The organism is Roseateles asaccharophilus (assembly GCF_004362405.1).
Taxonomy (GTDB): Bacteria; Pseudomonadota; Gammaproteobacteria; order Burkholderiales; family Burkholderiaceae_C; genus Kinneretia; species Kinneretia asaccharophila.
The window spans coordinates 956,487-1,068,329 of sequence record NZ_SNXE01000001.1 but is presented as its reverse complement, the minus strand read 5'-3'; the positions used below and the strand labels follow the sequence as shown (position 1 = coordinate 1,068,329).

The window sequence follows — 111,843 nt, the reverse complement described above, 5'->3', positions numbered from 1 at the left end:
CCCTTGCTGGGCCAGCACAGCGAAGAACTGCTCAGGGAAGCCGGTCTGAGTGCAGACGAGATCGCGCAACTCAAGGCGCAAGGGGTCGTGCAATGAGTGACTTCGTCCTGGTGCACGGCGCCTGGCATGGCGCCTGGTGCTGGAAGCGGGTTCTGCCGGGCCTGTGGGCTGCGGGTCACAGGGCTTTCACCGTCAGCCTGACAGGCGTGGGCGAGCGCGCCCATCTGGCGGGCCCGGGCGTTGGCCTGTCCACCCATATCGAGGATGTGGTCGCTGTGATCGAGGCGGAAGAGCTGCAGCACTGCATCCTGGTGGGCCACAGCTATGCCGGCATGGTCATCACCGGCGCGGCCCAGCGACTGGCCGCGCGCATCGGCCAACTCGTCTATGTGGATGCCAGCGTTCCCCTGCCCGGCGAGGCCTGGAGCAGCGCCCACGCGCCCGAGACCCAGGCGCAGCGCCGCGCCACCATCGCCGCCCTGGGGCATCTGCCGCCCTCGCCACCCGATGTCTTCGGGCTGCAGGCCGAGGATGCTGAATGGGTCAGCCGGCACCTGACACCCCAGCCTGGGGGCTGCTATGACGAGCCCCTGCATTTCGATGCGAACCGCATCGCGGCCCTGCCGCGCAGCTTCATCGATTGCACCGATCCGGCCCTGCCCACCATAGACCGGGCACGGCGCCGTGTCCGTGAGCAGCCGGGCTGGCAGGTGCTGGAGATTCCCACGGGCCACGATGCGATGATCAGCGCCCCCCAGGCCCTTGTGCGCCACCTGCTGGCCGTGGCTGACGCGCCTCGCGGCGTGAGATAGTGCCGGACGGGGCGTCGCGCACCACCCCGCCACGGGGGTTTCCCCCGGGACGGGGGATGGACGGGTCAGAGGCCCGCCCAGACCATGGCGACCGCTCCCACCGCCCCACCCCATTCAGACAGCCATCGCCAACAGCGCAGCCAGCCTCGCCCATGGAAAGCCCCAAACCCGCCCCCACAGCCGCGCCCATCACGGGCGCAGCCAATGATGTGGCGCAGGAGCTGACCGCGGCGCAATGGGCTCAGATCATGCAGCAGCTGGGCGCCGAAATTGCAGGCCCCTTGTCCGCGGCCCTGGAACGCATCCACAACCTGACCGTCACCGGTCAGATCGATCGCCAGAGCCTGCGAACCTTGCGCGAATCCGTGGGACATGCCCGCGAGGCCGGCATGCTGGGTCAGCAACTGGCCCGCCTGGCTTCGGGCAGGCTGCGCCTGGCCCGCGAGCGCCTGCACCTGGCCCAGCTGCTGCGCGGCGTGCTGGCCCAGCGCAGCCGGGACACCCAGGCCCGCGGCATTCAGATACGCCAGATGCTCAAGCCCATCGAGGTCATGGCCGACGGTGCGCTGATGCATTCCCTGCTCAATGCCCTGATGGACTGGGCGCTGAACAGCACCCATTCCTCCATCGACCTGCGCCTGGATCTGACGCCCTGGCCTCACAAGGCGAGGCTGGTGTGCCGCTTCGCCCACCGCTCCCAGGACCTGACGCAGGCCGCCCTGAACACCGCCGAGCCCCCCGCCACGCTCAACTCCCTGGCTTGGCGGCTGGTTGAACAGACCGCACTCACCATGGGTGTGCTGCCGCTGCGCGAAGACCAGGCCGGCATCACCGTGCTCACCCTGGAGTTCCCCCAGACCATGGGTGAGGACGACGCGCCCGCGCCGCCAGCGCCGCCCGTGATCGAACCCGCTGCAGCCGCCAAGCCGCTGACGGGCAGCCATTTGCTCATCGTCTCGCCACGCCAGGAACTGCGCAGCCAGCTGCAGTCCGCCGTGCAGCATATGGGCCTGCTGACAGACGCGGTCGACTCCGTCGCGCAGGCCGCGGACTTCTGCGCCGAAGGCCTGCCTCACGTCATTCTTTTTGAAAGCGCCCTGCGCAGCCCCGAACTGGAGCGCCTGCGTCAGGACCTGAGCCTGGATGCGCCGGGGCTTTGCTTCATCGAAGTCCTGGACGGCGAGCAACTGACGCAACTCTCCACCGCCACGCCTGAGGGCATTGCGCGCATCTCGCGGAGCCACGTCGACGACGCCCTGCCGTCGGTGTTGCGATTCGAGCTGTCCAAGCCGCAGTAGACACGCTGCGCTGCGGGCGCTGCCCCCCTGATCTACACTGCCAGCCATGAAAGCAAGCCGACTTCTCGGGCCCCTGCTGGCCGTGGCGCTGCTGGCCGGCGCAGGCCTGCTGACCTACCAAAGCCTGGGTCAGCGGGACAAAGCCCCCGCCATCAGCTATGTGCTGCTGGATGGCAGCAAATTCGACTCCGCCCAGTGGCAGGGCAAGGTCATGCTGGTGAACTTCTGGGCCACCAGTTGCACCACCTGTGTAGCCGAAATGCCCGAGATCGTCGCCACCCACGAGAAGTTCAAGGCCCGCGGCTTCGACACCTTGGCCGTGGCCATGAGCTACGACCCGCCGGCCTATGTGGCCAACTTCGCCGCCAGCCGCAAGCTGCCCTTCGGCGTGGCCATCGACAACACCGGGGCAATCGCCCAGAAGTTCGGCGATATCCAGCTGACCCCCACCACCCTACTGATCAACAAGCGCGGCGAGATCGTCAAGCGCTATGTGGGTACGCCGGACTTCGCCGCGCTGCACGGTCTGGTCGAAAAGCTGCTGGCAGAAGCCGGCTGAGCATCGGAGCCTCGCATGCCGGCCTCTTGCATTCTGCGGCAGGCACTTCATCTCGGGGACTTGGTGGCCAGGGCCACCCTGACTCTGGCACTGATGCTTGGCGGATATTCGTCAGCATGCGCGCAATCAGCGCCCCCTGCGCAGCAGGCCGCCGAAATCGTGTTGGCGGGGGAGGACGACTGGCCCCCTTACAGCGCGGCATCGACTGCCGAGCCTCAGGCCGCGCCTGTGGGCTTCGCCGTCGACTTGGTGCGCGCCGTCTTTGCCTCTCAGGGCCTGACTGTCAAGATCATCTCCGTGCCCTTCGCTCGCTGCATGCTGTATGCCAAGACCGGACAGGTGGCGGGCTGCTTCAACGCCACGATCACCGACGACAACCGGAGCGACTATGTCTGGCATCAGCCGGCGATGTTCGAAGAGGAGTTGTCCATCTACGGACGCGTGGAGGACGCCGCGTCGGAGATGCGCTTGTCCGATCTGCGCGGCAAGCGCGTGGCCTATACGAACGGCTACACCTACCCCAGCGAGTTCATGCATGACGGCCGTATCCAGAAGTTCAGCGCGGTCTCGGACACGGCACTCATCCGCATGCTGTTGAGCCGGCGTGTCGACTACATCTTGCTCAATCGAACGCCGGGCTCCATGCGAATCGACAAAACGCCCGAATTCCGTGGCCGGGTCAGGCGCACAGGCATCGTCTCTATGGACGGCTTCTGGCTGGCCTTCTCTAAGCAGCATCCGCAGGGCGAGCGCCTGGCCCTGCAGTTCGGTCAAGGCCTGAACCAGATGCGCAGGGATGGCAGCTATCAGCGCATGCTCGACGAATTCAGGAGCCGCGTCGGCTACCGCTGATTCGCCAAATCGGCTTCAAGGCACTTCGCGAGCACCGACGTTCAGCACCTCGTGAGCCTGCTGGTCGGCGTGGTAGCTGCTGCGCACCATGGCGCCCACGGCTGCATGGGTGAAGCCCATCTTGTAGGCCTCTTCCTCGAACATCTTGAAGGTGTCCGGGTGCACATAGCGGCGCACCGGCAGGTGGTGGCCGGAAGGAGCGAGGTACTGGCCGATGGTCAGCATGTCGATGTTGTGGGCACGCATATCGCGCATGACCTGGAGGATTTCCTCGTCGGTCTCGCCCAGGCCCACCATGATGCCGCTCTTGGTGGGCACGCCCGGCACTTCTTCCTTGAAGCGCTTGAGCAGGTTCAGGCTGAACTGGTAGTCCGAGCCCGGGCGCGCTTCCTTGTACAGGCGCGGCGCGGTCTCGAGGTTGTGGTTCATCACGTCCGGCGGCGCGGCCTTGAGGATGTCCAGCGCACGGTCCATGCGGCCGCGGAAGTCGGGCACCAGCACCTCGATCTGGGTCTGGGGGCTGAGCTCGCGCACCTTGCGGATGCACTCGGCAAAGTGGCCGGCGCCGCCGTCGCGCAGATCGTCGCGGTCCACGCTGGTGATGACCACGTACTTGAGCTTGAGCGCGGCAATGGTCTTGGCCAGGTTCTCGGGCTCGTTCACGTCCAGCGGATCGGGGCGGCCATGGCCCACATCGCAGAAGGGGCAGCGGCGGGTGCACTTGTCACCCATGATCATGAAGGTGGCCGTGCCCTTGCCGAAGCACTCGCCGATGTTCGGGCAGGAGGCTTCCTCGCAGACCGTGTGCAGCTTGTGCTCGCGCAGGATCTGCTTGATCTCGTAGAAGCGGGTGCTGGGCGAGCCGGCCTTGACGCGGATCCAGTCCGGCTTCTTCAGGGTCTCGGCCGGCACGATCTTGATGGGGATGCGCGCGGTCTTGGCCTGGGCCTTCTGCTTGGCTGACGCATCGTAGTCAGCGGCGCTCTGCGCCTGGTGGATCACGTTCTCGGTTGCCATGGCGGCTGCTCGCTTCTTGTGGATGCGGAAGAATCAGCGGCTCAGCTGGGCCGCAAGCCGCTCGCCGAATCGCCGGGCCACCTCGGGCCAGTCCGTGGAAACCCCGATTCTAGCGAGGTCCACCGTCTCCAGCCCGGCATAGCCACAGGGGTTGATGCCGCGAAAGGGCGCCAGGTCCATGGCCACGTTCAGCGCCGCGCCGTGATAAGTGCAGTGACGGCTGACCTTGATGCCCAGCGCCGCGATCTTGCCCAGGCCCTTGAAGGGGTCGCTGGGATCGGCCGGGCCGCTCAGCGCGCCATGGGCGCCGGGATCGTCCAGGCGCACATAGATGCCCGGCGCGCCCGCCACACGGTGCCCGGTGACGCCGAACTGCTCCAGGGTCTGGATCACTGCGGCTTCCAGGCGGAACACATATTCCTTGACGAAGATTCCCAGGCGCTTGAGGTCCACCAGGGGATAGGCCACCACCTGACCGGGGCCGTGGTAGGTCACCTGGCCGCCGCGGTTGGTCTGCACCACTGGGATGCCCTGGGGGTTCAGCACATGGCCGGCCTGACCGGCCAGGCCCTGGGTGTAGGTGGGGGGATGCTCGCAGAGCCAGAGCTCGTCCTCGGTGTCCGGGCCGCGCGCCTCGGTGAAGGCGCGCATGGCGGCCTCGGTGGGCGCGTACTCAACCCGCCCCAGGGTTTTCACAATCATGGGCAAGATGTTAGCCGCAGCCCGTAAGGCCTGCCCCTGTCAGGGCGACTGAGCCTGCAGGATGATCAAGCGCAGTTCACTCACACGAGACCGCCCATGCGAACCCTGAACACGCTGCAACCCGGCAAGACCCTGCTGGCCCTGCTGCTGGGCCTGGCCTTGAGCGCGGGCGCCGCGGCCAGCACGCCGCTGGAGCAGGCCCTGGAGGCCTACGCGGCCGGCCGGTTGGAGCAGGCCGCGCGCGGCTTTACCCAGCTCTCGCGCCAGGGCCTGCCCCTGGCCGACTACAACCTGGCCATGATGCATATCCGCGGCGAGTTGCCCAAGCCCGATCTGGCCGAGGCGCGCCGCCTGCTGGAGCGGGCCGCCGCCCACAAGCTGGTGCGCGCCCAGCTGGCTCTGGGCCAGTGGCATGAGCAGGGCCTTGCCGGCAAACCGGACCTGCGTCGCGCCGTCCATTGGTGGGGCCTGGCCGCCGCCCAGGGCAGCGTGGACGGTCAGGTGCAGCTGGCCACGGCCTACTACCTGGGTCGCGGCCTGCCGCAAGACATGGGCCAGGCCGCGCACTGGTACCGCGAGGCGGCCAAGAACGGCGATGTGGGCGCGCAGTACCTGATCGCCTCCATGTACGAGAGCGGCCTGGGCGTGGACCGGGATCTGCGCCTGGCGCGCTACTGGTACGACATCGCCGCCCGCAATGGCGACGAGGCCGCGCCCGCCAAGCTCAAGGAGCTGGACGCCCGGCTGCAGGGCGCCTGAGTCCGGCGCCGCCGGCCCGCCTCAGGCGCCGGGCACCCAGACCATGGCCAGACTCACCCAGACGCCCACGCTGAAGTAGGGCGTGAGCCAGAGGGCATCGGCCTTCCAGGCCGCCCAGCTGCCGCTGGGCACGCGGCGGCGCCAGGCGTCGCGCGCGCCCTGGTCCAGCGGCATATAGGCCTGGCCGCGGGCGCGGCCCTGCTGGTAGCGGCGCCAGTACATGGGCGCATCCACCATCAGCACATAGCTCACAAAGGCCAGGGCGCCCACGATGCCGAAGCCGGCCAGGGCAGGCACCCAGCCATCGCTATTGACCGCGATCAGGCCCAGCAGCGCAGCCATCAGCGTGAAGCCCGCGGCCCAGAGCAGGGACTCCACGGCCTGGGTGATGTGGTTGAGCGTGAGCACGCTGTGCCAGCAAAAGCCCTGGGCCAGGGTCATGAAGACCGGAATGGCCCAGGCCGCGCGCTGCACGCCGGGCAGGTCCGCATGGCCGGCCAGCTGATGCACCAGCAGGCCCAGCTGCAGGGCAAAGCAGATCTCGGCCACGGTGGCCGCGGCACGGCCCAGAAAGATGCTGGAGAGATGGCTGTCCACCACCACCAGACGCTCCAGGTCCACCCGCGGCAGCACCGAGCGGTAGGCGCAGACCAGCACATAGACGCCCGACAAGGCTAGATGCGCCTCGCCATAGGGGCTGCCCACCGGCCCCAGATGCAGCATGGCGAACCACAGGCCCACATTCAGCAGGGCCAGGGCGCAGAGCAAGCGCCACCACAGCAACACCCGCGCGTCCGCCGCGGCGGGGCCTAGCGAAAAAATATGGCGAAATGATGACATTGCGCCATGAGCGTAACCGTGCCACGCGCCGCGCGGCAAGCATGGCCCGAATGGATCATGGCCACCCCGGAGCCCGCAGCGACAATCGGGGCCCGCCGGGCGCTCAGGCCCGGGGCTCCCTGATTCTTCTTGGCTACACCGCGTGTCCCACACCCTTGAACAACTGCGCGCCGGCGCCCTGGCCGGCAGCGCGCGCATCAGCCTGAACGGCGCCGGGCTCACGGCCCTGCCGCCCGAGCTCTTCGAGCCGGCCATTGCCCAGACCCTGGAAGTCCTGGATGTCTCGGGCAATGCCCTGGAGACCCTGCCCGAGGCCCTGGCAACGCTGCCGCGACTGCGCATCGTCTTCGCCTCGGCCAACCGCTTCACCGTCCTGCCCGAGGTGCTGGGCCGCTGCGCGCAGCTGGAGATGGTGGGCTTCAAGAGCAACCGCATCGAGCAGGTGAGCGCCGCCGCCCTGCCGCCGCGACTGCGCTGGCTCATCCTTACCGACAACGCGCTCGAGCAACTGCCAGAGGCCCTGGGCGAGCGACCCCGCCTGCAGAAGCTGGCCCTGGCCGGCAACCGTCTGCGCGCCCTGCCGCAGAGCCTGGCCCAGGCCCGGCAGCTGGAGCTGCTGCGCATCTCCGCCAACCGGCTGGAGGCCCTGCCCGAGGGCCTGCTGCGGCTGCCGCGCCTGGCCTGGCTGGCCTGTGGCGGCAACCCCTTCAGCGAGGCGCGCGAGCAGGCCGCCCTGGCCCACACGCCCGTGCCCCATCGGCCCTGGACGGCTCTGCGCCTGCACGAGCGCCTGGGCGAGGGCGCCTCGGGGGTGATCCACCGTGTGGAGTGCGAGGACCAGGCCCTGGCACTCAAGCTCTTCAAGGGCGAGGTCACCAGCGATGGCTGGCCACACAGCGAGATGGCGGCCTGGCTGGCCGCCGGCAGCCACCCGGGCCTGATCCCGGTGACGGGCCGGCTGCAGGCGCACCCCGAGGGCCGCGCCGGCCTCTTCATGCCCCTGATCCCGCCCAGCTTCCGCGCCCTGGCCGGCCCGCCCAGCCTGGACTCCTGCACCCGCGACATCTATCCCGAGGCCCTGCGCCTGAGCCCGGCCGCCCTGCAGCGCCTGGCCGGCACGGTAGCGGCGGCCCTGGCCCAGCTGCACGAGCGCGGCATCAGCCACGGCGATCTCTATGCCCACAATCTGCTGCACGGCCCCGGCGGCCAGGCCTATCTGGGCGATTTCGGTGCGGCCAGCCTGTTCGAGCCGGGCACGGCCCAGGCCCTGGCCCTGCAGCGCCTGGAGGTGCGGGCCTTTGGCTATCTGCTGGAGGAGTTGCTGGCGCGCTGCGAGGGCGAGCCACCGGCCGCCTGGATGGCGCTGATGCAGGCCTGCCTCGTGGAAACGCCCGCGGATCGGCCGCTGTTTGCGGCGATCGCGCGGGCGCTGTGCTGAACGCGGGTCGGCTCCGCCGGCCTCAGTTCTGCTTGGCTGGGCAGGTGTTCATTCCCAGCAGGGGGTAGGCGGGGCAAAAACGCAAGACGCCCGTCAGCAGCGGCACCACGCCCAGGTAAGCCCATGGGCCCAGGGTGCCGGTAGCTGCCGCCGCGATCAGGGCGACACCCACGACGATGCGCAGGATGCGGTCGATACCGCCGACATTGCTCTTCATGATTCAAGCCCTCGCTGTTGAGTAGTTCAGGAAACTGCGGAATTCACACTCCGCGCCGACACTGTGGCAGCGGCAGCGACGCCGGTCTGTGACCGGGGTCACTTAAGCCTGTCCCGATGCCAGCCTCCGCAAGGCCGCGGGGTCCAGGATCTCGATACGCTCGCGCCCCAAACTCAACCAAGCCTCCCGCTCGAAGCGCTTGAGCAGGCGGGTGACGATTTCGCGGACCGTGCCCAACTCATCAGCAAGCTGCTGGTGCGTGGTCTGGAGCACGGCGCCATGCCCCAGCAAGGCCCCGGCCAAGCGCTGATCAAGGCGCTGGAAGGCCACGGCCTCGGCCAGGGCCATGAGCTCGGCAATACGCTCGGCGAAGATGCCGAACACGTAGCGGCGAAAACCTTCATCGGCGGTCCACAAGGCGAAGCCTTGAGGATCCAGCACGATCAACTCGCAGGCTTCCGTGCTCACCCCGTGGGCCGCCAACACCGCATGACCGAAGAGACAAGAGGTCGACGCCACGCAGAGCTCGCCATGCTGCACCCGGTAGAGCTCCAGCGAACGCCCGTTGGGCGCGCCGCGGGCCACACGCACCTCGCCCCGGAGCACCATGGGGAACCCTTGGCAGGGCTGCCCCTCCCCGAACAGCAAGCTTCCAGCTGGCACCTGCAGTGCGAGCGCGTGCCGGGTCAGTACCGTATTGCGCAGTGCAGCGGGCAGGTTGGCTACGGCCGGATACCGCGCCATCAGCTCGTCAATCTGTGCGGCGTTTGGCGCGCTGGGATTCATGCGGCCTCATGAATTGGCATGTCGGCCGAGCCGCAGCGCCGTGAGAGCTCAGCGCTGGCCGCGCTGCTGGCGGGCCTCGTCCTCATGCATGTGCTTCAGAAAGAAGTGCAGATAGAAGCCGCCCATGCCCAAGGTGATGGCGATCACCGCCACGCTCATCAGGCCGACGTCGGTGCCGAACAGGACTTGCAACGCTTGCATCGAAACACTCCATCGATTGCGATGCCTCTATTCAACGCCTGTGTCGCACTGGCCAGTTTGTGCTGGCACAAACCCGGTGCAGGCACGCAGTCCCCAGACGTCCATGGATCTAGCGCATTGCGCTCAGCACGGCTCGCTCAGAGCACAACCTTGACCATGGGATGGGTGGTCAGGGTGCGGTAGAGCTCATCGAGCTGCTCGCGGCTGGTGGCCGTGATGGTGAGGGTCAGACCCAGGTAGTTGCCACCCTTGCTGGGCCGCTGCTCGATGGTGGCGGCGTCAAACTCGGGGTCGAACTGCAGCGCCACACGGGTGATGGCCTCGATAAAACCCTCCACATGCGCGCCCATCACCTTGATGGGAAAGCGCGAGGGGTACTCGATCAGCGACTCTTCAGGGGGTATGTCACGCATGGTGTTTCGGTCTTTCAGATCGATTGCAGGGGCTTGGCCCGCTGGTAGGCCTCGTACAGGCGCGCATAGACCGGCCCCGGCTTGCCACGCAGGGCGCCATGGCCCACGGGCTCATGGTCCAGCGTGGTGACGGGCAGGATCTCCTTGGTGGCCGAGCTGATCAGGATTTCGTCCGCCGTGAAGACCTCGCTCTCGGCGATGGGGCGCAGATTGAAGGCGATACCGCAGTCCTCGCAGAGCTCGCGCAGCAACTCCACGCGGATGCCCTCCAGCACCTGCTCGCTCTTGGGCACGCCCAGCAGGGCGCCTTCCTTGACGATCCACACATTGGAGGCCGAGGCCTCGGTCAGATGGCCGTCGCGGAACAAAAGGGTTTCGAGCGCACCGGCATCGGCCGAGATCTGGCGGGCCAGCACATTGCCCAGCAAGGAGGTGCTCTTGATATCGCCACGCTCCCAGCGGAAGTCACGCGCGCTGACGCAGGCCACACCGTGATGGCGCTGCTCGGCCGTGGGCAGGCGCGCCGGCTGGGCATAGGCAAAGGCCGTGGGCTCGCAGTCCTCGGGCATCACATGGTTGCGGGGCGCGGGACCGCGCGTGATCTGCAGATACACCCACTGGTCCTCGACCCCCAAGTCTGCAATCAGCCGGCGGCACACGGCCAGCCACTGATCACGGCTCAGGGGGTTGGAGATGCGGAGCTTGGACAGGCTGCGATCCAGCCGGTCCATATGCTGGGCAAAGCGGAACAGGCGCCGCGCATAGACCGGGATCATCTCGTAGACACCGTCGCCGAAGATGAAGCCGCGATCCATGACCGAGACTTTGGCCTCGGCCAGGGGGGCATACTCGCCGTTCAGATAGCACTGAAGCTCGGGCAGCTCGGTCATGCGCACCTCCTGGACAGAGTGCTCAGCATAGGCTCAAAGCCTTACTTGATCCACAGGCGGATGGAGTCCCAGGCGCGGCCGAAGATGCCGGCCAGGGGCACGTCCTGCTGAACCACCAGGGGCACCTCGGCCACGGCCACGCCGCCGGTCGTGGTGACCTTGAGCGTGCCCACGCGCTGACCCTTGGTGAGCGGGGCCACCAGGGGGTCGGTACGCTCGACCTTGGTCTGCAGCTTGCCACCTTCGCCGCGCGGCACGGCCACGAAGACCGGGCCCAGGGCGCCCAGCTTGGCCTCGGGCGCAGCGCCCTTCCAGACCGGCACGGTGGAAACGGCCTGATCCTTGTCGAACAGGCGCACCGCGTCAAAGGCCGCATAGCCCCAGTTCAGCAGTTTCTGGCTCTCGGCGGCGCGGGCCTCCTTGGAGGCCGTGCCCATCACCACGCTCAGCAGGCGACGCTTGCCATTGGGGAAGTCGCGCTGGGCGCTGGACACCAGGCAATAACCGGCGGCATCGGTGTAGCCGGTCTTCATGCCATCGACGCTGGGATCCCGGCCCAGCAGCAGATTGCGGTTGTGCTGCTTGATCTTGTTGAAGGTGAAGTCGCGCTGCGAGTAGTAGGTGTAGTACTCGGGGAAGTCCTGGATGATGCGCGAGGCGATCACGGCCATATCGCGGGCCGAGCTCTTGTGGCCGGGCTCGGTGATGCCGGTCACATTCTTGAACTGGGTGTTCTTCAGGCCCCAGGCCTGAGCCTGGCGGTTCATCATGGCGACGAACTGCTCCACCGTGCCGCCCACGCCCTCGGCCAGGGCCACCGAGGCGTCGTTGCCACTCTGGATGATCATGCCCTTGAGCAGCTCATCCACCTTGGGCGTCATCGTGGTGTCGATGAACATCAAGGAGGGATCGCCCTTGCGCTCGTCCCAGGCACGCTTGGACACGGTCAGGGGCTGGTCCAGCGTGAGGCGCTTCTCCTTGAGTGCATTGAAGACGATGTAGGCCGTCATCAGCTTGGTCAGCGAGGCCGGATCCTGGGCCACATCGGCCTCGCGCTCGGCCAGCACCTTGTTGGCGGTGACATCAAGCAGCAGGTAGTTGCGCGCCGCGATCTCGGGCGGCTGCGGAGCCTGGGCCAGGGTGTTGAAGGCCGCGGCAGCGGCCAGCGCAAAGGCAAACAAACGCTTCATCGGAACAGAGGCAGCAAGGGGAAACGAGCGAGAAGACGGCACATGAACCGGCTCAATGCCAGCCACGCACCACGATGTCACGCAGCAGCGGCAGCTGCCCGTGAAAGAAATGGCCCACATCGGGCACCACGGTCACCGGCAGCGCCTGCGGGCGCGCCCAGTCCAGAACGGCGGCGAGCGGCACCACATCGTCCACCTCGCCATGCACCACCAGGGTGTCGGCGGGCACGGGCGCCATGTCGAAGCGGCTGGCGGCAGGCCCCACCAGGGCCAGGCGCTCGGGGCGCTGGTCCTCCGGCAGGGCCTGGTGGGCCCGCGAGGCCACATAGCCGCCGAAGGAAAAACCGGCCAGGGCCAGGGGCAGGCCCGCCTCGCGGTGCGCGGCGATCACGGCCAGGGCATCGTCCACCTCGCCACGACCCTCATCCCAGCCGCCCTGCGAGCGGCCGATGCCGCGGAAGTTGAAGCGCACCGTGCGGTAGCCCAGCTGCAGAAAGGCGCGCGCCAGGGTCTGCACCACCTTGTTGTCCATGGTCCCACCCTGGGTGGGATTCGGGTGGCAGATCACGGCCACGCCACGCAGCGCGCGCTCGGCGGCGGGCTGGTCGATGGCGCATTCGATGGCGCCGACCGGCCCCTCGATCAGACGCTTCTCGGTCTGGGAATTCATGGGCCCGGACCTCAGCGCCCGACGTTGTCGGGCAGCACCAAGCGCTCGACGACCTGACCGTTTTTCAGATGGCTCTCGACAATCTCGTCGATATCGCTCTGGTCCACATAGGTGTACCAGACCGCATCGGGATAGACCACGGCCACCGGCCCGCCAGCGCAGCGGTCGAGGCAGCCGGCCTTGTTGACCCGCACGCCGTCCTTGCCGGCCAGGCCCAGCTGCTTGACGCGCGACTTGCAGTGCTCGAAGCCCGCTTGCGCATCGTGCTGGGCGCAGGAGGCCTCGCCGTTCTCGCGCTGGTTGAGGCAGAAGAAGATGTGGCGCTGGAAATAGCTCATGGCCCGATTGTAGGCAGGCCGGGTTTTCCCCGGCTCGGCACGGGCCGGCTCAGGACTCCCGCCGCACCAGCAGGCGCAGCAGCCAGGCCAGCACGCCAAAGGGCCAGAGCCAGCCCACCCATTGCGCCAGGCCATAGAAGCTGATGAAGCGCCCCTGCTCCCAGCCCTGCAGGCTCTGGGCCAGATAGGGATCACCCGGCGCCTCGCTCACCAGCCCGATCAGGGCGCACACCGCCACCAGACCCCAGGCCGCGCAAGCGCGGCGCGAGCAGGCGCAGAGCATGCACGCCAGGCCCAGACCCAGGGCCAGGCCCGGCCAGCTGCTGGGCGTGAGCCAGGCCCAGGCATGTTGAGGGCCAAAGTTCAGCGCGGTGGACAGGGCCGTGCCCAGCACGCCCAGACCCGCTGCACCAAAGACCAGGAGCAGGCGCTGCCAGCCCGGCCGCGCCACCGAGAGCGCCAGCACGCAGGGCGCCAGCAGGCCCAGGGCGATGGTCAGGCCCTCCAGACCAGGCGGCAGCGGCGGGCTGTCGGCCAGGCTCGCGGCCTGATCCCACTGCAGGTCCCAGGGCGTGTCCTCCAACGCGCTGGCCGCCAGCTCGCGCAGGCGCGGCAGCACCTGGCCCAGGCCCAGGGGCACGGGCGCGGGGAAGAGCAGACCCATGGGCCAGAGCGCCAGCAGGGCCAGGGCCCCGGCGCTGTGCGGCACGAACCAGTGCTCGCGCCGCGCCTGCCAGCGCGTGAGCCCGCCGATCAGGTGCAGCAGCAAGCCCAGCAGCACGCCGGCGGCGGCGCCGGCGGTATTGAGCCACCAGTCCACCAGGGAGGGAACGCGGCGCGGCAGGAAGTATTGCAAGGTCTCCATGCCGAAAGACAACAGAGGCGCCAGTCCCAGGCCCAGGCCCAGGGCCAGCAGCAGGGACCCACCGCTGCGCACCACCGCCGCATAGACCAGCAGGCCCAGGGGCAGATAGCCGGCCAGATTGGCCTCCACATCAAAGCCGCCCCAGTACTTGGGCCAGGGCAGACCGATCAGATCGCCGGCCTTCAGGCCGGGCGGCCAGGCCCAGGGCCCGAAGGGATAGAGGCTGGCATAAATCACCAGCACGGCATAGGCCAGGGCCAGCAGGCTTGCCGAGCTGGGGCGCCGCGGCAGGCGGGGGGGCAGCCAGGCCATGCTCAGAAGGGCTTGACCACCACCAGGATCACGATGGCGGCGAAGCCCAGCACTGACACCTCGTTGAAGACGCGGAACCAGCGATGGCTGCGCTTGTTGGCCAGCTGCTCAAAGCGGCGCAGCAGGGCGCGGCAGTAGTGGTGATAGCCGATGGCCAGCAGCACCAGCGCGAGCTTGGCATGCATCCAGCCATTGCCCGGGCCGTGGCCGATGCCGTAGTACAGCCACAAAACCAGGCCCAGCAGCAGGGCCGGAATCATCAGTAAGCTCGTGAAGCGGTAGAGCTTGAGCCCCATCAGCAGCAGACGCTCGCGCTCGGCATGGCTGTCCGTCGGCACCATGGCCAGGTTCACGAAGATGCGGGGCAGATAGAACAGGCCGGCAAACCAGGCGGCCACGAAGACGATGTGGAAAGCTTTGATCCAGAGCATCGGGCCATCATAAGCGGCGGCCGAGCACGGCCCGTGGTGGCACGAGCGCGCGCGCTGGGCGAAAAAAAACCCCGGCCATCAGCCGGGGTTAGAAAGCCTTTTCGCTGTCATCACGTTAAGGCTCCTGCTCAGGGAGGAAAAGCAGGGAACGACCACCTTGCGGCTATCATTCGGTGACAAGTTTATCAGAGGACGTCCGGCCGCGTCTCTACGGGATGTTGCGTAGAGTGAGCACATTGGCACACTCCGCCCTGCGTCCCACCTTTGCTCACGGAGTCCCGCCCTTGTCCGCCTTTCGCCGCGCCGCAGCCGCCATCCCCGCCGCCTACCCTGCCAGCCGTCCGCGCCGCCTGCGCCGCGATGCCTTCACCCGCGCCCTGGTGCGCGAGCATGTGCTGCAAGCCAGTGACCTGATCCTGCCGGTCTTTGTGCATGAGGGCGAGAACCGTGTCGAGGCCGTGCCCTCCATGCCCGGGGTCTCGCGCCTGAGCCTGGACAAGCTGCTGGAACTGGGCCACGAGTGCGTGGCCCTGGGCATTCCGGTGATGGCCCTGTTCCCCGTGATCGACCCCGCGCTGAAGACGCCCGACGGCCGCGAAGCCACCAACCCTGACGGCCTGGTGCCGCGCGTGGTGCGTGCACTCAAGGCCGAACTGCCCCAGCTGGGCCTGCTCACCGATGTGGCGCTGGACCCCTACACCAGCCATGGCCAGGATGGCGTGGTCGATGAGACGGGCTACATCATCAATGACACGACGGTGGACATCCTGGCGCGCCAAGCCTGCATGCAGGCGCAGGCCGGGGTGGACATCGTGGCGCCCAGCGACATGATGGATGGCCGCGTGGGCGCCATCCGCCAGGCGCTCGAGGGCGCAGGCCATGTGCACACCCGCATCATGGCCTACAGCGCCAAGTACGCCAGCGCCTTCTACGGCCCCTTCCGCGACGCGGTGGGCTCCAAGGCCAATCTGGGCAAGGCCGACAAGAAGACCTACCAGATGGACCCCGGCAACAGCAACGAGGCCCTGCGCGAAGTGGCGCTGGACCTGGCCGAAGGCGCGGACATGGTGATGGTCAAGCCCGGCATGCCGTATCTGGACATCGTGCGCCGCGTCAAGGAGGAATTCCGCGTGCCCACCTTCGCCTACCAGGTGAGCGGCGAGTACGCCATGGTCAAGGCGGCCGCCGCCAATGGCTGGCTGGACCATGATGCGGTGATGATGGAATCGCTGCTGGCCTTCAAGCGCGCGGGCGCCGACGGGGTGCTGAGCTATTTCGCGCTGGAAGCGGCACGCCTGCTCAAGCGGGGCTGATGCGCGGCTGATGCGTCTCTTCCACGTCCAGAACGATCGCTTTCTCGAGCTCGAGGCCCTGCCGGCCGAGTTGCCTGCCCAGGGCTTTGTGTGGATCAGCTGCACGCAGACCGAGTTCGGCCAGCGCGTGGCCGCGGTGCAGGAAAAGCTGCAGGCCTGGGCCGGCGGCCAGCTGGTGGATCTGCACATCTCCGACCTGCTGAACCCGCAGCTGCCCTCGCATTTCGACTACACCTCCTGGTACGACCTGCTGGTCTTTCGCCGCCTGGGCTCGGCGCTGCTGGAGGCGGCGCCGGACGAGAGCGCCGCGCCACGCCCGCCGCAGCGCGCGCTCGCGACGGTGGCCACCAGCCCGGTGGGCTTTGTGATCTTCGACCGGGTGCTCCTGAGCGTGCACCCCGGTGACTGCCAGGTGCGCGACTTCTTCGCCGAGCGTCTGGGCCGCCTGGCCCAGGGCGCGGCCGACTACCGCGGCAATGCCCGGCTGCCGCAGAGCCCGGCGGACCTGATGCTGCGCATGGTCAACCATATGGTGGACAGCTATCTGGAGCTGCGCCGCCTGCTCAGCCGCGAGCTGGGCGCGCTGCAGCAGCAGCTGCTGGACCCGCGCAGCCGCTTTGCCGACTGGCCCCAGCTGCTGGAGGCCCGCAATCTGCTGACCCTGCTGGAGGATGTCTGCGAAGACCAGCGCAGCGCCGTGCAGGAGTGGCTGGACGCGCTGGAGGAATGGCCGCCGGCCGAATCGGCACCGCAGCAGCGCGAGCGCGAGCTGCTGCGGGTGCGCTCACGCGATGTGCTGGAGCATGTGGAGCGCGTGCTCTCGCATGTGCGGCGCCTGGAGTCCTCGGCCGAGTCGGCGGTGCAAATGCACTTCTCGGCCCTGGGTCACCGCACCAACAACATCATGCGCACGCTGACGGTGCTGACCGCCATCTTCCTGCCGCTGAACCTGATCACCGGCATCTTCGGCATGAACTTCGATGCCCTGCCCCTGATCCACAGCGCCACCGGCTTCTGGGTGGCCTTCGGCCTGATGCTGGCCGTGGGCCTGGGCCTGGCGGCCTTCTTCTGGCGCAAACGCTATCTGAGCAGCCGGCAGTGAGCCGCGCGGGCCTTCAACGGGCGTAGGGGTCGGCGAAGCCCAGAGCCTGCAGGATCTCGCTCTCGCGCGCCTCCATGCACTCGGCCTCGTCGTCTTCCTCGTGGTCATAGCCCTGGGCATGCAGGGTGCCGTGCACCAGCATATGGGCGTAGTGATCCACCAGGGCGATGCCCATCTCGCGCGCCTCGCGCTCCACCACCTCGGCACAGATCACCAGATCGGCACCCACCACGGGCTCGTGGCTGTAGTCGAAGGTAAGCACATTGGTGGCGTAGTCCTTGCCGCGAAACTCGTGGTTGAGCAGGCGCCCTTCCTCGGCATCGACGATGCGCACCGCGATCTCGCCCGGCAGCTCCAAGGCCGCGCGTATCCAGCGCGCCACCTTGTGGCGCGGCAGCTGGGCCTTGTGGCGCGGGTCGGCAAACTGCAGGGACAGGCTCAGTTCGGGGCGGCTCATGCGGCACCCTCCTGGCGGCCGGCATCGCGCTTCTTCTGCCGGCGCTCATAGGCCTCGACGATGCGCGCCACCAGGGGGTGGCGCACCACATCGGCACTGGTGAAGCGGGTCATGGCAATGCCCTTGACCCGGGCCAGCACCTGCTCGGCATCGACCAGCCCGCTGGGCACGCCCTTGGGCAGGTCGATCTGGCTGGTGTCGCCCGTCACCACGCATTTGCTGCCAAAGCCGATGCGGGTGAGGAACATCTTCATCTGCTCGGGCGTGGTGTTCTGCGCCTCGTCCAGGATCACGAAGGCGTGGTTCAGCGTGCGGCCGCGCATGAAGGCCAGGGGTGCGATCTCCAGCTGGCCCTTCTCGAAGGCCTTGTTCACGCGGTCGAAGCCCATCAGGTCATAGAGCGCGTCGTAGAGCGGGCGCAGATAGGGGTCCACCTTCTGCGTCAGGTCGCCGGGCAGAAAGCCCAGGCGCTCGCCGGCCTCCACCGCGGGACGGGTCAGGATGATTCGCTGCACCGAGGAGCGCTCCAGCGCATCCACCGCGCAGGCCACGGCCAGAAAGGTCTTGCCGGTGCCGGCGGGGCCGATGCCGAAGCTGATGTCGCTGGCCAGGATTTGGCGCAGGTACTGGTGCTGGTTGGGCGTGCGGCCCGCCAGGTCGGCGCGACGGGTGCGCAGCACGACATCCTCGCCCGCCGCCGGCGCACCGGCCACCGCCCGCTCGCGTGCCGGGGCTGCACCCAGGTCGGCCAGGGCCTCGGCAATGGCCAGCTGCAGGGTCTCGGCCGGAATGGCGCGACGCGCACGCTCGTACAGCGCCTGCAGCAGGGTCTGCGCCCGCTGAGCTGCGGCCTTGGGGCCCTCGATGCGGAACTGCTCCTGCCTTCTTGTAATGCGCAGCCCCAGTGCGGCCTCGATCTGGCGCAGATGCTCGTCCAGCGTGCCACAGAGGTGGGACAGGCGGGTGTTGTCTATGGGGGTGAATTGCGGTCTGAGTATCAAGGCGGAATCTCGCGCGGGCTGCGGCATCGGGCTCCGATTGTCGCCCCTTGGAGGGCTACGCTGCCGTCACAGGCTTACTGCACAATCGCCCCCCATGCAAAGCACAAGCCTCTCCCTGCTGCTGGGCCTCATGCTGCTGCCCATGGCCGTGCTGCTGGGTCTGCTGGCCGCCCGCCATGCGCGCGAGCGCCACTGGTCCTGGCTGGCGGCATCCATGGGGCTGTGGTCCCTCGCCAGCGCAGCAGCCGCCTGGCCTCCGGGCCAGGCCCTGCATCTCTCCCTTGCTCTGATGGCCTGGGCGGTGGCCTGCCTGATCATCTATCTGTTGCGCAGCATGGGGAGCAAGCCGAGCTGGCTGCTGGCGGCCTTGGTCGCACAAGGACTAGCCCTGCCGACCAGTCTGCTGCTGCTGCCCGAGCATGCACCCTGGCTGAGCCGCGGCTGGTCCGTGCTCTTGATACTGGAAACGGCGGCAGCCCTGCTGCTGCGCCTGCGCAATCCCGGCCTGCTGCTCGGCGAGGGCCCCGCCCCGGCACTGCTGGTTGGGGCCGTGGTGGCCCTGGCGGCCGAGCTGGGCCCCTGGCCAGTGCTGCCCTATGTGCTGCCCGTGTTGGGCTTGGCCCTGGGCATGCAGCTGGTCTTGAGCTTTGCCCAGGCTCGCGACGAGGCCGAGCGGCGCCAGCTGGAGCTGGAGCAGCATGTGCAATCCAAGGTCAGCGAGATCGAGCGCAATTACAGCGAGCTGGCCGAACAGAAGCTGGAGCAGGTGACCGAGCGCGAGCGCAAACGCATCGCCGCGGATCTGCACGACGATCTGGGCGCGAAGCTCTTGACCATCGTGCACACCAGCGAATCCGACCGCATCTCCACCCTGGCGCGCGAGGCCCTGGAGGAGATGCGCCTGTCGGTGCGCGGCCTGACCGGCAAGCCGGTGCACTTGCTGGACGCCCTGGGCGACTGGCGGGCCGAGGTGGTTTCGCGCCTGGGCCAGGCCAATATCCTGGCCGAGTGGAAGGCCCCGGCCGAGGATGTGGTCCACACCCTGCCCGCACGCGCCTATGTGCAGACCACGCGCATCCTGCGCGAATCGGTCAGCAACATCATCAAGCACAGCGGCGCCACCCACTGCATCGTCAGCTGCGCGGTCAAAGACGGCGACTTCCAGGTCGTGATCCAGGACAACGGGCAGGGCATCTCCACCGAGCTGGATGGCCGCCTGGATCGCGGCCACGGCATGGCCAGCATGAAGTCCCGCGCCAAGCAGATGCATGGCCAGTGCCTGGTGGAATCGGGGCCAGGCTGGGGAACCGTGATCCGTCTCACGATCCCCCTGTGAATGAGTCGATGGCGGGCTGCAGACATTGGCAAGCCTGCCGATAAGCGCTAAGTTGCCACCTCCGGGCCTCGCGACCCACGCGGGCAAAGAAAGAAACCTCAGACATGAACCACATCCTCCTGCTCGAAGACATCCCCGAGATCCGCGCGTGGCTCAAGGCCTTGGTGAAACAGATCTTCGCCAACGCCCAGATCACCGAGTGCTCGCGGGTGCAGGATGCGCTCAAGCAGGTGCAGACCCAGCGCTTCACCCTGGCTTTGTTGGATCTGGGCCTGCCGGACGGCTCGGGGGTGGAGGTGGTGACGGCGCTGCGGGAACATCAACCCGAGGTGCAGTCCGTCATCGTGACCATCCACGACGATGACGAGCACCTGTTCCCCGCGCTCCAGGCCGGCGCCTTCGGCTATCTGCTCAAGGAACAGTCGCGCGAGCTGCTGGTGGAGCAGCTGCAACGCATCAGCCAGGGCGAGCCGCCGCTGTCCCCCTCGATTGCACGCAAGGTGATTTCCTACTTCGCGGCCCAGAGCCGCCCCCAGGCCAATGCCCTGCTGCACGAGGTCTCGCTCACCGACCGCGAGACCGAGGTTCTGCTGCGCGTGGCCAAGGGCTTCACACTGCCCGAGATCGGCGTGCAGCTGGGCCTGTCGCGCCACACCATTGCCGACTATGTGAAGCAGATCTACCGCAAGCTCAATGTGAGCTCGCGCGCCGAGGCCGCGCTGGAAGCACAGCGCCTGGGCCTCTTCGGCAGGAACTGAGCCGGGCCCGCCCGGCGCGGTGGCGCGTTCAACACGCGCCACCGCAAAAACACTGGACGAATATCCAGCCGACCCGCGCCAAACGCGGATAATCCGCGCTCATGATCGGCAAGCTCAGCGGCGTCATCGCGGAAAAGTCGCCCCCGCAGGTTCTCATCGATGTGCAAGGCGTCGGCTACGAGCTCGACGTGCCCATGAGCACCTTCTACAACCTGCCCGCCCTGGGCGAGCGCACCAGCCTGCTGACGCATCTGAGCATCCGCGAGGATGCCCATGTGCTCTTCGGCTTCCTCACCGCCGAAGAGCGCAACACCTTCCGCCAGCTGATCAAGATCAGCGGCGTGGGCCCCAAGATGGCCCTGTCCCTGCTCTCCGGCCTCTCGGTGGCCGAGCTGGCCCAGGCCGTGTCCAAGCAGGAGAGCGGCCGCCTGGTCAAGGTGCCGGGCATCGGCAAGAAAACGGCCGAGCGCTTGCTGCTGGAGCTCAAGGGCAAGCTGGGGCCGGATCTGAGCCAGCCGGTCAGCGTGGCCAACGATGCTCAGGCCGACATCCTTCAAGCCCTGATCGCCCTGGGCTATAGCGAGAAGGAGGCCGGCGCGGCGCTCAAGGCCCTGCCGCCCGATGTCGGCGTCAGCGAGGGCATCAAGCTGGCCATGAAGAAGCTGTCATGAGCATACAGACCGACGATTTCGCGCCCGCACCGCAGCAGCAGCGCCTGATCAGCGCCGCCTCCAGCTCGCCCAACGAGGACGCCATCGAGCGCGCCCTGCGGCCCAAGCTGCTGGACGAGTATGTGGGCCAGAGCAAGGCGCGCGAGCAGCTGGAGATCTTCATCGGCGCGGCCCGCAAGCGCGCCGAAGCCCTGGACCATGTGTTGCTTTTCGGCCCGCCGGGCCTGGGCAAGACCACCCTGTCCCACATCATCGCGGCCGAGCTGGGCGTGAACCTGCGCCAGACCTCGGGCCCGGTGCTGGAGAAACCCAAGGACCTGGCCGCCATCCTGACCAACTTGGAGCGCAACGATGTGCTCTTCATCGACGAGATCCACCGGCTCTCGCCCGTGGTCGAGGAAATCCTCTACCCCGCGCTGGAGGACTACCAGATCGACATCATGATCGGCGAGGGGCCGGCCGCCCGCTCCATCAAGCTGGACCTGCAGCCCTTCACCCTGGTGGGCGCCACCACCCGCGCCGGCATGCTGACCAATCCGCTGCGCGACCGCTTCGGCATCGTGGCACGCCTGGAGTTCTACACGGCTGAGGAGCTGCAGCGCATCGTGACACGCTCGGCCGGCCTGCTCAACGCGCCCATCGACCCCGAGGGCGCGCTGGAAGTGGCGCGCCGCTCACGCGGCACGCCCCGCATCGCCAACCGCCTGCTGCGTCGGGTGCGTGACTATGCCGAGGTCAAGGGAGATGGGCGCATCACCAAACCCATCGCCGACAAGGCCCTGGCCATGCTGGATGTGGACCCGCAGGGCTTCGACCTGATGGACCGCAAGCTGCTGGAGGCCGTGGTGCACCGCTTCGACGGCGGCCCGGTCGGCCTGGACAATGTGGCGGCCGCCATCGGCGAGGAGAGCGGCACCATCGAGGACGTGATCGAGCCCTATCTCATCCAGCAGGGTTATCTGCAGCGCACCCCGCGCGGCCGCATTGCCACCCTGGCGGCCTTCCGCCACCTGGGCGTGGCCCCGCCCAAATCGGCCGGACAGCTCTTCGACGAGTAGGCCGACCGCCAAGATCCATCACACTCGGCGGCTCAGCACCAAGAATCTAGCGGCCAAAAGAAAAGGCGCCCCGAGGGGCGCCTTTCTCACAGCTGAGCCGGAGATCAGAAGTTGTGGCGGATGCCAGCAGCCAGGGAGCTGAAATCCTTGCTGTTCAGCTTGGCGTCCACGTCGGTGTAGTACGCGTACACCTTGGTGCGCTTGCTCAGGTTGTAGTTGTAGCCCAGGGTGAACTGGTTGGTCTTGCCTTGAGCGGCGAAGGCACCCTTGCCTTGGGTAGCGCCGTAGTTCACGTGGAACTCGGACTGACCCAGGGTGTACATGCCCGAAGCGCGATACACATTGCGGTTCTGAGCGCCGTCGTCGGCACGCTGGTAGTAGCCACCGAAGGTGAAAGCGCCCAGCTCATACAGACCGCGGACGGCGATCTGCGAGCGGTCGCCTTCCTTGCTGTAGCCGGCGCCCAGGTGCAGAGGGCCGCCCACGTAGTTGGCAGCCAGGTCGAACAGTTTCTCTTGACCAGCTTGGCCTTCGCCGGCCGACACGGAAGCGCTGGCGCTGAAACCGTTGTAGGTCGGGGTGAAGTAGCCGATCTTGTTGGACGAACGGAACGGGCCGCCGTACAGAGCGTCGCTGGACGAGCCGGTGTCGTGGTTGTGCATGCTGACGTAGTCAGCGGTGGCGAAGTAGGACTCGGGCGTGAAGTTGCCCAGACGCACGGCGCCGAAGGAACCACCCAGCTCCACATAGGCGTCACGACCCCAGAAGGTCGAGGCGGCACGGCCGTCGTCGGAGTTCAGGCCGCTTTCCAGCTTGAACGAGGCCTTCAGGCCGCCACCCAGGTCTTCCGTGCCCTTGAAGCCGAAACGCGAGCTGTTGTTGGCCACGACCACCTTGCGGTCAGCGGTGCCTTCCTTCTGGCTTTCCACGGTGGTGTTGATGCGACCGTACAGGGTCACGGAGCTTTGGGCGAAAGCCGAAGCGGAGATAGCGGCCAGGGCGGCCACGAGAGCGATCTTTTTCATCATCTGCCTTTGAGAGTTGAAGGGAAGCCGGGCTGTCGCCCGATCTTTTTCGGTGATGTGGCCGCAGTATAGGAGGGCTAGGGTAAGACCGAATGCCGACCGACGCGAATTCGCAACAGTGCTGTGATACAGATCGGGTTGGGCTGGCGAGCGCGCCACAGCGCTCAGGCCGCAGCCTCGTCCAGGCCCAGGCCATCCAGATGCAGATCGTCGTTCCAGCCCACCACGCTCAGGCCCGCCGGCGTGTAGAGCAGGCGATTGATCGTGGCATTGCCCAGGGCCCAGCTCCGGGGCGCCTCAAGCGGCAGTCTTCGGCCGGCCCGGTACAGGCAATCCATCACCCCGCCGTGGGCAACGAGCAACAAGGTCTGGCCGGGGTGGGCCTGGGCCAGACGCTCCACGGCACCGACGGCTCTTTGATAGAAGTCGCGCAAGCGCTCCCCACCCTCGGCCCCGAAGTCGGGGTCGCGCCGCTTCCAGCGCAACACCTGTTCGGGCCAGCGCGCCTCGATCTCCGTCCAGCTCAGGCCCTCGAAACAGCCGAAGCCACGCTCACGTAAGCCGACGTCCTCGCCCACCGGGAGTCCGCTGCGCGCAGCGAAGGCAGCCGCCGTCTGGCGGGCACGCATGAGATCGCTGGCATAAATGGCGTCAATCGGCTCGCCGGCCAAGACCTCGGCCAGACGCTGGGCCTGGGCCTCGCCCAGAGGGCTTAAGGGCACATCCATATGGCCCTGGATGCGGCGCTCGCGATTCCAGGCCGTCTCACCATGGCGCACTGCCAACAGGGTGGTGACCGTGTCCAGGCCCATCAGGACTGCCAGATGAGATCATGCCCGCCGCGCAGCGCCAGGCGCATGGCGCCCAGCAGCGGCCAGGCGCGCTGACGTAGCGTCACGCCGGTTCGGCGCGGGATGGGCTCGCCCGCCGCCTCGGCATCCGCCTGTTGGCGGGCAAACGCGGCCTCGTCCTCGGCCACCGCCCGCTCCAGCTGCTCGATCGCCTCGACCAGTTGGCGGCTCGTGATGATGCCTTCCGGGGTGGACTCGCGCCCCATCAGCTTCAGGATCTGCTCGCCATGAGTGGCGAGCATGATCACATCGGCGCTGTCCTTGGACTTGAATCGGTACATAGGGTCTCCTGGCCGCTGCGCGGCCACCCGGGCATTGTGCCCGTGGGGCGGCCAGCCCGGCAGACTCAGGCGGCCCGACCTCGTACCAGGCGCATGGGCGATAGAGCCGGACGCGGAGGCGGGAGCTGGGGCTGCCAGACCTTGTCCTCAAAGGCTCGCGTCTCCAGCGCCGGGGCAAAGAGATAGCCTTGGTACTCATGGCAGCCCGCGCACGCCAGAAAGTCGCGCTGGGCCTCGGTCTCCACCCCTTCGGCGATCACCAGCAGGCGCAGGGCGCGCCCCATCTGGATCACGGCGTTCACAATGCCGGCATCGCTCTCGTCCGAGGGCAGGCCCTGGATGAAGCTGCGATCAATCTTGAGTCGCTGGATGGGGAAGCGCTTCAGATAGCCCAGGCTGGAATAGCCGGTGCCAAAGTCGTCGATGGACATGCACACGCCCAGCTCGGCCAGAGCCTGCAAGCGCAGCAGCGCCTCCTCGGCATCGCGCAGCAGAATGGACTCGGTGAGCTCAAGCTCCAGCAGCGAGGGTGGCAGACCGGCGGCCTTGAGGGCTTGCGCCACCGTCTCCACGAACTGGCTTTGCTGGAATTGCAGGGCCGAGACGTTCACGGCCACCTGGATGCGCCGCCCCTGGCGCAGCCAGTCGGCGGCCTGCTGCACCGCCTGGCGCAGCACCCAATCGCCGATGGCGACGATAAAACCACTCTCCTCGGCCACCGGCACAAACTCGGAGGGCGGAATGTCGCCGCGCAGCGGGTCGCGCCAGCGCAGCAGGGCTTCGGCGCCAATCACGCGGCCACTGCCCAGGTCCACCTGAGGCTGGTAGTGCAGCCGGAACTGCCCCTCCAGCAGGGCCTGACGCATGGCGTGATCCAGTCGCATGCGCGAGAGCAGATCCACATGCTTGCGCGGCTGGTGGAAGCGGAAAGCACCCCGCCCACTCTCCTTGACCCAGTGCATGGCGCGCTCGGCACTCGCCATGAGCTCATCTGCGCCCCCCCCGTCGCTAGGGAAGAGGGCAATGCCCACCGAGCAGGTGACGGTGAAACTCAGCGTGTCGAAGCTGAAGGGCCGGGCCATGGCCTCCTGCACCCGGCGCGCCGCATGCTCCGCCCCGCGCGCATCAGCCTGGTGGACCAGCAAAGAGAACTCATCGCCGCCCAGGCGCGCCACGGTGTCCACCTCACGCAGGCACTCCCGCAGACGCTGGGCCACTTCCTTGAGCACGCGATCCCCGTAGGAATGCCCCAGGGTGTCATTGATCTGCTTGAAGCGATCCAGGTCGACATTGAGCAGGGCAAAGCCCGAGGCGTCGCGGCGCGCCATGGCTTGGGCGTAGTCAATGCGCTCGGCCAGGGCCCGGCGGTTGGGCAGGCCGGTCAGCATATCGGTGTGCGACAGCTCATCGATGCGCTGGCTGGCGGCGAGCTTCTCGCTGAGGTCGCGGAAGGAATACACCCGGCCGATGGGGCGCCCCCGGCTCCACTGCGGCAGCGAGACGCGCTCCAGCACCCGGCCATCCAGCAGCTTGATGATGTCGCTGGTCTGCAGCAGCGGGGCTTCCTGAATGGCGGCCAGACGGGTCGCGTAGGCCACGCCATCGACCACGCTGCGCCGCATCCAGGCCTGCACCGCCTCATCATTGCGCTCAAGCAGCAGATCCTCGGGCAAGCCCCATAGCGAGGCAAAGCGCTGATTGAAGCTGCGCATGCGACCTGCCAGATCCGAAACCAGGATGCCGTCGGCCGTGGACTCCAGGGTCGCTTTCAGCTCGGCGAGCAGGGTCTCGCGCTCCTCATCATGCTGCCGCTGCCGGCTGAGATCACGCATCGAGACCAGCCAGACCCCATCACCATCGGCCAGCGCCATATGGCTGATGCGTCGCGCGGCCCAGATCATCTGCCCGTCGGCGCGCCGCAGCATGGTGTCGGTGTGCAAGCCCTCGCGGGAACCTGCAGCAGCCTCCATCCAGAACAGCGCATCCTCCGCCGTGCAGGCCAGCGACTCCATGCTGGCACCGATCAGGCGCGCAGGTTCAAGCCCCAATAGCTGGGTAGCCGCCTGATTGACGGCCATCACGCACAGCGTACGCGCATCCACCAGCCACACCGCCTCTTGAAGCCCGTCGATCAGGGCTTGGTCGTGGTGCGGGCGCGGGTGAATCGCGGTACTGCCGAGCGTTGCGGGGGTCACGCCGCCAACTCCCCGAGGGGCATGGTGGTGCTCTCAAAGAAGTAGGCCACTCGTGTACGCGGGCTCAGATAGTCCAGTGCCGCCCGAGGCAGCAGACTGGGCTTGAGGCTGCGGCGTATGCCCAGATCCGGGTGTTCTTCCAGGTTCAGGATCAAGGCTTCCTCCCTGGGCACCTTGGGGTCATGCACCATCACACGCGGCTTGAGCGGCCGCGATGAGTTCACGGCCACCACCAGGGCGTAGCGATCATCGGTGAGCTGCACCGCCGAGCCTGGCGGATACACGCCCATCATCCGGATGAAGGCATTGAGCATGGTGGCGTCGAAGCGATTGCGCCCCTGGGCGAACATGAGGGACAAGGCCTCGTGCGGCGTCATGGACTTGGACGCCAGCAGGGGATTGCAAAGACCGTCAAAGCGATTGACCAGGGCCACGATGCGGGCGGCGGCACTCATGCGATCCACATTGATGCGCTGCGGAAAACCGCTGCCGTCGGCATTTTCATGATGCTGGGCAATGACCAACAGGGGGCCGGGACTCAGCCCCATGGCCTGAGCCAAGGCCACGCCCTTCTGGACATGCTGCTGGTAGGCCTGAGTCTCGGCCAGGGTGAAGCTGTCATCGCGATTGCGAACCCGTGCAGGCAGCTCGGTCTTGCCGAGGTCATGCAAGAGCGCGCCGACACCGAGGTCCATCATCTCCTCGCGGCCCAGCCCAAAGGCACGTCCCAGCAGCATGGAGATGATGGCCACATTCAGGGCGTGAGCCGTGCCGCGATCCCCCGCCCCTTCATTGAGCAGGCGGATATTGAGGTCGCCTTCGACCAGCATCTTGTCCAACAGGGCGCCGGACAGGGCGATGGCCTGGTCCCGAGAGCCTCGCGGCTCCCGCGGCAGCACTTCCATGATGTCGCGGAAGGCTGTCGCCGCCTCACCGTACTGACGCTCGCACAGGGACAGCGCCTCACGCTGAGCGGCCAGGGCACGCTTGTGAGCCTCGCGGGCGAGTTGCTCGGGACTGGGTTTGGCCTGTTGCTGAGCTTGGTCGGGGCTCTCACCCCCCGGCTGCGCCTCATTCAGCGCCGCGGCCTCGGTCTGCAAATCACTGCGGCTGGGGCTCCAACGCACTTGTTTGAGTCCCAGGCGACGCAACACCAGGAGTTGATCCTCCGAACTCAGCTTGAAGCTGCTCAGCGGGAACGGATGCGCCATCCAGCCCAGATCCAGGTGAATGAACATACCCACCTTGAGCTGCGCAACGTCGATCAAAGGATCCGAAGTGTTGTCCTTCATCTTCTTCCTACGCCTTTTCTAGGCGCCCTCGGCAGCTGCATCGGCACGATGTCTGCACCACTTGAGCAGTAAACCAGCCCCGTGCGGCCCTTGCACCTGATTACAAACGCCTACCGTGCGAATTGTCACGGGAAATTCTTGACCGGAAATGAAGCTCCGGCCTAGCATGTTCATTTTCAGAACCAAAGTTCCAATAAAGAACATTTATGCCTCGCGCTGGGAGCCGCCAAGGGTGGCTGCAGCCACAGCCCCGCAGCGCCCATGCGTCGCAGCCCTCAAGAGCTCACGCATGGCGCACCACGCCACACACGAACCCGGAGCCCTTCTGCCATGAATTCCCGACACGCCTTCATCTGTGATGCCTTGCGGACCCCCTTCGGCCGCTACGGCGGCGCCCTGTCCTCGGTGCGCGCCGATGACCTCGGTGCGGTGCCCCTGCGCGCCCTCATGGCGCGCAATGCCCGCGTGGACTGGGAGGCCGTGGACGATGTGCTTTACGGCTGCGCCAACCAGGCCGGCGAGGACAACCGCAATGTGGCCCGCATGGCGGCCCTGCTGGCCGGACTGCCCATCGCCGTACCGGGCATGACCATCAACCGCCTTTGCGGCTCGGGCATGGACGCCGTCGGCAGCGCCGCGCGCGCCATCCGCGCCGGCGAGGCCGAGCTGATGATTGCCGGCGGCGTGGAGAGCATGAGCCGCGCGCCCTTCGTGATGCCCAAGGCCGAGAGCGCCTTCTCGCGCGCCAACGCCGTCTACGACACCACCATAGGCTGGCGCTTCATCAACAAGCTGATGAAGGAACAGTACGGCGTGGATTCCATGCCGGAAACGGCCGAGAACGTGGCCAACGATTTCGGCATTGAGCGCGAGGCGCAGGACCGCATGGCCCTGGCCAGCCAGCTCAAGGCCGTGGCCGCCCAACAGAGCGGCTTCTTCGACGCCGAGATCACGCCCGTGACGATTGCGCAGAAGAAGAGCGATCCGATCATCGTCTCCAAGGACGAACACCCGCGCGAAACCAGCCTCGAAGCCCTGGCCAGGCTCAAGGGCGTGGTGCGCCCCGATGGCAGCGTGACGGCCGGCAATGCCTCGGGCGTGAACGATGGCGCCTGCGCCCTGCTACTGGCCAGCGAAGCCGCCGCGGCCCGGCACGGCCTGACCCCGCGCGCCCGCGTGGTGGGCATGGCCACGGCCGGCGTGGCGCCGCGCATCATGGGCATGGGCCCGGCCCCCGCGGCCCGCAAGGTGTTGGCCCAGACCGGCCTGAGCCTGGCCCAGATGGATGTGATCGAGCTGAACGAAGCCTTCGCCGCCCAGGGCCTGGCCGTGCTGCGCGATCTGGGACTGGCCGACGACGACGCCCGCGTGAACCCCAATGGCGGCGCCATCGCCCTGGGCCACCCCCTGGGGGCAAGCGGCGCCCGCCTGGTGACCACGGCCGTCAACCAGCTGCAGCGCAGCGGCGGCCGCTATGCCCTGTGCACCATGTGTATCGGCGTCGGGCAGGGCATCGCCCTGATTGTGGAACGCGTCTGACAGCAAACCCCAGGCCTTGCACCACGGTGGTGCAAGGCATGAGCTCAGCTCAAGGGGTGCTGCGTTTTTGTCATCGTAAAGCCGGGACGGCGCCGCCACGTGGCGGGATGCTGCGTGGGATACTGGATCCAGAAACCAAACGCAGAGCGCACATATACGACTCAAATCCAGTTTGTGGACCGCGTAAGTGGTAGTACGTAGCCCGTTGGCGTCGTACTGAGTCAAGCTTCGGGCTTCCCTTACCGCCCCGCATCCCGCCCACACCCGCCCGAAACGGCCGTGGGAGGAGTCCTATGCGAAAGCACCTTATTGGTGCATAAAGGTGCGAATATCGCCCCTTTTGCGGCAGTTTTGCTTGCGCTGCGTGTTTGGGGCTTCCTATAGTCAGCGTTTCCCCGGCTTGCGCCCAGCATATTTGGGCGATTAACGCACCCAATGCCATGTCTGCTGCCCGCGCACTTGATGATCTGACCGCCCTCGAAATTCCGGCCACAGCGCCGGCCGACGCTCCCAGCGGCCCACTCAAGCGCGATCTGGTGGCTGGCCTTGAAAAGGGTCTGGCCGTGATCGAAGCCTTCGATCAGGAACGTCCCCGACTGACCATCTCCGAGGTTGCGGCGCGCACCGGCCTGACCCGCGCCGCGGCCCGCCGCTACCTGCTGACCCTGACCCATCTGGGCTTTGTCTCGCAGGATCGCAAGATGTTTGCCCTGACCCCCAAGGTGCTGCGCCTGGGACAAAGCTATATGCACTCGGCCCGCCTGCCGCGCATCGTGGAGCCCGAGTTGCACAAGCTGGCCTACGCCCTCAAGGAGGCCAGCTCCGCCGGCGTGCTGGATGGCAATGATGTGATCTGCATCGCCGCCACCAGCGCCGGCCGCGTCGTCTCTCCCACGCTGCAGCCCGGCACCCGGGTGCCGGCCTACTGTGCCGGCAATGGCCGCGTGCTGTTGGCCGCCCTGCCCCAGGCCGAGGTCGATGCCTGGATCGCCCGTCAGGAGCTCAGCCCCCTGACCCCGCACACCATCACCCACCCCGAGCGGCTGCGCATCGAGATCGCCCGTGCACGCGCCCTGGGCTACGCCTGCATCGACCAGGAGCTGGAGCTGGGTCTGCGCACCGTGGCCGTGCCGCTGAAGAACTACCGGGGCGATGTGGTCGCCGCCATGAACATCAGCGTGCATGCCTCGCGCATGAGCATGGACCAGCTGGTCGAGCACTGCCTGCCGCCGCTGCTGCAGGCCCAGGCCCATCTGCGCATGCTGCTCTGAGGCTCTGCCCTCTGGAAACCAAAACGGGATCCCGCTGGGATCCCGTTTGCATTTCAGCGGGCGCGACGACCTCAGGGGTGGGCCGCCATCACCTGGGCCACGGCAGCCGTCAGGCGCTTGCCATAGGGCACGTGCAGGAACTCGTTGGGGCCGTGGGCATTGCTCTTGGGGCCCAGCACGCCGCAGACCATCATCTGCGCCTTGGGGAAGCCCTTTTGCAGCATGCTCATCAGCGGGATGGTGCCGCCCTGGCCGATGAAGCCCACCGGGCGGCCGAAATGCGCCAGGCTGGCCTCGTTGAGCGCGCCCGAGAGCCAGGGGCTGAGCTCGGGCGTGTTCCAGCCGGTGGCGCCATAGGCCCCGGCGCGGCCATCGGGCACGAAGGTGACGCGGGCGTTGTAGGGCGCGTTGTCTTCCAGCAGGGCCTTGAGCTTGAGCGCAGCCTCGTTGCCGTCCACCAGGGGCGGCAGGCGCAGCGAGAGCTTGAAGGCGGTGTAGGGGCGCAGCACATTGCCGGCGTTCTTCAGCTCGGGGAAGCCGTCCACGCCGGTCACGCTCAGGGTGGGGCGCCAGGTGCGGTTGAGCAGCACCTCCACCGGGTCCTGGGTCACGGGCAGCACGCTGCCGCCATCGGCGCCGCAGGCCCAGGGGTAGCGCTTCCAGACCTCGTCCTTGAGGATCTCGGCGGTGGCGCGAGCCTGGTCCACCCGATCGCCCGGGATCTCGCAGTGGAAGCTGTCGGGCAGCAGGCGGCCGGTCTTGGAATCCTCCAGACGGTCCAGCACCTGGCGCAGGATGCGGAAGCTCGAGGGCACCAGGCCCGAGGCGTCGCCGCTGTGGATGCCCTCGGTCAGCACCTCCACCTTGAGCACGCCCGAAACCATGCCGCGCAGCGAGGTGGTGAGCCAGAGCTGCTCGTAATTGCCCGCACCCGAGTCCAGGCATACCACCAGGGAGACATTGCCCAGGCGTTCTTTAAGCACATCGATATAGGCCGGCAGATCGTAGGAGCCGCTCTCCTCGCAGGTTTCGATGATGCCCACGCAGCGCGGCCGGGGAATGCCCTGCTGGTCCAGGGCCATGATGGCGGTCAGCGAGGCGTAGATGGCGTAGCCGTCGTCGGCGCCGCCGCGGCCATAGAGCAGGCCGTTCTCGTACTTGGGCGTCCAGGGCCCCAGGTCGGAGCGCCAGCCGTTGAACTCGGGCTGCTTGTCCAGATGGCCGTAGAGCACGATGGTGTCATCGCTGCCCGGCTTGGTGGACGGCACCTCGAAGAAGATCACCGGCGTGCGGCCCTCCAGGCGCACCACCTCCAGCTTGAGGCCGGCCACCTTCTTGCTCTCCACCCAGGTGGCCGCGTCGCGCAGCACCTTCTCGATATGCCCGTTCTTGGCCCAGTCGGCATCGAACATGGGGCTCTTGGCGGGGATGGCGATGTAGTCGCTCAGCGCCGGAACGATTTCCTCGTCCCAGACGCGTTCGGCAAAACGGCCCAGGGCCGAGGCTTCATCGGGCTGCAGCGGCAGCGCGGCGTCGCGTGCATTCATGGTGGTGTTCCGGCTTGTGGCGGGGAGTCGGAATTCTAGTTCCCAGGCCCTCAGCGCGCAGGCGGGAAGCGCTGCTCCAGCCAGGCCTGCAGCCGCGCATAGACCTGCTCGCGCTCGGGCTCGTTGAAGAGCTCGTGATAGAGCCGCTCGAAGCACTGCGTCTGTACCACGGCACGCGGCGCCTCGGCCGCGAAGCGAGCGCTGCCCTCGGGGTCCACGCACTGGTCTGCCCCGGCCCACATCAGCAGGGTGGGCACCACCCACAGGGGGGCCTGGTGTTGAAGCTCGGCGCCGCCGTCCGCAATCATGGCGGCCAGGGTGGCGCTGACGCGGTCATGCACCAGAGGATCGTTCTCATAGGCGGCCACGACCGCGGGATCGCGCGAGATCCAACTGGTCTTCAGGCCATTGCCCACCGCCAGATGCGGGAGCAGGGGCCGGGCCGCCCCGAGCAGCATGCGCTGCACGCCCGAGAGCCCGGGGTCCAAGGCCGGCGAGCTCAGCACCAGCCCATCGACCGGGCGAAACCATGCTGGCAGAACGCCGCCCTGCCCCAGGGCGAGCCCACCCGCGACGAAACGCGCCGCCACGAGGCCGCCCATGCTGTGGCCCAACATCACCAGGGGACCGAAGCCCAGCTGGGGATCGGCCCGAAGCTCATCGATGACCAGGGCCAAATCGCGCTGAAGACGATCCGCCTCGGGGATGTCCCCACGCGGGCCACCGGAGGCGCCGTGCCCTCGCTGGTCATGGCCCACCACATGCCAGCCCCAATCATTCAGGCGGCCAGCCAGCGCCTCGTAGCGCCCGATATGTTCACCCAGGCCGTGCACGATGAGCACCGTGCCGCGTGCCGGCCCCGGACCGGGGCGGCTCCATTGCCGCCAGTGCAGGGGCAGCCCGTCATCGGTTCTCAAAGTACGCATGCCGGCCAGTGTAGGGAGCGGCCGACACCCAACGGCCCAGGACTTCCCCGGTCGGTGAAAGTACGCAAGCCGTCCCTACATTTGGCGACAGTTGCGTCGCTCAGCGCGCCTTCAGCAGCTCGGGGACCTTGAGCAGGATGAACTCGTTGTCGTCCTGCACGCCCAGCTTGCGGCCGCTGGAGTAAGGCAGGTTGTTGTCATTGGCCACCACGATGTGCTCGGCGTCCACCACGTCCACGTTCTCTATGGTCACGAAGGGGAAGCTGAAGCGGCCCTGGCGGGTGGCACCGTTGCGGCCCAGGCTCTTGGGGTCGGCGATGTCCATCAGGTCCACATAGCCGATCTTGCGCACCAGGCCTTCAGCGTCTGCGTCCTTGAGGCTGATCTTGTAGACGCGCTTGAAGCGGGCCGGCACGTTCTGGCAGTCGGGGCGGGCGGGTCCGTTGCAGGCCTCGTCCACCGAGCCCTCGCCGTTGTCGCGCTCGATCACCAGGGCGGTGTCGGCGTCGATCATGTTGAAGTCGCCGATATTGTTGCCCTTGAGCTCCAGCGGGTACTTCCAGCTGCGGCCGGTCCAGGCGCGCTGGGCCACATCGAACTCCAGCACGCGCAGCACTTCGCGGCCATCGGCCGAGGTCTCCCACTTCTTCTCGCCCTCCAGCCACAGCGGGCCTTCCAGCAAGGGGTAGAGGAAGCGGCCATCCGGGCTGGCGGCCATGCCCTCATAGCCACGCGAGCGGCGCACGGGCGTCGTCACCGGCGTGCCGGGTACGGCCGGCGTCGTCACCGTGTAGTGGTCGGGCGAACGCAGGAGCTTGCCGTCCAGCCGGGTCTCGTACAGGCCCAACACCTTGCCCTGCAGATCGGTGCGGATCAGATAGGGGCCCAGCTCATCGCCGAACCAGAGCTCATTGCCGATGGGCTGCATGGACTCGATGTCCAGATCGGCGCCGGTGAGGTAGCGCTTGCTCGTGCCCTCGTTGACGATCAGGAAGGGGATCTTGCGGTCCGGGTCGTGCAGGAACAGGGTCTGGCTGCGCTGCACGCTGCCCTGCTTCCAGTCGATGCGCAGCTTGTGGAACATCAGCATCGCGTCCGCGCTATTGTTCTTGGCACCGAAGCCGTTGTCGGTCAGCACCCAGAAGCTGCCGTCCTTCATGGTCTTGATGCCCGAGAAGCCCTGCACCGGCTGGCCCTTGAAGGGCAGCTTGACGCCGGTCTCGCGCGGCGCGGCCTTGTCCGAGAGGAAGGACGTGCCCATGATGGATTCCAGCGCATCCACGCGGCGGCCATCGGCGGCGGTGAACTTGCCGCTGGTCTGCAGATAGGCCGGCGCATCCTTGGGTGCGGGCACGAAGCTGCGCGCGGGCAGCAGGGCGTGGCCGGCCAGCTCGGCGGGCAGGGCCGGGGCGGCGCCGGTCTGGGCCGCGGCCCCCAATGAACACAGGGCCAGCACGGCTGCGGCCATCAGTGCAGATTTCGTTGTCATGATGTTTGGACTCGCTCAATGGAAGCAAGTCCGGCAGCCTAGGCAGCGCAGATGACGAGACCGTGATGAAGGGACGCAGCGGGGCGTACAGCGCCAAGCGCCGCTTGATCAAGCTCAAGGCCCGGCCAGGCAAGCGATGCGAACCTTGAATGTCACGGATTCGTCACATTCCAGAACCATGAGCAGCAAGCCCAACTCCGCCTCTCCTCCCAAGCCCGCTCGCAGCACCGCCCTCCCGCGCACGCCACGGGTACGCCGCGTGCGCAGCGGCGACACCGCAGGCAGCGTCCAGCCCGAGCGCATTGCCCGCCACAGCGTGGATGAGGCCGTAGAGAAAGCGCGGGCACGCGAGTTGGAAGCACTGCAGGACATCGTGAGCCAGCGGGGTGCCAGCAGCCTGGCCAGTTCCGTGCGCGAAATCGTGCGCGGGGCCTCGCCGGACGATGCCGCCGCCCTGCGCCGTGCCCTGCTGAAGGAGCTGGAAGCGCCGGCCAAGGCCCTGGGGGTCGATGCCGACGAGGAGCTGGCCCCCGACTGGCGCCGCGGTGGCTATCCCTACAAGAACCTGATGTCCCGCAAGGCGTACGAGAAGCAGAAGTACCGCCTGCAGGTGGAGCTGCTCAAGCTGCAGGCCTGGGTCAAGCAGACCGGGCAGAAGGTGGTGATCCTCTTCGAGGGCCGCGACGCCGCCGGCAAGGGCGGCACCATCAAGCGCTTCATGGAACATCTGAACCCGCGCGGCGCGCGCGTGGTGGCGCTGGAAAAACCCAGCGAGGTGGAGCGCGGCCAGTGGTACTTCCAGCGCTATGTGCAGCACCTGCCCACGGCGGGCGAGATCGTGCTCTTCGACCGCAGCTGGTACAACCGCGCCGGCGTGGAACGGGTGATGGGCTTCTGCAGCAATGACGAGTACAACGAGTTCATGCGCCAGGCCCCCGAGTTCGAACGCAATCTGGTGCGCTCGGGCGTGCATGTGATCAAGTTCTGGTTCTCGGTCAGCCGCGAGGAGCAGCGCCGCCGCTTCAAGGAGCGCGAGGCGCATCCGCTCAAGCAGTGGAAGCTCTCGCCCATCGACAAGGCCTCGCTGGACAAATGGGGCGACTACACCAAGGCCAAGGAAGCGATGTTCTTCAACACCGATATCGCCGAAGCGCCCTGGACCGTGGTGAAGTCGGACTGCAAGAAGCGCGCGCGCCTGAACGCGCTGCGCCATGTGCTGCACCAGCTGCCCTATGCCAACAAGGACCTGGACAAGATCGGCCAGCTCGACCCCCTGCTGGTGGGCCGGGCCAGCGTGGTCTATGAGCGCGGCGAGGCGATGAGCCCGGCACCGCGCTGAGCCCGCAGGGTGTTTACTCGGCGCTCATGCAAAAGGCATTGAGCTTGTTGCCATCCAGGTCGCGAAAATAGGCGGCATAGAAGCCGCCGCCGCGCGGCCCCGGGGCGCCCTCGTCCGAGCCGCCCAGGGCCAGAGCCTTGGCATGCAGGGCCTGCACGGTGGCGGGGCTGTCGGCGGCCAGGGCGATCATCACGCCATTGCCCACCGTGGCCGGCTGGCCGTCAAAGGGCAGCATCACGGCAAAGCCGGGGGAGTTCATGTCGCGGCCCCAGGCGATGCCGCGCTCAAAGTCCATGGTGCGCTTGATGCCCAGGGTCTCGAACAGCGCGTCGTAGAACGCCGCGGCACGCGGCAGATCCCGCGTGCCCAGGGTGGTGTAGCCAATCATGATTCGCGCCTCCAAAGCGTTGAAGCGGCCGCCATGATGCCCGGGGCTGCGTCCGGAATCTGTCAGCAGCCGCTCAACCGCGGTCGAACTTGAACACCGCCATGCTGGCCAGCAGATTGGGCATAGCCCTCACGACCTGCCCCTGCTGGATGCCAAAGCTGTCCAGCACGCGCAGGCGGTTCTTGCGCGCCAGCACCTCGAAGTCGGCATAGGTGCCGACGCGGATATTGGGCGTGTCGTACCACTCGTAGGGCAGCACCTTGGTGACCGGCATGCGGCCCAGCAGCACCTGCAGGCGGTTGGGCCAATGCGCGAAGTTGGGAAAGCTGACGATGCCCATGCGGCCCACGCGTGCCGTTTCCCTGAGCATGGCCTCGGTATTGCGCAGATGCTGCAGGGTCTCCAGCTGCAGCACCACGTCGAAGCTCTGGTCCTCGAAGATGGCCAGGCCCTCTTCCAGATTCAGCTGGATCACATTGACGCCGCGCTTGGCACAGGCCAGCACATTGGCGTCGTCCAGTTCCACGCCGTAGCCGGTGCAGCCCTTGGTGGTCTGCAGATGGTGCAGCAACTCACCGGTGCCGCAGCCCAGGTCCAGCACGCGCGAGCCCGCCGGCACCAGCGCGGCGATCGCTTCCATCACACTGCGGTCGCTCATGCTGCGAACTCCTTGGCAATGCGTTCGAAATAGGCGCGCAGCACGCCGTGGTAGCGCGGGTCCTCCAGCAGGAAGGCGTCGTGGCCGTGCGGCGCGTCGATCTCGGCATAAGAGACATCGCGCTTGTTGTCGAGCAGGGCCTTGACGATCTCGCGCGAGCGCGCCGGCGAGAAGCGCCAGTCCGTCGTGAAGCTGGCCAGCAGGAACTTGCACCGTGCCGCGGCAAAGGTGCGGCTCAGATCGCCGCCATGCTCGCGGGCCGGATCGAAGTAGTCCAGGGCGCGCGTGATCAGCAGATAGGTGTTGGCGTCGAAGTACTCGCTGAACTTGTCGCCCTGGTGGCGCAGATAGCTCTCGATCTGGAACTCGATGTCCTGCGTGCTGTAGCCCAGCTCGGCGGCACGCATCTGGCGGCCGAACTTCTGCTCCATCACATCGTCGCTGAGGTAGGTGATGTGACCGATCATGCGCGCCACGCGCAGGCCGCGCTTGGGCACCACGCCATGCTCATAGAAGTGGCCGCCATGAAAATCGGGGTCGGTGATGATGGCGCGGCGCGCCACCTCGTTGAAGGCGATGTTCTGTGCCGAGAGGCTGGGGGCGGTGGCGATGGCGATGCAGTGCCGCATGCGATCCGGGTAGCGCAGCGACCAGTCCAAGGCCTGCATGCCCCCCAGGGAGCCGCCCAGCACGGCGGCCAGCTGCGTGATGCCCAGCTCGTCCAGCACGCGGGCCTGGGCATCCACCCAGTCATGCACCGTGACCACGGGGAAGTCCGCGCCGTAGACGCGGCCCGTGGCCGGGTTGATGTGCATGGGCCCGGTGGAGCCGAAGCAGGACCCCGGGTTGTTGATGCCGATGACGAAAAAGCGCTCCGTGTCCAGGGGCTTGCCCGGCCCGATCAGGTTGTCCCACCAGCCCTCGCTGCGCTCCTGGCCGGCGTAGCTGCCGGCCACATGGTGGCTGGCATTCAAGGCATGGCAGACGAGCACGGCATTGCTCTTGTCGGCATTGAGCTGGCCATAGGTCTCGTAGACCAGCTCGTAGTCGCTCAGCTGGGCGCCGCTGCGCAGCGGCAGCGGCCGGCTGAACTTCATGCGTTGCGGCGTGACATGGCCTACGGATCCCATGCATTCACCTCTGATTTTCATAAGGCCCAAAAACAAAAACACCGGTGTCGCTGACGGAGCGGACACCGGTGCATCGGGCGTCCCTCTTTAGCGGCATTTGTAGAGCGCCCGCAATCCGGAACAAATCGGCGCTATGGCACGGAGTATATCGGCCCCGTGCTCAAGAACGGTGACTCAGGGTGCCGTACACAGGCAATGCACCAGGGCCGCATAGGGCTTGCGGCCCGCACTCAGCTCGGTCAGCGAGGCCAGCTCATGCTGGGCCTGCTGCACGGCCGCGGGCAGCTGCAGCGGCATCGCCGCACGCACCCATTCCACCAGCGTGGGCGCCAGCACCGCGTCCATGGACTTCAGCAGTCGGTCTAGCTTGCCCGGCTCGCGCTCGACATAGGCAATGCGCGGCTCACCCTCGATCTTGGCCAGCGTGGCAGCGGCCTGCAGCGCATCACCCAGGCTGCCCAGCTTGTCCACCAGACCGCGGTCCAGCGCCTGGGAGCCGGTCCAGACCCGGCCCTGCGCCACCTCGTCGATCTGCTCCACGGTCTTCTTGCGCGCCTTGGCAGCCCGACCGGTGAAGTCGTCGTAGATGAACTGAACGGCCGATTGCACCGTGCTGCGCAGGCGCTCGTCCAGCGGACGGCGGGGGTCGAAGCCACCGGTCAGCCAGGTGGTGGTGTAGCCGCCGGTATGCACCGAGAGCTTGCCCATGAGCTTGTCGGCCGTGGGCAGCATGCCGAACACGCCGATCGAGCCGGTGATGGTCGACGGATCGGCCAGCACCTGATCCGCCGCCATCGAGATCCAGTAGCCACCCGAAGCCGCCACATCGCCCATGGACACCACCACCGGCTTGCCGGCGGCGCGGGTGATCTCCAGCTCGCGGCGCACGATCTCGGACGCAAAGGCACTGCCGCCGGGCGAATTGACGCGCAAGACCAGGGCCTTGATCTTGTCGTCCTCACGCGCCTGACGGATCAGCTGGGCGGTGGAATCACCCCCCACCTTGCCGGGGCCGGCCTGGCCGTCGACGATCTCGCCCTCCGCGACCACCACGCCGATGGCCGCGGCCTTGTCATCCCACTTGGGCTTCACATGAGCCAGATAGGCCAGCAGATCGATCTGGCGGAAACTCTTGCTCTTCTCGTCCTTGGCGCCGCGCTCGATCAGCAGCGCGCGCATCTCGTCACGGGTCTTCAGCGCATCGACCAGCTTTTCCTTCAAGGCCAGCTGGGCGGTATCGCCCTTGACGGCCTGCATGCGCTGCGGCAGCTCGTCGATGGCGCGTGCGATGGCGCCCTTCTCCAGCTTGCGCGCCGCCTCGACGGAGGCGGTGTAGCGCGTCCACAGATCACCGTAGAGATAGGACTCGGACTCCAGCGTCGCCGGCGACGGGGCATTGGCAAAGAAGGGCTCGCCAAAGTTCTTGAACTTGCCGACCCGGATCACATTGGCGTCGATGCCCACACGGTCCAGCGCGTCCTTGTAGTAGTTGCGATAGCGGCCGAAGCCATCGATCAGCACGCCACCCATGGGGTGCAGATAGACCTCGTCCGCACGCGCGGCCAGAAAGTAGGCACGCTGATTGAACTCGTCACCATAGGCCAGCACCTTCTTGCCGCCCGAGTCCTTCTTGAAGCGCTCGATGGCGGCCGCCACCTCGTGCAGCCCGGCCATGCCGGCGCCGCCGAACTGGTCCAGCTGCAGCAGCACATGGCTGATCTGGGGGTCGCGGGCGGCGGCATCCAGCGCCGCCAGCACATCGCGCAGCCGGGTCTGCGCCTGTGGGGACTCCCCTCGCGCCTGAGCCAAGGCCTGCGAACGCAGGGATCCCGACGCTTGCTCCACCAGCGCGCCCTGCAGATTCAGCACCAGCGCCGTCTTGTCCGCCAGCGGCTCCGGCCCGCTCCGCACCAGGGCCACGATCAGCACCAGGATCAGGCCCAGCATCAGCAGATTGAACAGGCCGCGGCGCAGCGCATCCACCCAGGCCCAGACCTTGGCAACACCCCGCCCGCAGGCGCGAATGGCAGACATCATGTAAGGATCCTCCTTGTTGGCATCGGGTTGGCACCAGGCTTGGCCCGCTGCTCGGTGATTCTAGGCAGGGCCTGCCGCAAAGCCCGGGGCGGGCCAGGATTCGCGGCATGATCTACGCTCACGCCATGCTCAAGCCGCTTCCGCTTCAACATCTGCTCTCACGCCGTCCCCGTCGTCTGCTCGCCAGCCTCGCCCTGGCTCTCGTGCTGAGCGTGAGCGGCTGCGCCACCCTGGACGAAAAGCAGCGCGAGTGGATCTTCCAGCCCAGCGACCGGACCTGGAGCGGCGGTCTGGCCGCCGCCCAGGGCATGGAGGATGTGTGGATCACCTTCCGCTCGGCCCTGAGCGAGCGCGAGGTGCGGCTGCATGGCCTGTGGCTGCCGGCCGAGCGCGCCGACGCGCCCGTGCTGCTCTATCTGCATGGCGCGCGCTGGGATGTGCGCGGCAGCGCCAACCGCATGCGCCGCATGCAGGAGCTGGGCTTTGCGGTGCTGGGCATTGACTACCGCGGCTTTGGCAAAAGCGGCTATGGGCAGGAGCTGCCCTCCGAGGCCATGGCCTATGAGGACGCCCGCGCCGCCTGGGACTGGCTGGCGCGCCAGCACCCGAACCGGCAGCGCTTCATCTTCGGCCACTCCCTGGGCGGCGCCATCGCCACCGAGCTGGCCCAGCAGGTGCAGCAGCAGGCCGCCGGCCTGATTGTGGAGGGCAGCTTCACCTCCATCGCCGATGTGGTGGGCAGCTACCGCTGGGGCTGGCTGCCGGTCGCCCCGTTGATCACGCAGCGCTTTGAATCGGCCGAACGCATCGCGCGGGTGCAGATGCCCGTGCTCGTCGTGCATGGCAGCGAGGACCGCGTGATCAAGCCCGAGCTGGGTCGCGCCCTGTTTGAGCGCGCGCCCGAACCCAAGCGCTTTGTGCTGGTGGAGGGCGGCTCACACCACAACACCAATGCGGTGGGCCAGGGGCACTATCGGCGGGCCCTGGCCGAGCTCTTCGGCCTGGGCCATCCCCGCCCCCACTAGCTCAGGACCAGCGTCGCTGCTGCAGCAAGGGGCTGACGCGGTAGCGCTCGCTGCGGTAGGCGGCGAACAAGCCGTCCAGCAGCTCCACCACCACGGGCGCGCCCAGCTGGGCCAGCCACTCGAAGGGGCCGGCCGGGTAGTTCACACCCAGCTTCATCGCGGTGTCGGCACCGGCCTCGTCGCAGACGCCCTGCCAGACGGCATCGGCGCCCTCGTTCACCAGCATGGCCAGGGTGCGCGCCACGGCCAGGCCCGGCACATCGCGCAGCACCAGGGGCTCCCAGCCCAGATGACGCAGCAGGTCCTCGGCCTCGGCGCGCTGTTCGGCGCTGACCTGAGGCGCATAGGCCAGGGCCAGGGCGTCGCAGCGGTCGGGGGCCAGCACCCAGTCGATCACGGCCAGGGCCGGATGCTGGCGCTCATGCGCCAGCTGAGCCGCGCTGCGGCCGCTGCTCAGATGCAGCTGAAGCTCGCCCAGCTGCAGACCGCACCAGTCGGCCGACTCGCCGCGCGCGAAGGCAATGCCCTTGTGCGTGAGCCAGCCGGCCAGCACATCGACCAGACCGCCGCGGCCGCAGAGCGTGGGCTGGGGCGCTGGGCCCGTAGGCGCGGCCACCGGCACCGCCGCGGCAGGCAGGCCCTCGTAGAAGCCCTTGCCCACCTTGCGGCCCAGACGCCCACCGTCCACCAGGGCGCGCTGCACCAGGGAGGGCATATAGCGCTTATCGCCAAAATTGGCCTCGAACACCGACTGCGTGACCAGGAAGTTGGTGTCATGCCCTATCAGGTCCATCAGCTCGCAAGGCCCCATGCGGAAACCCGCGCCACGCAGTGCGCGATCCGCTTGAGCCGGCGTGCCGGCCTGCTCCAGCAACAGGGCCAGGGTCTCGGCGTAATAGGGCCGGGCGATGCGGTTGACGATGAAGCCGGGCGTGCTCTTGGCATGCACGGGTGTCTTGCCCCAGCGGCGCGCCAGCTCAAAGATGACCTCGGCCACCGAGGGTGCGGTCTCGGCCCCGGAGACCACTTCCACCAGCTTCATCAACGGCACGGGGTTGAAGAAGTGCATGCCCACCAGGCGGCCGGGATCGGCCATGCCATTGGCCAGGGCGGTGATGCTGATGGAGGAGGTGTTGGACGCGATGATGGCGCCCGGCGGCAGCAGGGCATCGAGCTCGCGCAGCAGGGCCTGCTTGGGCTCCAGCTTCTCCACGATCACCTCCACCACCAGGGCGGTCTCGCGCAGCTCGGCGGTGGCACTGGCGGGGCGGATGCGGGCCATCACGGCCTCGCGCTCCTCGGCCGCCATGCGGCCCTTGGCCACCAGGCCGTCCATGCCCTTGGCGATCTGCGCAATGGCGGCGGCGGCCGCGCCCTCGCGCACATCCAGCAGCAACACCGGGTGGCCGGCCTGGGCCGCCACCTGGGCAATGCCGGCGCCCATGACGCCGGCCCCGATCACGCCCACGGCGGCCTCGGCCGCGGGGCGCTTCGCAACAATCCAATCGCTCATCAAGCTATCCGTCCTCAATCCTTGTGGGGCACCCAGGCGGCGGGCCGCTTGGCCAGAAAGGCCGCAAAGCCCTCGCGGGCCTCCTGGCCCATGCGCACGCGGGCGATGGTCTGGGCCGTCAGCTCGCGCACTGCGGGCGTGACGGGCCCCACCTCAAGCTGGGCAAACAGGGCCTTGATCTCGCCCAAGGCGCCGGGGCCATTGAGCAGCAGCTCGGCAATCCAGCGCTCCAGCGCGGCGTCGATGTCCTCCGCCACCTCCTGCACCAGGCCCAGGGCCAGGGCCTCGGAGGCCGGAATGCGGCTGGCGGTGAGGGCCAGGCGGCGTGCCTGGCGCGGCCCCACGGCATTGATCACATAGGGGCCGATCACGGCGGGCAGGATGCCGAAGCGCGCCTCGCTGACGGCGAACTTGGCGTCCGGCGTGGCCAGGGCGATATCGCAGGCCGCCGCCAGCCCCACCCCGCCCCCCAGGGCCAGGCCATGCACCCGCGCCAGCGTGGGCTTGGGGCAGTCCGCCAGGGCCTGCAGCATGCCGGCAAAGCGCCGTGCATCTTCCAGATTGACGTCCTGCGTGGCCTGGGCGGCACGCTGCATCCATTGCAGATCCGCGCCGGCGCTGAAGGCCTTGCCGGCTCCTGCCAGCACGACGATGCGCACATGCGGGTCGGCCGACAGGCGCGCCACGGCCTGGGCCATCTCGTCGATCATGGCTTCGTTGAAGGCGTTGAACACCTCCGGACGGGTCATGGTCAGGCGCGCCACGCCGCGCTGATCCACCGCGATATGCAAAGTCTCCACCGCAGAACTCCTGCTACTTCTTGTTGATGGCAGGAAGTATCGCAGCCCGCGTTGGCCCACCGTGCGCGCCACGGACCTGGCCGTCATCGTGCAGGCGCGCAGCGCCTGCAGGCACTCAAGCGCAGCGGCCTGCGTCAGGGCTTGGTGGAGGGACGGCCCGCGGCCGTGGGATAGGCGGACATCACGCGCACCGGATCCAGGGTATCCAGAAAGGCCGCGTACTGCGCCTCGGCGCAGGCCAGAGGCTTGCCCGCCTGCTGCTCACCACGGTACTGGCCCTTGTAGTAGACAAAGCGATGCTCGTTGGCTGCGGGCTTGGCGCTGAGTGCAGGCTGGTGCTTGGCGGCGCATTCGGCGCGCAGGCTCTCGGGCGTGCTCTGGGCCGCAGCCCCTCCAGCCAGGGCGAGGAGGGACAGCGCGATGAGGGCTTGCTTCTTGTGCATGGATGTCTGTGGGCTTGGGTTGGATGAGCTGCCAGCTTATCCAGGGTGCTTGCGACGGACTACCCGCGACTGCGGGTAGGAGCAGCACTCTTGCTTTGTGCGCCCTTTTGGGATTTGCCGGGACGGGAATGGGAATTCGCTGGGGCAGGAGGCAATGGGGCAGCCAGCACAAACAAAAAGGCCGGCCACCTCGTACAAGGTGTGCCGGCCTGCTGGGGCGCAAACCTAGGCGGCTTGCTGAGGCAAGAATTTACTTCTTGGCCTTGGCCTTCTTGGCGGGCGGCTTGGCAGCGGCCTTGGGAGCGGCCTTGCCGGCCTTCTCGGCCTTGCGGGCAGCAGCCTTGGGATCCACGGCGGCCTTGAAGCCAGCACCCGGAGTGAACTTCGGCAGCTTGGCGGCGGCGATCTTGATCTTCTCGCCGGTGCTGGGGTTCACGCCGGTGCGTGCAGCGCGGGCGTGCTGCTTGAAGGAGCCAAAGCCGGGGATGGAAACCGTGCCACCCTTCTTGACGGTGGTGACCACGGCGTCAAGCAGGGTTTCGATGATGCGGCCGGCCTCGGCCTTCGTCAGCTCATGCTTGCCAGCCAGGTGCTCGATCAGTTCGGTCTTGTTCATTCCTGAGTCTCAGTTCAAAGTGATGTCGCCCGACCATCTCGGGCGGCGCCATTCTCACCCAGAATCCACGCCACACCCGATGGCGACGAGGGAAAACGATGATCGTTGCTGCAAGCGCAGGTCGGAGTTTCGATAAAACGAGGATCACTGCCAGCGACTGTGATCATCGTTCCATCAAAACGGTGATCGGGGTGCGGCAGTGAGCACGTGCTCGACGCTTGCATGCGGCGCGACAGCACCGAACGGCCAAAACGAAAAGGCCAGCACTTGCGTGCTGGCCTTCGTATTTGGTGCCCAGGAGAGGACTCGAACCTCCACGGAGTTACCCGCTAGTACCTGAAACTAGTGCGTCTACCAATTCCGCCACCTGGGCTAGTCCCAGAACTTTTCAGCTCTGGCTTTCAGGATTTGTCTTCGCTTCCGTCTTGCGTCATCAGCGAAGAGGCCGAACTATAGCACGCATTTTTCTGGATGCGCAAGCATATTCATTCGGCGGGCCCAAATCGCGTCAGGCCCAGGGTCTGCTTGGGGTTTAGCAAGACCTGGATCTCGCCCGCCAGGCGCAGGCCCACCGGATCGCTCAGCTGCCAGTAGGCCTGCTGGATCTGCGGCCCGACACCATGCTCGGCGCTGAAGCTGCCGCCCAGGCGCAGCACGATGTCATTGATGCCGGCGCGCAGACGCGCCATGGCCTCGGCGTCCAGCGGCGGCGCCTCATGCGGCCAGGCCAGGTTGAAGTGCAGGCCGCCATCGCCCAGATGGCCAAAGTCCGCCAGGCGCGCCGGCGGGAAATGCTTGGCCAGCCAGACCGCACCCTCGGCGCGAAAGCGCATGAAGTGGCGGCGCGGCAGGGAGATGTCGAAGCCGATCACCTTGCCCCAGTCGCGCAGGCCCTCGCTGATGCTGTGGCGCAGGGCCCAGATCTCCTCGTCGGCGCCTATCACGGCATCGACCACGCGGCCACTCTCGAACTCGCGCTCCAGCACCTCCTGCAGCAACGCATTCAGGTCCAGCCGCGCGGCCGGCAGCTCGCTGGCCAGCTCAATCAGCAGGGCGTACTCGGGCAGTTGGCCATCGAAGAGCTTTCCTGCATCGCCCAGATGTTCCAGCGCCGCCTGCAGCGCGGGCCTGGAGATGCCCTCGAAGGCGCTGACCAGGCCGGCCAGCTCGCTGGCCATCAGGGCCTGATACAGCGGCAGAACGGACTCCACATCGGCCGGCGCCACCAGGGCCGCGGCACGCTGGCGCGGCAGCGGGTGCAGCTTGAGCGTGGCCTCGGTGATCAGGCCCAGCGAGCCCGAGCTGCCCACAAAGAGCTGCTGCAGGGCCAGACCGGTGTTGTCCTTCTGCAGGCCGCGGCCGGCTTGCAAGACCTGGCCCTGGGGCAGGACCACGGCGAGGCCCAGGGTGTTGGCCCGCACATCGCCATAGCGCAGCATGCGAGTGCCGCCGGTGTTGTGGGCCAGCATGCCGCCCACGCTGGGGTCAGCGCTCAGGTCGATGGGAAAGAACAGGCCTTCGGGCTCCAGCCTTTCATTGATCTCGCTGAGCTTGTAGCCGGCGGAGACGCGCAGCGTGCGGTCCAGCGGGTCGAAATCGAAGTGCTCGCGCAGCCGGTCGGTGGCCAGCAGCACATGGCGGCCGGCATCGGTGGGCGTGGCGGCGCGCACCAGGCCGGTGTGTGCGCCCTGGGGCACCAGGGTCAGGTCATGCGCGGCGGCCAGGGCCACCAGCTCGGCCACCTGGGTCGCGGTGGCCGGACGCAGCAGGGCCGCGGCCTGGCCCGGCGCATAACGCGCCGGCTCCAGATAGCGCGGCTCGATGTCCGAGCCCGCCAGCGCGAACTCCGGCCCGACGATGGCGCGGGCCGCCTCGAGAAAGGCCGGGCTCATCTCAGCAGGCCTCGGCCGGCGCGGCGCCGGCCGTCATCTTGAAGATGCCGGTGGCATTGCCCGCGTCGAAGCGCAGGTCCAGGCCCTGCTCGTCGCGCTCGCGCTGGATGAACTCGTGGAAGCTGCCCGGCACGCTGCGGCTGAGCAGCTGGCCCTCATGCAGGAACTGGCGCTGCACCGTCGCCGCGCGGAAGGCGGTCTGGCGCACGCGGCCGCTCTTGGAGGTCTCGATCGTGTCCTTGATGGGACGATCCAGGGCGCGCTGCAGATCGGCCACGGCTTCGATATTGGCAACGCGGTCGGTGGCGTGGTTGAAGGCATTGCCCTCGGTGGCGATCCAGGCCATCTCGGCGGACTCGGCCAGCAGGCGCTCGTAGTCGGCCAGCTCGAACACGCCATGCTGGCGCTCAAAGCAGGCGCGCAGGCGCGGCAGCAGGCGCAGAGCCTCGCCCCAGGGCAGCTGCTTGTCGCGCGCCAGACGCTCCAGCGCGGCCAGATCCTCGGGCCCCAGCGGGTCGCGCGAGGCGCCGATCACACGGCTCACCGCGGCCTGGAACTCGCCGCTGAACTGCTCGGGGTGCAGCTCGGAGACGAAGAACTGGGCGATGTCCTCCGGGAAGTCCTGGTGGCGCCAGCTGCGGCCCGTCATCTTGAGCCGGGTCAGCGGATAGGTCTCGGCATGAGCAAAGCCCAGAGGGCGCAGCACGCGGGTGATGGCGGCCTCGCCGGGCGGCAGGGCGCCGCTGGGCCAGGCCACGGTGCGCAGGGCGCCATGGTCAAAGACCAGGCGCTGGCCGGCGCGCTGGCAGTCGGCCACATAGGCCGCGCCGGCCGGCACGCGGCGGGTCACGTCCACGAACAGGGCCATGTTCAGGGCCTGGGCCAGCTCGGCGCGCGTCACGCGCTCGCCCACCGGCTGCAGCAGGGCCGGCAGCAGCTGCAGCTGCGCGAAAGCGGTCTGGGCCTCGGCCTCGCCGAGCAGGGAAGACAGGAGGCGGAAGAGGCCCGTCTCCAGGGGATTCGTCGTCATCTCAGGAACTCCAGATGGAAGAACGCCCCGCAGGGGCGGGGCGTGTCAAGGATAGAAGCAATCAGACGTCGAACTTGACGCCCTGTGCGAGCGGCAGCTCACGCGAGTAGTTCACCGTGTTGGTGGTACGGCGCATATAGGCCTTCCAGGCGTCGGAGCCGGACTCGCGGCCGCCGCCGGTTTCCTTCTCGCCGCCGAAGGCGCCACCGATCTCGGCGCCGGAGGTGCCGATGTTCACATTGGCGATGCCGCAGTCCGAGCCGCTGGCCGAGACAAAGAGCTCGGCCTCGCGGATGTCATTGGTGAAGATGGCCGAGGACAGGCCTTGCGGCACCTCGTTCTGCAGCGCGATGGCCTCGCCCAGGCTCTTGTACTTCAGCGTGTACAGGATGGGCGCGAAGGTCTCGTGCTTGACGATCTCGGTCTGGGCCGGCATGCGCACCAGGGCCGGCACGGCGTACCAGGCCTCGGGGTACTGCTCGGCCAGGGCACGGCCGCCGCCGCTCACCTCGCCGCCCTGCTCGCGCGCGGCGGCCAGGGCCTTCTGCATGGCATCGAAGGCGCCCTGGTCGATCAGCGGGCCGATCAGATTGCCGGCCTCGATGGGCGAGCCGATCTTGAGCTGGGCGCGGGCGCGGTCCAGGCGGGCCACCAGCTCGTCATGGATGGTCTCGTGCGCGATCAGGCGGCGCGTGGTGGTGCAGCGCTGGCCGGCGGTGCCATAGGCGCCAAAGAGGATGCCGCGCACGGCCAAGTCCAGGTCGGCGCTGGGCGTCACGATGATGGCGTTGTTGCCGCCCAGTTCCAGCAGGCAGCGGCCGAAGCGCGCCGCCACGCGCGGGCCCACGGCGCGGCCCATGCGGGTGGAGCCGGTGGCCGAAACCAGGGCCACGCGGGCATCGTCCACCAGGGCCTCACCCACGGCGGCGCCGCCGATCAGCAGCTGGGACAGGTGATCAGGCGCGGCATGGCCGGCCGCCTGGTAGCGGGCCAGGGCCTTGTCGAACAGGGCCTGGGTGGCCAGGGCGGTGAGCGGCGTCTTCTCGCTGGGCTTCCAGACGCAGGGATCGCCGCAGACCAGGGCCAGGGCCGAGTTCCAGGCCCAGACCGCCACCGGGAAGTTGAAGGCCGAGATGATGCCCACCACGCCCAGGGGCAGGTACTGCTCCATCATGCGGTGGCCGGGGCGCTCGCTGGCGATGGTCAGGCCATGCAGCTGGCGCGAGAGGCCGACGGCGAAGTCGCAGATGTCGATCATCTCCTGCACCTCGCCCTCGCCCTCGCTCGTGACCTTGCCGGCCTCCAGCGAGACCAGGCGGGCCAGGTCCATCTTGTGGGCGCGCAGCTCCTCGCCAAAGAGGCGCACCAGCTCGCCGCGCTTGGGCGCGGGCACGGTGCGCCATTGCAGGAAGGCGGCCTGGGCGCGGGCGATGGCCGCGGTCATGTCGGCAGCGCTGGCCTCGGGCACGGCACCGATCTGCGCGCCGTCGATGGGGCTGCGCACGATCAGGCTGCCGCCGGTGTAGGCGCTGCTGGGAACGCCCAGGGCGCTCAGGAGGTCTTGGGTTTGCTTGCTCATGAATCGATTTTCCTTCAGCCGATGCTCTCGACCTGGCGCGACTGCTGATAGGCCTTGCCGAAGCGGTTGGCCAGGAACTCCGGCAGCTGTACCTCTTCCTGACGGATGAAGCCCTGCTGGGGCAGCTTGCCCTCGCGGAACAGGTCCACGGCGGCGCAGATGCCGGCGGCCGTGGTGATCTGGATGGCGGAGAGCGGCGACTTGGCATCGCGCTCGGCGAAGATCTTGCGGGCGAACACCTCCTGCAACAGGGTGCCGTTCTTCATGCCCGAGACGGTGACGAAGACCAGCACCACGTCCTGCATGGTGGCGGGCATGCTCTTGCGCATGATGTCCTTGAGCTTCTCCTGGTCGGCGGCCAAGCCCAGGTCTTCCAGCAGGAACTTCATCAGATCGCGGTGGCCGGGGTAGCGCACGGTCTTGTAGTCCAGGTTCTTGACCTTGCCGGACCAGGTCTCGCACAGGGTGCCCAGGCCGCCCGAGGTGTTGAAGGCCTCGTACTCCACGCCGTCCAGCGAGAAATGCTCCAAACCTTCCAGCGGCAGGGCCGAGATGAACTCGCCGCCATGGATGGCCTCGCAGGGATGGCAGTACTCGTTGATCAGGCCGTCCACCGACCAGGTCAGGTTGTACTTGAGCTTGTTGGTGGGGAAGGCCGGCAGCGCGCCCACGCGCATCTGTACATCGCGCACCTCGTCGAACTGCTTGGCCAGATGATGGGCCACGATGCCGATGAAGCCCGGCGCCAGGCCGCACTGCGGCATGAAGGCGGTCTTGCTGCCCTGGGCCAGCTCCTTGATGGCCTTGGTGGCGGCCACGTCCTCGGTCAGGTCGAAGTAGTGGCAGCCGCATTCGCGTGCCAGGGTGGCGGCGGTGATGGCCAGGTGGTAGGGCAGCGCATTGACCACCGCGTCCTTGCCGCGCAGCTGGGCGGCGAGGGCGCCGTGGTGGGCGGTGTCCACCTCGGCGGTGGCAATGCCCTCGGCCGCCAGCACGGCCAGGTACTTGGCGTTCTTGTCGATCACGGTGACCTGGTAGTCGCCGGTGGCGTGCAGCAGGCGGGCGATGGTCTGGCCGATGTGGCCGGCGCCGAGCAGGGCGATCTTCATGGGGTGTCTCCTCGTATCCAAAGAAATGCGGTCCGGAATGGGGCGCAGTCTAGGAATGAGTGCGGACGAAAGAAAGCGATGTTTCGTCGAAACAAGAGCTCAATCTGACGTTATGACAAACTTGCGCTACACATCGTCAGAAACAAGGGTTATCCATGAACGAGGCCGCCGCCAAGGACCAGACCGATCGCCAGCTCATCACCCTGCTGCAGGCCAATGCCCGCGCCAGCACGGCCGAGCTGGCACGCAAACTGGGCATTGCGCGCACCACGGTGGTGGCCCGCCTGGCCCGGCTGGAGGCGGCCGGCGTGATCGTGGGCTACACCGCCAAGCTGGGCAGCGAGGCCCAGGACCGCGGCGTGCAGGCCTTTGTGGGCGTCACGGTGCAGCCGCGCGCGGGCCGCGAGGTGGTCAAGAAGCTGACGAGCTTTCCCGAGCTGCGCCAGCTGGCCTCGGTGAGCGGCGAGTTCGACTACATGGCCGTGCTGCGCGCCGAGTCCACCATGCGCCTGGATGCGCTGCTCGACGAGATCGGCGAGATCGAGGGCGTGATCAAGACCACCAGCTCGGTGGTGCTGGCGCTGCGGGTGGATCGCAGCGCTTGATGCCCGATGCTCGGCCGGCACAGGCTCCGAGGCTTAGGCACGGGTATTGCACAGAGTGCCCCAGTCCTTCCCCTCCGGAGTGCATCGATATGTCTGCCAAGTCTCTGTCGCAAGTCCTGCACGCAAGTCGCGCCCACCGGGCCGTGACCGCGCTGAAGGTGGTCACGCTGGTGCTCGCCATCTGGGGCATTGCCTATCCGGCCCTGCTCTGGGGTCTGGGCCAGATGCTGAGTTGAGCGGAGCCGACTGGGCCGCCCCGCCGCCCTGATGACTCAGCGCTTCTTCAGCGCCTCAGCCGCGACGTCGGGCTGGTCGGTAAAGAAGCCGTCCATGCCCAGATCGAGAAAGCGCTTAAGCTGACCGGCCATATCGCCCAGGGCCTGGCCCTCGCGCCGGAACTCGGCCGGCAGGAAGCTGTTCTCGGCGCGGAAGGTCCAGCCATGCACCTTCAGGCCGCGCTTGTGGGCCTCGGCAATCAGCGGCGTCGCCGCGCCGCTGGGCGGGATCATCAGGTTGAGATGGGGGCCCACGCCATCCGCGTAGCGCTTGATGAAGTCCAGCCCCGCGGGCTGGGCCAGCTCGGCATAGCCGCGCGCATCGCCCGCCACGTTGAAGTCGTAGGGCTTGCCATTGGCGCTGAGCAGCTGCACCAGGCGCAGCTTCGTCTTGCCGCGCAGGTACTGCAGATTGGCCACCTCGAAGGACTGGATGAAGACCGGCGCCTCGGCGCGGTTGCCCCAGGCCGCGTGCAAGGCCTTGAGCAGGGTGTCTTCCATGCGCGGCAGGCCAGCCGCATCCGTGAAGGCCTTGAAGTAGCTGGGGTGCTTGGTCTCGGGGTAGATGCCCACGCCGCGCGCCTGGGCCAGGGCGATCACCTCGTCCAGCGTGGGAATGGGCAGGCGGTCATCAAAGGCCTTGTTGGCCAGACGCAGGTCGCGCAGGCGCTCCTGCGCGCGAATGTCGGCGCGGATCTCGGCAGCCGTGAAGTCCTCGGCAAACCAGCCCGCCATCGGCCGGCCATCGACCAGCTTCACCGTCAGGCGATCCGCGTACTTGTCCAGCTGCCAGACATTGCTGCTGGTGTCGGTGCGATGCAGCACCGGCTTGCCATCCGCGCCACGCTTGATCGTGCGGCCATCGGCCTCCAGCTCGACGCGCGCCAGCAGCGGCTCGTGGCGGGCCAGCAGCACCCCGTCCTTGCTCATCACCAGATCGGGCTCGATGTAGTCCGCGCCCTGCTCGATCGCCAGTTCGTAAGCCGCGAGCGTGTGCTCGGGCCGGTGGCCGCTGGCACCGCGGTGGGCGATCAGCAGAGGCTGGGCCAGCGCCCAGCCGCCGGACAGGGTCAGCAGCAGGGCGGCGGCCCAGGATCGAACAGCAGGGGTCTTGATCGGCATGGCGCTCTCCTTATGGGGTACACGCCGGCCATGCTGCCAGCGCGCCGTGACAGAGCGGCACCGGCCGCGCAAGGTCTGGGCGCTCTGCGCATGCCGCAGACTCAGTACAAGCCGCGCGTGCGCGCCATCAGCCGGGTCAGGCCCAGCATGGCATCGGTGTGCGGCGTGGCCAGGCCGAGCTTCTGCGCAATCTCGCGCACCACGGCCACCAGGGCGTCCAGCTCCAGCGGGCGGCCGGCCTCGGTGTCCTGCAGCATGGAGGTCTTGAAGGCGCCCAGCTTGCGCGTCACCTCGTGGCGCTGCTCGGGCGTCTGGTCCACGCCGCAGCCGATGCGCGCACCGATCTCGGCGGCCTCGCGCATCACGTTCGTCACGAAGCCGCGCACCAGCTCGTCGTCCAGGATGCGATCGGCCGTGGCGCCGGTCAGGGCCGAGATCGGGTTCATGGTCATATTGCCCCAGAGCTTGAACCAGATGTCGCGCTGGATGCGCTCCGACACCGTGGCATTGAAGCCGGCGCGCTGCAGCAGGGCCGCGAGCTGCTCCACATGCGCGGGCCGGCCGCCGGCCGGATCGCCCAGGATCAGGCCCATGCCCATCACATGCCGCACCCGGCCCGGCTCGGGCGTGGCGCAGCTGGCGTGCACCACCGAGCCGATCACGCGCTCGGCCGGGATCTGCGCAGCGATCAGGCCGCCCGGGTCCACCGTCTCCAGGGCCTGCCCCTCCAGCGGGCCGCCCAGGCCGCGGAAGAACCACCAGGGCACGCCGTTCATGGCCACCAGCACCCGGGTCTCGGGCCCCATCAGGGCGCGCACGGCGGGCGCCACCGCGGCCAGGGCCGGGCCCTTGACGGCCACCACCACCAGGTCCTGCGGACCCAGGGCCTGGGTGCTGTCGCTGGCCATGAGCGGCACGCTCAGGCTCTCACCGGTCGGCGTGTCCAGCCGCAGGCCCTGCGCGCGCAATGCCGCCAGCGTGGCGCCGCGCGCCAGGGCACTGAGCTGCACCTCGGCGCCCAGCTTGTGGCCCAGATAGGCGCCGAACCAGCCGCCAATGGCGCCCGCCCCCACGATGCACACCTTGAAACTCATGCTGCTTTCCCTCGCTTGACTTGTTCGCACCGGCGCTGTGCCGGCTTGCGCCCGCGAATCTACGTCAGTTCTGCTCCGCCCCCAAGCGACGGCTGAGCTGACTCGCGGCTTTGCGCAGCGTCTCGCCCAGGCCGGGCTTGAGCCGGCTGCTGGGCAGGCTCAGGGTCAGGGCGCCCACCAGCTCGCCGCCGGCGCGGAACACCGGCGCGGCCAGGCCGGCCAGGCCCTCCACGCGGTCGCCATCCAGCTCGGCCAGGCCCTCGGCGCGGATGCGCTCATAGAGCTTGCCGCGCGCGCCGCCATAGGCCAGCAGCAGGCGCCCGCCCGCGCCGCGCTCCAGAGGCAGCAGATCACCCGCGCGCAGATGGTCGCGCAGGGGCTGGGGCGAGTCCACACGGTACAGGCACAGGCGCTGCTCGCCCTGGCGCACATGCAGGGCCGCGCTCTCGCGTGTGCGTGCCACCAGAGCCTGCAGCACCGGCATCACCTCGGCTTCCAGCGAAAAGGAGGCGGCGTAAAGGCCGTGCAGCCGCGCCAGGCCCGGCCCCAGGGCATAGCGCCCGTCGGCCCGACGCTGCAGCAGCTGCGCATGCTCCAGCGAGGCCAGCAGGCGCAGGGCCGTGCTCTTGTAGAGCTGGGTGCGCTCGGCCAGCTCGCTCAGGCTCAGCGTGCTGTCGCCGGCGCGAAAGGCATTGAGCAGGCTCAGGGCCTTGTCGGCCGCGGCCACGCCACCGGGGGCGGCTTCGGTGTCGGCCAGGGAGGGCGTGGCGGCTTTGCGGGGCATGGTTGACGCGGGCGGGCCTGAAGGCGATACTTTTTAGAACTTTGTTCCATCAGATAGAACATGTCAAGCAGCACCCAGGCACCCGAGGTCCTGATCAGCGAGGTGGGCCCGCGCGACGGCCTGCAGAGCGTGGCCACCACCATGCCCACGGCCGCCAAGCAGCGCTGGGTGGCCGCCCTGCATGCCGCCGGCCTGCGCGAAATCGAGCTGGGTTCCTTTGTGCCGGCCCGCCTGCTGCCCCAGCTGGCCGACACCGGTGAGCTGATCGCCTTTGCGCGCGGCCTGCCCGGCCTCGCCACCCTGGCCCTGGTACCCAACCGGCGCGGGGCCGAGGCCGCCATCGCGGCGGGTGCACACAAGATCAGTCTGCCCATCTCGGTGAGCGAGGCCCACTCCCTGGCCAATGTGCGCAAGACCCCGCAGGCCATGCTGGAGGAGCTACGCAGCGTGCTGGCCCTGCGCCGCGAGCAGGCGCCCGATATGGGCGTGGAGGTGGGCCTGTCCACCGCCTTCGGCTGCACCCTGCAGGGGGCGGTGGATGAAGACGCCGTGATCCGCCTGGCCCTGGCCTGCGCCGAGGCGGGGGCGGACGATGTGGGCCTCTCGGACACCGCCGGCATGGCCAACCCGGCCCAGGTGCGGCGGCTCTTCACGCGCCTGCGCCAAGAGCTGGGCGAGCGTGCCGGGGCCGCGCACCTGCACAACACCCGCGGCCTGGGCCTGGCCAACTGCCTGGCCGCCTACGAGGCCGGCGTGCGCACCTTCGACGCCTCCCTGGCCGGCCTGGGCGGCTGCCCCTATGCGCCCGGCGCCTCGGGCAATGTGGTGACCGAGGACCTGGTCTTCATGTTCGAGGCCATGGGCGTGCGCACCGGTATCAACCTCGAGCGCCTGCTGGCCGCCCGCGCGCCGCTGCGCGAGGGCCTGCCCCAGGAGGCGCTGTACGGCATGCTGGCCGAGGCCGGCCTGCCCAAAGGATTCCAAGCATGAGCGAAGCCAAGCACACGCAAGACCTGCCCCTGGCCGGCATCCGGGTGATCGAGTTCACCCATATGGTGATGGGGCCGACCTGCGGCATGGTGCTGGCCGATCTGGGTGCCGAGGTCATCAAGGTGGAACCGCTCACGGGCGACAACACCCGCCAGCTGCTGGGCTCGGGCGCGGGCTTCTACCCGCTCTTCAACCGCAACAAGAAGAGCCTGGCCCTGGACATCAAGCAGCCGCGCGGCCTGGAGATCGTGCTCAAGCTGCTGGCCGGCGCCGATGTCTTCAGCGAGAACTTCAAGAGCGGCACCATGGAGCGCCTGGGCCTGGGCTATGCGGCGCTCTCGGCCCTGAACCCGCGCCTGATCTATGTCTCGCACAAGGGCTTTCTGCCCGGCCCCTACGAGCACCGCACCGCGCTGGACGAGGTGGTGCAGATGATGGGCGGCCTGGCCTATATGACCGGGCGGCCGGGCGACCCGCTGCGTGCCGGCAGTTCGGTGAACGACATCATGGGCGGCATGTTCGGCGCCATCGGCGTGCTGGCCGCCCTGCAGCAGCGTCACGCCAGCGGCCGCGGCCAGCAGGTGCAATCGGCCCTGTTCGAGAACAATGTGCTGCTGGTGGCTCAGCACATGATGCAGTACGCCATCACCGGCAAGCCGGCCGCGCCCATGCCCGAGCGCATCTCGGCCTGGGGCATCTACGACGTCTTCACCGTGGCGGGCGGCGAACAGATCTTCCTGGCCGTGGTGAGCGACACGCAGTGGGCCCTGTTCTGCCAGGCCTTCGGCTTTGAGGATCTGGCGGCAGACGCCGCGCTGGCCAGCAACAACCTGCGCGTCCAGGCCCGGCCCCACCTGATCCCCACGCTGCGCACACGCCTGGCCGCGCGCACCGCGGCCGAGATCGCCACGGTGTTCGAGGCCCAGGGCCTGCCCTTCGCACCCATCACCCGGCCCGAGCAGCTCTTTGACGACCCGCATCTGCAGGCCACCGGCGGCCTGGCCCCCAGCACCCTGCCCGATGGCCGCGAGACCCGGCTGCCCTTGCTGCCCCTGAGCCTGGATGGCCAGCGCCTGCCCCTGCGCCGGCCCGCGCCCCAGCTGGGGGCGGACAACGCGGCGCTGTTGGCCGCGCTGGGCTATGGCGAGCAAGAAGTCGCAGCCCTGCGGGCCGAGGGCGTGGTGCTCTGAGCACAAGGCCCCGGCTGGGCGGACAATGCTGGCCAATTCGCGCCCTCACCCACCGCCTTGTCCCCAGCCACACCCGCACCCAGCACCGCCCTGCCGCCCTATGCCCAGTGGCAGGCGGAGCGCGCCTGGCCGGTACTGCGCTTTGTCTACGGCATTGGCGGCCTCATCCCCCTGCTCTACCTGCTGGGCGACTGGTTGATCGAGCCGGCCGCGGCCGAGGTGCGGACCCTGCGCTTTGTCTATCTGGGCTTCTGGGCCCTGCTGAGCTGGCTGACGTTCAGGCCGGGGCGCAAGCTGCCCCTGGCCCTGTCCTACCCGCTCTACACCCTGGTGGGTGTGGGCTTTGCCTGCGTGATCGACGGCAAGCTGCTGGGCCGCCCCGAGTTTGTGCTGGCCACCTCCCTGCTCTATCTGATGGGCCTGCTCATTGCCAAGGCCCCGCTCTGGCTCAATCTGGCCTGCGGCGGCATCACCGTGCTGGTCTGCGCCACCATGCTGAGCTGGCTGGGCCTGGACGCCACCGCCATACGCCGGGTGGTCTTCTTCCACGGCCTGTGGGCCGGCGTGGTGGGCACGGCGGCCTGGGTGGTGCAGCGGCTGAACCGCCAGCTCTACCTCGCAGAGCGCGAGCTGCGCCAAACGCTGGCCGCCAACCAGCATCTGCTGGCCGAGACCGAGAAGCTGGCGCGCACCGATCCGCTGACCGCCCTGCCCAATCGCCGGCAGTTCTTCCGCAGCGGCGAAGCCGCCCTGGCCGAGAGCCGCAGCAGCGGCCAGCCCCTGTCCCTGCTGGCGCTGGACGTGGATCACTTCAAGCGCATTAACGATCAGGGCGGTCACCAGCTGGGCGATACCGTGCTGCGTGAGGTGGCCCAGTGCTGCCGCGCCAGTCTGCGCAACACGGACCTGGCGGCTCGCATCGGTGGCGAGGAGTTTGCCCTGCTCCTGCCGGCCACCGATCTGGCCCAGGCCCAGCAGCTGGCGGAGCGGCTGCGGCAGGAAATTGCCGCGCTGCAGCTGCCGGCGGCCGTGACGGTCAGCATAGGCTGCGCCGAGCTCTCTGCCGAGATGGGCAGCGTGGATGCGCTGCTGGCCCGGGCCGATGAAGCCCTCTACGCCGCCAAGGAGAACGGTCGCAACCGCGTCAGCAGCGCCCGCCGCAGCCTGCTCACGCCCGGCCACTGAGCCCGGCGCCAAGCCCTCACCGGCACGCGCCCTGGACTCAGCGGGGACAATAGAAGGCTGAACCCGCCAGATCCGGCGTCACTCCCGAGTTCCAGCCATGAAATACCTGCACACGATGGTCCGCGTCGAGAACCTCGACGCTTCGCTCAAGTTCTACCGCGACGCTCTGGGCATGGTCGAGATGCGCCGCACCGAGCACGAGGCCGGCCGCTTCACCCTGGTCTATCTGGCCGCCCCCGGCGACGAGGCCGGCAAGTACCAGCCCCAGGTCGAGCTGACCTACAACTGGCCCGATGCGGACGGCAAGGCCGAGGCCTACACCGGCGGCCGCAACTTCGGCCACATCGCCTTTGCCGTGCCCGATATCTATGCCGCCTGCCAGCGTCTGGCCGACCACGGCGTGACCATCCTGCGCCCTCCGCGCGACGGCCGCATGGCCTTTGTGCGCTCGCCCGACCAGATCTCCGTCGAGCTGCTGCAGGACGGCCCCGCCCTCGCCCCGGCCGAGCCCTGGGCCTCCATGCCCAATACCGGCAGCTGGTAAGAAGACCGTCGAGGGCCTGGCCCTAGCGCCAGGGCGGTGTCAGCGGCTTTTTGCCCAGCGCCGCCTCCCAGGCCTGCATGGTGCAGCTGCTCACCCAGGGACCGGCATTGCCCCCCTGGCCTTCCGGCGCCGGCGGCCGCGGTTCGGACAGTCGGCGACGGAAAAACAGGGCCGTCGCGCGCTTGAAGTTCTCCAGCACCTCGGCCGAGCTGGGCTTGGCTTGGTGGCGCCCGCCCGGAATGCCCACGCCTCGACGCGCACGCAGGGGCAAGACCTGCCCCGCGGGCTGCAGCGCAGCCTCCATCGGACAGCCCGCGGCCGTGCATGTGGCCGGCCCCGCCACCTTGGACCCGCTCTCGGGCGCGTCGTGCTGCGCAAGCCCATCTTGCGGCAAGGAAACACAAGAAACATCCATGCGCCAAGCATGGCGCGCAGGCTCGCATGGAGCAATCCCGCCTCGGTGGGAGAAGTGGGCGATAAGCATTTGATGCGACTCAAGCTGAATGAGCAGTGCTATCTGGTCCAGTCACGGAAAAGCTTGTAGACATCATCCATATAGTCTTCGCGGTAGCTGGTAAGAACAATAATCTTCTCGCTAACGGGATCAATCCCCACTCTCTGCCCACCGTAGCCAACCCACCAATAGCTTGCAACACCCCCGAAGTCGGCAATCCAAGTCTGATATCCGTAAGACTTAAAAGCGGCGCCAACTCGCTTAGATTTATTAGGGACTTGGGCACTTGTAGCTGCCTTCATGTAGCTGCCAATACATCCATCAGATTTTAGTTGTTTGATAGAAAAAACAGCAAGCCTTGCCCAGTCTCTGATGGTTGCACTAACGCCAGATGCCGACATTGGCTTCCCATCCTTGTCATAAAGCCAGAAACCCTGAGACTCAGTTTCTGCCGGTTTCCAAAAATACTTCTCAAAGGCATCAAAAAAACCACCAGCAGCATCGCCGACCAACGATAGGGTGAACGTATCGGTGGCTGTGTATCGAAGCTCTTTGCCAGATTCAATGGTTTTCGCTCCGAACCTCTTGACCACATCGAGGGTCGAATACTCCTTCTTGAGAATCCTCTGCGTTTGGTTATCCTCGTGCTCTCCAGCCATCTTTGCGTCTGCGACACCGCTACTCATAGAAAGAACATGCCTGAGTGGAGCATCACCTGAGGCCACTCCTGCCAGCTCAGGCAAGTACTTGCTTGCTGGGTCATCCAAGGACTTGATGCTCCCGTTACAAAGCATGTTTCCCAGTGTGTATGCAGCCAAGCTCTTGCTCATGCTCTGCGAATACATGGCCGACTTATCTGTCGCTGGCTCTTTGTATTTTTCAAAGACGATCTGCCCTTTTTCAACAAGCAAAATTGCCGTTGTTTTATTGGCATCGATAATCTGCTCGGCCCTGGCGGCAATGCGCCTATCACTCCAAGACAAGTCTTTGTGGGGAAGTGCCAGAGGAGTCTTGGACGCCTCGAAAATTCGGTTATTTTCGAGTTTTGCAAATCCTCCAGAATGTCTTCGAGGATTGACTTCAGCAACTTCAGAAGCCGACACAGTCGCTCCAAACAGCAAAGCAACTAGAAGAGACCAACGAGCTAGTTTCATACAGTGTCCTTGATGCTGAGCAATGAATGAGGCACGATCGGATTCGCGCATGGTAGATGGGACAGTCCTGTCAACTTCGTCCAGTCCAGCTGGAATCAGAGCTTAGATTCGATGAAATCAAGAACGATTTGCTGGGCTTTTTTTCTTGTGTCTGCATCAGCTCCGCGAGAAATATACCAAGCGCCCCTTCCAGGAAGCCGCTTGGAGCTTGATGAAAAGTCACCAAACATCATTCCGTGCCCTCCACCCTCGATGAGCTCCAAGCGAATATCTTGACCCTTGGCCTTGATTTCTTCGTACCAGCTCTTGGGCGATGGCATAGCTTCAGTTGGGTTTGACGCACGACTACAGGATTTCGCAAATCCATCAGGTGCAAATGGATAGTGGTCGTTGATGCCACAGGGCATTGCCCTCAGGTGCATCCAATCGTCTTGCCGCGTGCCGCCATAGTTATCTGACAGTCCATAGATCAGCAGCAATGGGACCTTGATTTCATCCGGGAATCCGATACCAGCTGACGGCCCACCTTCTGCAATGACTCCGCGAACATGGGTCGCATCAACTGAAGCAGCCATATTGATAGCTACGGACGCTCCGTTTGATAGGCCCTGGATGAAAATTCTGGTGGCATCAACTTTGTCGTTGTTTATGGCCCAACGGTACGCGCCCCACGTGGCTTTATAGATCATCCTTTGTCGAGCACCGTTAGTCATCACATACAAAATAAGCTCTGACCTTGATGCGATCCCATTCATCTCAAACGCGTCGAAAATCAAGGTTGCATAGCCTTGTTGATTCAACAGCTTCGCGAAGTCACGCTCATAACCAGACACCCCCCCACCGCCATGAGAAATTATCACCAGCGGATGTTTGTCACCACGCTTCTTCGCGAAAAGCGTCGGCATATCGAGCTGCACTGAGGCGTGGCAAGGGTTGAACTTTGCGAGCGGACCGATAACAGATTTGACAGGGCCACGCTCCACAATCTGTGTGTCTTCTGGATTGTGCGGGTGACAATCTATCTGTGCACCTGCGGCACCTGCGGCACCTGCAAGCGTCGCAAGGATCAGAGAACCAAATGACCTCTTCAAAGACATTCATTCACCTGCGATTCCATGCGCTATTCGCACTCACAAATGTATGAAGAGTCCGCAGCAAGAGCAATAGAAAGGCGGGCGGCCACAAGTTTGGAATGCAGCACCTTGCCGCCCCGCAAGGTGTGGGGATGACAAGAAGATTCCGGCAGATAAAGGCCCAGGAACACGCGACGTTGGGCGCTTCGAGCTGGCAGTGATGCCACCAAGGCCCGCCGCACCCAGACCGACAACCTGAAGGAGCTGGAGCGCCAGCGCGCCGTCTTCGGCCGCATGCAGATCGACGGCATCAAGCCGCACCACGTGCGCGGCTACATGGACAAGCGCGGCGAGCAGGCCAAGGCACGCGCCAACCGGGAGAAGGCCCTCTTGAGCCATGTGTTCAACAAGGCCCGGGAGTGGAGCTACACCGACGCCACCAACCCCTGCCAGGGCGTGAAGGGCTTCAAGGAAGCCGGGCGCGACCGCTATGTGAGCGACTACGAATTCCGGGCCGTGTGGGAGAAGGCCGACCAGACCCTGCGCGATGCGATGGACCTGGCCCTGTTGACCGGCCAGCGACCGGCCGATGTGCTGAAGATCAAGCGCGAGGACTTGCGCGACGGCGCGCTGTGGATCGTGCAGAACAAGACCAAGGCCAAGCGCGCCATCGAGATCACGGGCGAGCTAGCCGCGTTGATCGAGCGCATCGGTGCCAGGCCGCGCGAGCGCCTGAGCGCCTGGCTGATTCAGGACGATGACGGCAAGCCGCTGGGCACCTTCGGCCTGCGCTCACGCTTCGACAAAGCGAGGCGCGCGGCCGGCGTGGAGTTTCAGTTTCGAGACATCAGGGCGAAGGCTGCGACTGACACAGGCGACCTGGCGCACTCGCAGAAGCTGCTGGGTCACCGCAATCGTGAGATGACTGAGCAATATGTTCGAGCAAGGGTCGGCGAGCGAGTCAGTCCGCTCCGTTAGGCGTTAGTGCTGGTGCTGGTGCTGGTGCTGGTGCTGGTGCTGGTGCCGGTGCTGCCCCATCCGGTCTTGCTCGACGAGGGCACGTTGAGCGCAACCCGTCGATGTGTTCGTTAAGGCTTCCAGATACCGTTTGCCACATGGGATCGAGAACGAAATCGACACCTTCGCGCCGAGCCAACTTCGCCGCGGGGACAAAGTCCGCATCGCCAGCCACAAGTACGATCTGATCTACTTGGCGTTTCAAGGACAGTGACGCGATATCAATGCCGATACGCATGTCGACGCCCTTCTGCCTGGCATTGGGCACCACGTGCTCTTCACCAAGGTGCTCGAACTTCATTCGCCCCTTAAGCAGGTCGTCGATAACCGCGGGCTTGATCGTCCACGGCGTGTCGCTGGCAAGGTGGCCGAGTCGCAGTGCCACCTTGCGCTTCTCCCGCAAGAGTTGATGCAATTCCTTCCGAAACGTCGCCTCTTGGGACTTTGAAAAGTCGATGCTCTTCTTGGAGACCGGGTTGTGTAGCTTCTTCTCAAGCGGAGCACAGTCGTAGAAGAAGATCCGGTAGAGATCGCGTCGCCTACCGTTTGCCTGCCCACCAGGCTCGCGAAGATGAGCCACAGCCCACCTGAAAGCGCAATCTGCGGCCCTGTTGGCGTCGTAAGCGTTGTGAGGCTCAAGACTCCTAAATCGCTTAATGAAGTACGCCCCATCAATGAGGATGGCGGTAGGCATGGTCTCTCCAAATGCGGAACCACAAACAAAAACGCCCTAGGGTTCGGCGCGTCCTCGATGAAGTGGACGGCGTACTGCCTAGGGCGGGATGCTGCGGAGTTTAGCAATTGCTAAACATCCTTGAATGCTCCGGGAGAATTTTTTTTGTAGATGCGCGGTACTAGTTGTAGAAAAGCCCCGGACAGTAAAACTGTGCGAGGCTCTCTGTAAGTGCTTGTCAGCACTCATGAATTCTGGTGGCCAAGGGCGGAATCGAACCACCGACACGCGGATTTTCAATCCGCTGCTCTACCAACTGAGCTACTTGGCCTTTGTTCTTTTTGCTGATCAATCTGTCTTGATCAGCGAAGACCAAGACTATAACACAGCTTTCAGAGTCCGCCACCTCTTTTATTTCGAGAAAGATCCACACCCAGCTGTTTGAGCTTGCGGTAGAGGTGGGTGCGCTCCAGACCGGTCTTCTCAGCCACGCGGGTCATGGAGCCGCATTCCTTGGCGAGGTGGAACTCGAAATAGCTCTTCTCGAAGGCGTCGCGGGCCTCGCGCAGGGGGCGATCCAGCTCGAAAAGCTGCTCGGATGCCAAGCCGGAGGCCGGCAGGCTGCCGTTGAGCACATTGGAGCCGCCCATGGCTGCAGCCTGCATGCCGCCCCCGACCATGCCCAGGCTCGCTGCCCCATGCGCGCCCACGCCGACCGCGGCGCCGGCCATGGCCGACGAGGCCTCGACGCCGCGCCCGTAGCTCATGACAGCGGCGCCCACGGACAAGCCAGGTGCGGCGCCCAGGGCGCCCGCCGGCGCCACGGTTCTGGGCGCTGTCTTGACCAGGGCCTGCTCCACCGCACGCAGCAGCTTCTGCAAGGTGATGGGCTTCTCCAGGAAAGCGATGGCGCCGAATTTGGTGGCTTCAACCGCCGTGTCGATGGTGCCGTGACCGCTCATCATGATGACGGGCATGGTCAGCTGACCCGTGCTGCCCCACTCCTTGAGCAGGGTGACGCCGTCAACGTCGGGCATCCAGATATCGAGGAGCACCAGATCCGGCCGCATGCGCTCGCGCGAGGCGCGAGCCTGGGCGGCGTTCTCGGCCAGCTCGATGGTGTGACCTTCGTCGGTAAGGATCTCGGACAACAGGGCACGAATGCCCAGCTCGTCGTCAACTACAAGAATGGTTGCCATGTATGCCTGCTGTTCACGCGGCCCTGTGCGCGATGCCGGCGTCGGCCGGGCCCGGTGCAGTCGCGAATTTTGAAAATGATAACGAAACTTGAGCCCCCACCGGCGGCTGCGTCTCGTCCGCCTGTGGATAGGTGTTGGCCAGGCGGACCCTCGCGCCATGCTCGTCGGCGATCTTCTTCACCACGGCCAGGCCCAGTCCCGTGCCCTTGCTCTTGGTCGTGACATAGGGTTCAAAAGCCCTTTTCAGCACCTTGTCGGCGAAGCCCGGGCCATTGTCCAGGACTTGCAGTCGCAGCGAACGCAGCTCGCCAGCTTCATTGTTGGTCTTCTGGGTGCGCAAGATCACATGGCCATCGCGACGGTCCGCCACCGCATCCAGCGCGTTCTGGACCAGATTGTGTATGACCTGACGCAGCTGGGTGGCATCGCCCAGGATGGCCGGCGGCTCGCTGCACAAATCCGCCTGCAGGCGGCCGCTCTCCTGGGCCTCGGCGTAGAGCATCAGCACCTCGCTGGCCAGGGCGTTGAGGTCCAGGGGCTTGAGCTGGGCCGAGGGCAGGCGGGCGTAGTCGCGGAACTCGTTGACCAGCTGCTTCATGGCCTGCACCTGGTTGACGATGGTCGCGACCGAGCGCACCAGCATCGCCTGGTCATTGCCTTCGAGCTTGGCTTCCAGCTTGTGCTGCAGGCGTTCGGCCGAGAGCTGGATGGGCGTGAGCGGGTTCTTGATCTCGTGGGCCAGGCGGCGGGCCACCTCGCTCCAGGCCGCGGAGCGCTGGGCCGAGACCACCTCGGAGATATCGTCAAAGACCAGCAGGCGGCCGTGCGGCGGCAGCTGGGCGCCACGCACCAGCAGGGTCAGGGTGTCCTGACTCGGATCCGGCTGCAGCTCGAAAGCGTCTTGCCAGGTGCCGCGCTCGCCGGCCTCGGGGCTGTCGCCCAGCTGCTCGAAGCGATGCCAGACGCTCTGGGCAAAGCCCTGCAGCGGGGCCAGCTCCTCCAGGCGCCGACCCTGGTAGGCCGAGAGCGGCAGACGCAGGATGCGGGTGGCGCCGGGGTTGACGGTCTCGATCTGGCCCTGGGCGTCGAAGACGATCACGCCGGCGGTCAGATTGTCCAGGATGGTCTGCAGATTGCTGCGCGCCGCCTCCAGCTGCAGCACGCTGCGCTCGACCTGGGCGCGCGCCTCGGCGAGCTGGTCGGTCATGTCGGCGAAGCTGCGGGTCAGGCCGCCCAGCTCGTCGCGCGAGGTGAGCACGGGCTTGGCCGAGAGGTCGCCGGTAGCCACCTGGCGCATGCCATCGGCCAGCAGCAGCAGGGGGCGGGCCAGCTGATTGCCCAGGGTGATGGCCAGCAGCATGGCGGCGAACACGGCCAGGATCAGCACCAGGGTCAAGGTGCCCAGGTACATGCGGCGCAGGCCGTCGCGCTCCAGGGCACGCTGCTGGTACTCGCTGCTGGCCGTCTGCACCGCCAGGGCATTGCCCACCACCTGGGACGGCACGCGCTGCACCACCATCAGGTAGCGGTCGCTGCTTCCCAGGCTGAACTCGCTGCTGGGCAGGCGTGCCAGGGCGCGGATCCGGACCGGACTTTGCGAGGCCAAGGCCTGCACCTCATCCTCCAGCCCCTCCAGCTGACTGGCGCTACCGGCCGATCGAGCCTGCCGCAGCAGGGCGGGCGCCGGGCGGTCGGGCGTGAGCGTGCTGGCATCGCCCCCCACAGCCATCAGGATCTGGCCATTGCCGCCCACCAGGGCCACGATGCGCGCACCCAGCTGCTCGCGCAGGCGTTCCAGCCCCAAGAGCTGCACCGGCTGGCCGCTCGCCGCCGCCTCGGCCAAGCGCTCGGCCGCATCCAGGGTCTTGCCGGCCGTGTCGTTGACCAGACCGTCCAGGGTGCTGCGCCCCAGATTCAGGCCGGCCTCCAGGGCGCCGGCCAGGCGTACATCGAACCAGCTCTCGATGCTGCGATTCACGAACTGGTAGGACACCGTGTAGATCAGCAGACCGGGCACCAGGCCCACCAGGGCAAAAATGCCCGCCAGCTTGAGCAGCAGACGGCTGCCGAACTGAGCCCGGCGCACCCGCAGCAGCAGTCGCACCGAGGCCGTCCCAATCACCAGGATCAAAACCCCCGCGACCACCGCATTGAGCCAGAACAGCCAGACGTAGTGCCGCTCAAAGAAGCCGCGAGGAGTGGTCGCACCGATGGACAACAAGAAGGCCAGCACGCCGCAGGCCCCGGTCACCACCACCAGGGACAGCAGCCAGGCCCAGCGCGCCGCACGCGTCATGGCTTGCTCGGACTCAGCAACTCGGGCGAGAGGGTCAGGCTGCGTTCAACGCTCAAGGCCCAACCCTGGGGTGAACCCAGCCCGATCTGCATGGGCCGGGGCAGCTGGCTGGTGTCCAGCCGGTAGCTGAACTCCAGATAGTGGCGGGACTCTTCGTCCAGCTCCTTGAGATCCGCCAGCCGCCAGGCCGCCACGCCGCGCATCGAGGCCAGGGCCTCGGCCAGGCTGGTAAAGCTCTGATTCAGGCCCCCGGTGGAGACGCGGTACTGCCGGGTCAGCGGCTGCCACGCCAGGCGCCAGCTGCGCGAAACCTGGGCCACCCGGGCATCGCGCCAGTACCAGCGCGAGCGCAGCAGCGAGGCCTCGGCCACAAAGTAGATGGGCACGCCCTTCATCAGCGCGTCTTCCACCGCGCGGGGCAGCTCGAAGCGGGTGCTGAAGCTCAGCACCAGCGCCTCCTCCCGACGTTCCACGACCAGCTGGCTCAGCTCCACGCCATCGGCACGGGCCGCCCCTCCGGGCAGCAAGGCCAGGAGCAGCAGAAAAACAGCAAACAGGCGTGAAACCGGGAGCAAGGGCTTAGTTCTTCCGCAGCAAGGCGTAGAAGAAACCGTCGACCATCGCGGCCCCCTCGCCCTGTGGGAGTGCATTGTCAGCCAGGGTCAGCAGATGCCCCGTGACGCCTTGCACCATCTGCGAGCGCGCGTCGGCATGGCGTTGCAAAAATGCATCGACCTGCGCCTGCCCCTCGGTCTTGAAGATGGAGCAGGTGGCATAGACCAGACGCCCGCCCGGCTTGAGCAGGGCCCAGAGCGCGTCCAGCAGCTGGGCCTGGATCTGGGCCAGGGCGCCGATATCGCCCGGGCGGCGCAGCCAGCGCACATCGGGATGACGGCGCACGATGCCGGCCGCGCTGCAGGGCGCGTCCAGCAGGATGGCGTCGAAGGGCCGGCCGTCCCACCAGGCGGCGGTATCGCGGGCATCGGCCGCCTTGAGCGCGACCCGGCCCGGGGCCTGCAGCTGCAGGCGCTGGAGGTTGTCCTGCACCCGGGCCAGGCGGCCCGCGTCGGCGTCCAGGGCCAGCAGCTCCAGGTCGGGGCGCAATTCCAGCAGGTGCGCGGTCTTGCCCCCGGGGGCGGAGCAGGCATCCAGCACCCGGGCGCCGGGCGGCAGGACCTCCAGCGGGGGCAGGTCTTGCTGGGCCGGGCGCGGGTCCAGCAGCAGGGGGGCGGCCAGCTGGGCGGCGGCGTCCTGCACCGAGACGGCGCCCTGGGCAAAGCCGGGCAGCGCGCTCACGGGCTGGGGCTTGTCCAGCACCAGGGCCTGGGGCGCCAGCGCCCCCACGGGGCGGGCCGCCATGCCCAGGGCGGCCAGGCGCTCCTGGTAGGCCTGCACGCTGCCCTGGCGGCTGTTAACGCGCAGGGTCATGGGCGGGTGCTGATTGTTGGCGCGCAGCACGGCCTGCCACTGGGTGGGCCAGTCCTGGCGCACCCGCTCTATCCACCAGGGCGGGTGGTTGTAGGCGCCCTGGGGGTCGCGTTCGGCGGCGCGCACCGTGGCCTCGCGCTCGCGCAGGAAGCGGCGCAGCACCGCATTCACAAAGCCGGCGCTGGCCGGGGCGCGCTGGCGCGCGGCCTCCACGGCCTGGTCCACCACCGTGTGTTCGGCGTAGAGCGGCGCCTCGCCCGTGGGCCAGAGCAGGGCCAGGGCGCCCGTGAGCAGGCTGTCCACCCGCGGCGGCGGGTTCTTGGGCGCCAGCACCGCACGGGCGGCCTGGGCACTGCCCCACAGGCGCAGCACATGGAAACTCAGGGCCTGGGTGGCCGGGCGCAGCTCGGCCGGGCAGCGGGCCAGCACATCGGTGAGCGAGCGCCCGTCGCGCACGGCTTGCAGGGCATCGGCCAGCTGCAGCAGCAGGCGGCTCAGCGGCGGGGATGAGGGGGTGGGGGCGGAAGAAGACACGGCGCCAGTGTAGGCGCTGCATCCCGAGCAAGCCTGCGTCTCGCCAGGGATTGGCAAAGCAGACACAATGCCCCCATGGCATCCAAACCTCGCTTGGGCAGCACGCCCCCCTCAGTGACACCACCCGCCGACGACGCACCGGTGTCCGAGCGCATCCGGTATCGCCTGATCAGTGCCGGCTGTCGACATCACGCCAATGACAATATCGCCGCCTTCATCCAGGACGGTGAGTTGGAGCAGTTGCAGAACGAAGTCGCCGCCAAGATGCAGGAGGTGCTGCGCGCCCTGGTGATCGACACCGACAGCGACCACAACACCCAGGAAACCGCCAAGCGCGTGGCCAAGATGTACCTGCGCGAGATCTTCAAGGGCCGCTACAGCGAGGCCCCGGCGGTGACCGAGTTCCCCAATGCCGAGCGTCTGAACGAGCTGATGATCGTGGGCCCGATCACGGTGCGCAGCGCCTGCTCCCACCACCTCTGCCCCATCATGGGCAAGGTCTGGGTGGGCCTGCTGCCCAATGAGCACTCCAATCTGATCGGGCTGTCCAAATACGCCCGTCTGACCGAGTGGATCATGAACCGGCCCCAGATCCAGGAAGAAGCTGTGACCATGCTGGCCAACGAGCTGCAGGAGCGTGTGCAGCCGGACGGCTTGGCCATCGTGATGGAAGCCGATCACTTCTGCATGCACTGGCGCGGCGTGAAGGACATGGACTCCAAAATGACGAACAGCGTGATGCGTGGCGCCTTCCTCAAGGATCCGAACCTGCGTCGCGAATTCCTCTCCCTGCTGTCCAGGAAGAACTGAGCCCTGCGCTCCAGACCACCATCAAGAGGTCCGTCCCATGCTCGTCCGCCTGCTTTACGCCAGCCGCGCCACTCACGCCATGAGCGAGGCTGAGCTGCAAGCCATTCTGAAGTCGTCCCGGGAGCACAACCCCGCCACCGGCCTGACCGGCCTGCTCTGCTACAGCGACGGCATCTTCATCCAGGTGCTGGAAGGTGGCCGCGACGCGGTGAACGCACGCTACAAGGCCATCGTGGACGATCAGCGTCACCGCGACGTGATCATCCTGTCCTATGAAGAGATCGGCGAGCGCCACTTCGCCGGCTGGAGCATGGGCCAGGTCAATCTGCACCGCCTCAACCCGGCCCTGGTGCTCAAGTACTCGGCCACGACCAAGCTGGACCCCTACGCCATGTCCGGCCACGCCCTGATGGCGCTGTTCCAGGAACTGGTCAACACGGGCGCCATCGTCTGCTCATAGCCCACCCCCTACGCGCTGCGCGCGCCCCCTCAAGGGGGCAGCGCCGACTGCCCGGCAAAGCCGGTTCAGCGGCGCTCGCTTAGCCGGACCCGCGCTTGCGGGAGATCAGGCCAGGGCGTCGGACCAGATGGTGCGGGCCCAGTTCCAGGCGTAGGTGGCTTCCAGCTCATTGGGCGCGGCGGACACGCCACCCGAGCCGGCCACGGTCTTGAAGGTCTTCTCCGCCGCCACATACTCGTGCACGCTGGCCACGTGGATCACTTTCTTGCCCGTGTCCACATAGCTGTAGCAGGTGTTGGTGAGCATGGGCGCGGGGTTGATCTCCCAGCCATTGAGCTCGGCCACGATGGCGGCCGCCGCCACCTTGGCATGGCTGTTGGCCATATGGCCGCTCTTGGGCATCAGGGGGGCGATCTGGATGGCATCGCCCAGCACATGGATGTCCTTGGCCGCGGTGGACTCGAAGTTCAGATAGTTCACCCCCACCCAGCGGCCATTGCTATTGGCCAGGCCGGTCTGCACCGCGATGGCGCCGGCCCGCATGCTGGGCAGCACGTTCAGCACATCGGCCTTCACATCGTCCTGCACCTCGAACTTGACGGTGCTGGCCTTGGCGTCCACCGCCACCGCCTTGTGCTGCGGACGGTATTCGATGATGCCCTTGTACTGTTCGGCCCAGATCTTCTTGAACAGCGGACCCTTGGAGATGACGTCCTGGTTGGCATCCAGGATCAGGACCTTGGAGCGGGGCTTGGCCTGCTTGAAATAGCTGGCGATCACGCTGGCCCGCTCATAGGGGCCGGGCGGGCAGCGATAAGGCGCCTCGGGAATGGTGATGGCATAGACGCCGCCATCGGGCATGGCCTCGAGCTGGCGGCGCAGGGCCACGGTTTCGGGGCCGGCCTTCCAGGCCTGCAGGATCTGGCCGGCGGCGTGGGCTTCCTTGAGCCCGGCCACCGAGTCCCACATCAGGTCGATGCCGGGGCTGAGCACCAGCTTGTCGTAGGCGATGCTGGCGCCCGAGGCCAGGGTGGCCACGCGCTTGGCGGCATCGATGCCGGCCACATAGTCACGCACCACGGTCACGCCATGCTTGGCGCGCAGCGCGGTGTAGGGCACGGTCAGCTCCTGGATCTGGCGTGCGCCGCCCACTACCAGATTGGAGATGGGGCAGGACACAAAGGCCTCGTTAGGCTCGACCAGGACCACCTCGATCTTGTAGTCCGAGAACAGGCGGATGTACTTGGCGGCCGTCGCGCCACCGTAGCCCCCACCCACCACCAGCAAACGGGCCTTGGACGGCACCGAGGTGCTGGCGCAACCCACCAGACCCAGGGCGGCCAGGGCGGCGGCGCCCTGCAGGAGATTGCGTCGTTGCAGCTTGCTCATGTCGATCTCCCCGGGGTTCAGTGGCGCGGCAGGGCCGAGAAGTAGGCGGCCATCTGCTCGATCTGGGCATCGCTATAGCCCTTGGCCAGCTGGTGCATCACGGTGGCCTGGCGGGCACCGCTCTTGAAAGCCTTCATCTGCTCGGTGAAGTAGGTGGCGGGCATGCCAGCAAGACCTGGCACGGCCGAACCCTCAATGGCGCGGCCACCCGTGCCGTGGCAGTTGGCGCAGGTCGCCGCCAGGGCCTTGAGATGCAGAATCTTGCCGGCTTCCTGAGCCTGGACCGTACCGGCCCCCAGGGCCAGCAACGCGGCGCTAAACAGTGCTCGCAGCATCATGATGGAGTCTCCTCGCAGGGGGGAGTCGCAGTTTAGGCACAGGCTCGCGGAATTTCCAAGAACCAATCCCGATAAGCATATGCCCGCGCCGCGGGATGGGCCGCGTCAGAGCGAGCGCGCCTCGGCAAAGCCGTAAAGGCCGGCAAGGATGCGCGTGGGGAACTGCTGCAGCGCCTCGTTGTACTGCGAGACCGCCTGATTGAAGACCTGGCGTGCAAAGGCCCGCTGGCGCTCGATCAGCTTGAGCTCGTCCAGCAGGGCATTGAGCTCGGACATGCCGCTGAGCTCGCCATGGTGCTCGACCAGGGAGTTCAGCCGCGTCAGCGCCGCACCGTGAACCGCCGTGGCCACAGCCAACGCGGCCAGGGGATCGCCCGCGTAGGGCTTGGCGCGTGCGGCCTGGGCCGCGCTTGAGGCCTCGAGCTGGGCCGTCTCCAGCGCATCGAAGGTGGCCTGCTCATTGGCCAGCAGAGGGCGCAGCAGGGTCAGCAGCTTGCTGCAGGCCTCGGCCCGGGCCGTCAGGGCCTGGTCTAGCTGCCGGAACGCCTCGCCAATCGCATTGCGCAGGCGCATCAGGCGGTTGTAGGCCCCTATGCCCCAGAAGAACAGGATGGCTGCCAGCGCCCAGCCCAGCCAGCTCCAGCCGCCGCCGCTCATGCTGCGACGAATTCCTGGTAGCCGCGCGCCCGCAGCTCGCAGGCCGGGCAGTGGCCGCAGCCATAGCCCCAGTCGTGCCGCTGACCGCGCTCACCCAGATAGCAGGTGTGGGTGTGCTCGGCGATCAGGGCGTTCAGCGCCGGGCCGCCCAGGCGCTGCGTCAGCGCCCAGGTCTCGGCCTTGGTGATGAACATCAGCGGGGTCTCCAGCGTCATGGGCGTGTCCAGGCCCAGGCTCAGGGCCACTTGCAGGGCCTTGAGCGTGTTGTCGCGGCAGTCGGGGTAGCCGGAGAAATCGGTCTCGCACATGCCGCCCACCAGCACCGAGGCGCCGCGGCGGTAGGCCAGGGTGGCAGCGAAGGTCAGGAAGAGCAGATTGCGGCCGGGCACAAAGGTGTTGGGCAGGCCATTGGCCTGCAGCTCGATGGCGCGCTCGCTGGTGAGCGCCGTGTCCGAGATCTGGCCCAGCAGGCTCAGGTCCAGCACATGGTCTTCGCCCAGCTTGGCACCCCAGGCCGGGAACTGCGCGGCGATCTCGCGGCGCACGGTCTGGCGGCAGTCCAGCTCGATGCGGTGGCGCTGGCCGTAGTCGAAGCCCAGGGTTTCGACCTCGGCATAGCGGTCCAGGGCCCAGGCCAGGCAGGCGGTGGAGTCCTGGCCGCCCGAGAAGAGCACCAGGGCCTTGCGCTGGCGGTTGGCCTGCGGCGGCAGGGGGGCGGCGGCAGTCGTGCTCATTGGCGAATCTCCCCCTGGCCCAGCACCACCCATTTCATCGAGGTCAGGCCCTCCAGGCCCACGGGCCCGCGGGCGTGGAACTTGTCGGTGCTGATGCCGATCTCGGCGCCCAGGCCGTACTCGAAGCCATCGGCAAAACGGGTGCTGGCATTGACCATCACGCTGGCCGAGTCCACCTCGCGCAGAAAGCGCATGGCATTCGGATGATTCGTCGTCAGGATCGCATCGGTGTGGTGCGAGCCGTAGCGGTTGATATGGGCGATGGCCTCATCCAGGCTGTCCACCACCTTGATGCTGATGATGGGCGCCAGGTACTCGGTGGACCAGTCCTCTTCCGTGGCCGCCGCCAGCTTGGCGCCCGGCAAGGGGCCCAGCAGGGCCAGGGCACGCGGGCAGGCCCGCATCTCCACGCCCTTGAGCGCGAACAGGGCGCCAATCTCGGGCAGGAAGTCCGCCGCCCTCGCCGCATGCACCAGCAGGGATTCGGTGGCATTGCAGGGGCTGTACTTCTGGGTCTTGGCGTTGTCCACCACCTTGAGCGCCAGGGCCAGATCCACCTCGGCGTCCACATAGCTGTGGCAGTTGCCGTCCAGGTGCTTGATCACGGGCACGCGCGCCTCGCGGCTGATGCGCTCGATCAGACCCTTGCCGCCGCGCGGGATGATCACGTCCACGAATTCCGGCATGGCGATCAGCTGCCCCACCGCGGCACGGTCCGTGGTGTTGATGAGCTGCACCGCCGCGCGCGGCAGGCCGGCCTCCTCCAGCGCATCGCCCACCAGACGGGCCAGGGCCAGATTGGAGTGGATGGCTTCCGAGCCGCCGCGCAGGATGCAGGCATTGCCGCTCTTGATGGCCAGCGAGGCGGCCTCGATGGTCACATTGGGCCGGCTCTCGTAAATCATGCCGAACACCCCCAGGGGCACACGCATCTGCCCCACGCTGATGCCGGTGGGCCGGCGCTTCACGCCCGTGATCTCACCGATGGGATCGGGCATGGCCGCCAGCTGCTCGCAGCCCTCGGCCACCGTGGCGAGCACCTTGTCGCTGAGGCTCAGGCGGTCCAGCATGGGCGCGTCCAGACCGGCGGCACGCCCGGCCTGCAGATCCCGCTGGTTGGCGTCCTGCAGCTCAGGCCCCGCCTCGCGCAGGCGGCGTGCCAGGGCCAGCAAGGCCTGGTTCTTGGCCAGGGTGGGCGCGGCCGCCATGGCCGTGGCGGCCAAGCGGGCCTGCCGGCCCAGGGTCTGCATATAGGCGCTAAGTTCTTTGCTGTGCTCGCTCATGGTGGGGAGATTGTCGCCGAGGGCCGTCAAGCCAGGGTCTGCAGGCGCTGCAAGGCCTGGGCCGCCAGCTGCCGGGTCAGCTCGCCCGCGCCCAGGCCGCGCGGCGAGAGCGGTGCCGCCTGGCCGGCCCACAGCGGCATGAAATCGCCCGAGCCCCCAGGTTCGCTGGCTGCACGCAGCGGCGCCAGCGCCCCGCCGGCCAGGGGAAAGGCCGGCGCGAGCTCGGACAGCGGCCCCACTTCGCGCATCAAGCGGTTGACGATGCCGCGCGCCGGGCGGCCGGTGAAGAGATTGGTCAGGGCCGTGGTCTCGGCCGCATCGCTGTGCAGGGCCGCGCGATGCGGCGCGGGCAGGTGAGCCTCGGGCGTGTGGAGATAGGCTGTGCCGATCTGCACCCCGGCCGCGCCCAGGGCGAAGGCGGCGGCGATGCCGCGCGCGTCCGCGATGCCGCCGCTGGCGATCACGGGGATGTCCCCCGCCACATCCACCACCTGGGGCAGCAGGGCAAACAGCCCCGGCTGGCTGTAGACCTCGCTGTGCAGAAAGACGCCGCGGTGGCCGCCCGCCTCCGCCCCCTGAGCAATGATGGCATCCACCCCGCGCTCGCGCAGCCAGCGCGCCTCGGCCACCGTGGTGGCGCTGGCAATCACGCGCGCGCCGCTGGCCCGTACCCGCGCCAGCAGCTCGGGCGCCGGCAGGCCGAAGTGGAAGCTCACCACCGCGGGCCGGTACTGCTCCACCAGCTCGCAGGCTGCGGCATCAAAGGGATTGCGGCCCGTGGCGGGCAGGGGCATGGCGGGGTCCAGGCCCAGTTCCAGATAGTAGGGACGCAGGCGCTCGCGCCATGCCGCCTCGCGCGCCGCGTCGGGCGCGGGGTTCTGATGGCAGAAGAAGTTGAGGTTGATGGGCCGGGCGGTGGCGGCGCGGATCAGGTCCAGCTCGCGGCGCTGGGCCTGGGGCGTGAGCAGGGCGCAAGGCAGAGAGCCCAGGCCGCCGGCCTCGCTCACCGCGATCACCATCTCGTGAAGCGTCGGACCGGCCATGGGCGCCTGCACGATGGGCAGCTCGATGCCCAAGAGTTCCAGCAGGCGGGTATCGGGCCAGGTCTTGCTCATGGTCGGCGGGCTTTCAAGAAAACCGGGTCAGCAGGCTCAGCCATAGCGGCGCGCTGAGCACAAAGGCCAGGGTGGAGATCACGGTGGCGGCCGTCACCTCGGTCTCGTGGCAGCGATAGCGCTGCGCAAAGATCAGCGCATTCGAGCCCACGGGCAGGGCCGCAATCATCACGATCACCGACAGGGGCAGCCCGCTCAGGCCAAACACCCAGTGCGCCACCAGCAGCACCAGGGCCGGCAGGGCAAAGAGCTTGAGCAGGGCCAGGCCCAGGGCCCCGCGCCACTGGCGCGGCCAGCCGTAGTAAGCCAGGGACATGCCGATCAGGGTCAGGCACAGCGGCACCACGGCCGTGCCCAGCAGCTGCAGCACCTCGTCCAGCACCGCCGGCAGGGTGAGGCCCAGACCGTTGAACGCCAAACCCGCCACCACGGGCAGCACCACCGGATGGATCACGGTGTTGCGCACCGTGGCCTTGAGCGTCGCGGCCAGACTCTGCCCCGGCTGGGCGCGGGCCAGATCATGCTCCACCAGCACGGTCAGCAGGCTCAAAATCACCAGGGCATGCAGGCTGACCACGGTGATGTGCAGGGCCAGGCCCGCCTCGCCAAACACGCCGGCCGCCAAGGGCACGCCCACCTGCAAGGTATTGCCGAAACACACGGTGATGGCCTGCACGCTGGGCAGGGCCGGCGCCACCCGGCCGGCGCCGCGGCGGCGCTGCACGCCATAGACCAGCAGCAAGAGCAGGGCCAGGGGCAGGAAGAAGGCCCCCAGCATCAGCCAGGGCAGGCTGGCAAAGTCCACCCGCGCCGTGGTGCGGAACAGCAGGGCCGGCACAAAGATATAGAAGGCCGCGGCCGAGAGCACACGCGCCGGGTCACCGCCCTGCCCGCCCGCATCGCGCCCGCCCAGCCAGCGCATATGGCCGACGAACCAGCCTATGGCCACCGTGATGAAGATGGCCAGCAGCTTGTAGAACACCACCCAGGTCATGGCCGAAGTATCCCGCCGCCCTGCGGCCCGCGGGGCACGGCCGGCTCGGTATGCGCACGCCGCCTCAGGCCGACAGGGGCAGCTCCAGCTCGAAGCCGAACACGCTGCCCTGACCGGGCATGCTGCTGACCTGGATGCGACTGTCCATCAGCTGCATCAGCTGCTGGCTGATGGACAGGCCCAGACCCGTTCCGCCGTCACGGCGGCTGAGATCCGAGACCTGCTCGAAGGGCTGGAACAGCCGCTCCAGTTGGTCGGGCGCAATGCCGATGCCGCTGTCGGCCACTTCCACCCGCAGACGCACGCTGGCCGGGCCACGCTGGATCACGCGCGCCTCCAAGGAAACCCAGCCGCTGTCGGTGAACTTGATGGCATTGGACAGCAGGTTCAGCAAGACCTGGCGCAGGCGCTGACCGTCCACCCGGGCGCGCAGGGGCAGCGCGGGGTCCAGCTCCTGCTTGAAGAGCAGCCCCTTCTGCTCGGCGCGCAGGCGCATGGAGTCGCCCACCACCTCCAGCAGGGCGCGCAGGTCCACCACGGCCGGCATGAGCCTGAGCTTGCCGGCCTCGATGCTGGCCATGTCCAGCAGGTCAGTCACCAGGCTCAGCAAATGCTCACCGGACTCGCGCATCAGCTTGATCTTGGCCTGCTGGGCCGGGCCCAGGCTGGTGTCCATCTGCAGCAGCTGAGAGAAGCCCAGGATGGCGTTCAGGGGCGTGCGGAATTCATGGCTCATGGTGGCCAGAAAGCGGCTCTTGCTCTGGCTGGCACTCTCCGCTCGCAGGCGCGCCAGATTCAGCTCGGCGGTGCGCTCAGCCACTAGCTCCTCCAGATGATCGCGGTGGCGGGTCAGCTCCTGCTCGGCCAGGCGGCGCTGCGTGATGTCGCTGACCATGCCCTCGATGCGCGGACCGCCCTCGGCGGCGGCCACCACATGCACGCTCAGCTCCAGCCAGAGTTCGCGCCCGTCATGCGTGCCCACCAGCAAGGGCAGCTGCTGCAGCACACGGTGACGCAGCAGCGCCCGGGCAATGCGGCGGTACTCGGCCGCCTCCACGCGCACCAGGCGGCTCAGGCTGGGTCGCCCCTGCAGGGCCTGCTGGGGCTGGGGATAGCCCAGCATATGGGCCAGGGCGCGGTTGAGGTCCAGCAGGCGGCCACGCGCATCGGCCTGAAAGATGCCCTCGGTCGCGTTCTCGAACAGGCCACGGTAGCGCGCCTCCGAGAGCCGCAAACCCTCGGCCGAGCTCAGCAGCTGCTGGCTCATGGCATTGAGGCGGCGGGTCAGCTGCCCCACCTCGTCCTCCCGCACCACGGGCAGGGTGGCCCCCAGCTCTCCGCCGGCCACTCTCTGCGCCAACCCACCCAGTGCCGCCACGGGGCGAGCCACCAGCCGGGTCACCAACCAGTAGCTGCTGATGATCACGGCCGCCAGCAGGCTCACCACCATCAGCCGGGTCTGGGCCAGGGCTTTGTGCAGGGGCTCGCGGCTGAACAGCAAACGCGCCTGGCCCAGGGACTCGGCCCGCATCATGGGAGGACTCTGATGCGGGATGTCGACCAACAGCTCCAGGCTCTGCTGCGGGCTCAGATCAACATCGCGCTGTCGGCGTATCGGCTCACCCGCTACGCCTCGCACACGAATTTCGAGGGTGTGCAGCTCCGGCTCGGCCATGGCCGCATCCATCAGATGCCCCAGGGTGGCGTAGTCCAGATTCCACAGCGGGCCGGCTACGCTGCGCACCACCATCTGGGCGCTGCGCTCGGCGCGGGCCTGCAAGGCCGACTCCAGGCCGCGTGCCTCGCGCGCCATCCAGAACCACCCCACCAGCACCACCAGGGCCGAGGCGGCCAGGGCCATGCCGGCGATCAGGCGCGTCTGGATGCTCAGTGTGCGGGGCAGCAAGGCCATGGTCTCCGTCAGAGCCCGTCCGGCGGACGGGCTGCGTGGGGAGTGTCGCGCAAGATCTGCCCCTCCTGAGCGCGGTTTCAGGACTTGGCCGTCTTGCGGGCGGCCGCCCTCTTGGCCGGGGCCTTGGCCGCAGGCCGCCCGCCGGCGCGCGGCTCGAACTCGAAGATCACCTTGCCTTCCTTCTTGTCATAGGTCAGGAAGGCCTTGAACTTGCGGCGGGTCTTGTTGGAGACGAAGCCGTCCAGCAGATCGGTCTTGCCCAGGGTCAGCAGCTTCTCGACCTGGGCCGCCTCGATGGGCTGCTGCAGGATGATCTTGCCGCTCTTGAAGTCGCAGGTGATGTTGGCGCCGACCGCGTGCTCGCAGACATAGTTGCTGCCGTGCTCGAAGACTCGACCCTGGCACTTGGGGCAGGCGCCCAGCGAGGGCTGGCCGCCGAAGTCCACGGGCTCGCCGCTTTCCTCGGCCTTCTTGGCGTCCTCGCCGAAGTCGAACTCCAGCTTCCAGTTGTCGATCTCGGCGTCAAAGACCAAGGCCAGCTCGGCCGTGAAGGGCCAGCCTGCCTTGGAGCGGAAGCCTTCCAGCGGGCCGATCTTCTTGTCGGCCAGGAACTGTTCCACCTCGTGCAGTTCGAAGCTGCGACCGCCCGGGATCTTGCCGATGGAGAAGCCGCAGCCCTCGGAGGCCCCGTCCCTGCCGGTGCAGGTGAAGCGGCGGTAGTTTTCCTTGACCACGCCGCCGCACTTGGGGCAAGGCGCCTTCAGGGTGGCGTAGTCGCCGGGGATGGTGTCGCGGTCGTACTCCTTGGCCTTCTTCACCACCTTCTCGGTCATGGCGGCGATCTCGGCCATGAAGGCCTCGCGCTTGAGGCGGCCCTTCTCCATCTCGGAGAGCTGGTGCTCCCAGTTGCCGGTGAGCTCGGGCTTGGTCAGCTCGTCCACGCCCAGGCCGCGCAGCAGGGTCATGAGCTGGAAGGCCTTGGCGGTCGGGATGAGCTCGCGGCCCTCGCGCAGCATGTACTTCTCGGCCAGCAGGCCTTCGATGATGGCCGCGCGCGTGGCCGGCGTGCCCAGACCCTTCTCGGCCATGGCCTCGCGCAGCTCGTCGTCCTCCACCAGCTTGCCCGCGCCCTCCATGGCGGAGAGCAGGGTGGCTTCGGTGTAGCGGGCCGGCGGCTTGGTCTGCAAGGCCTTGAGATCGCTGCTCTCGGTGCGCACCACCTCGCCGGGCGCCACCGGCACCAGCATGGCACCGCTGGTGCCGGGCTCGGCGTTTTCGTCGGCGGCTTCCTTGCCGTAGACGGCCTGCCAGCCCGGCTTGACCAGCACCTTGCCATTGGTCTGGAAGGCGTAGTCCTTGCCCGCCGCCTTGACGGTGGAGATGCGGGTGGTGACCTGGAACTCGGCCGGCGGGAAGAACACCGCCAGGAAGCGCTTGACCACCATGTCGTAGAGCTTGGCCTCGGCCTCAGTCAGGCTCTTAGGCGCCTGCAGCGTGGGGATGATGGCGAAGTGGTCCGAGACCTTGCTGTTGTCGAAGACCTTTTTGGTGGGCTTGATATAGCCGTTCTTCAGCGCCGTGGCCGCATGCGTGGCCAGGGGCATCAGGGCGATGGGCAGCTCCTCGCTGGCCAGCATCTCGGCGGTCTGCTTGGCCACGCCCAGATAGTCCTCGGGCAGGTAGCGCGAGTCGGTACGCGGGTAGGTCAGCACCTTGTGCTTCTCGTACAGGGCCTGGGCCAGGGACAGCGTGGTCTTGGCCGAGAAGCCGAAGCGCGAGTTGGCCTCGCGTTGCAGGGTGGTCAGGTCATAGAGGCCGGGGCTGGCCTGGGTGCTGGGCTTGCTTTCCTCGGTGACGGTGGCGGGCTGGCCCTTGACGGCCTCGGCAATCGCCTGGGCCTCGGCCAGGGTCCAGAGGCGGTCGGCGCGCTTCTCGGGGTCCTGCTCGTCTTTCTTCCACTTCGGGTCGAACCACTTGCCCTCGTACTGGCCGGCCACAGCATCGAAGCTGCCGCGCACCTCCCAGTAGTCGCGGTAGACATGCTTGCGGATCTTCTCTTCGCGCTCCACCACGATGGAGAGCGTGGGCGTCTGCACCCGGCCCACGGTGGTGAGGAAGAAGCCGCCGTCGCGCGAGTTGAAGGCCGTCATGGCGCGGGTGCCGTTGATGCCCACCAGCCAGTCGGCCTCGGAGCGGCAGCGCGCGGCGTCGGCCAGGGGCAGCATCTGCTGGTCGCTGCGCAGCTTCTCGAAGCCCTCGCGGATGGCTTGCGGCGTCATGCTCTGCAGCCACAGCCGGCTGACCGGCTTGTTGACGGGCGTCTTGGCCGTGCCGGCGTACTGCACGATCAGGCGGAAGATCAGCTCACCCTCGCGGCCCGCGTCACAGGCGTTGATCAGGGACGTGACGTCCTTGCGCTTGATCAGCTTGACCAGGGCATTGAGCCGACCCTTGCTCTTGTCGATGGGGTTGAGATCGAAGTGCGGCGGAATCACGGGCAGGTGGGCAAAGCTCCACTTGCCGCGCTTGACGTCGAACTCCTCGGGCGCCTTGATCTCGACCAGATGGCCGACAGCGGAGGACACGACGTATTCATCGTTCTCGAAATACTCGTCGTGCTTCTCGAACTTGCCCGACTGCGGGGTGAGTGCGCGCACGATGTCCTGCGCCACGGATGGCTTCTCGGCAATGATCAGGGACTTGCTCATGGTCTCTATTTCTATCAGGTGCGCCAGCATGGCGACGCGACCTGCCTACAATCCGGCCTCGCGCGCACGTACGCACACACGTACGCGCGCACCCATGATTTCAATGTACCGAACTCGGACGATGACGCAAGCCGCCGCCAAGACGCCCACCCGACGCCTCCAGGTCAAGCGCTCCGGCGTCCATGGCCGGGGCGTCTACGCCGCCCGCCACATCGAGGCCGGCGAGGTCCTGATCGAGTACACGGGCGAGCGCATCAGCTGGGACGAGGCCCTGCGCCGCCATCCGCACGACCCCAAGCAGCCCCACCACACCTTCTACTTCCACATCGAGGGAGGCGAGGTCATCGACGCGCTGTACGGCGGCAACAGCTCGCGCTGGATCAACCACAGCTGCGATCCCAACTGCGAGGCCGAGGAAACCCCCGAGGGTCGGGTCTTCATCAAGGCCCTGCGCGACCTGCTGCCGGGGGAGGAGCTGTTCTACGACTACGGGCTGGTCATCGACGAGCGCTACACGCCCAAGCTCAAGAAGCAGTTCGCCTGTTATTGCGGCAGCGACAACTGCCGTGGCACCATGCTGGCGCCCAAGCGATAGGAAGACATGGCGGAACATCATCAGCAATGGGGCGCCGAAGCCCTCTGGCAAGACCTGGAACCCCTGCTGCCGGGTCTGAGCATCGAGGTCCTGGCCCGCACCGAATCCACCAACACCACCCTGCTGGAGCGGGTGCGCAGCGAGCATCACCAGCGCAGCAGCCTAGAGCGCAACCCCTATGGGCGTCGCGCCCACGATCTGCAGCCCTGCCTGCTGGTGGCCGAACACCAGACCCATGGCCGCGGCCGCATGGGACGCAGCTGGCATGCCACACCCGGCGCCTCCCTGACCTTCTCCCTGTCTCTGCCCCTGGCCCTTAGCGACTGGTCGGGCCTGTCCCTGGTCGTGGGCTGCGCCGTGGCCGATGCCCTGGAGCCCCTGCAGCCCGAGCAAGCGCCGCGCCTGCAGCTGAAGTGGCCCAATGATCTGTGGCTGGATGGCCGCAAGCTCGGCGGCGTGCTGATCGAGACCGTGCAGGCCGGCGGTCAGCGCGTGGCCGTGGTGGGCGTGGGCCTGAACATCCTCGCCGCCGAAGCCCGGGACGGCGAACTCCCCAGCTACAGCACGGGCTTTGCCAGCCTCAGCGAGCTTGATGCAGCCTGGACCGCCCCACTGGCCCTGGCGCGCATCGCCCGGCCCCTGATCGAGGCTTTGCTGGCCTTTCCGCAGCAGGGCTTTGCGGCCTGGCAGTCGATTTACGCCCGGCGCGACTGCCTGGTGGGGCGCGCCCTCACGGCCGGCACGCACAGCGGCGAGGCCCGTGGCGTGAACGCCCAGGGCGAGTTGCTGCTGCAGACCGCCGACGGTCTGCTGCCGGTGAGCAGCGGCGAGGTCAGCGTCCGCCTGACGGGCGACACCGGCCCGGCGGCAGGGGGTCGCTGAACCCATGCTGCTGCGCGCCCTCTTCCTGATTCTGCTGCTGGCCAATACCCTCTTCTATGGCTGGTCCCAGGGCTGGCTGGACGGCCTGCTGGCCCGCCAGCACCCCGATCGCGAACCCGAGCGCCTGCAGCTCGAAACTCATCCCGAGCGCCTGCGCCTGCTGAGCCCGCAGGCGGTCACGGCCCTGCAGACCCGGGCCTGCCTGGATCTGGGCCCCTTGAACGGTGACGAGGCCTTGCGCGCTGCCCAGACCGCCCTGGGCCAGCTAGGCGTGTCAGAGGCCGACTGGCGGCTGCAAAGCAGCGTCCAGCCCGGACTCTGGGCCGTGGCCACCATCAAGCTGGGCTCGGCGGACTTCCGAGCCCGCAAGGAAGAAACCTACAAGCGCATGAAGCTGGCCTACGAGCCCCTGCAAGGTCTGCCCGAGGAGCAGCCCAGCCTGGTGCTGAGCCAGCATGCCAGCGAAAAAGCTGCCGCGACCGCTCTGGCCGCCCTGGAACAGCGTGCCCTCAAGGGCCTGCGGGTGCTGCAACTGCGCCCCAGCCAGACGCGCCATCAGCTCAGCTTACCCAAGGCCGATGCGGCCCTGCAGGCCCAGCTCCAGGCCCTGCTGGCCGCCGGCCGCGAACCCGCGCTGGCGGGCGCCGCGCTCAAGCCCTGCGCGCCGGAGGCTGCGGCCAGCGCACCAGCCTCGGCCGCCTCGCGCTGACAGGCCGCGGCGCTCAGCCGGCGCCGTGCTCGCGGCGGCGCCCCAAGGCCGCTCCCGCGGCCAGCAGGGCGAACAACCATGCCAGGCTGCTGGCACCGCCGCCCCCACCGCCCCCCCCCGTCTCCGCTGCTGGCGCCGCCGCCGGCGCGGGAGCCGGCGATGGGGCTGGAGCTGGAGCTGGAGCTGGAGCTGGGGCGGGTGCCGGCGTGGCCGCCACCACAGCCGCCGCGGCGTCCAGCATGCCAGCGCCACAGGTGCTGCTGGTGCAATAGCACTCGTCCTGGGTGCCCGGTCCCGGCGCCTGACACTGGGGAATGCCGGCCGTGGCCCCGCTGCTCACGAAAGGCCGCGCACTGCTGCGCAGCAGGCTGCTCACCTGGCTGGGCGTCAGACCGGGCTGCTGGGCCAGCATCAGGGCCACGGTGCCGCTGACCAGGGGCGTGGCAAAGCTGGTGCCGAAGCTGCTGTTGTAGTAGGCCTCATTGGGCACCGGCCCCCGTGTGCCGCTGTTGCTGGTGCTCAGAATGGGATAGAGGCAGGGGCCGGTGGCGTTGCCATTGGCATCGATATTGACGCAATTGCCGCCGGGTGCCGCCAGCGTGACCTCGGGGCCCAGGCTGGAGAAACCCACCTTGGAGCCCAGATGCCGCAGGCCCGCCACCGTGACCACGCCGGGGCAGTTGCCCGGCACGCTCACGGCCTGGCCCACGCTATTGCCGGCCGCGGCCACCACCACCACATTGCGGGCCGCCAGGGCCGTGACCGCGTCGCGGTAGAAGGCACCGCTGCCCGTGCTGCAGTCGCCCGTGCCGCCCAGGCTGAGATTGAGCACGCGGGCCGGATTCGGGTTGCTGGGCAGGCCGCTCACGCTGAGCCCGCCGGCCCAGCGCATGCCGGCAATGATGTCGGAGTCGAAACCGCCGCATTTGCCCAGCACCCGCACTGGCAGGATCTTGCTGCCCCAGGCCACGCCGGCCATGCCCTGGCCGTTGTTGCTGGCCGCGGCAATCAGGCCGGCCACCCGGGTGCCATGCCAGCTGCTGTTGCGCACATCGCTGCTGTCGCAGGTGCTGCCCAGGGTGCCGGCATTGGCCTCGCTCAGGGTCACCCAGTCGCCGGGGTCGGAAGGGTCGGCATCGGCGCCGTTGCCGTCATTGCCTATGGCCAGGGCCGTGGCACTGTTGCTGGAATAGCCCACCAGGTCGTAGCCGGGCAGGACCTGGCCCGCCAGATCAGGGTGGTCGGAGCGGATGCCCGTGTCCAGCACGGCCACCACGATAGCGGCGCTGCCGGTCTGGCGGTCCCAGGCCCCGGCCGCGTTGATGCTGGACACCACCTCGGCCGTGGGCGGCTTCAGATACCACTGGCCCACGGCCGGGTTGTTGCTGGGCCCCACGGCATAGAAGGGGTCGTTGGGCACGGCCATGATGCGGCGGCGCTGGTCCACCACGGCCAGCTCGACCTCGCCATCGCGTGCCAGCTGGCGCACCAGGGCCTCGGAGCTCAGACCGCTGGCGGTGAACACATGGGTGCGCTCATCCAGGCTGAGCCGGGCGCGCAGCTCGCGCCCTGTGCGCAGGCCCAGGGCATAGGCGCGGTTCTGGACGATCTCACGGGCCTCATGCGGCCGGGTCTGGGCGCTCAGGGGCTTGGCATTGACGCTCTGCGCCAGGGGCTTGAAACGCACGATCACGCGCGCCTCCTCGCCATTCGCCGCAGACTGAGCCTGGACTGTCGTGCCGCACAGCAGACTCAGGGACAGGGACAGGGACAAGGACAAGGCCAGGCGGGTGGGGCTGGACGGGCACATCATGACAGGGCTCCTGCAGAACTGCGTGCCAGTGTAGGTCGACAGCACTAGGCCCCTGTGTGAAAAAGGTTTGCTGGCGCAGCGCAAATCCATAAAAAAAGGCCCCTTGCGGGGCCTTTGAGTGCGGACGCAGCGTGGGCCTTACTTGGCCACCACGCGAGCCATCTCCAGCACCTTGTTGGAGTAGCCCCACTCGTTGTCGTACCAGGCCACGACCTTGACGAAGGTGCCGTCCAGGGCGATGCCGGCTTCGGCGTCGAAGACCGAGGTGCAGCTCTCACCGCGGAAGTCGGTGGCCACCACCTTGTCCTCGGTATAGCCCAGCACGCCCTTGAGCGCACCCTCGGCCTGGGCCTTCATCTCGGCGCAGATCTCGGCGTAGCTGGCGGCGTTGTTCAGCTCCACGGTCAGGTCAACCACGGACACGTCCGAGGTCGGCACGCGGAAGGACATGCCGGTCAGCTTCTTGTTCAGCTCGGGGATCACCACGCCCACAGCCTTGGCGGCGCCGGTGCTGCTGGGGATGATGTTCTCCAGGATGCCGCGGCCACCGCGCCAGTCCTTGTTGGAAGGGCCGTCCACGGTCTTCTGGGTGGCGGTGGCGGCGTGCACGGTGGTCATCAGGCCGCGCTTGATGCCCCACTTGTCGTTCAGCACCTTGGCCACGGGGGCCAGGCAGTTGGTGGTGCAGCTGGCGTTGGAGATGATGGCTTCACCGGCGTAGCTCTTGTCGTTCACGCCGTAGACGAACATCGGGGTGTCGTCCTTGGACGGGGCCGACATGATGACCTTCTTGGCGCCGGCCTTGATATGGGCCTCGGCGGTTTCCTTGGTCAGGAACAGGCCGGTGGACTCGACCACGATGTCGGCGCCGACTTCATCCCACTTCAGCTCGGCCGGGTTCTTGACGGCGGTCAGGCGGATCTTCTTGCCGTTGACGATCAGGGTGTTGCCGTCCACGGCCACATCGCCCTTGAAGCGGCCATGCACGCTGTCGTACTTGAGCATATAGGCCAGGTAGTCGGGCTCCAGCAGGTCGTTGATGCCCACCACTTCGATGTCCTTGAAGTTGGCGATGGCAGCGCGGAACACCATGCGGCCGATGCGGCCGAAGCCGTTGATACCGATCTTGATCGTCACGTCAGTCTCCTAGAGATAAAAACAAAGCCGAAATCAAAAAAGAAAAGGGGCGCTCGCGCACCCCTCTCGCATCACTTCTTCTTGGGGGCCTTCAGCCGGGCTGCACCGACGGCGACCTTGACCGTGTCGGCCACGTTCTCGGCGGTGAAGCCGAAGTGCTTGAACAGCACCGGGGCCGGGGCCGACTCGCCGTAGCTGTCGATGCCCACCACGGCAGCGCAGCGGTACTTCCACCAGAAGTCGCTGACGCCCGCTTCCACCGCGATGCGCGGCAGCTTCTCGGGCAGCACGCTGGACTTGTACTTGGCGTCCTGGCGGTCAAAGACATTGGTGCTGGGCATGGAGACCACGCGCACCGGGATGCCGGCCTCGGCCAGCTGGGCTTGGGCGGCCAGGGCCAGCTGCACCTCGGAGCCGGTGGCCATGATCACGGCGCGGGCCTTGCCCTTCTTGGGCTCGGCCAGCACATAGCCGCCCTTGGCGATATCGTCCACCGCGGTCTTGGGCGCATAGGCCAGGTTCTGGCGGCTCAGGGCCAGCACGCTGGGACGCTGGGCATTGGCCAGGGCCATAGTCCAGGCCACCACGGTCTCGGTGGTGTCGGCCGGGCGCCAGACATCCAGGCCCGGGATCAGGCGCAGGCTGGAGACATGCTCGATGGACTGGTGGGTGGGGCCGTCCTCGCCCAGACCGATGGAGTCGTGGGTGAAGACATGGATCACGCGCTGCTTCATCAGCGCGGCCATGCGGATGGCGTTGCGGCTGTAGTCGCTGAAGGTCAAGAAGGTGCCGCCGTAGGGGATGTAGCCGCCGTGCAGGGCCACGCCGTTCATGATGGCGGCCATGCCGAACTCGCGCACACCGTAGTTGATGTGGCGGCCGCCGTTGGACTCGCCGCCGTCAAAGCGCAGGGCGGGCGTGCTCTTGGTGTTGGTCAGATTGGAGCCGGTCAGGTCGGCCGAGCCGCCCAGCAGCTCGGGCAGGGCCGCGGTGAAATGCTCCAGGGCCAGCTGGCTGGCCTTGCGGCTGGCCACGGTCTCGGCCTTCTCATGCGCGGCCAGCACGGCGTCCACGGCGGTCTGGGCGAAGTTCTCGGGCAGCACGCCGGCCATGCGGCGCTGGAACTCGGCGGCCAGCTCGGGGTGGGCAGCGGCATAGGCGTCGAAACGCTCGTCCCAGGCCTGCTCGGCCGCGGCACCGCTGGTCTTGGCGTCCCAGTCGGCATAGACCTCGGCGGGCACGACGAAGGGCTCATGGGCCCAGCCGATGGCTTCGCGGGTCAGCTTGATTTCCTCGCCACCCAGGGCCTCGCCGTGGGCCTTGGCGGTGCCGGCGCGGTTGGGGCTGCCCTTGCCGATGGTGGTCTTGGCGATGATCAGGCTGGGCTTGTCGCTGCTCTGCTTGGCGGCGGCAATGGCGGCATCCACGGCGTCCACATCATGGCCGTCCACCGGACCGATCACGTTCCAGCCATAGGCCTCGAAACGCTGGGCGGTGTTGTCCACGAACCAGGGCGCGACCTGGCCGTCGATGGAGATGCCGTTGTCGTCGTAGATGGCGATCAGCTTGTTCAGCTTCCAGGCGCCGGCCAGCGAGCAGGCCTCGTGGCTGATGCCTTCCATCAGGCAGCCGTCGCCCAGGAAGACATAGGTGTGGTGGTCCACGATGGCATGACCGTCGCGGTTGAACTCCTTGGCCAGCAGCTTCTCGGCCAGGGCCAGGCCCACGCCGTTGGTGATGCCCTGACCCAGGGGGCCGGTGGTCGTCTCGACGCCGGGGGTGATGCCCACCTCGGGGTGGCCCGGGGTCTTGCTGTGCATCTGGCGGAAGGCCTTCAGGTCCTCGATGCTCAGCGCATAGCCGCTCAGATGCAGCAGGGCGTAGATCAGCATGGAGCCATGGCCGTTGGACAGCACGAAGCGGTCACGGTCGGCCCACAGCGGGTTGCTGGGGTTGTGGCGCAGATGGCGCTTCCACAGGGCCACGGCGATCTCGGCCATGCCCATGGGCGCGCCCGGATGTCCGGAATTGGCCGCCTGCACGGCGTCCATGGCCAGCGCTCGGATCGCGTTGGCCATCTGGGTGGTATTGGGTGCGGCGGCGAGGTCGGCCATGGTGTTGAGGGCAGGAGTTAGGGGTAAACCCAGAATTTTACTTGGCCGCCGACCTGATTCCGGATTGACATAGGCCAAGGTGTGCCGGCGCCCCTGCTGCCATCGTGACAGCCTGCACTCCGGAGGCCCTCATGGAAGCGGAAACCCTGCACATCATCCGAGCCGAGCACGATGCCCTGAGCGCCGTGCTGCAAACCGTGCGGCTGCTGGCCCGGCAGCCGCGGCCGGACTTCGACGCCCTGCGCGCCATGCTGTTCTATGTGGACGAGTTCCCCGAGCGGCGCCACCACCCGCATGAGAGCGAGCTGCTCTTCCCCAAGCTGCGGGCCCTGGCCCCGCAATCCCGGGAGTTGCTGGACAAGCTGGACGCCGACCACGGCCGCGGCGAGCGCGCGGTGCGCGCCCTGCAGCACGAACTGCTGGCCTATGAGCTGCTGGGCGAAGCCCGGCGGCCGGGCTTCGAGCGCGCGGTGCAGCGCTATGTGGACGGCTATCTGCAGCATATGGCCATGGAGGAACGCGAGATCCTGCCCCTGGCCGAGCGTGTGCTCAGGCCGCAGGACTGGGCCGAGCTCGATGAAACCTTCGCCAAAGAGCGGGATCCGCTGACGGGAGGGCGGGCGGATGCGGCGTACGAGCGCTTGTTCCAGCGCATCCTGCGCCTGGTACCGCCCCCGCTGGGCCTGGGGCCCGCATGAGCGTGAACTAGTTCGCGTGCGGTGACAGGGCTTGAATCGACACGACTAGCATTTTTATCAGTTGCGAGCACAATAGGGGCCAGGCCTGAAGCACCCCGCCGGGCAGCTTTCCGGCCTACAGGAGCCCATCATGGAAGCGCCCCTTGCTCACAGCGAACCCGGCCGCCTTACGCCCACGGCCTCCGAGAGTAGCGCCCAGCAAGCTACACCGCAGGCAGTACTGTTGTTTGTGGACGATGAGCCCTCCATCCTCAGCGCGCTGCGGCGCCTCTTCCGCCCGCTAGGCCACAAGATACTGCTGGCCGAAAGCGGTGCGGCCGCCTTGCAGATCCTGGAGCAGGAGTCGGTAGACCTGGTGCTGTCGGACATGCGCATGCCCGGCATGGACGGCGCCCAGCTGCTGCAGGCCGTGCGCGAGCGTTGGCCCGAGGTGGCCCGCCTGCTGCTCACTGGCTATGCCGACATCGGCTCCACCATCGCCGCCATCAACCAGGGCGAGATCCAGCGCTATATCGCCAAGCCCTGGGACGATCAGGAGCTGCTGCTCGCCGTGCGAGAAGGCCTGGAGCGCCGCCGGCTGCGCCAGGAGAATCAGCGCCTGCTGGCCCTGACCCAAGATCAGAACGAACAGCTGCAGGCGGCCAACACACTGCTGGAAGATCTCAACGAACAGCTGGAGTCCAGCAATATCCAGCTCTCCAATAGCAATCTGGAGCTGGAGCGCCGCGTCAAGGAGCGCACCGCCGAGCTGGAGCAAAGCAACGCCAGCCTGGCCGCTGCAAACCTGCAGATGGAGCAAACAAACGAGAAGCTGCAACAGGCCAATGCGCTGCTGGAAGAAAACTTCGCCATGTCGATCAGCGTGTTCTCGGCCCTGCTGGAGCTGCGCGATGGCAGTGTTTCCGGGCACGGCCACAAAGTGGCCGCCCTGGCGCAGCGCCTTGCCGAGCAGTTGAAGCTCGGCGCCATTGAGAAGGTCGACATCTACAACGCCGGCCTGCTGCACGAGATCGGCAAGATCGGGCTGCCCGACGGCCTGATGAACAAGACGGTTTCGCTGATGACGGGCGCAGAGTTCGAGCGCTACAAACGCCACCCGCTGCAAGCCCAGGCCGCCTTGATGCCGTTGGGGCGTCTGCACCAGACGGCCCTGATCATCCGATCGCAGCACGAGCGCGTGGATGGACACGGCTTCCCCGATGGGCTTTCGGGCTATGAGGTGCCGCTCGGGTCGCAGATCATCAATTTGGCTAGCACCTTTGAATCGCTGCTAGCCGGACGGCTGGCCGAAAAGGAGTATTCGGTGCAGGAGGCCGGCGCCCTGATTGCCGAGACGGCCCAACAGCACTACGCGCCCGAGCTTATCGAAGCATTCAATGCCATCCTGCCCGATCTGATCGCGGAGAACGATGCCGTGATCGAGCTGGACAGCCAGAGCCTGAAGCCAGGCATGGTCCTGGCGCGCCCCCTGCTCAGCCCCCAGGGCAGCACCTTGCTGCCGGCAGGGTTCAGGTTCACGGCCCAACTGCTGGCTCAGGTCCAGAAGCTGGAAGCCCGAGACCGGGTTGCGCTGCGCTACTTCGTCAAGATGGACAAGCCCACCAAGAAGCCCGGCAGCGCGCCGGCCGCCGATGGGCGCGCGCCGCGGCCGCAGCACGCCTGAGATCCGCCAACAAACCCCAGCCCCAGGAGGTATGCCGTCATGAGTCAGGTGCCGCACCGAATCTTGCTTGTCGATGATGAGCCCAGCATCGTCAAGGCCTTGTTCCGCTCACTGCGACAAGGCACGGCAGAAGGTTTATGGCCGGCATTGCAGGTCGAGACCTTCACCGATCCCGAAGCCGCGCTGGCACGCAGCTGTGAGCAGCACTTTGACTTGGTCATCAGCGACTACCGCATGCCCGGCATGAGCGGCGCGCGCTTGTTGGCCCAGCTGCGCGAACTGCAGCCCCACTGCCGCCGCGTGATTCTGTCCGGCTACACCGACAGCGAGGGCCTGCTGGCCGCCATCAACGAAGCGCAGATCACGCGCTTCTTCACCAAGCCCTGGAACGAGCGCGAGCTGCTGTACGGGGTTCGCGCCCTGCTCCAGGAGCAAAAGTCGGCGCGCGAGACCGAAATCCTCGCCGAGCAGCAGCGCCTGGCCCAGGGTGATATCAGCCCCCAGGAGGCAGAGCGTCGCCGGCTGGAACGCCTGGAACCAGGGATCACCAAGGTCCAGTGGAGCGACGACGGCGCTTATGTCCTCGACCCCATGGGGCAGGACAGCGTGTGGCCATGAATGCGGCTCACGAGCTTCCCAGGGGCGGCCCAGTTGCGTTTGGACTGGCGGCCGCCCTGGAGGCTGTGGCCGCTCCGGTGCTGGTCCACGATGGGCAGCGCATCAGCTATGCCAACAGCGCGATGCAGCGATTGATCGGTCGCAGCGGCGCGGAGCTTGAGCTGCTCGCCCCCGAACATTGGGCAGAACCGCAGCAGCAAGCCATGCTGCGCGACTACGGGCTGCGCTGCCTGGCCAGTGCCGAGGCCATGCCTGCCTTGGAAATCGAGGCCCTGAGCGCGGGCGGAACGCGGCGCTATCTCGAGGTGACGGCCCAATACCTGCGCAGCGAGGGCGTCGGGCCGGGCCTGGTTGTGCTGACCTGCCAGGACCTCAGCGACATTCGCCATGTGCAGAACAGCCTGCTGGAAATGGGGCGCGCCATGCAGCAGATCATTGAAAGCGATCCGGTGCCCACCTTCGTGATCGATGCCAACCATCGCGTCACGCATTGGAATGCAGCCGCAGCGCGCCTAGTGGGTGTAGCGGCTCACGAGCTCATCGGACGCAAGGAGGCCTGGCGCGCCTTCTCGACCAGCCCAAGGCCGGTGCTGGCCGATATGGTGGTGGACGGCACCGTGGAGCGTGACGGCCCCGCCCAGTACGGCCCCCAGCTGCATGCCCATGCGACCCTGCCCGACACCTGGGAATGCGAGGGATTTTTCGAGAACCTGGGCGGCAAGGACCGCTGGGTTTCCTTCACGGCCACGCCACTGCGAGACATCGAGGGCCGGGTGGTGGGCGCCATTGAAACGCTGCTGGATGTGACCGCGCGACGCACGGCCGAAGAGCAGCTGCGCCGGCACCAGGCCGAGCTGGAGTCCATGGTGGCCCAGCGCACCGCCGAGCTGCTGCTGAGCAATCACGAGCTCGATGCCTTCCTGGAAAACGCCTCCGTGGGTATCATCGCCACCCGCGGCACCCACATCACGCGCTGCAACCGCAAGTTTGTCGAGATCTTTGAGCTGGAAGAATCCGTCTGCGGAGAGCTGGATGCCAAGCGCTTCTTCCTTGACGAGGACGGCTTCAAGGAACTCAGCCGACTGATGCGGGACACCTTGGCGCAAGGCCGCTCACTCAGCCACGAGATGCGCCTCAAGACCGAGCACGGTACGCCCATCTGGGTGCAGATGATCGCCTACACCACCAATGCGGAAGACCCCCAGGCCTCGGTCTGGTGGCTGCTGCAAGACCGCACCGAGGTCATGCGCGCCCAGGAGCAGCTGGTGCTCAATTACCGCAACATCAAGGAAACCAACCGCCGCCTGGAAGAGGCCCAGAACCAGCTGCTCCAGTCCGAGAAGATGGCCTCCATCGGTCAGTTGGCCGCTGGCGTAGCGCACGAGATCAACAATCCGATCGGCTTTGTGAGCTCCAACCTGGGATCGCTGCGGCGCTATGTCGAAGCCTTGCTCAAGCTGGTCTCTGCCTATGGTCGCCATCGCGACGAGCTGTTGGCGGACCCCGAGATCGGCGCGCTTGAGCAGGCTGCCGATCTTGACTACATCGCCGAAGACCTGCCGGAGCTGCTGCGCGAGAGCGAGGATGGCCTGAGCCGGGTCAAGAAGATCGTGCAGGACCTGAAAGACTTCTCGCGGGTGGATTCGGCGGACTGGCAGGATGCGGACATCAACGCCGGCATCGAGTCCACGCTGAATGTGGTGATGAACGAGGTCAAGTACCGCGCCGATGTGGAACGGCACTACGGTCAGCTGCCTCCCGTGCGCTGTCTGGCTGGGCAGCTCAACCAGGTGTTCATGAACTTGATCGTCAATGCGGCACATGCCATGGAAGGCAAGCGCGGCCTCATCTCGCTGCGCAGCGGCTGCGAGGCTCGCGATGGGCGACAGGGCGTGTGGATCGAGGTGGCCGACAACGGCAAGGGCATGCCCCCTGAGGTGCAGCGGCGCATCTTCGAACCCTTCTTCACGACCAAGCCTGTCGGTCAGGGCACGGGGCTGGGTCTGTCCCTGGCTTTCTCCATCGTGCAGAAGCACAGCGGGGTGATCGAGGTCGTTTCAACACCGGGCCAGGGCACCTGCTTCAAGGTCTGGGTCCCGGTGGCCGGGCCCAAGAGCAAGTAAGCCGCCCGATCTGGCCGCCGCGCCGGCCTCGCTACACTCGCCGCCCATGCGAGCCATCATCCTCGCGGCCGGGCGCGGGGAGCGCCTGCGGCCGCTGACCGACCACTGCCCCAAGCCCCTGATCCCGGTGCAGGGCAAGCCGCTCATCGTCTGGCATCTCGAGGCCCTGGCCCGCGCCGGCGTGCGCGACATCGTCATCAACTGCGCCTGGCTGGAAGAACAGTTCCCCGCTGCCCTGGGCGATGGCAGCCGCTGGGGCCTGCGCCTGCACTACAGCTTTGAGGGCCGCGACTGCGGCGGCGCGCTGGAAACGGCCGGAGGCATCGCCCGCGCCCTGCCCCAGCTCACCGCCGATGGCGACGAGAGCTTCTGGGTGGTCTCGGGCGATGTCTTTCTGCCCGACTTTGAATTCGACACCGAGGCCGCCCGGCAATTCGTGCAGGGCCCGCGCCTGGCCGAGCTCTGGATGGTGGACAACCCCGAACACCATCCGCATGGCGACTTCGGCATCAGCCCCGAGGGCCTGGCCCTGCTGAACGCGCCGCGGCGCTACACCTGGTCCTGTGTGGGCCTGTACCGGCGCGAGTTTTTCGCCAACGTGCCCCCGGGCCAGGCCGCCCGTCTGCGCCCCTATCTGGAGGCCGCCATCGCGCAGGGCCGCCTGGGCGCCCGCCACTACCGCGGCCCCTGGACCGATGTGGGCACGCCGCAGCGCCTGGCCGCGCTCAACGCCGGCACCAGGCCTTGAGCGGGCTCAGTGCGGGGCCGGCCTGAGCAGGCGCAGCTCCCCGCTGTCCAGCCATTCGCTGGGCGCACGTCGCAACCAGGGGCGCAGGCTGTACTCATCGCGCCAGGGCAGCTCGGTCAGGCCCACCCAGGTATTGCGCCCATCCCTCTTGGCTTGGTAGAGCGCCGCATCCGCCAGACCCAGGGTCAGGGGCCAGTCCAGGGCGCGCGGCAGCTCGGACAGCAGCGGGAAGGCCACAAAGCCAATCGAGCAGCTCATGGACACACGGGCCCCGCCGCCCAGCTCAAAGGGCTGATCCGAGACGGCGGCGCGAGCACGCTCAGCCAGCTCCACCGCATGCCGGCGCGAGGTCTCGCGCGCCACGATGAGAAACTCCTCCCCGCCCCAGCGCAGCAGGTAGTCGCTGTCGCGAAACACCTGGCTGAGCCGGCCGCGCATCTGCTGCAGCACCGCATCCCCCGCGGCATGACCGCGGCTGTCGTTCAAGTCCTTGAAGCGGTCCAGATCGACCAGGAAGAAAAGCAGATCTCCCCCCTCGACCGGACTCTCGCCCTGGCGGCGCGCGGTCTCATACCGGCGCAGGGCCAGGGCGATGTCCTGCTCGATATGCCGATCCAGAAAGCGGCGATTGCGCAGGCCGGTGAGCGGATCGGTGAGGCTGGCCTCCTGCAGCGCCCGCGTGGCGGCCTCCAACTCCGCCGTGCGCTCGCGCACCCGCGCCTCCAGCTGGGCCTGACGGCGGCGCAGCACCAGGGTACGCAGCTGCACCACGCCCACCATGGCCGCCAGGGCGAGCAGCAGGCCCAGGGCGCGCAGCCACCACTGCTGCCACCAGGCGGGCTCCACCCGCACCGGAATGGCCAGCTCATGCCGGCTCCACAGGCCGCTGCGGTTGGTGGCGCGCACCTGCAGGGTGTACTGCCCTGGCGGCAGATTGCCGTAAGCCGCCACGCGCACATTGGCCTGGCTGCTGATCCAGTCGCTCTCATAGCCCTGCAAGCGGTAGGCATAGCTGCTGCGCTGCGGCGCGCTGTAGTCCAGGGCCGCGAACTCGATGGCAAAACGCCGCTCACCGGGGCGCAGCACCAGGCCTTGGCGCAGCTCGCCCAGGCCCCGGGGCTGCCCATCCACCAACAGCTCGGACACCACCAGCGGCGGCTCATAGCTCCAGGGCGCATAGCGCTGGGGCTCCACCACCAGCAGCCCCTTGCTGCCGCCAAAGAGCATGCGCCCATCGCGCAGCTGCACATAGGCACGGAACCAGCCCGTTCCAATGTCCGCGCCGTCGGCGGGGGTCAGTTCATGCGTGCTGCCGGAGGCCGGGTCGTGCACGAACTGCTGGGACCAGATGCGGCCCTGGCCATCCTCCAGCAGATTGGCGCCGAAGGATCGCCCGACAAAGCCCGTTTCCACGGCCTCGAAACTGGCCTCGCGCCCGTCCCAGCTGCGCATGCGGTGCAGGCCCTCGGCCGTGTCCACCCAGAGTCGGCCGCTGCGATCCAGCAGCAGGCCCAGCACCGCGCCGGGTGCCAGCGCCGCGCCCGGGCGGGCGGGCACGCGCTGCAGCGCAGCGCCGCCGGGCGGCAGCCGCAGCAGCCCCTGCTCGGTGCCCACCCAGAGGCCGCCCTCGGCGTCCTGGACCAGGGCATTGACGTCGCCGCTCAGGCGGTCTCCCCCCTCCAGCTCCAGGCGCCGCAGCTGTCCCTGCTGCAGGCGCAGCAAGCCATCCTGGGTTGCCACCCAGAGCTCGCCATCCGCACCGGCCAGCATGCGACGCACCCGCCCCGAACCCAGGCTCTGGCGCTGCAGCACGCGCCGCTGGCGGTCCAGCTCATAGAGCTCGGTATCGGCGCCCAGCCAGATGCGGCCGTCACGGGTCTGGGCCATGCCGCCGATGCGCCGCCCTGCGAAGCCGCCCTGCCCCGGCTGCAGCTCGCCGATCAGGCGCAGACGCTCGTCCAGCACGGCCAGCCCCCGCTCGCCCGTGCCCACCCAGATCTGCCCCGTGTCCAGCTGCAGCAGGCTGCGCGCATTGGCATCCTCGAACGCGCTGCCCGGCCGGCCCTCGGGACCGCGGACCCGGATGCCCGTGTCCTGCGGGTTGTGGCGCTGCAAGCCACCGCCATAGCTGCCCACCCAGACCCAGCCGGCACGGTCGAGCAGCAGGGCGCGCACCTCGTTGCTGCCCAGGCCCAGTGGATCGAGGCGGGCATGGACGATGCGGCGCAGCAGCGCCCCGTCGCGATCACGCAGCTCGATGCCGCTGCCGCGCGCCACCCAGACCCGGCCGTCCTCCAGCTCCATCAGGCCATGCACTGGGCCACCCCCCTCCTCGGGGCGCGAAAGCAGACGCAGGCTGCGGCCCTGGGCATCCAGCAGCAGCAGCCCGCCCTGCTGTGTACCCGCCCAGATGCGGCCTTCCATGGTCTGGAACAGGCTGGCCACCATCTGCCCCGCCAGCTCGGGCGCCATGGGCTCGAAGCGCTCGGCACCCACTTCGCGTCGCTGCAAGCCCGACCAGGTGCCCACCCAGAGCGTGCCCGCCTTGTCGATCAGCAGGGCCGGTATGCGATCGTCCTTCAGCCCCGAGGCGGCCTGTGCGCGCTGGATATGGCTGAAGCGGCCGCTGGCCGGGTCCAGGCGGGCCAGGCCATGGCCTATGGTGCCGATCCAGATGCCGCCCTGGGCATCCTCCGCCAGGCTGCGCACCGTGCCCGCGGGCATGCCTTCGGGCAGGGCCGGGTCATGCCGGTAGACCTGCAGGCTCTCGCTGTGCGGCTCCACGACCACCAGACCGTTCGACTCGGTGCCCACCCAGAGCCGACCGTCTCGCGCCAGGTGCAGCACCCGGACAAAGCCCAGGGCTCCGGTCTTCTGCAGCTGGCTCTGGATCCGCAGCTGCCGGAAGCCATGCCCGTCATAGCGCACCAGGCCCGCGCCCGTGCCGATCCACAACAGGCCCTGCTGATCCTCGGCCAGGGCCGAGACCACGCTCTGCGGCACGGTGCTCGCATCGCCCACGGTGACAAACCGTGGGGTGACCGGCTCCGGTTCCGCTGGCGCCGGCCCCGCACACAGCAACAGCATGCTGGCCAGCAGCAGCGTGCAATGGCCCAGCACAAGCTGCCGGCTGACGCTCAGGAGCAAAGACATGCCCAATCCTAGTCGCGGTCCGAGCTGCGGCTGGCGAGGGCCGAAGGCCTGCGGCGCCTCACTGCGCCAGCGGCAGGCAGATCTCGTCCATGCGAGCCAGCAGCTCGGGCGTGAGCTTGGGGGTCAGGGCCAGGGCGCCCAGATTGTCCTGAAGCTGAGACAGCTTGCTGGCGCCCAGGATGACGGTGGAGACGCGCGGGTTGCGGTTCACCCAGGCGATGGCCAGCTGGGCCACGTTGCCGCCCAGCTCGGCGGCCAGGGCCTCCAGCTGCGCCACGGCGGCGTTCTTGGCGGGGTCCTGCAGCTGCTCGCGCAGCCAGGCCATGTTTTCCATGGCGCCGCGTGTGCCCTCCGGAATGCCGCTGCGGTACTTGCCGGTGAGCAGGCCCGAGGCCAGCGGGCTCCAGGTGGTCAGGCCCAGGCCCATGTCCTCGTACAGCCGGGCGTACTCCTGCTCCACCCGCTTGCGGTGAAAGAGGTTGTACTGGGGCTGCTCCATCACCGGCTTGTGCAGATGGTGGCGCTCGGCAATCTCCCAGGCGGCGCGGATATCGGCCGCGCTCCACTCGCTGGTGCCCCAGTAGAGCGCCTTGCCCTGGCGGATCAGGTCGCTCATGGCCCACACGGTTTCCTCGATGGGGGTGTGAGGGTCGGGGCGGTGGCAGTAGATCAGGTCCACAAAGTCCAGCTGCAGGCGCTTGAGCGAGGCATCCATGGCCTGCATCAGGTATTTGCGGTTGAGCGTATCGCGGAAGTTCACGCTGGGCTCGGCCTCGCGGTCCAGGCCCCAGAAGAACTTGGTGGACACCACATAGCGATGCCGGCCCCAGCCCAGGCGCTTGAAGGCCGCGCCCATGATCTCCTCGCTCTTGCCCAGGGCGTAGACCTCGGCGTTGTCGAAGAAGTTGACCCCGGCGTCGAAGGCGGCCGCCAGCATCTCCACCGCCGCCGCGGTGTCCACCTGCTTGTGGTACGTGACCCAGGAGCCCAGGGAGAGCTCGGACACCTGCAGGCCGCTGCGGCCCAGACGACGGTATTGCATGCTAGGGAACTCACTCCAAAAACGATGGGCGTGAGGGTAGCGCAACAGCGGCGGGACCGTCGCAGCCTTGTCGCGCAACTGTCACGGGACGCACGAAGAATCCGCGCCTTTGCAGTCCACCCCGGGAGCCCCGCCATGAGCAAGCCCTTGCACAATCTTCTTCAAGCCCAAGAACCCCGCCGCCGCGACTTTGTGCGCGGTGGTCTGGCCCTGGCCGCTGGCGCCCTGGTCGGCCTGCCCGGCTGCGGTGGCGGCGACAGCGATATTGCGGTGAGCTTCGCCCATGGCGTGGCCAGCGGCGACCCCCTGGCCGACCGCGTGATCCTCTGGACCCGCGTGCGCGCTCAGGACAGCGCCGATCTGCGCGACATCCCCCTGCGCTGGGAAGTGGCCAGCGATGCCAACTTCGCCACCCTGGTCGCCAGCGGCAACACCCTGGCCAGCGCCGCCAGCGACTTCTGCGTCAAGGTGGACGCCACCGGCCTGAAGCCCGGCCAGCGCTACTGGTACCGCTTTGCCGCCTATGGCCAGACCTCGCCCGTGGGCCGCACCCGCACCCTGCCCCAGGGCGCGGTGAACCAGGTCAAGCTGGCCGTGTTCTCCTGCTCCAACTACCCGGCCGGCTACTTCAATGTCTATGCCGATCTGGCCCGCCGCGCCGAGGCCGAGGCCGTGGATGTGGCCCTGCATCTGGGCGACTACATCTATGAATACGGCCGCGACGGCTATGCCAGCGACAAGGCCAAGGCCATGGGCCGCGAGGTGGAGCCGGCCAAGGAGATCACCAGCCTGGACGACTACCGCCGCCGCTACGCCCAGTACCGCAGCGATGCCGATCTGCAGGCCCTGCACGCCGCCCTGCCCATGATCGCCGTCTGGGATGACCACGAGATCACCAACGACACCTGGAAGAACGGCGCCGAGAACCACCAGCCGGCCACCGAGGGCGACTTCGCCGCCCGCAAGGCCGCCGCCATCCAGGCCTTCCACGAGTGGCTGCCCATCCGCAGCGCCAGCAACCGCGAGCAGATCTACCGCAGCTTCGCCTTCGGCGATCTGCTGGCCCTGCATATGCTGGACACCCGCGTGATTGGCCGTGACGAGCAGCTGGACTACGCCCGCTATATCGACGCCAAGGGCAGCTTCAACGCCACGGCCTTCCAGGCCGATATGGCACGCAGCGACCGCCAGCTGCTGGGCGCCGCCCAGACGCAGTGGCTGCAGCAGCAGCTGGCCGGCTCGCGCGCCACCTGGCAGGTGCTGGGCCAGCAGGTGCTGATGGGCCGCATGGACATCCCGGCCCCCATCCTCTTCGAGGCCAACAATCCCGGCACGGGCGTCTCGGTGGGTGTGTACGCCGCCATCGCCGCCAAGGCCCAGAGCAATCCGGCCAGCCTCACGGCCCAGGAGCGCGCCATCCTGGCCCAGCCCAGCATCCCCTACAACCTCGATGCCTGGGACGGCTATGCCGTGGCCCGCGAGACCCTGCTGGCCACGGCCAGCCAGCTGGACAAGAACCTGGTGGTGCTGGCCGGCGATACGCACAACGCCTGGGCCAGCGATCTCAAGGACCGCAGCGGCAAGCAGATCGGCGTGGAGTTCGCCACTTCCTCCGTCAGCTCGCCGGGCTTCGAGACCTATCTGCCCAAGGAGAACCCCCAGACCCTGGCCGCCGCGCTCACCCAGCTGATCGGCCCGCTGGAGTACTGCGACACCTCGCGCCGCGGCTACATGGTCGTGACGGCCACGCCCGCCGAGTGCCGCAGCGACTGGATCTTCGTCAACACCGTCACCAGCCGCGAGTTCAGCGCTAGCCTGGGCAAGAGCCTCAAGGTGCTGCCGGGCGCCGGTCAGCGCAAGCTGGTCGCGGCCTGAGTCGCCGCACGGCGGGGCGAGGAACGCGCGCCCCCCCCATGGGTGGCCGAGGGTCTACCCTGTGAGGGGCGCCGGCTCATCTGCCTAGACTCCCGCACTTTCGTTCAAAGTGAATTGAGGAACAGATGGTCATGAGCCGGTACAGCCAGCGCTGGAGCGCGCTGGGCGCCGCAGGTCTGATCGCCCTGATGGGCACGGGCTGCGGCGGTGGGGGCGGTGGTGGCAGCGAGGGCGCAAGCAGCACACCCGCCACGCCGACGCCCAGCAAGCCCAGCCCCATGGCCGCGGTGGGCGGCAAGGTGATCGATGGCTATGTGAGCGGTGCCACCGTCTGGCTGGACGTCAACGGCAACCACGTGAAGGACGCCGACGAGCCCTCCACCGTCTCCCAGGCCGCCGGCGCCTACCAGCTGGAGCTGAGCGAGGCCCAGCGCGCATGCCTGCCCTACGCCACGCTCTACGTCGACGTGCCCGTGGGCGCCACCGACGAGGACAGCGGCCCGGTGAAGGAGGCCTATCAGATGGCCATCGCCCCGCGCCTGCAGCCCATCAGCGTGGACCAGGTGCTGCACATCTCGCCGCTGACCTCGGCGATCTGGGACCAGGTACGCACCCGCCTCAGCGCCAGCACGCCCAATCTCAGCAGCTGTGAGCAGCTGCGTGCAGACCAGCAGCTGCGCGAAAAGCTGGTCAACGAAATCCGCACCGTGATGGGCGAGCTGGTGAGCCGCCACAACCTCTCCGAGGCACGCATCCACGACGACTTCATCAAGTCCAAGGACGAGCAGAGCTACAAGCTGGCCCAGGACATCGTCAAGGGTCTGAAGGCCGGCTACGCCTACAAGCGCCAGCTGCACACCCAGTACCCCGACGCCACCTTCATCCGCGCCGAGGTCTACCGCGGCCGCGGCACGCGGCAGTTCGACGACCAGGCCGGTGTCTGGTATCGCAACGCCTCGGTCTGGCTCCCCAGCGGCTACCTCAATGAATGGGTGGTGCTGGACGAGAGCCTGAGCAAGATCCAGCGCGTGCTCAATCTGCGTCGCCAGGACAACCAGCCCTGGGGCAGCGCCACGCTCAAGACCACCCGCACCGCCTACAACTTCCAGAACGACGGCAGCGACTACCTGTGCAAGCTCAACGAAGCTGTGGAGCAAAGCAAGGACGGCGTGCGTTACGAGCTGGTGGTGCACTACGAGGACCCCAAGCGCGAGGCCGACCCGCAAGCCTGCTTCAACGCGGCCCATGCGGCCAGCCCCGGCCCCGTGGGCCTGCGCGAGTACTACACCGACTACCAGGTGGGCCGGGTGTCCTATCTGAGCAATCTGCGCTTCTACGCCGAGCAGCCCGAGCACGCCTTGCTCAAGGACTGGGAGCGGCTGCAGGGCAAGAGCGCCCAGCTGGACTTCGCCAGCGTGGTCCAGCGCATGGCCGCCAGCGGCTACCGCTTCGAGGACGAGGTCAAGCTCCCCGTGTACAGCTGGCTCAAGCGCTCCACCGACGACAGCCAGCTGCGCATCACGATCGAGAAGAGCAACACCGGCCCTTGGACCCGCAGCAGCGTCCAGGCCGACGGCACCAGCCGCAAGGACTGCAGCACGGACCAGGGCAAGACCTGGGGCGCCTGCGCCAGCTGAGCGAGGGCGCGGCACAAGCCTTCAATGTGCACTCAAGGAGCCCCGCCCGCGGCGGGGCTTTTTTTCGCCCGGCGCGGGCTGGCTATAGTCCCGCCATCTCGCCCCGCAACACGCTCAAGACCCATGCCCACCGCCTCCGACCCAGCCGCCCCTCTTGCCAGCCGCGCCCCGCTGCGCCTGGCCGTGGTCGGCGCCGGACCGGCCGGCCTGACCCTGGCCCTGCTGGCCGCACGCAGCCTGCCCCAGGCCCAGATCACGCTCTTCGATGCCCGGCCGCTGGAACGCGATGTCAGCGGCGATCCGCGCACCCTGGCCCTGGCCCTGGGCAGCGTGCAGCTGCTGCAGCGCCTGGGCGCCTGGCCCGGCGACGTCGCCCAGCCCATCCAGGAGGTGCATGTCAGCCAGGCCGCGCCCGCGCTGCGACACCCGCTCTTCGGCGCCGAGGGTGAGCCCGTGGTGCGCCTGAGCGCGCGTGAGCTGGGCCAGCCCCAGCTGGGCGCCGTGCTCAGCTACGGTCAGCTGGTCGCCCCCCTGCAAGCCGCCTGGCAGGCCGCCGTGGCCCGCGAGCCGCAGCGCCTGATCAGCCGCTTCGGCCAGGCCGTGGCCGCCATCAAGCCCATGGAGCGCGGCCTTGAGATCGATGCCGGCATCGTCGAGGCCTATGACCTGGCCGTGGTGGCCGAGGGCGGCGTGTTTGCCGAGCAGTCGCGCAAGAGCCTGAGCCATGACTACCAGCAGAACGCCTGGGTGGGCACCCTGACCCTGGCCCCCGACAGCCCGGCCGGCCTGGCCTACGAGCGCTTCACCCGCAACGGCCCCCTGGCCCTGCTGCCCCTGACACCCCGCGAGGGCCAGCGCCGCGCGGCCCTGGTCTGGTGCATGCCGCAGGAAGAAGACGAGATCGCCACCCTCAGCGACGCGCAGCGCCTCACCGTGATCCAGAGCCTGCTGCCCGAGCGCGTGGGGCGCCTGCAGGGCATCTCGCCGCTCAAATGCTTCCCGCTGGGCCTGAACGCCGAGCGCAGCCTGGTGAGCGGCCGCACCGTGCGCATCGGCAATGCCGCCCAGACCCTGCACCCGGTGGCCGGCCAAGGCCTGAACCTGGGCCTGCGCGACGCCTATGCCCTGGTCCAGGCCCTGCGCGACCAGGCCGATCTGGACCGCGCCCTGAACAGCGTGGAATGGCAGCGCGCACCCGACCGCTGGAGCATGATCGCCACCACCGACTTCCTGGCCCGCAGCTTTGCCTGGCGCTGGCCCGGCCTGCCCATCGCCCGCGGCCTGGGCCTGGCCGCCCTGCAAGCCCTGCCCCCGCTGAAGAACGCTCTGGCTCGGCAGATGATGTTCGGGCGGCGCTGAGCCGGGACAGAGGTTCAGCCGGGGGCTGAAACGACGCCCGGCGAAGAGCTTGGCGCGTCGCGCGCGACAAGCGCGGTCTGCAAGACTGAGGCGGGGGCGATTTGCGCGCCGTTCGCGCGTTGGATGCCCTCCAGCGAACAAACCCTGAGGACAAGTCATACAACCGCTGGCAAGCTGCGGCCACTTGGCAAAGACCAAGAGGGAGGATTTGCAAATGGGCTGGCCAACGTCAGGCCGGGCGCTTTGCGCACGGTTGACAACTTCAGGACAAATACCTTGCTGCGCTAGCTCACCTGGTGAGCCAGCCGGCTGGGACGATGCTTCTTCGATGAAGAGGGAGAAGCACTGATGAACCAGCCGAGATTCGTCGCTCACCACAGGCAAGCCGATGGAAGCTGGCAGCCTCTCGAAGAGCATCTGAAAGGGGTTGGGCAGTTGGCGAGCGGGTTTGCCGCCAAACTAGGACTTCAAGACGCAGGGCTGCTGCTGGGTCTACTTCATGATCTGGGAAAGTACAGCCAAGCGTTTCAGGCCTACCTGAAGTCGGCAATCGGCGAACTCAACCAAGATGAAGACGAGGATTGGGTAGACGCTGCCAGCTTGAAGGGCAAGGTTGACCACTCCACAGCAGGTGCACAGCTGATTTGGCACCGGCTAAGTGGCAAGGGACCTCAAGAGCGCATCGCCGCACAGATGCTGTCACTCTGCATCGCGTCTCACCACTCCGGCCTCGTTGACTGCATCGGCGCCAGCAAATCCAACTTTGGCGAAGACCTGTTCAGCCGACGCATGAGCAAGGCGCAACAGCAGACGCATCTCAGCGAGGTGGAGCAAGCTTGCGACCGAGCGATCCTGGACCCCTGTGAGCAGCTGCTCGCCCGCGGCGAAGTGGTCGCACTGCTAAACAACCGTCTTCAATCTATCGGTCGGCAAAGCGCAGGCCCACAAGCGGGGCTCCAGCAGGTCGGTCTGTTGGTCAGATTCATCTTCAGCTGCTTGCTCGACGCAGATCGCATCGATACGGCGGACTTCGAGCATCGGCGCACTCGCGCGTTTCGGCCGATTGGCGACTACGCAGGCTGGCCCATCCTTATTGATCGACTGGAGCACCACCTGCGCGAGTTGACGCCGAGCAGCCCTATCGACCATCTACGTCAAGACATATCCGAGCACTGTCGACAGGCAGCAACTCGACCCGCAGGCGCTTACACATTGACCGTTCCCACTGGAGGAGGCAAGACCCTCGCCAGCCTCCGTTTCGCGCTTCATCATGCCCAGCTGCGAGGACTCGACAGGATCATTTACGTAATCCCTTTCACGTCCATCATTGACCAGAACGCCCAGGTGGTTCGCCAGATTCTCGAACCACACGATGCCCCTTCTGATCGGGGCCGCATCGTCCTGGAACACCACGGCAGCGTGACCCCGGAACAGCAGACCTGGCGTGAGAAGGTTCTGTGCGAGAACTGGGATGCCCCGGTGGTCTACACCACCATGGTTCAGTTACTCGAAGCCCTGTTTGGTGCGGGCACCCGTGGTGCCCGCCGCATGCACCAACTTTCTCGCGCTGTGCTGATCTTCGACGAGGTCCAGACACTGCCGATCAAGTGCGCGCATCTATTCAACAACGCCATCAACTTTCTGACCGCGCAGGGAGACAGCACCGTTGTTCTTTGCACGGCGACCCAGCCACTGCTGCACCAGGTGGCCCAGGACAAAGGTGCCGTGCGGCTAGCACCCGACCATGAACTGATGCCGGACAAGCATCGCTTGTTCGAGCAACTCAAGCGCGTGACGGTCAATGACGCGCGCAAGCCCGGCGGATGGTCCGATCAGGAAGTCGCTGACTTGGCGGCCTCAGAGATGCGGCGTAGCGGCAGTTGCCTAGTGATCGTCAACACCAAGGCGGCAGCTCGACGTGTCTTCGAACTGTGCGCCCAGTTGGTGGATATTCAGGATGCCGCTCTGTGCCATCTCAGCACGGATATGTGTCCGGCGCACCGCAAGCACGAGCTTGCCAAACTGAGGACGCGATTGGCGTCGCACAAGCCGGTGCTGTGTGTGAGTACACAGTTGATCGAAGCCGGCGTCGATGTGGACTTCGGAACTGTCATCCGTTTCATGGCGGGTCTCGACTCGATCGCGCAAGCGGCCGGACGCTGCAATCGCAACGGGCGCGCCGAGCGCGGCACGGTTCATGTCGTCAACCCGCAAGACGAAAGCCTGGACAAGCTGGTCGACATCCAGAAGGGACGTGATGCGGCGCTGCGGGTGCTGGACGACTTCCAGCAGGATCCTGCGAGCTTTCAGTACGACGTCATCGGCCCCACCGCACTGACGGCGTACTACCGCTACTACTTCTTTGAGCGACAAGCCGACATGACTTATCCAGTGGCTGCGGGCGATATCGCCCAGTCAGACACGCTGCTCAATTTGCTGTCGCGCAATCATGCTGCCGTCGATGAGTTCAGTTCGCGGCACGACTCCGCACCGAATTTGTTTTTCCGCCAAGCGTTCATGACTGCTGCCAGGGCATTCAAAGCCATCGATGCGCCGACCCAGGGCGTCATCGTGCCGTATGGCGAGGCCGGCCGAGCCTTGGTTGCGGATCTCTGTGCCGCGTATGACGTGGAACTGGAGTTCACGCTGCTGCGCGCCGCGCAGCAGTTCACCGTCAACGTCTTCCCGCACGTGCTGCGCAAGCTCAGTGACGCTGGCGCGCTGCATGAAGTAAAGCCAGACACCCGAATTCTCTGCCTCGACGAGCGCTATTACAGCGCCGTGTTCGGCCTGAGCGCAGAACCTGTATCCCCGATGGAGCCGCTGCATGACTGACCACAAACATCGCAACAGCATCGAGTTCAAAGTGTCTGGCCGCTATGCCCTTTTCACAGATCCATTGACCAAGGTCGGTGGCGAGAAGTGCTCGTATCACGTTCCTACCTATGAAGCCTTGAAGGGCATCGCCAAATCAATCTACTGGAAACCAACGCTGATCTGGGTGATTGACGCGGTTCGGGTGATGAAGCGAATACGAACGCAGACCAAGGGGGCCAAGCCGATGGAATTCAGTGGCGGCAACAGCTTGGCTATCTACACATTCTTGGCCGATGTCGAGTACCAGGTCAGCGCGCATTTCGAGTGGAACGAACACCGCCCTGAACTTAGCACTGATCGCATCCACGGAAAACACCTGTCTATTGCGCGACGCATGGTGGAGCGCGGTGGACGACAAGACGTTTTTCTCGGCACCCGCGATTGTCAGGGCTATGTGGAGCCCTGCTCATTTGGCGAAGGTTCCGGAGAACTCGACGGTGCTGGTGAACTGGCATTCGGGCTCATGTTTCACGGATTCGACTATCCGGACGAGAGCGGTGACGGCAAACTCCATGCCCGGTTCTGGCGTCCCACCATGGTCGATGGCGTGATCCGCTTCCAACATCCGCAAGACTGCACGGATCGTAAATTTGTGCGCGACATGCGCGTGAAGCCGTTTGGGCTGGGTCAGTCGCAGTTGGATGCTGAGGCTGAGGCAATCGCGATGGGGGCTGCCGAATGAGCTGGATCCAAATGCTCCACGCGACCTACGAGCACTGCAAGGGCCGCGAGTCGGAAGGCTCACCCCCGTTGATGCCCATCAGCCACACGACTCAACTCGCCCAAGTCGAGATCGTGGTGGACGCCACCGGCCAGTTCAAGCGAGCGGCAGTGCTCGAAAGGGCGCTGGCCACAACCTTGATTCCCTGCACGGAAGAGTCCGGAGGAAGGGCGGGCAGCAAGCCGGTCAACCATCCACTGGCGGACAAGCTGCAGTACTTGGCTGGCGACTATTCGGCCTATGGCGGCGAAGTCACCTCCGGCTATTCAAAGGATGTCCAGCAGCCGCATCGAGACTATCTTGCATCCCTGTCGGGTTGGGCGAAGTCGGTTCATGGGCATCCAAAGATTGACGCCATCCTCGGCTACATCAAGAAAGGCTGCATGGTCGCCGATTTGGTCGGAGCTGGCGTTCTTCACCTTGATTCGGAGACCGGCAAACTCTTGAAAGGTTGGTCAGGCGATAAGGCGCAGGCCCCCGCAATCTTCAAAGTGATGTCTGCCGGCCAGCAGCAGGAGGATGCCTTCATCCGATGGCGCGTTGAAATCGGCGACGAGCCGAACTCGGCGACATGGACAGACGAATCTTTGACAAGCGCCTGGATCGCTTATTACCAGACCACCCAGACAAAACGCGGCTATTGCATGGCAACTGGTGCACAAACCGCCTTGGCTGTGCAACACCCAGCCAAACTCAGACATGGCGGCGACAAGGCCAAGTTGATCTCGTCGAATGACAGCACGGGTTACACCTATCGGGGCCGATTCATTGACGCGGATGAAGCCTTGGGTATCGGGTTCATGGTGACGCAGAAAGCCCACAACGCTTTGAGATGGCTGGTGGCCCGCCAAGGCTATCGCAACGGTGATCAGGTGTTTGTAGCTTGGGAGATTTCAGGAAAGCCCGTGCCGGACCCGTTTGCAAGCACATTTGAACTATTTGACGGGGCGGCTTCTGACCATATCCCAAGGCCTGAAGCGGTCGGTGTGGGGCAGGCCTTCGCACTAAAGCTCAAGAGTTCCATCGCAGGCTATCGCGCAGTGCTGGATCCAAGTGACGATGTGGTCGTGATCGGACTCGACTCAGCAACGCCAGGTCGCATGGCAATCACCTACTACCGCGAGCTGCAAGGTTCTGAGTTTCTCGACCGCATAGAAGCTTGGCATCTGCAGTTCGCCTGGCCACAGAACTTTGGCAAGGATCGCAAGTTTGTTGGAACACCAGCGCCACGTGACATTGCCGAAATGGCTTACGGCAGTCGCTTGGATGACAACTTGCGCGTCGCAACCATCGAGCGCTTGCTGCCTTGCATTGTCGATGGCATGCCACTGCCATTCGACCTACTCACATCAACCGTACGCCGCGCGTCCAACCGAATCGGCCTCGAGCGTTGGGAGTGGGAGAAGTGCCTGGGCGTCGCCTGCGCATTGTTCAAAGGGTTCTACAAACAAAGGAGCTACTTCATGGCATTGGAACCAGAACGAACCAGCCGCGACTACCTGTTTGGTCGCTTGCTGGCGTTTGCCGAGCACATTGAAAGCCGCGCGCTCTTCGTCGCGGGCGAGAAGCGCGACACGACAGCAGCACGTTTGATGCAGCGATTCGCCGATCGGCCATCCTCTACTTGGAAGACGATAGAGCTCAGTCTGCAGCCCTACATGACCCGCTTGCGGAACACGCGCCCTGCCTTCCTGTATGCCGTGAGCAGACAAATGGACGATGTGATTGCGGCATTTTCTGTCGACGACTTTACGAAAGACGCCGCCCTCAGCGGCGAGTTCCTGCTTGGCTATCACTGCCAGCGTCAAGCGCTACGACCGCCAGAGGACGAGGCGGACAAGGAAGAGTCTCCGACCGACACCCCCAACTGAAAGACCAGGGACTACAAGATGAGCACTTTGCAGAACAAGATCGATTTCGCCCTCGTGCTGCGCGTCAAGCATGCCAACCCGAACGGTGATCCACTCAACGGCAACCGGCCTCGCACCGACTATGGCGGACTCGGGGAGATCACCGATGTTTGCTTGAAGCGCAAGCTGCGCGACCGCCTGCAGGAAAGCGGACAGGCAATCTTCGTCCAGTCAGATGACCGCAAGACTGACGGCGAAACCAGTCTTCGCAATCGCGCCGAGTCAGCCGTGAACGGCCTCGGCAAGGACGCATTCAAGAAAGGCGCCAACAAGGACGCCACAGCTAAGCTTGCTTGCGAGAAGTGGTTCGATGTCCGCGCCTTCGGACAAGTTTTCGCCTTCGCAAGCGGCTCGGATGCTGGCGGCGTTTCGATTCCGATACGCGGCCCCGTCACCATACAGTCGGCATTCAGTCTGGAGCCAGTTTCCATCACCAGTACCCAGATCACCAAAAGTGTCAGCGGCGAAGGTGATGGGAGCAAACGCAGTTCGGACACGATGGGCATGAAGCACCGGGTTGATCACGGAATCTATGTCACCTACGGCAGCATCAATCCGCAACTTGCCGAACGCACAGGATTCAGTAATGCCGACGCAGAAACACTGAAGGCCCTGCTGCCCAAGCTCTTCGAGAACGACGCCTCATCGGCCCGCCCTGATGGCAGCATGGAAGTAGTAAAGGTGATTTGGTGGGAGCACAACTGCAAGTCGGGGCAATACTCATCGGCTAAGGTTCACCGTTCGGTCAAGGTCGATCTTGACGGATCGATCACCATTGATGCCCTCCCCGACTTGCAGGCGCAAGTCATAGACGGCTTCTGACACTTCAGCCCCGCCCCACCCAATACCCCGGCTCCCGGCTCTGATGCGCGACCGCAATCACCGTCAGGCGCTCACCCTGTACGCGATACACCAGGGTGAACGGGAACCGCTTGAGCGGCCAGCCGCGGGTGGGGCTGGCATGGCTCGGGGTGCCGAGCTGCGGCATGGAGGCCAGCAGCTGAGTGGCCTGTTCGACGGCCTGGCCGAAACGCGCTGCCACCGCAGGCCCGCCATCAGACAGATACCACTGCAGCGCCGCCACAAGTTCCCTGTGAGCGGCAGGGCGAAACTCAAGGATCACGGGCGGCGCTCGGCCACCTTGCCATCAATCATGTCGCGCATCTCGGCGTACACCTGCTCCGCGGGGATGGACTCGACAAGGCCTGCGTCCATCTCGGCGACGCGCCGTGCGATCTCGGCCTCCCAGATCGGGTGCAGCGGCGGCGCAGGCGTCACGGTGTCTACCAATCGCTCGATCAGCTCGGCCCGCTCTTCGGCCGTGAGCTTCAAGGCTTGCGCGGTCACCTCGTCCAGGGAAGTGCTGCTCATGACAATCTCCGTGCGCCGTGGCTTGCTACAGGCCATCAGTGTAGTCATTCGCTGAGAAGCCAAGGCCGCACCATGGACGAGCCCGACCCCATCCCGCTCTCGGCCCTGCAGCACTGGGCCTACTGCCCGCGGCAGTGCGGGCTGATCCATCTGGAGCAGGCCTTTGACGACAACCTCCACACCTTGCGCGGCAATGCGGTGCACGCTCGCACCGACCAGCCCGGCGTGGAGTCGGCGCAGGGCCTGCGCATCGAACGGGCGCTGCCACTGTGGCATGACGAGCTGGGGCTGATCGGCAAGTCGGATGTGGTGGAGTTCGACGCGGCGGGCACGCCCTACCCGGTGGAATACAAGCAAGGCTCGCGCAACAAGGCCGCCGATATCGCGGCCTGCGATGACTTGCAGCTGGCGGCGCAGGCACTGTGCCTGGAATCCATGACGGGCCGGGCGGTGCCCGAGGGCGCGCTGTATTACGCCAGTTCCAAGCGGCGCCGCGTCGTGCCCATCACGCCGGCGCTGCGCGCGCAGGTGGCGTCGGTGGCCCAAGCGGTGCGCGCGATGCTGGCGTCCGAACGCCTGCCCGCGCCACTGAGCGGCGAGGCTGCGGCGCGACGCTGCAAGGCCTGCTCGCTGCGCGAACGCTGCCAGCCGGAGGCCATGGCGGGCGGCGCAGCCAGCGCGCTGATCGAGGCGCGGCGCCGCCTGTTCGACCCCGATGCGGATTGATCCATGCAACTGCTCAACACGCTCTACATCACCACGCCCGAGAGCTATCTGCGGCTGGACAACGACACCTTGCGGGTGGAGTTGGAGCGCGAGGTGCGGCTGCGCGTGCCGCTGCATCATCTGCAGGCGGTGGTGTGCTTCGGGCATATCGCCTTGTCGGCGCCGCTGATGCACCGGCTGGCCGAGGACAGCATCGCGCTGGTGCTGCTGGACGAGCATGGTCGCTTCAAGGCCCGGCTTGAAGGCGCGCAGGCCGGCAATGTGCTGCTGCGCCGCGCCCAGCACCTGGCCAGCCTCGATGCCGATTTGTCGCTGGAGCTGGCGCGCAGCTTTGTGGCCGGCAAGATCCGCAATGCCCGCTCGGTGCTGCAGCGCGGTGCGCGGGAGGCCAAGCTGGCCGCCGAGGCCGCGCAGTTGACGCGACTGGCTGATGACCTGGCGGCAGGCCTGCGTGCCCTACCCGCCGCGCCCGACCTGAACACCGTGCGAGGCCTGGAAGGCGAGGCGGCGCGCCAGTACTTTGCCGGCCTGCCCTGGTTGGTGAAGACCGATCTGCGTGCGGACTTCGCGATGCAGGGCCGCAGCCGGCGACCGCCCCGCGACCGCTTCAATGCGCTGATCTCGTTTCTGTATGCCTTGTGGATGAATGACTGCCGCAGCGCGCTGGAGGCAGCCGGGCTGGATCCGCAGGTGGGATTTCTGCATGCCCTGCGGCCCGGGCGTGCGGCGCTGGCGCTGGATCTGATGGAAGAGTTCCGACCCTTCGCGGACCGGCTGGCGCTGACCCTGGTGAACCGTCAGCAGCTTGGGGCCGGCGACTTCGTGCTGCGCGAGGGCGGTGCGGTATCGCTGCAGCCGGATGCGCGCAAGGCCGTTCTGGTGGCCTATCAGCAGCGCAAGCAGGAGGAGATCCTGCACCCGCTGCTGGCCCAGCCGGTACCGCTGGGCATGGTGCCGCTGGTGCAGGCAAGACTGCTGGCCCGAGCCATCCGCGGCGAGCTTGAAGCAGATGGCTCACGCGCCGGCTATCTGCCCTTCCTGGCGAAGTGAACACGACGGGAGGCTGCGATGCTCGTGATCGTCTGCTACGACGTAAACACCGAAACCAAGGAGGGCCGGCGTCGCCTGCGCCGCGTCGCCAAAGTCTGCGAAGGCACCGGGCAGCGGGTACAGAAGTCGGTGTTCGAGTGCCAAGTCACGTTGGCAGAGCTGGAGACGCTAGAGAGGCGGCTGCTGGCCGAGATCAACGAGCAGCAAGATTGCCTGCGGCTGTACCGCGTGCCCGACACGCGCGGCGCGGAGGTGCGCGAGTACGGGCACTTCAAGGCCGTGGACTTCGAGGGCCCGCTGGTGCTGTGAAGCACCTTCTGATCGCGTAGGATGGCGGCGCGAACCCCATGTGCTGGCCGCCAGCCCCTGGGGTTCGCGCGCGTCTCAAGCACTTGTTTTTGCAGAACTTTCCGATGTTGTCCGATCGGCTCTATTCCAGAGTTGTCCTCTGCCCCACCGGGTTCGCGCAAACCGCATGGTTTTCGCTGATGCTGCAAGAACTTGCGCGCGAAGCGCGTCGCCCGTCAGTGATGGCGGGCGTGGATTGAAACAGGGGACGGCTGGCGATCACGCCGGAGGCCGAGCCGGCGTCGCCCGTCAGTGATGGCGGGCGTGGATTGAAACATCAGCGCCTGCAGCACCGATAGGCTGGCCACCGGCGTCGCCCGTCAGTGATGGCGGGCGTGGATTGAAACAAGCTCATCAGCCCCACGACCGCCGAGAAGCTGGCGCGTCGCCCGTCAG

105 protein-coding genes, 2 tRNA genes, 1 pseudogene and 1 CRISPR repeat array (2 of these 109 running past the window's edge) are annotated in these 111,843 nt (G+C 67.1%); of the genes and pseudogenes, 44 read left to right on the top strand and 64 right to left on the bottom strand.

Annotation, left to right across the window (positions count from 1 at the left end; translation table 11 throughout):
* The 5 genes from DFR39_RS04730 to DFR39_RS04710 form a co-directional block, all read left to right on the top strand.
* Positions 1–96, top strand: partial view of a CaiB/BaiF CoA transferase family protein gene (locus DFR39_RS04730; RefSeq protein WP_133602355.1) — the 3' portion only. Its footprint begins 1,164 nt before the window's first position; the window shows 96 of its 1,260 coding nt (coding positions 1,165–1,260); the start codon falls outside the window, past its left edge; it ends in the stop codon at positions 94–96.
* Positions 93–812: an alpha/beta fold hydrolase gene (locus DFR39_RS04725; protein ID WP_133602354.1), complete on the top strand. Its 720-nt coding sequence runs from the start codon at positions 93–95 to the stop codon at positions 810–812. Before DFR39_RS04730 ends, DFR39_RS04725 begins: the two co-directional genes overlap by 4 nt.
* Positions 813–964: 152 nt before the next feature.
* Positions 965–2,110, top strand: coding sequence for a sensor histidine kinase family protein (locus DFR39_RS04720; RefSeq protein WP_133602353.1), 1,146 nt, complete (start codon positions 965–967; stop codon positions 2,108–2,110).
* Between the two features lie 46 nt (positions 2,111–2,156).
* Complete coding sequence (locus DFR39_RS04715; RefSeq protein WP_133602352.1) at positions 2,157–2,669, top strand: TlpA family protein disulfide reductase; 513 nt, start codon at positions 2,157–2,159, stop codon at positions 2,667–2,669.
* A gap of 15 nt (positions 2,670–2,684) precedes the next feature.
* A complete protein-coding gene (locus DFR39_RS04710) occupies positions 2,685–3,521 on the top strand; it encodes a substrate-binding periplasmic protein (RefSeq protein ID WP_133602351.1) in 837 nt (278 codons plus the stop codon).
* Between the two features lie 15 nt (positions 3,522–3,536).
* Here the strand turns inward: DFR39_RS04710 and lipA are convergent, their stop codons facing one another.
* Together lipA and lipB are read right to left on the bottom strand one after the other, a co-directional pair.
* Positions 3,537–4,538, bottom strand: coding sequence for a lipoyl synthase (lipA, locus tag DFR39_RS04705; RefSeq protein WP_133602350.1), 1,002 nt, complete (start codon positions 4,536–4,538; stop codon positions 3,537–3,539).
* Between the two features lie 33 nt (positions 4,539–4,571).
* Positions 4,572–5,240 (bottom strand): lipoyl(octanoyl) transferase LipB, encoded by a 669-nt coding sequence (lipB, locus tag DFR39_RS04700; protein WP_133602349.1) that lies wholly within the window; start codon positions 5,238–5,240, stop codon positions 4,572–4,574.
* Positions 5,241–5,336: 96 nt separating this feature from the next.
* On the opposite strand from lipB, the gene DFR39_RS04695 reads away from it, so the two are divergent.
* On the top strand, positions 5,337–5,999 hold the full coding sequence (locus DFR39_RS04695) for a tetratricopeptide repeat protein (RefSeq protein WP_133602348.1): 663 nt from the start codon (positions 5,337–5,339) through the stop codon (positions 5,997–5,999).
* 21 nt (positions 6,000–6,020) lie between these two features.
* Here the strand turns inward: DFR39_RS04695 and DFR39_RS04690 are convergent, their stop codons facing one another.
* Positions 6,021–6,839 carry a hypothetical protein gene (locus tag DFR39_RS04690; protein ID WP_133602347.1) on the bottom strand — a complete coding sequence of 273 codons (819 nt, stop codon included), beginning with the start codon at positions 6,837–6,839 and terminating at the stop codon, positions 6,021–6,023.
* A gap of 142 nt (positions 6,840–6,981) precedes the next feature.
* Here DFR39_RS04690 and DFR39_RS04685 point away from each other — a divergent pair, with 142 nt between their 5' ends.
* Positions 6,982–8,277: a leucine-rich repeat-containing protein kinase family protein gene (locus DFR39_RS04685; protein WP_133602346.1), complete on the top strand. Its 1,296-nt coding sequence runs from the start codon at positions 6,982–6,984 to the stop codon at positions 8,275–8,277.
* 22 nt (positions 8,278–8,299) lie between these two features.
* Here the strand turns inward: DFR39_RS04685 and DFR39_RS04680 are convergent, their stop codons facing one another.
* The 10 genes from DFR39_RS04680 to DFR39_RS04635 form a co-directional block, all read right to left on the bottom strand.
* Positions 8,300–8,494 (bottom strand): YgaP family membrane protein, encoded by a 195-nt coding sequence (locus tag DFR39_RS04680; protein ID WP_133602345.1) that lies wholly within the window; start codon positions 8,492–8,494, stop codon positions 8,300–8,302.
* A gap of 102 nt (positions 8,495–8,596) precedes the next feature.
* On the bottom strand, positions 8,597–9,280 hold the full coding sequence (locus DFR39_RS04675) for a Crp/Fnr family transcriptional regulator (RefSeq protein WP_133602344.1): 684 nt from the start codon (positions 9,278–9,280) through the stop codon (positions 8,597–8,599).
* 48 nt (positions 9,281–9,328) lie between these two features.
* Positions 9,329–9,481, bottom strand: a complete 153-nt coding sequence (locus tag DFR39_RS04670; RefSeq protein WP_133602343.1) for a DUF3149 domain-containing protein — start codon at positions 9,479–9,481, stop codon at positions 9,329–9,331.
* 137 nt (positions 9,482–9,618) lie between these two features.
* Positions 9,619–9,894, bottom strand: a complete 276-nt coding sequence (locus DFR39_RS04665; protein WP_133602342.1) for a DUF493 family protein — start codon at positions 9,892–9,894, stop codon at positions 9,619–9,621.
* Between the two features lie 14 nt (positions 9,895–9,908).
* Positions 9,909–10,784 carry a D-amino acid aminotransferase gene (locus DFR39_RS04660; RefSeq protein ID WP_133602341.1) on the bottom strand — a complete coding sequence of 292 codons (876 nt, stop codon included), beginning with the start codon at positions 10,782–10,784 and terminating at the stop codon, positions 9,909–9,911.
* Between the two features lie 41 nt (positions 10,785–10,825).
* Positions 10,826–11,974 carry a D-alanyl-D-alanine carboxypeptidase family protein gene (locus DFR39_RS04655; RefSeq protein WP_133602340.1) on the bottom strand — a complete coding sequence of 383 codons (1,149 nt, stop codon included), beginning with the start codon at positions 11,972–11,974 and terminating at the stop codon, positions 10,826–10,828.
* Positions 11,975–12,026: 52 nt separating this feature from the next.
* The gene (locus tag DFR39_RS04650) at positions 12,027–12,644 is read right to left on the bottom strand and encodes an alpha/beta hydrolase (protein ID WP_133602339.1); all 618 of its coding nucleotides are present in this window, start codon (positions 12,642–12,644) and stop codon (positions 12,027–12,029) included.
* An 11-nt stretch (positions 12,645–12,655) separates the two neighbouring features.
* The gene (locus tag DFR39_RS04645; protein ID WP_133602338.1) at positions 12,656–12,982 is read right to left on the bottom strand and encodes a (2Fe-2S) ferredoxin domain-containing protein; all 327 of its coding nucleotides are present in this window, start codon (positions 12,980–12,982) and stop codon (positions 12,656–12,658) included.
* Between the two features lie 49 nt (positions 12,983–13,031).
* Complete coding sequence (locus DFR39_RS04640; RefSeq protein ID WP_133602337.1) at positions 13,032–14,159, bottom strand: VanZ family protein; 1,128 nt, start codon at positions 14,157–14,159, stop codon at positions 13,032–13,034.
* Positions 14,160–14,161: 2 nt separating this feature from the next.
* Positions 14,162–14,590 (bottom strand): CopD family protein, encoded by a 429-nt coding sequence (locus DFR39_RS04635; RefSeq protein WP_133602336.1) that lies wholly within the window; start codon positions 14,588–14,590, stop codon positions 14,162–14,164.
* A 284-nt stretch (positions 14,591–14,874) separates the two neighbouring features.
* On the opposite strand from DFR39_RS04635, the gene hemB reads away from it, so the two are divergent.
* A complete protein-coding gene (hemB, locus tag DFR39_RS04630; protein ID WP_246030671.1) occupies positions 14,875–15,903 on the top strand; it encodes a porphobilinogen synthase in 1,029 nt (342 codons plus the stop codon).
* A 10-nt stretch (positions 15,904–15,913) separates the two neighbouring features.
* Positions 15,914–17,005 (top strand): magnesium transporter CorA family protein, encoded by a 1,092-nt coding sequence (locus DFR39_RS04625; protein WP_133602334.1) that lies wholly within the window; start codon positions 15,914–15,916, stop codon positions 17,003–17,005.
* A 13-nt stretch (positions 17,006–17,018) separates the two neighbouring features.
* Here the strand turns inward: DFR39_RS04625 and ybeY are convergent, their stop codons facing one another.
* Both ybeY and DFR39_RS04615 read right to left on the bottom strand, forming a co-directional pair.
* The gene (ybeY, locus tag DFR39_RS04620; RefSeq protein ID WP_133602333.1) at positions 17,019–17,462 is read right to left on the bottom strand and encodes an rRNA maturation RNase YbeY; all 444 of its coding nucleotides are present in this window, start codon (positions 17,460–17,462) and stop codon (positions 17,019–17,021) included.
* The gene (locus tag DFR39_RS04615) at positions 17,459–18,463 is read right to left on the bottom strand and encodes a PhoH family protein (protein WP_211343808.1); all 1,005 of its coding nucleotides are present in this window, start codon (positions 18,461–18,463) and stop codon (positions 17,459–17,461) included. The genes ybeY and DFR39_RS04615 overlap by 4 nt, the downstream gene beginning before the upstream one ends.
* A 715-nt stretch (positions 18,464–19,178) precedes the next feature.
* On the opposite strand from DFR39_RS04615, the pseudogene DFR39_RS20450 reads away from it, so the two are divergent.
* From DFR39_RS20450 to ruvB, 4 genes and pseudogenes are all read left to right on the top strand, one after another.
* A pseudogene (locus tag DFR39_RS20450) lies at positions 19,179–19,799 on the top strand (sensor histidine kinase); the annotation flags it as partial.
* A 104-nt stretch (positions 19,800–19,903) separates the two neighbouring features.
* Positions 19,904–20,557, top strand: a complete 654-nt coding sequence (locus DFR39_RS04605; RefSeq protein WP_133602330.1) for a response regulator — start codon at positions 19,904–19,906, stop codon at positions 20,555–20,557.
* 101 nt (positions 20,558–20,658) lie between these two features.
* Complete coding sequence (gene ruvA / locus DFR39_RS04600; protein ID WP_133602329.1) at positions 20,659–21,228, top strand: Holliday junction branch migration protein RuvA; 570 nt, start codon at positions 20,659–20,661, stop codon at positions 21,226–21,228.
* Positions 21,225–22,286, top strand: a complete 1,062-nt coding sequence (gene ruvB, locus DFR39_RS04595; protein WP_133602328.1) for a Holliday junction branch migration DNA helicase RuvB — start codon at positions 21,225–21,227, stop codon at positions 22,284–22,286. Before ruvA ends, ruvB begins: the two co-directional genes overlap by 4 nt.
* A gap of 104 nt (positions 22,287–22,390) precedes the next feature.
* Here the strand turns inward: ruvB and DFR39_RS04590 are convergent, their stop codons facing one another.
* The 5 genes from DFR39_RS04590 to DFR39_RS04570 all read right to left on the bottom strand — a co-directional run bounded on the left by DFR39_RS04590 (position 22,391) and on the right by DFR39_RS04570 (position 27,930).
* Positions 22,391–23,311, bottom strand: coding sequence for a porin (locus tag DFR39_RS04590; protein ID WP_133602327.1), 921 nt, complete (start codon positions 23,309–23,311; stop codon positions 22,391–22,393).
* 164 nt (positions 23,312–23,475) lie between these two features.
* The gene (locus DFR39_RS04585) at positions 23,476–24,123 is read right to left on the bottom strand and encodes a histidine phosphatase family protein (RefSeq protein ID WP_246030669.1); all 648 of its coding nucleotides are present in this window, start codon (positions 24,121–24,123) and stop codon (positions 23,476–23,478) included.
* Positions 24,123–24,443, bottom strand: coding sequence for a DUF1840 domain-containing protein (locus DFR39_RS04580; RefSeq protein ID WP_133602326.1), 321 nt, complete (start codon positions 24,441–24,443; stop codon positions 24,123–24,125). The genes DFR39_RS04585 and DFR39_RS04580 overlap by 1 nt, the downstream gene beginning before the upstream one ends.
* A 65-nt stretch (positions 24,444–24,508) precedes the next feature.
* Positions 24,509–26,638 (bottom strand): putative bifunctional diguanylate cyclase/phosphodiesterase, encoded by a 2,130-nt coding sequence (locus DFR39_RS04575; RefSeq protein WP_246030668.1) that lies wholly within the window; start codon positions 26,636–26,638, stop codon positions 24,509–24,511.
* Positions 26,635–27,930 (bottom strand): cyclic di-GMP phosphodiesterase, encoded by a 1,296-nt coding sequence (locus DFR39_RS04570; protein ID WP_133602325.1) that lies wholly within the window; start codon positions 27,928–27,930, stop codon positions 26,635–26,637. Before DFR39_RS04570 ends, DFR39_RS04575 begins: the two co-directional genes overlap by 4 nt.
* Positions 27,931–28,260: 330 nt before the next feature.
* Between DFR39_RS04570 and pcaF the strand changes: the two genes are divergently transcribed.
* Positions 28,261–29,469, top strand: a complete 1,209-nt coding sequence (gene pcaF / locus DFR39_RS04565; RefSeq protein ID WP_133602324.1) for a 3-oxoadipyl-CoA thiolase — start codon at positions 28,261–28,263, stop codon at positions 29,467–29,469.
* A 440-nt stretch (positions 29,470–29,909) separates the two neighbouring features.
* The gene (locus DFR39_RS04560; protein ID WP_133602323.1) at positions 29,910–30,740 is read left to right on the top strand and encodes an IclR family transcriptional regulator domain-containing protein; all 831 of its coding nucleotides are present in this window, start codon (positions 29,910–29,912) and stop codon (positions 30,738–30,740) included.
* A 71-nt stretch (positions 30,741–30,811) separates the two neighbouring features.
* Here the strand turns inward: DFR39_RS04560 and DFR39_RS04555 are convergent, their stop codons facing one another.
* From DFR39_RS04555 to DFR39_RS04545, 3 genes are all read right to left on the bottom strand, one after another.
* Positions 30,812–32,287, bottom strand: coding sequence for a M20 family metallopeptidase (locus DFR39_RS04555; protein ID WP_133602322.1), 1,476 nt, complete (start codon positions 32,285–32,287; stop codon positions 30,812–30,814).
* A 50-nt stretch (positions 32,288–32,337) separates the two neighbouring features.
* A complete protein-coding gene (locus DFR39_RS04550; protein WP_133602321.1) occupies positions 32,338–33,213 on the bottom strand; it encodes an alpha/beta hydrolase in 876 nt (291 codons plus the stop codon).
* A 100-nt stretch (positions 33,214–33,313) separates the two neighbouring features.
* Complete coding sequence (locus DFR39_RS04545; RefSeq protein ID WP_211343790.1) at positions 33,314–34,702, bottom strand: esterase-like activity of phytase family protein; 1,389 nt, start codon at positions 34,700–34,702, stop codon at positions 33,314–33,316.
* A 178-nt stretch (positions 34,703–34,880) separates the two neighbouring features.
* On the opposite strand from DFR39_RS04545, the gene ppk2 reads away from it, so the two are divergent.
* Positions 34,881–36,041: a polyphosphate kinase 2 gene (gene ppk2 / locus DFR39_RS04540; RefSeq protein ID WP_133602320.1), complete on the top strand. Its 1,161-nt coding sequence runs from the start codon at positions 34,881–34,883 to the stop codon at positions 36,039–36,041.
* Positions 36,042–36,054: 13 nt separating this feature from the next.
* Here the strand turns inward: ppk2 and DFR39_RS04535 are convergent, their stop codons facing one another.
* From DFR39_RS04535 to sppA, 4 genes are all read right to left on the bottom strand, one after another.
* The gene (locus DFR39_RS04535) at positions 36,055–36,429 is read right to left on the bottom strand and encodes a VOC family protein (protein ID WP_133602319.1); all 375 of its coding nucleotides are present in this window, start codon (positions 36,427–36,429) and stop codon (positions 36,055–36,057) included.
* Between the two features lie 73 nt (positions 36,430–36,502).
* Positions 36,503–37,087: a methionine biosynthesis protein MetW gene (gene metW, locus DFR39_RS04530; protein ID WP_133602318.1), complete on the bottom strand. Its 585-nt coding sequence runs from the start codon at positions 37,085–37,087 to the stop codon at positions 36,503–36,505.
* Entirely contained in the window at positions 37,084–38,217 is a 1,134-nt protein-coding gene (gene metX / locus DFR39_RS04525; RefSeq protein WP_133602317.1) for a homoserine O-succinyltransferase MetX, read from the bottom strand. Before metX ends, metW begins: the two co-directional genes overlap by 4 nt.
* A 174-nt stretch (positions 38,218–38,391) precedes the next feature.
* Positions 38,392–40,254 (bottom strand): signal peptide peptidase SppA, encoded by a 1,863-nt coding sequence (sppA, locus tag DFR39_RS04520; RefSeq protein WP_133602316.1) that lies wholly within the window; start codon positions 40,252–40,254, stop codon positions 38,392–38,394.
* A gap of 125 nt (positions 40,255–40,379) precedes the next feature.
* Here sppA and DFR39_RS04515 point away from each other — a divergent pair, with 125 nt between their 5' ends.
* The gene (locus tag DFR39_RS04515; protein ID WP_133602420.1) at positions 40,380–41,279 is read left to right on the top strand and encodes an alpha/beta hydrolase; all 900 of its coding nucleotides are present in this window, start codon (positions 40,380–40,382) and stop codon (positions 41,277–41,279) included.
* 1 nt (position 41,280) lies between these two features.
* Here the strand turns inward: DFR39_RS04515 and DFR39_RS04510 are convergent, their stop codons facing one another.
* The 9 genes from DFR39_RS04510 to DFR39_RS04470 all read right to left on the bottom strand — a co-directional run bounded on the left by DFR39_RS04510 (position 41,281) and on the right by DFR39_RS04470 (position 50,261).
* Complete coding sequence (locus DFR39_RS04510; RefSeq protein WP_133602315.1) at positions 41,281–42,792, bottom strand: 3-hydroxyacyl-CoA dehydrogenase; 1,512 nt, start codon at positions 42,790–42,792, stop codon at positions 41,281–41,283.
* Between the two features lie 14 nt (positions 42,793–42,806).
* Entirely contained in the window at positions 42,807–43,592 is a 786-nt protein-coding gene (locus DFR39_RS04505; RefSeq protein ID WP_281277223.1) for an enoyl-CoA hydratase-related protein, read from the bottom strand.
* A 134-nt stretch (positions 43,593–43,726) separates the two neighbouring features.
* On the bottom strand, positions 43,727–44,035 hold the full coding sequence (locus DFR39_RS04500; protein ID WP_133602313.1) for a hypothetical protein: 309 nt from the start codon (positions 44,033–44,035) through the stop codon (positions 43,727–43,729).
* A 250-nt stretch (positions 44,036–44,285) separates the two neighbouring features.
* Complete coding sequence (locus tag DFR39_RS04495; RefSeq protein ID WP_133602312.1) at positions 44,286–44,651, bottom strand: HU family DNA-binding protein; 366 nt, start codon at positions 44,649–44,651, stop codon at positions 44,286–44,288.
* 288 nt (positions 44,652–44,939) lie between these two features.
* A tRNA-Leu gene (locus tag DFR39_RS04490) sits at positions 44,940–45,024 on the bottom strand.
* Positions 45,025–45,136: 112 nt separating this feature from the next.
* Positions 45,137–46,543, bottom strand: a complete 1,407-nt coding sequence (locus tag DFR39_RS04485) for an FAD-binding oxidoreductase (RefSeq protein ID WP_133602311.1) — start codon at positions 46,541–46,543, stop codon at positions 45,137–45,139.
* Position 46,544: 1 nt separating this feature from the next.
* On the bottom strand, positions 46,545–47,573 hold the full coding sequence (locus DFR39_RS04480; RefSeq protein ID WP_133602310.1) for a DUF1338 domain-containing protein: 1,029 nt from the start codon (positions 47,571–47,573) through the stop codon (positions 46,545–46,547).
* 61 nt (positions 47,574–47,634) lie between these two features.
* Positions 47,635–49,152 carry an L-piperidine-6-carboxylate dehydrogenase gene (amaB, locus tag DFR39_RS04475; protein WP_133602309.1) on the bottom strand — a complete coding sequence of 506 codons (1,518 nt, stop codon included), beginning with the start codon at positions 49,150–49,152 and terminating at the stop codon, positions 47,635–47,637.
* Between the two features lie 14 nt (positions 49,153–49,166).
* On the bottom strand, positions 49,167–50,261 hold the full coding sequence (locus DFR39_RS04470; protein WP_133602308.1) for a saccharopine dehydrogenase family protein: 1,095 nt from the start codon (positions 50,259–50,261) through the stop codon (positions 49,167–49,169).
* A 155-nt stretch (positions 50,262–50,416) separates the two neighbouring features.
* On the opposite strand from DFR39_RS04470, the gene DFR39_RS04465 reads away from it, so the two are divergent.
* Complete coding sequence (locus DFR39_RS04465) at positions 50,417–50,866, top strand: Lrp/AsnC family transcriptional regulator (protein WP_133602307.1); 450 nt, start codon at positions 50,417–50,419, stop codon at positions 50,864–50,866.
* An 89-nt stretch (positions 50,867–50,955) separates the two neighbouring features.
* The gene (locus DFR39_RS19800; protein ID WP_162849426.1) at positions 50,956–51,102 is read left to right on the top strand and encodes a hypothetical protein; all 147 of its coding nucleotides are present in this window, start codon (positions 50,956–50,958) and stop codon (positions 51,100–51,102) included.
* A 36-nt stretch (positions 51,103–51,138) separates the two neighbouring features.
* On the opposite strand, the gene DFR39_RS04460 is transcribed toward DFR39_RS19800, so the two are convergent.
* The 3 genes from DFR39_RS04460 to DFR39_RS04450 all read right to left on the bottom strand — a co-directional run bounded on the left by DFR39_RS04460 (position 51,139) and on the right by DFR39_RS04450 (position 54,141).
* On the bottom strand, positions 51,139–52,263 hold the full coding sequence (locus DFR39_RS04460; protein ID WP_133602306.1) for a glycerophosphodiester phosphodiesterase family protein: 1,125 nt from the start codon (positions 52,261–52,263) through the stop codon (positions 51,139–51,141).
* Positions 52,264–52,364: 101 nt separating this feature from the next.
* Positions 52,365–53,357 (bottom strand): 2-dehydropantoate 2-reductase, encoded by a 993-nt coding sequence (locus DFR39_RS04455; RefSeq protein ID WP_133602305.1) that lies wholly within the window; start codon positions 53,355–53,357, stop codon positions 52,365–52,367.
* 64 nt (positions 53,358–53,421) lie between these two features.
* Positions 53,422–54,141, bottom strand: coding sequence for an IclR family transcriptional regulator (locus DFR39_RS04450; protein WP_133602304.1), 720 nt, complete (start codon positions 54,139–54,141; stop codon positions 53,422–53,424).
* A gap of 60 nt (positions 54,142–54,201) precedes the next feature.
* Here DFR39_RS04450 and DFR39_RS04445 point away from each other — a divergent pair, with 60 nt between their 5' ends.
* The 4 genes from DFR39_RS04445 to DFR39_RS04430 all read left to right on the top strand — a co-directional run bounded on the left by DFR39_RS04445 (position 54,202) and on the right by DFR39_RS04430 (position 58,050).
* Positions 54,202–55,131: a hydroxymethylglutaryl-CoA lyase gene (locus DFR39_RS04445; protein WP_133602303.1), complete on the top strand. Its 930-nt coding sequence runs from the start codon at positions 54,202–54,204 to the stop codon at positions 55,129–55,131.
* Positions 55,128–56,321 (top strand): CaiB/BaiF CoA transferase family protein, encoded by a 1,194-nt coding sequence (locus DFR39_RS04440; RefSeq protein ID WP_133602302.1) that lies wholly within the window; start codon positions 55,128–55,130, stop codon positions 56,319–56,321. Before DFR39_RS04445 ends, DFR39_RS04440 begins: the two co-directional genes overlap by 4 nt.
* Before the next feature lie 57 nt (positions 56,322–56,378).
* Positions 56,379–57,506, top strand: a complete 1,128-nt coding sequence (locus tag DFR39_RS04435; protein ID WP_211343789.1) for a GGDEF domain-containing protein — start codon at positions 56,379–56,381, stop codon at positions 57,504–57,506.
* Positions 57,507–57,603: 97 nt separating this feature from the next.
* Positions 57,604–58,050, top strand: a complete 447-nt coding sequence (locus DFR39_RS04430) for a VOC family protein (RefSeq protein WP_133602301.1) — start codon at positions 57,604–57,606, stop codon at positions 58,048–58,050.
* A 22-nt stretch (positions 58,051–58,072) separates the two neighbouring features.
* On the opposite strand, the gene DFR39_RS04425 is transcribed toward DFR39_RS04430, so the two are convergent.
* The 3 genes from DFR39_RS04425 to DFR39_RS04415 form a co-directional block, all read right to left on the bottom strand.
* Positions 58,073–58,354 carry a hypothetical protein gene (locus DFR39_RS04425; RefSeq protein ID WP_133602300.1) on the bottom strand — a complete coding sequence of 94 codons (282 nt, stop codon included), beginning with the start codon at positions 58,352–58,354 and terminating at the stop codon, positions 58,073–58,075.
* Positions 58,355–58,563: 209 nt separating this feature from the next.
* A complete protein-coding gene (locus DFR39_RS04420; protein WP_162849425.1) occupies positions 58,564–59,658 on the bottom strand; it encodes a serine hydrolase domain-containing protein in 1,095 nt (364 codons plus the stop codon).
* 95 nt (positions 59,659–59,753) lie between these two features.
* Positions 59,754–60,755, bottom strand: coding sequence for a dienelactone hydrolase family protein (locus tag DFR39_RS04415; RefSeq protein ID WP_133602298.1), 1,002 nt, complete (start codon positions 60,753–60,755; stop codon positions 59,754–59,756).
* A gap of 270 nt (positions 60,756–61,025) precedes the next feature.
* Between DFR39_RS04415 and DFR39_RS04410 the strand changes: the two genes are divergently transcribed.
* Positions 61,026–61,709: a tyrosine-type recombinase/integrase gene (locus tag DFR39_RS04410; RefSeq protein WP_133602297.1), complete on the top strand. Its 684-nt coding sequence runs from the start codon at positions 61,026–61,028 to the stop codon at positions 61,707–61,709.
* Here DFR39_RS04410 and DFR39_RS04405 read toward each other — a convergent pair.
* The 6 genes from DFR39_RS04405 to rsmB form a co-directional block, all read right to left on the bottom strand.
* Complete coding sequence (locus tag DFR39_RS04405) at positions 61,693–62,442, bottom strand: NYN domain-containing protein (protein ID WP_133602296.1); 750 nt, start codon at positions 62,440–62,442, stop codon at positions 61,693–61,695. The genes DFR39_RS04410 and DFR39_RS04405 overlap by 17 nt on opposite strands.
* 234 nt (positions 62,443–62,676) lie before the next feature.
* A tRNA-Phe gene (locus DFR39_RS04400) sits at positions 62,677–62,752 on the bottom strand.
* A gap of 61 nt (positions 62,753–62,813) precedes the next feature.
* A complete protein-coding gene (locus tag DFR39_RS04395; protein ID WP_133602295.1) occupies positions 62,814–63,620 on the bottom strand; it encodes a response regulator in 807 nt (268 codons plus the stop codon).
* A gap of 13 nt (positions 63,621–63,633) precedes the next feature.
* Positions 63,634–65,916, bottom strand: coding sequence for a sensor histidine kinase (locus tag DFR39_RS04390; protein WP_133602294.1), 2,283 nt, complete (start codon positions 65,914–65,916; stop codon positions 63,634–63,636).
* Positions 65,913–66,491, bottom strand: a complete 579-nt coding sequence (locus DFR39_RS04385) for a DUF4390 domain-containing protein (RefSeq protein ID WP_246030666.1) — start codon at positions 66,489–66,491, stop codon at positions 65,913–65,915. Before DFR39_RS04385 ends, DFR39_RS04390 begins: the two co-directional genes overlap by 4 nt.
* Positions 66,492–66,495: 4 nt before the next feature.
* Positions 66,496–67,878, bottom strand: coding sequence for a 16S rRNA (cytosine(967)-C(5))-methyltransferase RsmB (gene rsmB, locus DFR39_RS04380; protein WP_133602292.1), 1,383 nt, complete (start codon positions 67,876–67,878; stop codon positions 66,496–66,498).
* A 75-nt stretch (positions 67,879–67,953) separates the two neighbouring features.
* Here rsmB and folE point away from each other — a divergent pair, with 75 nt between their 5' ends.
* Together folE and DFR39_RS04370 are read left to right on the top strand one after the other, a co-directional pair.
* On the top strand, positions 67,954–68,688 hold the full coding sequence (gene folE, locus DFR39_RS04375; protein WP_133602291.1) for a GTP cyclohydrolase I: 735 nt from the start codon (positions 67,954–67,956) through the stop codon (positions 68,686–68,688).
* Between the two features lie 37 nt (positions 68,689–68,725).
* Positions 68,726–69,148, top strand: a complete 423-nt coding sequence (locus DFR39_RS04370; RefSeq protein ID WP_133602290.1) for a BLUF domain-containing protein — start codon at positions 68,726–68,728, stop codon at positions 69,146–69,148.
* Positions 69,149–69,253: 105 nt separating this feature from the next.
* On the opposite strand, the gene DFR39_RS04365 is transcribed toward DFR39_RS04370, so the two are convergent.
* The 9 genes from DFR39_RS04365 to DFR39_RS04325 all read right to left on the bottom strand — a co-directional run bounded on the left by DFR39_RS04365 (position 69,254) and on the right by DFR39_RS04325 (position 80,278).
* Positions 69,254–70,537, bottom strand: a complete 1,284-nt coding sequence (locus DFR39_RS04365) for an NAD(P)/FAD-dependent oxidoreductase (RefSeq protein WP_133602289.1) — start codon at positions 70,535–70,537, stop codon at positions 69,254–69,256.
* Between the two features lie 17 nt (positions 70,538–70,554).
* Positions 70,555–70,875 carry a c-type cytochrome gene (locus DFR39_RS04360; protein WP_246030665.1) on the bottom strand — a complete coding sequence of 107 codons (321 nt, stop codon included), beginning with the start codon at positions 70,873–70,875 and terminating at the stop codon, positions 70,555–70,557.
* A gap of 105 nt (positions 70,876–70,980) precedes the next feature.
* On the bottom strand, positions 70,981–71,532 hold the full coding sequence (locus DFR39_RS04355; protein ID WP_133602288.1) for a LemA family protein: 552 nt from the start codon (positions 71,530–71,532) through the stop codon (positions 70,981–70,983).
* On the bottom strand, positions 71,529–72,266 hold the full coding sequence (gene queC / locus DFR39_RS04350) for a 7-cyano-7-deazaguanine synthase QueC (RefSeq protein ID WP_133602287.1): 738 nt from the start codon (positions 72,264–72,266) through the stop codon (positions 71,529–71,531). Before queC ends, DFR39_RS04355 begins: the two co-directional genes overlap by 4 nt.
* The gene (locus DFR39_RS04345; protein ID WP_133602286.1) at positions 72,263–73,549 is read right to left on the bottom strand and encodes a glutamate-5-semialdehyde dehydrogenase; all 1,287 of its coding nucleotides are present in this window, start codon (positions 73,547–73,549) and stop codon (positions 72,263–72,265) included. The genes queC and DFR39_RS04345 overlap by 4 nt, the downstream gene beginning before the upstream one ends.
* A 26-nt stretch (positions 73,550–73,575) precedes the next feature.
* The gene (locus DFR39_RS04340) at positions 73,576–74,664 is read right to left on the bottom strand and encodes an NAD(P)H-dependent flavin oxidoreductase (RefSeq protein ID WP_133602285.1); all 1,089 of its coding nucleotides are present in this window, start codon (positions 74,662–74,664) and stop codon (positions 73,576–73,578) included.
* Between the two features lie 13 nt (positions 74,665–74,677).
* Entirely contained in the window at positions 74,678–75,658 is a 981-nt protein-coding gene (locus DFR39_RS04335) for an AEC family transporter (RefSeq protein ID WP_133602284.1), read from the bottom strand.
* A 64-nt stretch (positions 75,659–75,722) separates the two neighbouring features.
* Entirely contained in the window at positions 75,723–77,570 is a 1,848-nt protein-coding gene (locus DFR39_RS04330) for an ATP-binding protein (protein WP_133602283.1), read from the bottom strand.
* Between the two features lie 77 nt (positions 77,571–77,647).
* The gene (locus tag DFR39_RS04325) at positions 77,648–80,278 is read right to left on the bottom strand and encodes a DNA topoisomerase III (protein ID WP_133602282.1); all 2,631 of its coding nucleotides are present in this window, start codon (positions 80,276–80,278) and stop codon (positions 77,648–77,650) included.
* 121 nt (positions 80,279–80,399) lie between these two features.
* Between DFR39_RS04325 and DFR39_RS04320 the strand changes: the two genes are divergently transcribed.
* Genes DFR39_RS04320 through DFR39_RS04310 form a run of 3 tightly spaced genes read left to right on the top strand, consistent with a single transcriptional unit; the run spans position 80,400 to position 82,464 of the window.
* Positions 80,400–80,873, top strand: coding sequence for an SET domain-containing protein (locus DFR39_RS04320; protein WP_133602281.1), 474 nt, complete (start codon positions 80,400–80,402; stop codon positions 80,871–80,873).
* A gap of 6 nt (positions 80,874–80,879) precedes the next feature.
* Entirely contained in the window at positions 80,880–81,755 is an 876-nt protein-coding gene (locus DFR39_RS04315; protein WP_133602280.1) for a biotin--[acetyl-CoA-carboxylase] ligase, read from the top strand.
* A 4-nt stretch (positions 81,756–81,759) separates the two neighbouring features.
* Complete coding sequence (locus DFR39_RS04310) at positions 81,760–82,464, top strand: hypothetical protein (RefSeq protein WP_133602279.1); 705 nt, start codon at positions 81,760–81,762, stop codon at positions 82,462–82,464.
* Between the two features lie 13 nt (positions 82,465–82,477).
* Here DFR39_RS04310 and DFR39_RS04305 read toward each other — a convergent pair whose 3' ends face one another.
* The 3 genes from DFR39_RS04305 to tkt all read right to left on the bottom strand — a co-directional run bounded on the left by DFR39_RS04305 (position 82,478) and on the right by tkt (position 87,528).
* Positions 82,478–84,277: a S8 family peptidase gene (locus tag DFR39_RS04305; RefSeq protein ID WP_162849424.1), complete on the bottom strand. Its 1,800-nt coding sequence runs from the start codon at positions 84,275–84,277 to the stop codon at positions 82,478–82,480.
* Positions 84,278–84,415: 138 nt separating this feature from the next.
* A complete protein-coding gene (gap, locus tag DFR39_RS04300) occupies positions 84,416–85,414 on the bottom strand; it encodes a type I glyceraldehyde-3-phosphate dehydrogenase (protein WP_133602277.1) in 999 nt (332 codons plus the stop codon).
* Between the two features lie 71 nt (positions 85,415–85,485).
* Positions 85,486–87,528: a transketolase gene (tkt, locus tag DFR39_RS04295; protein ID WP_133602276.1), complete on the bottom strand. Its 2,043-nt coding sequence runs from the start codon at positions 87,526–87,528 to the stop codon at positions 85,486–85,488.
* A gap of 131 nt (positions 87,529–87,659) precedes the next feature.
* Between tkt and DFR39_RS04290 the strand changes: the two genes are divergently transcribed.
* The 5 genes from DFR39_RS04290 to murU all read left to right on the top strand — a co-directional run bounded on the left by DFR39_RS04290 (position 87,660) and on the right by murU (position 93,378).
* On the top strand, positions 87,660–88,226 hold the full coding sequence (locus DFR39_RS04290; protein WP_133602275.1) for a hemerythrin domain-containing protein: 567 nt from the start codon (positions 87,660–87,662) through the stop codon (positions 88,224–88,226).
* 130 nt (positions 88,227–88,356) lie between these two features.
* A complete protein-coding gene (locus tag DFR39_RS04285; RefSeq protein ID WP_133602274.1) occupies positions 88,357–89,889 on the top strand; it encodes an HD domain-containing phosphohydrolase in 1,533 nt (510 codons plus the stop codon).
* Between the two features lie 39 nt (positions 89,890–89,928).
* Positions 89,929–90,507, top strand: coding sequence for a response regulator (locus DFR39_RS04280; protein ID WP_133602273.1), 579 nt, complete (start codon positions 89,929–89,931; stop codon positions 90,505–90,507).
* Positions 90,504–92,630 carry a PAS domain S-box protein gene (locus DFR39_RS04275; protein WP_133602272.1) on the top strand — a complete coding sequence of 709 codons (2,127 nt, stop codon included), beginning with the start codon at positions 90,504–90,506 and terminating at the stop codon, positions 92,628–92,630. The genes DFR39_RS04280 and DFR39_RS04275 overlap by 4 nt, the downstream gene beginning before the upstream one ends.
* Before the next feature lie 46 nt (positions 92,631–92,676).
* Positions 92,677–93,378: an N-acetylmuramate alpha-1-phosphate uridylyltransferase MurU gene (gene murU, locus DFR39_RS04270; RefSeq protein ID WP_133602271.1), complete on the top strand. Its 702-nt coding sequence runs from the start codon at positions 92,677–92,679 to the stop codon at positions 93,376–93,378.
* Positions 93,379–93,384: 6 nt separating this feature from the next.
* On the opposite strand, the gene DFR39_RS04265 is transcribed toward murU, so the two are convergent.
* Both DFR39_RS04265 and DFR39_RS04260 read right to left on the bottom strand, forming a co-directional pair.
* Complete coding sequence (locus DFR39_RS04265) at positions 93,385–96,531, bottom strand: ligand-binding sensor domain-containing diguanylate cyclase (RefSeq protein ID WP_133602270.1); 3,147 nt, start codon at positions 96,529–96,531, stop codon at positions 93,385–93,387.
* Positions 96,532–96,589: 58 nt separating this feature from the next.
* Positions 96,590–97,573: a potassium channel beta subunit family protein gene (locus DFR39_RS04260; protein WP_133602269.1), complete on the bottom strand. Its 984-nt coding sequence runs from the start codon at positions 97,571–97,573 to the stop codon at positions 96,590–96,592.
* Between the two features lie 135 nt (positions 97,574–97,708).
* Between DFR39_RS04260 and DFR39_RS04255 the strand changes: the two genes are divergently transcribed.
* From DFR39_RS04255 to cas7c, 7 genes are all read left to right on the top strand, one after another.
* Positions 97,709–99,448 (top strand): alkaline phosphatase D family protein, encoded by a 1,740-nt coding sequence (locus DFR39_RS04255; RefSeq protein ID WP_133602268.1) that lies wholly within the window; start codon positions 97,709–97,711, stop codon positions 99,446–99,448.
* Between the two features lie 131 nt (positions 99,449–99,579).
* On the top strand, positions 99,580–101,085 hold the full coding sequence (locus tag DFR39_RS04250; RefSeq protein ID WP_133602267.1) for a hypothetical protein: 1,506 nt from the start codon (positions 99,580–99,582) through the stop codon (positions 101,083–101,085).
* A 123-nt stretch (positions 101,086–101,208) separates the two neighbouring features.
* A complete protein-coding gene (locus tag DFR39_RS04245) occupies positions 101,209–102,444 on the top strand; it encodes an FAD-dependent monooxygenase (RefSeq protein WP_133602266.1) in 1,236 nt (411 codons plus the stop codon).
* A gap of 348 nt (positions 102,445–102,792) precedes the next feature.
* Entirely contained in the window at positions 102,793–105,279 is a 2,487-nt protein-coding gene (cas3, locus tag DFR39_RS04240) for a CRISPR-associated helicase Cas3' (protein WP_133602265.1), read from the top strand.
* Entirely contained in the window at positions 105,272–106,003 is a 732-nt protein-coding gene (gene cas5c, locus DFR39_RS04235; RefSeq protein ID WP_133602264.1) for a type I-C CRISPR-associated protein Cas5c, read from the top strand. The genes cas3 and cas5c overlap by 8 nt, the downstream gene beginning before the upstream one ends.
* Entirely contained in the window at positions 106,000–107,913 is a 1,914-nt protein-coding gene (gene cas8c, locus DFR39_RS04230; protein ID WP_133602263.1) for a type I-C CRISPR-associated protein Cas8c/Csd1, read from the top strand. Before cas5c ends, cas8c begins: the two co-directional genes overlap by 4 nt.
* Before the next feature lie 18 nt (positions 107,914–107,931).
* Positions 107,932–108,774, top strand: coding sequence for a type I-C CRISPR-associated protein Cas7/Csd2 (gene cas7c / locus DFR39_RS04225; RefSeq protein WP_133602262.1), 843 nt, complete (start codon positions 107,932–107,934; stop codon positions 108,772–108,774).
* 4 nt (positions 108,775–108,778) lie between these two features.
* Here the strand turns inward: cas7c and DFR39_RS04220 are convergent, their stop codons facing one another.
* On the bottom strand, positions 108,779–109,075 hold the full coding sequence (locus DFR39_RS04220) for a type II toxin-antitoxin system RelE/ParE family toxin (RefSeq protein WP_133602261.1): 297 nt from the start codon (positions 109,073–109,075) through the stop codon (positions 108,779–108,781).
* Positions 109,072–109,323 carry an addiction module protein gene (locus DFR39_RS19795; protein WP_162849423.1) on the bottom strand — a complete coding sequence of 84 codons (252 nt, stop codon included), beginning with the start codon at positions 109,321–109,323 and terminating at the stop codon, positions 109,072–109,074. The genes DFR39_RS04220 and DFR39_RS19795 overlap by 4 nt, the downstream gene beginning before the upstream one ends.
* Positions 109,324–109,395: 72 nt before the next feature.
* On the opposite strand from DFR39_RS19795, the gene cas4 reads away from it, so the two are divergent.
* The 3 genes from cas4 to cas2 are packed head-to-tail and all read left to right on the top strand — an operon-like array spanning position 109,396 to position 111,408.
* Positions 109,396–110,049: a CRISPR-associated protein Cas4 gene (gene cas4, locus DFR39_RS04210; RefSeq protein WP_133602259.1), complete on the top strand. Its 654-nt coding sequence runs from the start codon at positions 109,396–109,398 to the stop codon at positions 110,047–110,049.
* Positions 110,050–110,052: 3 nt separating this feature from the next.
* Positions 110,053–111,099 (top strand): type I-C CRISPR-associated endonuclease Cas1c, encoded by a 1,047-nt coding sequence (gene cas1c / locus DFR39_RS04205; RefSeq protein ID WP_133602258.1) that lies wholly within the window; start codon positions 110,053–110,055, stop codon positions 111,097–111,099.
* 18 nt (positions 111,100–111,117) lie between these two features.
* Positions 111,118–111,408, top strand: coding sequence for a CRISPR-associated endonuclease Cas2 (gene cas2, locus DFR39_RS04200; RefSeq protein ID WP_133602257.1), 291 nt, complete (start codon positions 111,118–111,120; stop codon positions 111,406–111,408).
* Positions 111,409–111,613: 205 nt separating this feature from the next.
* A CRISPR array of direct repeats spans positions 111,614–111,843; the repeat unit is 37 nt; unit sequence GCGTCGCCCGTCAGTGATGGCGGGCGTGGATTGAAAC; it runs 3,757 nt beyond the window's last position.

Bases quoted from the DNA above. Each gene is read 5' to 3' on its own strand.
- DFR39_RS04725 (WP_133602354.1), top strand. From the start codon at position 93: ATGAGTGACTTCGTCCTGGTGCACGGCGCCTGGCATGGCGCCTGGTGC.
- DFR39_RS04720 (WP_133602353.1), top strand. From the start codon at position 965: ATGGAAAGCCCCAAACCCGCCCCCACAGCCGCGCCCATCACGGGCGCA.
- DFR39_RS04715 (WP_133602352.1), top strand. From the start codon at position 2,157: ATGAAAGCAAGCCGACTTCTCGGGCCCCTGCTGGCCGTGGCGCTGCTG.
- DFR39_RS04710 (WP_133602351.1), top strand. From the start codon at position 2,685: ATGCCGGCCTCTTGCATTCTGCGGCAGGCACTTCATCTCGGGGACTTG.
- lipA (WP_133602350.1), bottom strand. From the start codon at position 4,538: ATGGCAACCGAGAACGTGATCCACCAGGCGCAGAGCGCCGCTGACTAC.
- lipB (WP_133602349.1), bottom strand. From the start codon at position 5,240: ATGATTGTGAAAACCCTGGGGCGGGTTGAGTACGCGCCCACCGAGGCC.
- DFR39_RS04695 (WP_133602348.1), top strand. From the start codon at position 5,337: ATGCGAACCCTGAACACGCTGCAACCCGGCAAGACCCTGCTGGCCCTG.
- DFR39_RS04690 (WP_133602347.1), bottom strand. From the start codon at position 6,839: ATGTCATCATTTCGCCATATTTTTTCGCTAGGCCCCGCCGCGGCGGAC.
- DFR39_RS04680 (WP_133602345.1), bottom strand. From the start codon at position 8,494: ATGAAGAGCAATGTCGGCGGTATCGACCGCATCCTGCGCATCGTCGTG.
- DFR39_RS04675 (WP_133602344.1), bottom strand. From the start codon at position 9,280: ATGAATCCCAGCGCGCCAAACGCCGCACAGATTGACGAGCTGATGGCG.
- DFR39_RS04670 (WP_133602343.1), bottom strand. From the start codon at position 9,481: ATGCAAGCGTTGCAAGTCCTGTTCGGCACCGACGTCGGCCTGATGAGC.
- DFR39_RS04665 (WP_133602342.1), bottom strand. From the start codon at position 9,894: ATGCGTGACATACCCCCTGAAGAGTCGCTGATCGAGTACCCCTCGCGC.
- DFR39_RS04660 (WP_133602341.1), bottom strand. From the start codon at position 10,784: ATGACCGAGCTGCCCGAGCTTCAGTGCTATCTGAACGGCGAGTATGCC.
- DFR39_RS04655 (WP_133602340.1), bottom strand. From the start codon at position 11,974: ATGAAGCGTTTGTTTGCCTTTGCGCTGGCCGCTGCCGCGGCCTTCAAC.
- DFR39_RS04650 (WP_133602339.1), bottom strand. From the start codon at position 12,644: ATGAATTCCCAGACCGAGAAGCGTCTGATCGAGGGGCCGGTCGGCGCC.
- DFR39_RS04645 (WP_133602338.1), bottom strand. From the start codon at position 12,982: ATGAGCTATTTCCAGCGCCACATCTTCTTCTGCCTCAACCAGCGCGAG.
- DFR39_RS04640 (WP_133602337.1), bottom strand. From the start codon at position 14,159: ATGGCCTGGCTGCCCCCCCGCCTGCCGCGGCGCCCCAGCTCGGCAAGC.
- DFR39_RS04635 (WP_133602336.1), bottom strand. From the start codon at position 14,590: ATGCTCTGGATCAAAGCTTTCCACATCGTCTTCGTGGCCGCCTGGTTT.
- DFR39_RS04625 (WP_133602334.1), top strand. From the start codon at position 15,914: ATGCGTCTCTTCCACGTCCAGAACGATCGCTTTCTCGAGCTCGAGGCC.
- ybeY (WP_133602333.1), bottom strand. From the start codon at position 17,462: ATGAGCCGCCCCGAACTGAGCCTGTCCCTGCAGTTTGCCGACCCGCGC.
- DFR39_RS04605 (WP_133602330.1), top strand. From the start codon at position 19,904: ATGAACCACATCCTCCTGCTCGAAGACATCCCCGAGATCCGCGCGTGG.
- ruvA (WP_133602329.1), top strand. From the start codon at position 20,659: ATGATCGGCAAGCTCAGCGGCGTCATCGCGGAAAAGTCGCCCCCGCAG.
- ruvB (WP_133602328.1), top strand. From the start codon at position 21,225: ATGAGCATACAGACCGACGATTTCGCGCCCGCACCGCAGCAGCAGCGC.
- DFR39_RS04590 (WP_133602327.1), bottom strand. From the start codon at position 23,311: ATGAAAAAGATCGCTCTCGTGGCCGCCCTGGCCGCTATCTCCGCTTCG.
- DFR39_RS04585 (WP_246030669.1), bottom strand. From the start codon at position 24,123: ATGGGCCTGGACACGGTCACCACCCTGTTGGCAGTGCGCCATGGTGAG.
- DFR39_RS04580 (WP_133602326.1), bottom strand. From the start codon at position 24,443: ATGTACCGATTCAAGTCCAAGGACAGCGCCGATGTGATCATGCTCGCC.
- DFR39_RS04570 (WP_133602325.1), bottom strand. From the start codon at position 27,930: ATGAAGGACAACACTTCGGATCCTTTGATCGACGTTGCGCAGCTCAAG.
- pcaF (WP_133602324.1), top strand. From the start codon at position 28,261: ATGAATTCCCGACACGCCTTCATCTGTGATGCCTTGCGGACCCCCTTC.
- DFR39_RS04560 (WP_133602323.1), top strand. From the start codon at position 29,910: ATGTCTGCTGCCCGCGCACTTGATGATCTGACCGCCCTCGAAATTCCG.
- DFR39_RS04555 (WP_133602322.1), bottom strand. From the start codon at position 32,287: ATGAATGCACGCGACGCCGCGCTGCCGCTGCAGCCCGATGAAGCCTCG.
- DFR39_RS04550 (WP_133602321.1), bottom strand. From the start codon at position 33,213: ATGCGTACTTTGAGAACCGATGACGGGCTGCCCCTGCACTGGCGGCAA.
- DFR39_RS04545 (WP_211343790.1), bottom strand. From the start codon at position 34,702: ATGACAACGAAATCTGCACTGATGGCCGCAGCCGTGCTGGCCCTGTGT.
- ppk2 (WP_133602320.1), top strand. From the start codon at position 34,881: ATGAGCAGCAAGCCCAACTCCGCCTCTCCTCCCAAGCCCGCTCGCAGC.
- DFR39_RS04535 (WP_133602319.1), bottom strand. From the start codon at position 36,429: ATGATTGGCTACACCACCCTGGGCACGCGGGATCTGCCGCGTGCCGCG.
- metW (WP_133602318.1), bottom strand. From the start codon at position 37,087: ATGAGCGACCGCAGTGTGATGGAAGCGATCGCCGCGCTGGTGCCGGCG.
- metX (WP_133602317.1), bottom strand. From the start codon at position 38,217: ATGGGATCCGTAGGCCATGTCACGCCGCAACGCATGAAGTTCAGCCGG.
- sppA (WP_133602316.1), bottom strand. From the start codon at position 40,254: ATGATGTCTGCCATTCGCGCCTGCGGGCGGGGTGTTGCCAAGGTCTGG.
- DFR39_RS04515 (WP_133602420.1), top strand. From the start codon at position 40,380: ATGCTCAAGCCGCTTCCGCTTCAACATCTGCTCTCACGCCGTCCCCGT.
- DFR39_RS04510 (WP_133602315.1), bottom strand. From the start codon at position 42,792: ATGAGCGATTGGATTGTTGCGAAGCGCCCCGCGGCCGAGGCCGCCGTG.
- DFR39_RS04500 (WP_133602313.1), bottom strand. From the start codon at position 44,035: ATGCACAAGAAGCAAGCCCTCATCGCGCTGTCCCTCCTCGCCCTGGCT.
- DFR39_RS04495 (WP_133602312.1), bottom strand. From the start codon at position 44,651: ATGAACAAGACCGAACTGATCGAGCACCTGGCTGGCAAGCATGAGCTG.
- DFR39_RS04485 (WP_133602311.1), bottom strand. From the start codon at position 46,543: ATGAGCCCGGCCTTTCTCGAGGCGGCCCGCGCCATCGTCGGGCCGGAG.
- DFR39_RS04480 (WP_133602310.1), bottom strand. From the start codon at position 47,573: ATGACGACGAATCCCCTGGAGACGGGCCTCTTCCGCCTCCTGTCTTCC.
- amaB (WP_133602309.1), bottom strand. From the start codon at position 49,152: ATGAGCAAGCAAACCCAAGACCTCCTGAGCGCCCTGGGCGTTCCCAGC.
- DFR39_RS04470 (WP_133602308.1), bottom strand. From the start codon at position 50,261: ATGAAGATCGCCCTGCTCGGCGCCGGCCACATCGGCCAGACCATCGCC.
- DFR39_RS04465 (WP_133602307.1), top strand. From the start codon at position 50,417: ATGAACGAGGCCGCCGCCAAGGACCAGACCGATCGCCAGCTCATCACC.
- DFR39_RS19800 (WP_162849426.1), top strand. From the start codon at position 50,956: ATGTCTGCCAAGTCTCTGTCGCAAGTCCTGCACGCAAGTCGCGCCCAC.
- DFR39_RS04460 (WP_133602306.1), bottom strand. From the start codon at position 52,263: ATGCCGATCAAGACCCCTGCTGTTCGATCCTGGGCCGCCGCCCTGCTG.
- DFR39_RS04455 (WP_133602305.1), bottom strand. From the start codon at position 53,357: ATGAGTTTCAAGGTGTGCATCGTGGGGGCGGGCGCCATTGGCGGCTGG.
- DFR39_RS04450 (WP_133602304.1), bottom strand. From the start codon at position 54,141: ATGCCCCGCAAAGCCGCCACGCCCTCCCTGGCCGACACCGAAGCCGCC.
- DFR39_RS04445 (WP_133602303.1), top strand. From the start codon at position 54,202: ATGTCAAGCAGCACCCAGGCACCCGAGGTCCTGATCAGCGAGGTGGGC.
- DFR39_RS04440 (WP_133602302.1), top strand. From the start codon at position 55,128: ATGAGCGAAGCCAAGCACACGCAAGACCTGCCCCTGGCCGGCATCCGG.
- DFR39_RS04430 (WP_133602301.1), top strand. From the start codon at position 57,604: ATGAAATACCTGCACACGATGGTCCGCGTCGAGAACCTCGACGCTTCG.
- DFR39_RS04425 (WP_133602300.1), bottom strand. From the start codon at position 58,354: ATGGAGGCTGCGCTGCAGCCCGCGGGGCAGGTCTTGCCCCTGCGTGCG.
- DFR39_RS04420 (WP_162849425.1), bottom strand. From the start codon at position 59,658: ATGAAACTAGCTCGTTGGTCTCTTCTAGTTGCTTTGCTGTTTGGAGCG.
- DFR39_RS04415 (WP_133602298.1), bottom strand. From the start codon at position 60,755: ATGTCTTTGAAGAGGTCATTTGGTTCTCTGATCCTTGCGACGCTTGCA.
- DFR39_RS04410 (WP_133602297.1), top strand. From the start codon at position 61,026: ATGCAGATCGACGGCATCAAGCCGCACCACGTGCGCGGCTACATGGAC.
- DFR39_RS04405 (WP_133602296.1), bottom strand. From the start codon at position 62,442: ATGCCTACCGCCATCCTCATTGATGGGGCGTACTTCATTAAGCGATTT.
- DFR39_RS04395 (WP_133602295.1), bottom strand. From the start codon at position 63,620: ATGGCAACCATTCTTGTAGTTGACGACGAGCTGGGCATTCGTGCCCTG.
- DFR39_RS04390 (WP_133602294.1), bottom strand. From the start codon at position 65,916: ATGACGCGTGCGGCGCGCTGGGCCTGGCTGCTGTCCCTGGTGGTGGTG.
- folE (WP_133602291.1), top strand. From the start codon at position 67,954: ATGGCATCCAAACCTCGCTTGGGCAGCACGCCCCCCTCAGTGACACCA.
- DFR39_RS04370 (WP_133602290.1), top strand. From the start codon at position 68,726: ATGCTCGTCCGCCTGCTTTACGCCAGCCGCGCCACTCACGCCATGAGC.
- DFR39_RS04365 (WP_133602289.1), bottom strand. From the start codon at position 70,537: ATGAGCAAGCTGCAACGACGCAATCTCCTGCAGGGCGCCGCCGCCCTG.
- DFR39_RS04360 (WP_246030665.1), bottom strand. From the start codon at position 70,875: ATGATGCTGCGAGCACTGTTTAGCGCCGCGTTGCTGGCCCTGGGGGCC.
- DFR39_RS04355 (WP_133602288.1), bottom strand. From the start codon at position 71,532: ATGAGCGGCGGCGGCTGGAGCTGGCTGGGCTGGGCGCTGGCAGCCATC.
- queC (WP_133602287.1), bottom strand. From the start codon at position 72,266: ATGAGCACGACTGCCGCCGCCCCCCTGCCGCCGCAGGCCAACCGCCAG.
- DFR39_RS04345 (WP_133602286.1), bottom strand. From the start codon at position 73,549: ATGAGCGAGCACAGCAAAGAACTTAGCGCCTATATGCAGACCCTGGGC.
- DFR39_RS04340 (WP_133602285.1), bottom strand. From the start codon at position 74,664: ATGAGCAAGACCTGGCCCGATACCCGCCTGCTGGAACTCTTGGGCATC.
- DFR39_RS04335 (WP_133602284.1), bottom strand. From the start codon at position 75,658: ATGACCTGGGTGGTGTTCTACAAGCTGCTGGCCATCTTCATCACGGTG.
- DFR39_RS04330 (WP_133602283.1), bottom strand. From the start codon at position 77,570: ATGGCCTTGCTGCCCCGCACACTGAGCATCCAGACGCGCCTGATCGCC.
- DFR39_RS04325 (WP_133602282.1), bottom strand. From the start codon at position 80,278: ATGAGCAAGTCCCTGATCATTGCCGAGAAGCCATCCGTGGCGCAGGAC.
- DFR39_RS04320 (WP_133602281.1), top strand. From the start codon at position 80,400: ATGACGCAAGCCGCCGCCAAGACGCCCACCCGACGCCTCCAGGTCAAG.
- DFR39_RS04315 (WP_133602280.1), top strand. From the start codon at position 80,880: ATGGCGGAACATCATCAGCAATGGGGCGCCGAAGCCCTCTGGCAAGAC.
- DFR39_RS04310 (WP_133602279.1), top strand. From the start codon at position 81,760: ATGCTGCTGCGCGCCCTCTTCCTGATTCTGCTGCTGGCCAATACCCTC.
- DFR39_RS04305 (WP_162849424.1), bottom strand. From the start codon at position 84,277: ATGATGTGCCCGTCCAGCCCCACCCGCCTGGCCTTGTCCTTGTCCCTG.
- tkt (WP_133602276.1), bottom strand. From the start codon at position 87,528: ATGGCCGACCTCGCCGCCGCACCCAATACCACCCAGATGGCCAACGCG.
- DFR39_RS04290 (WP_133602275.1), top strand. From the start codon at position 87,660: ATGGAAGCGGAAACCCTGCACATCATCCGAGCCGAGCACGATGCCCTG.
- DFR39_RS04285 (WP_133602274.1), top strand. From the start codon at position 88,357: ATGGAAGCGCCCCTTGCTCACAGCGAACCCGGCCGCCTTACGCCCACG.
- DFR39_RS04280 (WP_133602273.1), top strand. From the start codon at position 89,929: ATGAGTCAGGTGCCGCACCGAATCTTGCTTGTCGATGATGAGCCCAGC.
- DFR39_RS04275 (WP_133602272.1), top strand. From the start codon at position 90,504: ATGAATGCGGCTCACGAGCTTCCCAGGGGCGGCCCAGTTGCGTTTGGA.
- murU (WP_133602271.1), top strand. From the start codon at position 92,677: ATGCGAGCCATCATCCTCGCGGCCGGGCGCGGGGAGCGCCTGCGGCCG.
- DFR39_RS04265 (WP_133602270.1), bottom strand. From the start codon at position 96,531: ATGTCTTTGCTCCTGAGCGTCAGCCGGCAGCTTGTGCTGGGCCATTGC.
- DFR39_RS04260 (WP_133602269.1), bottom strand. From the start codon at position 97,573: ATGCAATACCGTCGTCTGGGCCGCAGCGGCCTGCAGGTGTCCGAGCTC.
- DFR39_RS04255 (WP_133602268.1), top strand. From the start codon at position 97,709: ATGAGCAAGCCCTTGCACAATCTTCTTCAAGCCCAAGAACCCCGCCGC.
- DFR39_RS04250 (WP_133602267.1), top strand. From the start codon at position 99,580: ATGAGCCGGTACAGCCAGCGCTGGAGCGCGCTGGGCGCCGCAGGTCTG.
- DFR39_RS04245 (WP_133602266.1), top strand. From the start codon at position 101,209: ATGCCCACCGCCTCCGACCCAGCCGCCCCTCTTGCCAGCCGCGCCCCG.
- cas3 (WP_133602265.1), top strand. From the start codon at position 102,793: ATGAACCAGCCGAGATTCGTCGCTCACCACAGGCAAGCCGATGGAAGC.
- cas5c (WP_133602264.1), top strand. From the start codon at position 105,272: ATGACTGACCACAAACATCGCAACAGCATCGAGTTCAAAGTGTCTGGC.
- cas8c (WP_133602263.1), top strand. From the start codon at position 106,000: ATGAGCTGGATCCAAATGCTCCACGCGACCTACGAGCACTGCAAGGGC.
- cas7c (WP_133602262.1), top strand. From the start codon at position 107,932: ATGAGCACTTTGCAGAACAAGATCGATTTCGCCCTCGTGCTGCGCGTC.
- DFR39_RS19795 (WP_162849423.1), bottom strand. From the start codon at position 109,323: ATGAGCAGCACTTCCCTGGACGAGGTGACCGCGCAAGCCTTGAAGCTC.
- cas4 (WP_133602259.1), top strand. From the start codon at position 109,396: ATGGACGAGCCCGACCCCATCCCGCTCTCGGCCCTGCAGCACTGGGCC.
- cas1c (WP_133602258.1), top strand. From the start codon at position 110,053: ATGCAACTGCTCAACACGCTCTACATCACCACGCCCGAGAGCTATCTG.
- cas2 (WP_133602257.1), top strand. From the start codon at position 111,118: ATGCTCGTGATCGTCTGCTACGACGTAAACACCGAAACCAAGGAGGGC.